At 62.9% G+C, this 113,307-nt stretch carries 105 protein-coding genes and 1 tRNA gene (2 of these 106 running past the window's edge); 48 read left to right on the forward strand and 58 right to left on the reverse strand.

What is annotated here, in order from left to right; genetic code table 11:
• A protein-coding gene (locus EEB11_RS10360) for a PP2C family protein-serine/threonine phosphatase (protein WP_135431042.1) crosses the window boundary here: on the reverse strand, window positions 1–161 show its 5' end (the start). It extends 1,111 nt beyond the left edge of the window; the window shows 161 of its 1,272 coding nt (coding positions 1–161); the start codon lies at window positions 159–161; its stop codon lies off the left edge, out of view.
• A 121-nt stretch (window positions 162–282) separates the two neighbouring features.
• Here EEB11_RS10360 and EEB11_RS10365 point away from each other — a divergent pair, with 121 nt between their 5' ends.
• Entirely contained in the window at window positions 283–663 is a 381-nt protein-coding gene (locus EEB11_RS10365) for an Hpt domain-containing protein (protein WP_245298859.1), read from the forward strand.
• 9 nt (window positions 664–672) lie between these two features.
• Here EEB11_RS10365 and ilvA read toward each other — a convergent pair whose 3' ends face one another.
• Window positions 673–1,920, reverse strand: coding sequence for a threonine ammonia-lyase IlvA (gene ilvA, locus EEB11_RS10370; protein WP_135431044.1), 1,248 nt, complete (start codon window positions 1,918–1,920; stop codon window positions 673–675).
• A gap of 126 nt (window positions 1,921–2,046) precedes the next feature.
• Here ilvA and EEB11_RS10375 point away from each other — a divergent pair, with 126 nt between their 5' ends.
• Window positions 2,047–3,270 (forward strand): argininosuccinate synthase, encoded by a 1,224-nt coding sequence (locus EEB11_RS10375; RefSeq protein WP_135431046.1) that lies wholly within the window; start codon window positions 2,047–2,049, stop codon window positions 3,268–3,270.
• A 22-nt stretch (window positions 3,271–3,292) separates the two neighbouring features.
• Here EEB11_RS10375 and EEB11_RS10380 read toward each other — a convergent pair whose 3' ends face one another.
• Both EEB11_RS10380 and EEB11_RS10385 read right to left on the reverse strand, forming a co-directional pair.
• Window positions 3,293–4,009 carry a sulfotransferase-like domain-containing protein gene (locus EEB11_RS10380; RefSeq protein ID WP_135431048.1) on the reverse strand — a complete coding sequence of 239 codons (717 nt, stop codon included), beginning with the start codon at window positions 4,007–4,009 and terminating at the stop codon, window positions 3,293–3,295.
• A gap of 54 nt (window positions 4,010–4,063) precedes the next feature.
• A complete protein-coding gene (locus tag EEB11_RS10385; protein WP_135431050.1) occupies window positions 4,064–4,963 on the reverse strand; it encodes a D-amino acid aminotransferase in 900 nt (299 codons plus the stop codon).
• Window positions 4,964–5,107: 144 nt separating this feature from the next.
• On the opposite strand from EEB11_RS10385, the gene msrA reads away from it, so the two are divergent.
• Window positions 5,108–5,737, forward strand: a complete 630-nt coding sequence (gene msrA, locus EEB11_RS10390) for a peptide-methionine (S)-S-oxide reductase MsrA (RefSeq protein WP_135431052.1) — start codon at window positions 5,108–5,110, stop codon at window positions 5,735–5,737.
• A gap of 34 nt (window positions 5,738–5,771) precedes the next feature.
• On the opposite strand, the gene EEB11_RS10395 is transcribed toward msrA, so the two are convergent.
• Window positions 5,772–8,033 carry an NADP-dependent malic enzyme gene (locus tag EEB11_RS10395; protein WP_135431054.1) on the reverse strand — a complete coding sequence of 754 codons (2,262 nt, stop codon included), beginning with the start codon at window positions 8,031–8,033 and terminating at the stop codon, window positions 5,772–5,774.
• Between the two features lie 71 nt (window positions 8,034–8,104).
• Entirely contained in the window at window positions 8,105–9,823 is a 1,719-nt protein-coding gene (locus tag EEB11_RS10400) for a glycosyltransferase family 61 protein (RefSeq protein ID WP_135431056.1), read from the reverse strand.
• A 153-nt stretch (window positions 9,824–9,976) separates the two neighbouring features.
• Here EEB11_RS10400 and mutS point away from each other — a divergent pair, with 153 nt between their 5' ends.
• The 6 genes from mutS (at window position 9,977) to EEB11_RS10430 (ending at window position 17,394) form a co-directional block, all read left to right on the forward strand.
• Complete coding sequence (gene mutS, locus EEB11_RS10405) at window positions 9,977–12,580, forward strand: DNA mismatch repair protein MutS (RefSeq protein ID WP_135431337.1); 2,604 nt, start codon at window positions 9,977–9,979, stop codon at window positions 12,578–12,580.
• A gap of 88 nt (window positions 12,581–12,668) precedes the next feature.
• Window positions 12,669–13,487: a phosphonate ABC transporter ATP-binding protein gene (phnC, locus tag EEB11_RS10410; protein ID WP_135431058.1), complete on the forward strand. Its 819-nt coding sequence runs from the start codon at window positions 12,669–12,671 to the stop codon at window positions 13,485–13,487.
• A gap of 50 nt (window positions 13,488–13,537) precedes the next feature.
• Entirely contained in the window at window positions 13,538–14,443 is a 906-nt protein-coding gene (gene phnD / locus EEB11_RS10415) for a phosphonate ABC transporter substrate-binding protein (protein ID WP_135431060.1), read from the forward strand.
• 60 nt (window positions 14,444–14,503) lie between these two features.
• A complete protein-coding gene (gene phnE, locus EEB11_RS10420) occupies window positions 14,504–15,382 on the forward strand; it encodes a phosphonate ABC transporter, permease protein PhnE (protein WP_135431062.1) in 879 nt (292 codons plus the stop codon).
• A gap of 53 nt (window positions 15,383–15,435) precedes the next feature.
• Window positions 15,436–16,776: a phosphonate ABC transporter, permease protein PhnE gene (gene phnE, locus EEB11_RS10425; protein ID WP_135431064.1), complete on the forward strand. Its 1,341-nt coding sequence runs from the start codon at window positions 15,436–15,438 to the stop codon at window positions 16,774–16,776.
• Window positions 16,777–17,394 (forward strand): LbetaH domain-containing protein, encoded by a 618-nt coding sequence (locus EEB11_RS10430; RefSeq protein ID WP_135431066.1) that lies wholly within the window; start codon window positions 16,777–16,779, stop codon window positions 17,392–17,394.
• Here the strand turns inward: EEB11_RS10430 and phnF are convergent.
• Window positions 17,391–18,122 (reverse strand): phosphonate metabolism transcriptional regulator PhnF, encoded by a 732-nt coding sequence (phnF, locus tag EEB11_RS10435; protein WP_135431068.1) that lies wholly within the window; start codon window positions 18,120–18,122, stop codon window positions 17,391–17,393. The genes EEB11_RS10430 and phnF overlap by 4 nt on opposite strands.
• A 102-nt stretch (window positions 18,123–18,224) precedes the next feature.
• On the opposite strand from phnF, the gene phnG reads away from it, so the two are divergent.
• The 7 genes from phnG to EEB11_RS10470 are packed head-to-tail and all read left to right on the forward strand — an operon-like array spanning window position 18,225 to window position 23,211.
• The gene (gene phnG / locus EEB11_RS10440) at window positions 18,225–18,677 is read left to right on the forward strand and encodes a phosphonate C-P lyase system protein PhnG (RefSeq protein ID WP_135431070.1); all 453 of its coding nucleotides are present in this window, start codon (window positions 18,225–18,227) and stop codon (window positions 18,675–18,677) included.
• Window positions 18,674–19,252, forward strand: coding sequence for a phosphonate C-P lyase system protein PhnH (gene phnH, locus EEB11_RS10445; protein ID WP_135431071.1), 579 nt, complete (start codon window positions 18,674–18,676; stop codon window positions 19,250–19,252). The genes phnG and phnH overlap by 4 nt, the downstream gene beginning before the upstream one ends.
• Window positions 19,243–20,325: a carbon-phosphorus lyase complex subunit gene (locus tag EEB11_RS10450; protein WP_135431072.1), complete on the forward strand. Its 1,083-nt coding sequence runs from the start codon at window positions 19,243–19,245 to the stop codon at window positions 20,323–20,325. The genes phnH and EEB11_RS10450 overlap by 10 nt, the downstream gene beginning before the upstream one ends.
• Entirely contained in the window at window positions 20,322–21,191 is an 870-nt protein-coding gene (locus EEB11_RS10455; protein WP_135431073.1) for an alpha-D-ribose 1-methylphosphonate 5-phosphate C-P-lyase PhnJ, read from the forward strand. The genes EEB11_RS10450 and EEB11_RS10455 overlap by 4 nt, the downstream gene beginning before the upstream one ends.
• Window positions 21,191–21,982 carry a phosphonate C-P lyase system protein PhnK gene (gene phnK / locus EEB11_RS10460; protein WP_135431075.1) on the forward strand — a complete coding sequence of 264 codons (792 nt, stop codon included), beginning with the start codon at window positions 21,191–21,193 and terminating at the stop codon, window positions 21,980–21,982. The genes EEB11_RS10455 and phnK overlap by 1 nt, the downstream gene beginning before the upstream one ends.
• A 9-nt stretch (window positions 21,983–21,991) precedes the next feature.
• The gene (phnL, locus tag EEB11_RS10465) at window positions 21,992–22,675 is read left to right on the forward strand and encodes a phosphonate C-P lyase system protein PhnL (protein ID WP_135431076.1); all 684 of its coding nucleotides are present in this window, start codon (window positions 21,992–21,994) and stop codon (window positions 22,673–22,675) included.
• Window positions 22,672–23,211, forward strand: a complete 540-nt coding sequence (locus EEB11_RS10470) for a ribose 1,5-bisphosphate phosphokinase PhnN (RefSeq protein WP_135431077.1) — start codon at window positions 22,672–22,674, stop codon at window positions 23,209–23,211. The genes phnL and EEB11_RS10470 overlap by 4 nt, the downstream gene beginning before the upstream one ends.
• Here EEB11_RS10470 and EEB11_RS10475 read toward each other — a convergent pair.
• A complete protein-coding gene (locus EEB11_RS10475) occupies window positions 23,178–23,918 on the reverse strand; it encodes a DUF1045 domain-containing protein (RefSeq protein WP_245298860.1) in 741 nt (246 codons plus the stop codon). The two genes, EEB11_RS10470 and EEB11_RS10475, sit on opposite strands and share 34 nt — an antisense overlap.
• A gap of 41 nt (window positions 23,919–23,959) precedes the next feature.
• Here EEB11_RS10475 and EEB11_RS10480 point away from each other — a divergent pair, with 41 nt between their 5' ends.
• Complete coding sequence (locus EEB11_RS10480) at window positions 23,960–25,102, forward strand: alpha-D-ribose 1-methylphosphonate 5-triphosphate diphosphatase (RefSeq protein ID WP_135431079.1); 1,143 nt, start codon at window positions 23,960–23,962, stop codon at window positions 25,100–25,102.
• A gap of 19 nt (window positions 25,103–25,121) precedes the next feature.
• On the opposite strand, the gene EEB11_RS10485 is transcribed toward EEB11_RS10480, so the two are convergent.
• Window positions 25,122–25,655, reverse strand: coding sequence for a nucleotide exchange factor GrpE (locus EEB11_RS10485; RefSeq protein ID WP_135431080.1), 534 nt, complete (start codon window positions 25,653–25,655; stop codon window positions 25,122–25,124).
• A gap of 43 nt (window positions 25,656–25,698) precedes the next feature.
• Window positions 25,699–26,769: a heat-inducible transcriptional repressor HrcA gene (hrcA, locus tag EEB11_RS10490; protein ID WP_135431082.1), complete on the reverse strand. Its 1,071-nt coding sequence runs from the start codon at window positions 26,767–26,769 to the stop codon at window positions 25,699–25,701.
• Between the two features lie 111 nt (window positions 26,770–26,880).
• Here hrcA and rph point away from each other — a divergent pair, with 111 nt between their 5' ends.
• Genes rph through hemW form a run of 3 tightly spaced genes read left to right on the forward strand, consistent with a single transcriptional unit; the run spans window position 26,881 to window position 29,410 of the window.
• On the forward strand, window positions 26,881–27,597 hold the full coding sequence (gene rph / locus EEB11_RS10495; protein WP_135431084.1) for a ribonuclease PH: 717 nt from the start codon (window positions 26,881–26,883) through the stop codon (window positions 27,595–27,597).
• Window positions 27,598–27,599: 2 nt separating this feature from the next.
• A complete protein-coding gene (gene rdgB / locus EEB11_RS10500; RefSeq protein WP_135431086.1) occupies window positions 27,600–28,208 on the forward strand; it encodes an RdgB/HAM1 family non-canonical purine NTP pyrophosphatase in 609 nt (202 codons plus the stop codon).
• A gap of 47 nt (window positions 28,209–28,255) precedes the next feature.
• Complete coding sequence (hemW, locus tag EEB11_RS10505; RefSeq protein ID WP_135431088.1) at window positions 28,256–29,410, forward strand: radical SAM family heme chaperone HemW; 1,155 nt, start codon at window positions 28,256–28,258, stop codon at window positions 29,408–29,410.
• A 9-nt stretch (window positions 29,411–29,419) separates the two neighbouring features.
• Here the strand turns inward: hemW and EEB11_RS10510 are convergent, their stop codons facing one another.
• From EEB11_RS10510 to hemJ, 7 genes are all read right to left on the reverse strand, one after another.
• Window positions 29,420–30,334, reverse strand: coding sequence for a ParB/RepB/Spo0J family partition protein (locus EEB11_RS10510; protein WP_135431090.1), 915 nt, complete (start codon window positions 30,332–30,334; stop codon window positions 29,420–29,422).
• 15 nt (window positions 30,335–30,349) lie between these two features.
• Entirely contained in the window at window positions 30,350–31,162 is an 813-nt protein-coding gene (locus tag EEB11_RS10515; protein ID WP_135431092.1) for a ParA family protein, read from the reverse strand.
• Window positions 31,155–31,781 carry a 16S rRNA (guanine(527)-N(7))-methyltransferase RsmG gene (gene rsmG, locus EEB11_RS10520; RefSeq protein ID WP_245298861.1) on the reverse strand — a complete coding sequence of 209 codons (627 nt, stop codon included), beginning with the start codon at window positions 31,779–31,781 and terminating at the stop codon, window positions 31,155–31,157. The genes EEB11_RS10515 and rsmG overlap by 8 nt, the downstream gene beginning before the upstream one ends.
• Window positions 31,778–33,643: a tRNA uridine-5-carboxymethylaminomethyl(34) synthesis enzyme MnmG gene (gene mnmG / locus EEB11_RS10525; RefSeq protein ID WP_167852717.1), complete on the reverse strand. Its 1,866-nt coding sequence runs from the start codon at window positions 33,641–33,643 to the stop codon at window positions 31,778–31,780. The genes rsmG and mnmG overlap by 4 nt, the downstream gene beginning before the upstream one ends.
• Before the next feature lie 11 nt (window positions 33,644–33,654).
• A complete protein-coding gene (gene mnmE / locus EEB11_RS10530; RefSeq protein WP_135431096.1) occupies window positions 33,655–34,932 on the reverse strand; it encodes a tRNA uridine-5-carboxymethylaminomethyl(34) synthesis GTPase MnmE in 1,278 nt (425 codons plus the stop codon).
• A 23-nt stretch (window positions 34,933–34,955) separates the two neighbouring features.
• On the reverse strand, window positions 34,956–36,227 hold the full coding sequence (gene rho / locus EEB11_RS10535; protein ID WP_103335031.1) for a transcription termination factor Rho: 1,272 nt from the start codon (window positions 36,225–36,227) through the stop codon (window positions 34,956–34,958).
• Between the two features lie 120 nt (window positions 36,228–36,347).
• Window positions 36,348–36,797: a protoporphyrinogen oxidase HemJ gene (hemJ, locus tag EEB11_RS10540; protein ID WP_135431107.1), complete on the reverse strand. Its 450-nt coding sequence runs from the start codon at window positions 36,795–36,797 to the stop codon at window positions 36,348–36,350.
• 416 nt (window positions 36,798–37,213) lie between these two features.
• Between hemJ and EEB11_RS10545 the strand changes: the two genes are divergently transcribed.
• Genes EEB11_RS10545 through dnaQ form a run of 4 tightly spaced genes read left to right on the forward strand, consistent with a single transcriptional unit; the run spans window position 37,214 to window position 39,924 of the window.
• Window positions 37,214–37,807 carry a Maf family protein gene (locus tag EEB11_RS10545; protein ID WP_135431109.1) on the forward strand — a complete coding sequence of 198 codons (594 nt, stop codon included), beginning with the start codon at window positions 37,214–37,216 and terminating at the stop codon, window positions 37,805–37,807.
• Entirely contained in the window at window positions 37,804–38,643 is an 840-nt protein-coding gene (locus EEB11_RS10550; protein WP_135431111.1) for a shikimate dehydrogenase, read from the forward strand. The genes EEB11_RS10545 and EEB11_RS10550 overlap by 4 nt, the downstream gene beginning before the upstream one ends.
• On the forward strand, window positions 38,640–39,230 hold the full coding sequence (coaE, locus tag EEB11_RS10555; protein ID WP_135431113.1) for a dephospho-CoA kinase: 591 nt from the start codon (window positions 38,640–38,642) through the stop codon (window positions 39,228–39,230). Before EEB11_RS10550 ends, coaE begins: the two co-directional genes overlap by 4 nt.
• On the forward strand, window positions 39,223–39,924 hold the full coding sequence (dnaQ, locus tag EEB11_RS10560) for a DNA polymerase III subunit epsilon (RefSeq protein ID WP_135431115.1): 702 nt from the start codon (window positions 39,223–39,225) through the stop codon (window positions 39,922–39,924). Before coaE ends, dnaQ begins: the two co-directional genes overlap by 8 nt.
• 52 nt (window positions 39,925–39,976) lie before the next feature.
• On the opposite strand, the gene secB is transcribed toward dnaQ, so the two are convergent.
• The gene (secB, locus tag EEB11_RS10565; RefSeq protein WP_135431117.1) at window positions 39,977–40,492 is read right to left on the reverse strand and encodes a protein-export chaperone SecB; all 516 of its coding nucleotides are present in this window, start codon (window positions 40,490–40,492) and stop codon (window positions 39,977–39,979) included.
• A 60-nt stretch (window positions 40,493–40,552) separates the two neighbouring features.
• Window positions 40,553–41,023, reverse strand: coding sequence for an FxsA family protein (locus EEB11_RS10570; protein ID WP_135431119.1), 471 nt, complete (start codon window positions 41,021–41,023; stop codon window positions 40,553–40,555).
• Window positions 41,024–41,158: 135 nt separating this feature from the next.
• On the opposite strand from EEB11_RS10570, the gene EEB11_RS10575 reads away from it, so the two are divergent.
• Genes EEB11_RS10575 through EEB11_RS10585 form a run of 3 tightly spaced genes read left to right on the forward strand, consistent with a single transcriptional unit; the run spans window position 41,159 to window position 43,459 of the window.
• Window positions 41,159–41,818, forward strand: coding sequence for a Tim44/TimA family putative adaptor protein (locus EEB11_RS10575; RefSeq protein ID WP_135431121.1), 660 nt, complete (start codon window positions 41,159–41,161; stop codon window positions 41,816–41,818).
• Window positions 41,819–41,836: 18 nt separating this feature from the next.
• Window positions 41,837–42,859 (forward strand): murein transglycosylase A, encoded by a 1,023-nt coding sequence (gene mltA / locus EEB11_RS10580; protein ID WP_494338050.1) that lies wholly within the window; start codon window positions 41,837–41,839, stop codon window positions 42,857–42,859.
• Window positions 42,860–42,862: 3 nt separating this feature from the next.
• Window positions 42,863–43,459: a Smr/MutS family protein gene (locus EEB11_RS10585; protein ID WP_135431125.1), complete on the forward strand. Its 597-nt coding sequence runs from the start codon at window positions 42,863–42,865 to the stop codon at window positions 43,457–43,459.
• 6 nt (window positions 43,460–43,465) lie between these two features.
• Here the strand turns inward: EEB11_RS10585 and hslU are convergent, their stop codons facing one another.
• The 11 genes from hslU to regB all read right to left on the reverse strand — a co-directional run bounded on the left by hslU (window position 43,466) and on the right by regB (window position 58,415).
• Window positions 43,466–44,761: an ATP-dependent protease ATPase subunit HslU gene (gene hslU / locus EEB11_RS10590; protein WP_135431127.1), complete on the reverse strand. Its 1,296-nt coding sequence runs from the start codon at window positions 44,759–44,761 to the stop codon at window positions 43,466–43,468.
• A complete protein-coding gene (locus tag EEB11_RS10595) occupies window positions 44,758–45,813 on the reverse strand; it encodes a hypothetical protein (RefSeq protein WP_135431129.1) in 1,056 nt (351 codons plus the stop codon). Before EEB11_RS10595 ends, hslU begins: the two co-directional genes overlap by 4 nt.
• Window positions 45,810–46,370, reverse strand: a complete 561-nt coding sequence (hslV, locus tag EEB11_RS10600; protein ID WP_135431131.1) for an ATP-dependent protease subunit HslV — start codon at window positions 46,368–46,370, stop codon at window positions 45,810–45,812. The genes EEB11_RS10595 and hslV overlap by 4 nt, the downstream gene beginning before the upstream one ends.
• Window positions 46,371–46,468: 98 nt before the next feature.
• The gene (gene trxA, locus EEB11_RS10605; RefSeq protein WP_103334991.1) at window positions 46,469–46,795 is read right to left on the reverse strand and encodes a thioredoxin; all 327 of its coding nucleotides are present in this window, start codon (window positions 46,793–46,795) and stop codon (window positions 46,469–46,471) included.
• Between the two features lie 37 nt (window positions 46,796–46,832).
• Window positions 46,833–50,195: a double-strand break repair helicase AddA gene (gene addA, locus EEB11_RS10610; RefSeq protein ID WP_135431133.1), complete on the reverse strand. Its 3,363-nt coding sequence runs from the start codon at window positions 50,193–50,195 to the stop codon at window positions 46,833–46,835.
• The gene (locus EEB11_RS10615) at window positions 50,185–53,148 is read right to left on the reverse strand and encodes a PD-(D/E)XK nuclease family protein (protein WP_135431135.1); all 2,964 of its coding nucleotides are present in this window, start codon (window positions 53,146–53,148) and stop codon (window positions 50,185–50,187) included. The genes addA and EEB11_RS10615 overlap by 11 nt, the downstream gene beginning before the upstream one ends.
• Complete coding sequence (locus EEB11_RS10620) at window positions 53,141–53,848, reverse strand: nucleotidyltransferase family protein (RefSeq protein WP_135431137.1); 708 nt, start codon at window positions 53,846–53,848, stop codon at window positions 53,141–53,143. The genes EEB11_RS10615 and EEB11_RS10620 overlap by 8 nt, the downstream gene beginning before the upstream one ends.
• Window positions 53,827–54,840 (reverse strand): aminoglycoside phosphotransferase family protein, encoded by a 1,014-nt coding sequence (locus EEB11_RS10625; RefSeq protein WP_135431139.1) that lies wholly within the window; start codon window positions 54,838–54,840, stop codon window positions 53,827–53,829. Before EEB11_RS10625 ends, EEB11_RS10620 begins: the two co-directional genes overlap by 22 nt.
• On the reverse strand, window positions 54,824–55,297 hold the full coding sequence (gene tsaE / locus EEB11_RS10630; protein ID WP_135431141.1) for a tRNA (adenosine(37)-N6)-threonylcarbamoyltransferase complex ATPase subunit type 1 TsaE: 474 nt from the start codon (window positions 55,295–55,297) through the stop codon (window positions 54,824–54,826). Before tsaE ends, EEB11_RS10625 begins: the two co-directional genes overlap by 17 nt.
• A 45-nt stretch (window positions 55,298–55,342) precedes the next feature.
• Window positions 55,343–56,656, reverse strand: a complete 1,314-nt coding sequence (locus tag EEB11_RS10635) for a PAS-domain containing protein (protein WP_245298862.1) — start codon at window positions 56,654–56,656, stop codon at window positions 55,343–55,345.
• Window positions 56,657–57,026: 370 nt separating this feature from the next.
• Window positions 57,027–58,415 (reverse strand): sensor histidine kinase RegB, encoded by a 1,389-nt coding sequence (gene regB / locus EEB11_RS10640; RefSeq protein WP_135431145.1) that lies wholly within the window; start codon window positions 58,413–58,415, stop codon window positions 57,027–57,029.
• Window positions 58,416–58,507: 92 nt separating this feature from the next.
• Here regB and EEB11_RS10645 point away from each other — a divergent pair, with 92 nt between their 5' ends.
• The 3 genes from EEB11_RS10645 to EEB11_RS10655 all read left to right on the forward strand — a co-directional run bounded on the left by EEB11_RS10645 (window position 58,508) and on the right by EEB11_RS10655 (window position 60,158).
• Window positions 58,508–59,146 carry an SCO family protein gene (locus EEB11_RS10645; RefSeq protein WP_135431147.1) on the forward strand — a complete coding sequence of 213 codons (639 nt, stop codon included), beginning with the start codon at window positions 58,508–58,510 and terminating at the stop codon, window positions 59,144–59,146.
• Window positions 59,147–59,209: 63 nt separating this feature from the next.
• Window positions 59,210–59,764 carry an ActR/PrrA/RegA family redox response regulator transcription factor gene (locus EEB11_RS10650; protein WP_135431149.1) on the forward strand — a complete coding sequence of 185 codons (555 nt, stop codon included), beginning with the start codon at window positions 59,210–59,212 and terminating at the stop codon, window positions 59,762–59,764.
• 79 nt (window positions 59,765–59,843) lie between these two features.
• The gene (locus tag EEB11_RS10655; RefSeq protein WP_135431151.1) at window positions 59,844–60,158 is read left to right on the forward strand and encodes an H-NS histone family protein; all 315 of its coding nucleotides are present in this window, start codon (window positions 59,844–59,846) and stop codon (window positions 60,156–60,158) included.
• Between the two features lie 43 nt (window positions 60,159–60,201).
• Here EEB11_RS10655 and EEB11_RS10660 read toward each other — a convergent pair whose 3' ends face one another.
• On the reverse strand, window positions 60,202–60,768 hold the full coding sequence (locus tag EEB11_RS10660; protein WP_135431343.1) for an HD domain-containing protein: 567 nt from the start codon (window positions 60,766–60,768) through the stop codon (window positions 60,202–60,204).
• A gap of 175 nt (window positions 60,769–60,943) precedes the next feature.
• Between EEB11_RS10660 and EEB11_RS10665 the strand changes: the two genes are divergently transcribed.
• The 3 genes from EEB11_RS10665 to EEB11_RS10675 all read left to right on the forward strand — a co-directional run bounded on the left by EEB11_RS10665 (window position 60,944) and on the right by EEB11_RS10675 (window position 63,385).
• A complete protein-coding gene (locus tag EEB11_RS10665) occupies window positions 60,944–61,366 on the forward strand; it encodes a hypothetical protein (RefSeq protein WP_135431153.1) in 423 nt (140 codons plus the stop codon).
• Window positions 61,367–61,471: 105 nt separating this feature from the next.
• Window positions 61,472–62,857 (forward strand): adenosylhomocysteinase, encoded by a 1,386-nt coding sequence (gene ahcY, locus EEB11_RS10670; RefSeq protein WP_135431155.1) that lies wholly within the window; start codon window positions 61,472–61,474, stop codon window positions 62,855–62,857.
• A gap of 186 nt (window positions 62,858–63,043) precedes the next feature.
• Complete coding sequence (locus tag EEB11_RS10675; protein ID WP_135431157.1) at window positions 63,044–63,385, forward strand: DUF2853 family protein; 342 nt, start codon at window positions 63,044–63,046, stop codon at window positions 63,383–63,385.
• A gap of 255 nt (window positions 63,386–63,640) precedes the next feature.
• Here EEB11_RS10675 and EEB11_RS10680 read toward each other — a convergent pair whose 3' ends face one another.
• The 4 genes from EEB11_RS10680 to tsaD are packed head-to-tail and all read right to left on the reverse strand — an operon-like array spanning window position 63,641 to window position 66,398.
• Window positions 63,641–64,063: an EVE domain-containing protein gene (locus EEB11_RS10680; protein ID WP_135431159.1), complete on the reverse strand. Its 423-nt coding sequence runs from the start codon at window positions 64,061–64,063 to the stop codon at window positions 63,641–63,643.
• Window positions 64,060–64,332: a YciI family protein gene (locus EEB11_RS10685; protein ID WP_135431161.1), complete on the reverse strand. Its 273-nt coding sequence runs from the start codon at window positions 64,330–64,332 to the stop codon at window positions 64,060–64,062. Before EEB11_RS10685 ends, EEB11_RS10680 begins: the two co-directional genes overlap by 4 nt.
• Before the next feature lie 3 nt (window positions 64,333–64,335).
• Entirely contained in the window at window positions 64,336–65,310 is a 975-nt protein-coding gene (locus EEB11_RS10690) for an NAD(P)H-dependent glycerol-3-phosphate dehydrogenase (protein WP_135431163.1), read from the reverse strand.
• Complete coding sequence (gene tsaD, locus EEB11_RS10695) at window positions 65,307–66,398, reverse strand: tRNA (adenosine(37)-N6)-threonylcarbamoyltransferase complex transferase subunit TsaD (protein ID WP_135431165.1); 1,092 nt, start codon at window positions 66,396–66,398, stop codon at window positions 65,307–65,309. The genes EEB11_RS10690 and tsaD overlap by 4 nt, the downstream gene beginning before the upstream one ends.
• A gap of 45 nt (window positions 66,399–66,443) precedes the next feature.
• Here tsaD and EEB11_RS10700 point away from each other — a divergent pair, with 45 nt between their 5' ends.
• The 3 genes from EEB11_RS10700 to EEB11_RS10710 all read left to right on the forward strand — a co-directional run bounded on the left by EEB11_RS10700 (window position 66,444) and on the right by EEB11_RS10710 (window position 70,001).
• The gene (locus tag EEB11_RS10700) at window positions 66,444–67,178 is read left to right on the forward strand and encodes a uroporphyrinogen-III synthase (RefSeq protein WP_135431167.1); all 735 of its coding nucleotides are present in this window, start codon (window positions 66,444–66,446) and stop codon (window positions 67,176–67,178) included.
• 81 nt (window positions 67,179–67,259) lie between these two features.
• A complete protein-coding gene (locus EEB11_RS10705) occupies window positions 67,260–68,522 on the forward strand; it encodes a COG4223 family protein (RefSeq protein WP_135431169.1) in 1,263 nt (420 codons plus the stop codon).
• A 9-nt stretch (window positions 68,523–68,531) separates the two neighbouring features.
• A complete protein-coding gene (locus EEB11_RS10710) occupies window positions 68,532–70,001 on the forward strand; it encodes a heme biosynthesis protein HemY (protein ID WP_135431171.1) in 1,470 nt (489 codons plus the stop codon).
• A 91-nt stretch (window positions 70,002–70,092) separates the two neighbouring features.
• Here the strand turns inward: EEB11_RS10710 and EEB11_RS10715 are convergent.
• Window positions 70,093–70,168, reverse strand: a tRNA-Thr gene (locus EEB11_RS10715).
• Window positions 70,169–70,297: 129 nt separating this feature from the next.
• On the opposite strand from EEB11_RS10715, the gene EEB11_RS10720 reads away from it, so the two are divergent.
• Complete coding sequence (locus tag EEB11_RS10720; protein ID WP_135431173.1) at window positions 70,298–71,323, forward strand: SIS domain-containing protein; 1,026 nt, start codon at window positions 70,298–70,300, stop codon at window positions 71,321–71,323.
• Entirely contained in the window at window positions 71,323–72,447 is a 1,125-nt protein-coding gene (nagA, locus tag EEB11_RS10725; protein WP_135431175.1) for an N-acetylglucosamine-6-phosphate deacetylase, read from the forward strand. The genes EEB11_RS10720 and nagA overlap by 1 nt, the downstream gene beginning before the upstream one ends.
• On the opposite strand, the gene EEB11_RS10730 is transcribed toward nagA, so the two are convergent.
• The 13 genes from EEB11_RS10730 to EEB11_RS10790 all read right to left on the reverse strand — a co-directional run bounded on the left by EEB11_RS10730 (window position 72,444) and on the right by EEB11_RS10790 (window position 88,560).
• The gene (locus EEB11_RS10730; protein ID WP_135431177.1) at window positions 72,444–74,126 is read right to left on the reverse strand and encodes a hydantoinase B/oxoprolinase family protein; all 1,683 of its coding nucleotides are present in this window, start codon (window positions 74,124–74,126) and stop codon (window positions 72,444–72,446) included. The two genes, nagA and EEB11_RS10730, sit on opposite strands and share 4 nt — an antisense overlap.
• A complete protein-coding gene (locus tag EEB11_RS10735) occupies window positions 74,119–76,143 on the reverse strand; it encodes a hydantoinase/oxoprolinase family protein (protein ID WP_135431179.1) in 2,025 nt (674 codons plus the stop codon). The genes EEB11_RS10730 and EEB11_RS10735 overlap by 8 nt, the downstream gene beginning before the upstream one ends.
• Window positions 76,140–76,835, reverse strand: a complete 696-nt coding sequence (locus EEB11_RS10740) for an ABC transporter ATP-binding protein (protein WP_135431181.1) — start codon at window positions 76,833–76,835, stop codon at window positions 76,140–76,142. Before EEB11_RS10740 ends, EEB11_RS10735 begins: the two co-directional genes overlap by 4 nt.
• Window positions 76,822–77,547, reverse strand: coding sequence for an ABC transporter ATP-binding protein (locus EEB11_RS10745; protein WP_210134410.1), 726 nt, complete (start codon window positions 77,545–77,547; stop codon window positions 76,822–76,824). The genes EEB11_RS10740 and EEB11_RS10745 overlap by 14 nt, the downstream gene beginning before the upstream one ends.
• Window positions 77,529–78,473, reverse strand: a complete 945-nt coding sequence (locus EEB11_RS10750; protein WP_135431185.1) for a branched-chain amino acid ABC transporter permease — start codon at window positions 78,471–78,473, stop codon at window positions 77,529–77,531. Before EEB11_RS10750 ends, EEB11_RS10745 begins: the two co-directional genes overlap by 19 nt.
• Window positions 78,470–79,348, reverse strand: coding sequence for a branched-chain amino acid ABC transporter permease (locus EEB11_RS10755; RefSeq protein ID WP_135431187.1), 879 nt, complete (start codon window positions 79,346–79,348; stop codon window positions 78,470–78,472). The genes EEB11_RS10750 and EEB11_RS10755 overlap by 4 nt, the downstream gene beginning before the upstream one ends.
• A gap of 68 nt (window positions 79,349–79,416) precedes the next feature.
• On the reverse strand, window positions 79,417–80,697 hold the full coding sequence (locus EEB11_RS10760) for an ABC transporter substrate-binding protein (protein WP_135431189.1): 1,281 nt from the start codon (window positions 80,695–80,697) through the stop codon (window positions 79,417–79,419).
• Between the two features lie 88 nt (window positions 80,698–80,785).
• The gene (locus EEB11_RS10765; protein ID WP_135431191.1) at window positions 80,786–82,132 is read right to left on the reverse strand and encodes a hypothetical protein; all 1,347 of its coding nucleotides are present in this window, start codon (window positions 82,130–82,132) and stop codon (window positions 80,786–80,788) included.
• Complete coding sequence (locus tag EEB11_RS10770) at window positions 82,129–82,725, reverse strand: amino acid synthesis family protein (protein ID WP_135431193.1); 597 nt, start codon at window positions 82,723–82,725, stop codon at window positions 82,129–82,131. Before EEB11_RS10770 ends, EEB11_RS10765 begins: the two co-directional genes overlap by 4 nt.
• Window positions 82,718–83,554 carry a UPF0280 family protein gene (locus tag EEB11_RS10775; protein ID WP_135431195.1) on the reverse strand — a complete coding sequence of 279 codons (837 nt, stop codon included), beginning with the start codon at window positions 83,552–83,554 and terminating at the stop codon, window positions 82,718–82,720. The genes EEB11_RS10770 and EEB11_RS10775 overlap by 8 nt, the downstream gene beginning before the upstream one ends.
• Window positions 83,551–84,993 (reverse strand): 6-hydroxynicotinate reductase, encoded by a 1,443-nt coding sequence (locus tag EEB11_RS10780; protein WP_135431197.1) that lies wholly within the window; start codon window positions 84,991–84,993, stop codon window positions 83,551–83,553. Before EEB11_RS10780 ends, EEB11_RS10775 begins: the two co-directional genes overlap by 4 nt.
• A gap of 88 nt (window positions 84,994–85,081) precedes the next feature.
• The gene (locus EEB11_RS10785; protein ID WP_135431199.1) at window positions 85,082–87,736 is read right to left on the reverse strand and encodes a molybdopterin-dependent oxidoreductase; all 2,655 of its coding nucleotides are present in this window, start codon (window positions 87,734–87,736) and stop codon (window positions 85,082–85,084) included.
• Complete coding sequence (locus EEB11_RS10790; protein WP_135431201.1) at window positions 87,733–88,560, reverse strand: FAD binding domain-containing protein; 828 nt, start codon at window positions 88,558–88,560, stop codon at window positions 87,733–87,735. Before EEB11_RS10790 ends, EEB11_RS10785 begins: the two co-directional genes overlap by 4 nt.
• A 154-nt stretch (window positions 88,561–88,714) precedes the next feature.
• On the opposite strand from EEB11_RS10790, the gene EEB11_RS10795 reads away from it, so the two are divergent.
• The 5 genes from EEB11_RS10795 to purU all read left to right on the forward strand — a co-directional run bounded on the left by EEB11_RS10795 (window position 88,715) and on the right by purU (window position 96,966).
• Complete coding sequence (locus EEB11_RS10795) at window positions 88,715–90,748, forward strand: NADH:flavin oxidoreductase (protein ID WP_135431203.1); 2,034 nt, start codon at window positions 88,715–88,717, stop codon at window positions 90,746–90,748.
• A gap of 126 nt (window positions 90,749–90,874) precedes the next feature.
• The gene (locus EEB11_RS10800; RefSeq protein WP_135431205.1) at window positions 90,875–91,492 is read left to right on the forward strand and encodes a TetR/AcrR family transcriptional regulator; all 618 of its coding nucleotides are present in this window, start codon (window positions 90,875–90,877) and stop codon (window positions 91,490–91,492) included.
• 4 nt (window positions 91,493–91,496) lie between these two features.
• Window positions 91,497–92,672, forward strand: coding sequence for an efflux RND transporter periplasmic adaptor subunit (locus EEB11_RS10805; protein ID WP_135431207.1), 1,176 nt, complete (start codon window positions 91,497–91,499; stop codon window positions 92,670–92,672).
• Between the two features lie 12 nt (window positions 92,673–92,684).
• Window positions 92,685–95,957, forward strand: a complete 3,273-nt coding sequence (locus EEB11_RS10810; RefSeq protein ID WP_135431209.1) for an efflux RND transporter permease subunit — start codon at window positions 92,685–92,687, stop codon at window positions 95,955–95,957.
• Between the two features lie 124 nt (window positions 95,958–96,081).
• Complete coding sequence (purU, locus tag EEB11_RS10815; RefSeq protein WP_135431211.1) at window positions 96,082–96,966, forward strand: formyltetrahydrofolate deformylase; 885 nt, start codon at window positions 96,082–96,084, stop codon at window positions 96,964–96,966.
• 3 nt (window positions 96,967–96,969) lie between these two features.
• On the opposite strand, the gene EEB11_RS10820 is transcribed toward purU, so the two are convergent.
• The 3 genes from EEB11_RS10820 to ubiG all read right to left on the reverse strand — a co-directional run bounded on the left by EEB11_RS10820 (window position 96,970) and on the right by ubiG (window position 100,886).
• Window positions 96,970–98,277, reverse strand: coding sequence for an HlyD family type I secretion periplasmic adaptor subunit (locus EEB11_RS10820; RefSeq protein WP_245298863.1), 1,308 nt, complete (start codon window positions 98,275–98,277; stop codon window positions 96,970–96,972).
• Window positions 98,274–100,037: a type I secretion system permease/ATPase gene (locus EEB11_RS10825; protein WP_135431213.1), complete on the reverse strand. Its 1,764-nt coding sequence runs from the start codon at window positions 100,035–100,037 to the stop codon at window positions 98,274–98,276. Before EEB11_RS10825 ends, EEB11_RS10820 begins: the two co-directional genes overlap by 4 nt.
• A 108-nt stretch (window positions 100,038–100,145) precedes the next feature.
• Window positions 100,146–100,886, reverse strand: coding sequence for a bifunctional 2-polyprenyl-6-hydroxyphenol methylase/3-demethylubiquinol 3-O-methyltransferase UbiG (gene ubiG / locus EEB11_RS10830; RefSeq protein WP_135431215.1), 741 nt, complete (start codon window positions 100,884–100,886; stop codon window positions 100,146–100,148).
• A gap of 60 nt (window positions 100,887–100,946) precedes the next feature.
• Between ubiG and pip the strand changes: the two genes are divergently transcribed.
• Window positions 100,947–101,915, forward strand: coding sequence for a prolyl aminopeptidase (pip, locus tag EEB11_RS10835; RefSeq protein ID WP_135431347.1), 969 nt, complete (start codon window positions 100,947–100,949; stop codon window positions 101,913–101,915).
• Window positions 101,915–102,892: a LysR family transcriptional regulator gene (locus EEB11_RS10840; protein ID WP_135431217.1), complete on the forward strand. Its 978-nt coding sequence runs from the start codon at window positions 101,915–101,917 to the stop codon at window positions 102,890–102,892. The genes pip and EEB11_RS10840 overlap by 1 nt, the downstream gene beginning before the upstream one ends.
• A gap of 4 nt (window positions 102,893–102,896) precedes the next feature.
• Here EEB11_RS10840 and cuyB read toward each other — a convergent pair whose 3' ends face one another.
• From cuyB to hisD, 3 genes are read right to left on the reverse strand one after another with little or no spacing between them, the layout of a single operon-like run.
• Window positions 102,897–103,559: a cysteate racemase gene (gene cuyB, locus EEB11_RS10845; RefSeq protein WP_135431219.1), complete on the reverse strand. Its 663-nt coding sequence runs from the start codon at window positions 103,557–103,559 to the stop codon at window positions 102,897–102,899.
• Window positions 103,556–104,557: a D-cysteate sulfo-lyase gene (gene cuyA / locus EEB11_RS10850; protein WP_135431221.1), complete on the reverse strand. Its 1,002-nt coding sequence runs from the start codon at window positions 104,555–104,557 to the stop codon at window positions 103,556–103,558. Before cuyA ends, cuyB begins: the two co-directional genes overlap by 4 nt.
• 55 nt (window positions 104,558–104,612) lie before the next feature.
• Window positions 104,613–105,899 (reverse strand): histidinol dehydrogenase, encoded by a 1,287-nt coding sequence (gene hisD, locus EEB11_RS10855; RefSeq protein ID WP_135431223.1) that lies wholly within the window; start codon window positions 105,897–105,899, stop codon window positions 104,613–104,615.
• A 280-nt stretch (window positions 105,900–106,179) separates the two neighbouring features.
• Between hisD and EEB11_RS10860 the strand changes: the two genes are divergently transcribed.
• The gene (locus EEB11_RS10860; protein ID WP_135431225.1) at window positions 106,180–108,468 is read left to right on the forward strand and encodes a DEAD/DEAH box helicase; all 2,289 of its coding nucleotides are present in this window, start codon (window positions 106,180–106,182) and stop codon (window positions 108,466–108,468) included.
• 55 nt (window positions 108,469–108,523) lie between these two features.
• On the opposite strand, the gene EEB11_RS10865 is transcribed toward EEB11_RS10860, so the two are convergent.
• From EEB11_RS10865 to EEB11_RS10875, 3 genes are all read right to left on the reverse strand, one after another.
• Window positions 108,524–109,294 carry a 3'(2'),5'-bisphosphate nucleotidase CysQ gene (locus EEB11_RS10865; RefSeq protein ID WP_135431227.1) on the reverse strand — a complete coding sequence of 257 codons (771 nt, stop codon included), beginning with the start codon at window positions 109,292–109,294 and terminating at the stop codon, window positions 108,524–108,526.
• Complete coding sequence (locus EEB11_RS10870; protein ID WP_135431230.1) at window positions 109,281–110,621, reverse strand: TldD/PmbA family protein; 1,341 nt, start codon at window positions 110,619–110,621, stop codon at window positions 109,281–109,283. Before EEB11_RS10870 ends, EEB11_RS10865 begins: the two co-directional genes overlap by 14 nt.
• Window positions 110,622–110,727: 106 nt before the next feature.
• Window positions 110,728–112,224, reverse strand: a complete 1,497-nt coding sequence (locus EEB11_RS10875; protein WP_135431232.1) for a DUF2125 domain-containing protein — start codon at window positions 112,222–112,224, stop codon at window positions 110,728–110,730.
• Window positions 112,225–112,351: 127 nt separating this feature from the next.
• Between EEB11_RS10875 and EEB11_RS10880 the strand changes: the two genes are divergently transcribed.
• Together EEB11_RS10880 and EEB11_RS10885 are read left to right on the forward strand one after the other, a co-directional pair.
• The gene (locus tag EEB11_RS10880; RefSeq protein WP_135431234.1) at window positions 112,352–113,098 is read left to right on the forward strand and encodes an SDR family oxidoreductase; all 747 of its coding nucleotides are present in this window, start codon (window positions 112,352–112,354) and stop codon (window positions 113,096–113,098) included.
• A protein-coding gene (locus EEB11_RS10885) for an enoyl-CoA hydratase/isomerase family protein (RefSeq protein WP_135431236.1) crosses the window boundary here: on the forward strand, window positions 113,095–113,307 show its 5' end (the start). The gene runs 408 nt beyond the window's last position; the window shows 213 of its 621 coding nt (coding positions 1–213); its start codon is at window positions 113,095–113,097; the stop codon falls past the right edge of the window. The genes EEB11_RS10880 and EEB11_RS10885 overlap by 4 nt, the downstream gene beginning before the upstream one ends.

Here is a 113,307-nt window from a genome sequence, read left to right on the forward strand (position 1 = left end):
CCCGATTCCGCCTCTTGCACGGCATAGCCCCAGCGCGAAAGGGCTGCGATCAGCAGCATACGCTGCGCTTTGCTGTCATCCACGACAAGCACCTGCAAGGGGCGGACCGCCACGGCGGCCTCCTCCGGTAGGTCAGGGCTGTTCAAAGTCGTCAAGCTCATCAGATCACAGTCCATACAACGCAAGACACTGTCGCTGCGCAGAGCTTAAGCACCGATGAAAGCTAAAACTTTCCCTGTTAGCGTCGGGGACTTGATAACGAAGCCTTAAGATGCTGGGGTCATGATGGGGACAAGAACCATTCTGGGGGTCGCACAAACAGGATCGGGTGACATGATGATCGACTGGGCACGCGTGAACGATTTGCGGGCAGAGGTGGGGCACGACTCGTTTGACGAAATTGTTGCCCTCTTCCTGCAAGAGACGGATCAGGTGGTCACCCGCCTGCCTTCCCTCACCGACGCACAGTCGATGGAAGACGACCTGCATTTCCTCAAGGGCAGCGCGCTCAACCTTGGTTTTGCCCGTCTGGCTCAGGTTTGCCAGACCGGCGAACGCCGCGCCGCGACCGGCTCGGCCGATGTGGCGCTGGACAGCGTGATCAGCACCTATCACCAGTCGCGCGATGCCTTTGTGACCCGGCTGAAAGATCGCGCTGCCTGAGCGGGCCGCCTAGATCAGAAACTCTGACAAAATCCCGTCATTGGTGATGTCCCGATAGGGAAAGGCCGCCAGATCCAGCCGCGCAAACAGCTGGGTAAAATTCTCCGGCGCTTTTGTCTCAATTCCAATCAGAACCGACCCGAAGTTGCGCGCCGATTTTTTCAGATACTCAAACCGCGCGATATCATCTTCGGGCCCCAGCATCTCCAGAAACTCACGCAGGGCACCGGGACGCTGCGGCATCCGCAGGATGAAATACTTCTTAAGCCCGGCAAAGCGCTGCGCCCGTTCTTTCACTTCCGGCAGGCGTTCGAAGTCGAAGTTCCCGCCCGATGTCACACAAACCACGGTCTTGCCCCGGATCACCCCGGCCAGCTCTGGCAGCACATCCACCGACAGCGCCCCCGCAGGTTCCAGCACGATGCCTTCGACATTCAGCATCTCCAGCATGGTGATGCAGATCCGGTCTTCGGGGGCCAGAAGCACCTGCGCCGGATCAACCCAATCCAGCAGAGCAAAGGTCTTGTCCCCCAACCGCGCCACGGCCGCGCCATCCACAAAGCTGTTCACCGTTGCCAGCGTGTCGGGTCGCCGCGCAGCCAAAGCCGCCAGCAGGGACGCGCCACCCAAAGGTTCCACAAAGCGATAGGCCACATCCGGCGCCACAACCCGCAGATACCGTGTCACGCCCGATGACAACCCGCCCCCGCCCACCGGAAGAATCACCAGATCGGGATCGCGGCCCAGCTGATCCAGCATTTCCACCGCAACAGAAGACTGGCCCAGAATCACATCATCATCATCAAAGGGTGACAGGAAGTACGCACCCTGTTCGGTACAGAACGCCTTCGCCGCCGTCAGCGTCTGGTCGAAATAGTCGCCCGTCAGCACAATTTGCACCTGACCCGTGCCAAACACCCGCGTCTTGTCGATCTTTTGCTGCGGCGTCGTCACCGGCATGAAGATCGTGCCGCGCACCCCGAAATGCCGACAGGCAAAGGCCACGCCTTGCGCATGATTGCCCGCACTGGCGCAAACAAAGTGCTGCCGGCCCGGCTCCGCCTCGCGCACCTTGCGCATCGCGGTAAAGGCTCCGCGCAGCTTGTAGGACCGCACCGGCGACAAATCTTCGCGCTTCAGCCAGATGTCGGCATCAAAGCGCTGCGACAGGTAATCATTGCGCTGCAACGGCGTCGGATCAAACAGATCGCGCAGCGCGTCGGTGGCAAGGCGGGCATCTTTGACAAAATCGGTCATAGCCTTGGCATGCCGCAGCGCCACCGCTTTGGCAAGCGCGGCGATTTTGTATCCGATACGCCCGTGTTTCTTGCCCTTTGCCGCAAATCGCCTTAGACCCGCGCAAATCCCAAAGGGAGCGTGCGCATGTCAAACCCGAAAAAAGTCGTCCTTGCCTATTCCGGGGGTCTGGACACCTCGATCATCCTCAAATGGCTGCAAACCGAATACGGTTGCGAGGTGATCACCTTCACCGCCGATCTGGGTCAGGGCGAAGAGCTGGAACCCGCCCGCGCCAAGGCCGAATTGCTGGGCATCAAGCCGGAAAACATCCATATCGTCGACGTGCGCGAAGAATTCGTGCGCGACTATGTGTTCCCGATGTTCCGCGCCAATGCGCTGTATGAAGGGCTGTATCTGCTGGGTACCTCGATTGCGCGGCCGCTGATCTCCAAGCATCTGGTTGATCTGGCGCATAAACATGGCGCTGATGCGGTGGCGCATGGCGCGACCGGCAAGGGCAATGATCAGGTGCGGTTCGAGCTGTCGGCCTATGCGCTTGACCCATCGATCCGGGTGATCGCGCCGTGGCGCGAGTGGGATCTGACCAGCCGCACCAAGCTGATCGAATTTGCCGAAACCAACCAGATCCCAATCGCCAAGGACAAGCGCGGCGAGGCGCCGTTCTCGGTGGACGCAAACCTGCTGCACACCTCGTCCGAGGGCAAGGCGCTGGAAAACCCCGCCGAACAGGCCCCGGAATATGTCTATCAGCGCACCGTTTCGCCCGAAGACGCGCCGAACACACCTGAATACATTGAAGTTTCTTTTGAGCGCGGTGATGCGGTTGCGATCAATGGTGAAGCGATGTCACCCGCCACCATCCTGACCCGGCTCAACGAGTTGGGCGGCGCGCATGGCATTGGCCGGCTCGATTTCGTGGAAAACCGCTTTGTCGGGATGAAGTCGCGCGGCATCTATGAAACCCCCGGCGGCACCCTTCTGCTGGAAGCACATCGCGGGATCGAACAGATCACGCTGGATGCAGGCGCGGGCCACCTGAAAGACAGCATCATGCCGCGTTATGCGGAACTGATCTACAACGGCTTCTGGTTCAGCCCGGAACGCGAGATGTTGCAGGCGCTGATCGACAAGTCACAAGAACATGTGACCGGCACCGTGCGGCTGAAGCTCTACAAGGGCCTGGCCACCTGCGTTGGCCGCTGGTCCGACCATTCGCTGTATTCCGAGGCGCATGTGACGTTCGAGGACGACGCGGGTGCTTATGACCAGAAAGACGCCGCAGGCTTCATCCGCCTGAACGCCCTGCGCCTGAAACTGATCGCCAACCGCAATGCGCGGGTAAAATAGCCTTTGCCCTCAGGGGCTTGGCTTACATCCGAAGCTGTGCCAGCCGATCGTAATGTGGCAAAGCCTGCGCCACCAGATCGGCGTAGGCGCCGCCAAGCGCGGGAAGCGGGCCTTCGGCGCCTTCGAACCCGGTGGAGCGATGGACCGCGGCATACCAATGCGGGGCCCATGTGCCATCATGTTCGTTGCCGCCCGCGGGCCAGTGCAACATGCTGCGCGTGAAGGACAGCCCGAGCGCGCTGCACAGCTTGCGCAGCATCGCTTCGGGGTCGGCGCGAATATCGTCACTGTCGATCACAAGGGGGGCCGTCCCGCTCCACCCGGCAACCTCTTGATAAAGTTCAACTTGCTGGACAAAGCCGATGTCGTGCAACGTTGCGCCCTGACGCTTTTTGGCATAGCTTGCGACCACGCGGGCCGGGTGCCGGATCAGGAACACATTTTGGCAGGACCGCATCCAGCGCCGGTCAAACCCATCAACCATATGCAACGTCATGTGCTTTTGATAAAACACCGCCTTGCCCTGCGGGATCGGTCCCTTGCAGATCGAGGCGATCCGGTCCGGGTCGGTTTCGTTTTCCTCGATGATCTGCGCGCGCATCGGGTGGTCGATGCCGGTCGCTTCAAGATAGGCGGCGTAAAAGGGTTCATCCCAGACCAGGGTGTCATCCCGCGCGGCGAAAGCGTACATCAGGGCGGTCGACAGGTTGCGTGGCCCGGACCACATGGCGATTTTCATGGCTGATTTCCGTATGGTTCGTGTATGGCGCGCGTATGGCTTACGGACGTACGTTCATGCGCCGACAAGGGTCTTGTAAAGCCCGCGAATCCGCTCTGTCATCGGGCCCATTTCGCCGGTGCCGATCTGGCGGCCGTCGATCATGCTGACAGGCGTTTGCGCGCCGAAGGTGCCGGTGAGGAAGGCCTCGTCCGCGCCATAGGTGTCGACGAGGCTGAAGTTCCGCTCATACACCGGGATGCCATTTTCGCGGCACAGGTCGATCACTTTCTGACGCGTGATGCCGTTCATGCAATAGTCGCCGGTGCTGGTCCAGACCGCACCCTTGCGGACGATGAAGAAGTTGCAGGCGTTGGTGGTGTTCACAAAGCCATGCACGTCCAGCATCAGCGCCTCATCGGCACCGGCCTTTTCGGCGGCGATGCAGGCCAGAATGCAGTTCAGCTTGGAATGGCTGTTCAGCTTGGGGTCTTGCGTCATCGGCAGGCCGCGCAGGTGGGGCACGGTGGCAAGGCGGATCGGGCGGGGCAGCTTTTGGCGCGAGTGTTCCATGATGATCACCACCGTTGGCCCGCGCTGCGACAGTTTGGGGTGCTGGAAGGGCCGGGTCTTGACGCCGCGCGTGACCATCAGGCGGGCATGGGCGTCGGTGGTCATGCTGTTGGCGGCTTGGGTTTCCATGATGGCCGCAATCACCTGATCACGGGTCATTCCGATGTCGATGTCGATCGCCTTTGCGGCCTCGAACAGCCGGTCCATGTGTTCGTCCAGGAAGGTCCAGCGCCCGTTGTAAAGCCGCACGCCTTCCCACACCCCATCGCCCAGCATGAACCCGGAATCGTAGACCGAGACCAGCGCCTGATCCCTTGGCTTCAGCGCACCGTTGACCCAGATCAGGATGTGCTCATTGCGGGCGTCATCTTCGGCCTGATGGGTAGAAACGTGGTCGGTCATGCGGTCCTCCGGGTTTGGTGTAACGCTATGCGGGGCGGGCACGAAGGGAAAGGGGCAGCTTCACCTGTGCGTGACATCACACATGGGTGAGTGGACGGACGGCCCGCGCGGGGCAATCTGTGGCCAGTATTTCAGGAGCACGAGATGAAACGAATGATGTCTGTTGTGGCCGGTCTGGCCCTGTTGGTGCTGACCGCCACCGGGGGGGCGCAGGCTGCCACCGAGAAGGCCATTGTCGCCGGGGGGTGCTTCTGGTGCGTCGAATCCGATTTTGAAAAGGTGCCGGGCGTGCGGTCGGTGGTGTCGGGCTATACCGGTGGGACGATGCAGAACCCGACCTATCCGAACCATGAGGGGCATCATGAGGCGGTGGAGATCACCTTTGACAACAGCCGCATCACCTATGCCCAGCTGATCGCGATGTTCCTGCGGTCGGTCGATGTGACCGATGCCGGGGGCCAGTTCTGCGACCGTGGCCCGGCGTACCGCACCGCGATTTTCCCCCGGAACGCCGCGCAACAGGCGGCAGCGCAGGCGGCGGTGGCCGAGGCGCAGCAGGCGCTTGGGCAAAAGATCGTGACGCCGGTGCTGCCCGCCAGCACCTTCTGGGTGGCCGAGGCCTATCATCAGGATTACTACAAAAGCTCTGAAATCATCCTGACCCGCGCCGGGCCGAAGCAGAAGAAGAACGCCTATACCTTCTACCGTCAGGCCTGCGGGCGCGATGCGCGGGTAAAGCAGCTTTGGGGCAATCAGGCGGCATTCGCCAAGTGACCGAAGGCCCGCCCGTTGAGGCGGGCCTTTTGCTTTATTGGCCGATCTTGCAGGCGGCCATGACGGCCATGTTCAGAATGTCGTTCACCGTGGAATTGGTGGAACAGATCTGAATCGGCTTTTTCACGCCGGTCAGGATCGGGCCGATCACCGTGGCCCCGGCCATTTCCTGCATCAGCTTGACCGAGATGCTGGCCGAATGGCGGGCGGGGACCACAAGAATGTTGGCGGGCCCGGTCAGGCGGCAGAACGGGTAGTGCTTCATCTGGTCCATGTTGAGCGCCACATCGACGGTCATTTCGCCCTCGTATTCGAAATCGACGCCCATGCGGTCGAGCACGCGCGGCGCTTCGTGCATCTTGGTCGCGCGTTCCGACACCGGATAGCCGAAGGTGGAGAAGGACACGAAGGCCACGCGCGGCTCCAGCCCCAGGGACCGCGCCACGCCCGCCGAGCGGATGGCGATGGTCGCCAGATCCTCGGGTTCCGGCCATTCCTGCACCAGCGTATCGGCGATCAGGATGATGCGGCCCTTGTGCAAAAGGGCCGTGACCCCGACGGCACCAGCGGCGGCGGTGGCGTCGAAGACGTGGTTGATCAGTGACAGGATATGCGCCGATTTGCGGGTAACACCTGTCACCAGCCCGTCACCATGGCCGTGTTGCAGCATCAGCGCGGAAAATACATGCCGGTCGCGCGTCGCAAGGCGGTGGATATCTTCGGAGTCGTGCCCACTGCGCTGCAACCGGTTGTAGAGGAAGCCCTTGTAAGCCTCCAGATGCCGGGTGTTGGCGGCGTTCACCACCTCCAGCTCGCGCACGGCGTCGGCCAGACCGACGGCTTCGAGCTTTTCGCGTACATCCGGCTCGCGGCCGACAACGATGGCCTTGCCCAGACCGGCGCGCTGATAGGCGACGGCGGCGCGCAGCACGCGCGGGTCATCGCCTTCGGCAAAGATCATCCGAGCCTGCGCCTGTTTCGCGCGGGCATGGATGCCTTGCAGGATGCTGGCGGTCGGGTCCATCCGGCTTTTCAGCGTCTGCTCATAAGCCTTCATGTCGATGATGGGGCGCCGCGCCACCCCGGTATCCATTCCGGCGCGGGCCACGGCGGGCGGGATCACGTAGATCAGCCGTGGGTCAAACGGGGTGGGGATGATGTAATCGCGGCCGAACGACAGTTTGCGCCCGTAAGCCATCGCCACTTCGTCCGGCACATCCTCGCGTGCGAGGGCGGCCAATGCGCGGGCGCAGGCGATCTTCATCTCGTCATTGATGGCACGGGCGTGAATGTCCAAGGCACCCCGGAACAGGTAGGGAAAGCCCAGCACGTTGTTGACCTGATTGGGATAGTCGCTGCGCCCGGTGGCCACGATGGCATCGGGGCGGACGGCGTGGGCATCTTCGGGCGTGATTTCGGGGTCGGGGTTGGCCATGGCGAAGATGACCGGGTTTTCGGCCATGCTCGACACCATTTCGGGCGTTACCGCGCCCTTGGCCGACACACCGAGGAACACATCGGCCCCCACCATCGCCTCTTCCAGCGTGCGCAGGTCGGTGCGGGCGGCATGGGCCGATTTCCACTGGTTCATGCCCTCGGTGCGGCCCTGATAAATCACGCCCTTGGTGTCGCACATGATGCAGTTGTCATGTTTTGCGCCCATGGATTTCAGCAGTTCCAGACAGGCGATTCCGGCCGCCCCCGCGCCGTTCAGCACGATGCGGCAATCTTCGATCTTCTTGCCCGACAGTTCCAGCGCGTTGATCAGCCCTGCGGCACAGATCACCGCCGTGCCGTGCTGGTCGTCATGGAACACCGGAATGTCCATGATTTCCTTCAGGCGCTGTTCGATGATGAAGCATTCGGGGGCCTTGATATCTTCAAGGTTGATGCCGCCGAAGGTGGGGCCCATCAGGCTGATGGCCTTGATGATTTCCTCGGCGTCTTCTGTATCCAGCTCGATATCAATCGCGTTCACATCGGCGAAGCGCTTGAACAGCACCGCCTTGCCTTCCATCACCGGCTTGGAGGCCAGCGCGCCAAGGTTGCCCATCCCCAGAATGGCGGTGCCGTTGGAGATGACGGCCACCATATTGCCCTTGACCGTATAGTCATAGGCCAGTGCCGGATTGTCGGCGATGGCCTGCACCGGCACGGCAACGCCTGGGCTATACGCCAGCGACAGATCGCGCTGCGTGGCCATCGGGGTTGAGGCGATGATCTCGTATTTGCCGGGGCGGGGTTCGAGGTGATAGGCGAGTGCTTCTTCGGGGGTCACACGGTTTTTCGAGGACATGGGCCATATGTTCCTTGATGGGTCTGATCCGTCATAGCGGGGCAAAGGGCACCGCACAATCGGCGAGGCAGTCAAAGCAACTGCTGCACCCAGTCGCGGTCCTTTGCCAGTTCGGCGATGCGGTCGGGAAATTCGCTTTGCAGCAGGCGGATCGCCCAGACCTGCACCTGCGTCTTGCCCAGACGGCGCGCGCACCACAGGATCTGTGCCAGAACCTGCCAGCGGGTCGGATCTGCCTGCCGGGCTGCATAAAGCGCAATCAGCTCTGCCCGCCATTCCTGCCGCGCCTTGTGCAGCTCGGCCTGCGCCAGACACAGATCAGCGCTGCCCGGTTGCAGATCGGCGTGCCGGTCCAGGACCGCCTCTGCGGGCAAGATGTGGCCGGAGCGCAACAGTTGCCCCGCCAGAAGGGCCACATCCTGTGCCCGGGCAAGCCGTGGCACATGCCCGCACAGCGCGGCGACATAGGCCATGACGCGGCCCAGCCCCCGGTCTGACAGCTGCGGCGCAAGAATCCCGGCGGCGATGAAATCCGGCACCTCAAGCGGGGTGTCACTGTGGTGATCGGCGATGAAAGACACATAGCGACAGCGCGAGGCATGGGCGACCGGCCAGAAATCGGCCCAGCGGATTTGCGCGGTCTGCAGGGTGCCGATCTCTATCACAGTGGTCTGATCGCCTGCGAACAGCATGTTGGCAAAGCCCGCGCCATGTGCCGATATCATCACCTCGGCCTGCGCCATCAGGGCGATCTGCTCCAGCGGGGTCAGATCCTCGAAAGCCAGCGACCTGAACCCGAATGCCTCGAGCAGCTCCACCAGCGCGGGTTCGCCCTGCATCTGCCGGTCACGCGCCTGCCCCGGTTTTCGCGTGATATAGAACCGTTTTGGCAGATGGCTGAAATCGCGCCCTGCAATCGCCCGCAACCCTCGCGCCCGCAGCGCCAGAAGCGTGGTTTCCACCGTGTTCATCGCCAGCACCGCCCGCGTGCTGCGGGTGGCGCGGTGGCCGTGCCAGGACAGATCAGACAGCGCCAGCCCATCCAGTGACCCGACAACCTGTGGCGGCATCTGGAAATAGGTCCATTGAAAGCTGAAGGCCGACAGCACGCGCGGGTAATCTTTTGGCGCGCGTTCCAGCACCACACGATCGGCCAGTTCGGGGAACAGCGCGTCGATGAAGCCGCGCACAAAGGTGCGGGTCTTTTCGGGATGGTTGGGAAAGTGCAGATACACCCGGCCCGTGAAGGCGAGCCCGTCCAGCACACAAAGCTGGCTGAGCGTTTCGGTAAGAAAGTGGAAGTAGTTGAAAGTGTTGCGGCATTCGATGGCGAAATCCACGCCTTTTGGTACCACCCCCTGCGGCAGCACCGCGCCTGCATTCGCGGCCTGACAGGCGGCGAAATACCGGCCCAGCGCCGCTTCGGCATCTTGGCCGGGCCGGTCCCAGCCAAAGCGGTTCAAAAGCCGTGCGCCCGACGCGCCGTTCAGCAGGGCCTTGCCGCCCGCCGTGGCATGGGATTTGCGGAATGCCGCCGCCTCCAGCAGCACGGGCACCACATTCACTTCGGCCACCCGTGTGAAGGCCCGGTGCCGTTTGACCTGCCTCAGATGCGCGTCGATCCGAGCGTTCATGGTGTCATCATCCGATGCGGCGAACCCTTCGATCACGCCCGGATCGCGCAGCCGCCACCAATAGGCCGGGGGCACGACGAACCCGATGCCGGGGTCGCGCGCGGGGTTGAGGAACAGCGCCTGTGGCTCTGCCTCATCATCAACCTGATTGCGCACCCTGTCCCCCGACCCGCCTGCACTTGCTGTACCCTATCACGCTGCCCCCACAGGTCCAGAGCGATAGGCCTTCCCCCCACCGCGCCGGTTTTGTAGGGTCGGCCCGCAGCAGGGGGGCCATGTGTGCCGCAGGACGACGCCAATGTGACGCCGATGATGGCGCAATACCTTGAGATCCGGCAGGCCAACCCGGGGGCCTTGCTGTTTTATCGCATGGGCGATTTCTACGAGATGTTTTTTGACGATGCGCTGGCGGCGGCGCAGGCGTTGGATATAGCACTCACCAAGCGGGGCTTCCATCAGGGTGAGCCGATCCCGATGTGCGGGGTGCCGGTGCATGCGGCCGAAGGGTATCTGCTGACGCTGATCCGCAAGGGGTTTCGCGTGGCCATCGCCGAACAACTGGAAGACCCGGCAGAGGCGAAGAAGCGCGGGTCCAAGTCGGTGGTGAAGCGTGATGTGGTGCGGCTGGTGACGCCGGGCACATTGACCGAAGATGCGCTGCTGGATGCGCGGCGGCACAATTATCTGTGCGCCTGGTCCGAGGTGCGGGATCAGGCGGCGCTGGCCTGGGCGGATATCTCCACTGGCGAATTGCGGGTGATCCCCTGCCCGATGGCGCGGCTATCGCCGGAACTGGCGCGGCTTGCCCCGCGTGAGGTGCTGGTGAGCGAGGCGCACGACCGCGACCTTGCGGGGATTGCGGCCGACATGGGGGCGGCGCTGACGCCGCTGTCGCGTGGCAGTTTCGACTCTGTGTCGGCGGAAAAGCGGCTGTGTGCGCTGTTCGCCGTGGCGTCGCTGGATGCCTTTGGTGCCTTTGACCGGGCCGAGGTATCGGCCATGGGCGCGCTGGTCGATTACCTTGACCTGACCCAGCGCGGCAAGCTGCCGCTGCTGCGCCCGCCGGTGCGGGAAAGCGCGGGGGGTGCTGTGCAGATTGATTTTGCCACGCGGCGCAATCTGGAACTGACGCAGGCGCTGTCGGGTGGACGGGAAGGCTCGCTTTTGCTGGCGGTGGACCGGACGGTGACCCCGGCGGGCGCGCGGCTGCTGGAACGGCGGCTGTCGGCGCCGTCCTGCGACTTGGCCATCATCCGCGCCCGGCATGAATCGGTGCGGTTTTTGCTGGAACAGGGTCGGTTGCGCGAAGATCTGCGCGGCCATCTGCGCCGCGTGCCGGATATTGACCGCGCGCTGTCGCGGCTGGCGCTGGACCGGGGCGGGCCGCGTGATCTTGCCGCCATCCGCGCCGGGCTGGCGCAGGCCGGGGCGATGCAGCCGTTGCTACAGGGTGCGCCTGAGGTGCTGGCCGGGGCGGCAACGGCGTTGCTGGGGCATGACGAACTTGTTGGGCTGCTGGATGCGGCGCTGGTGGCGGAGCCGCCTTTGCTGGCACGGGACGGGGGCTTTGTTGCCACAGGATATGATGCGGAACTGGACGAGATCCGCACACTGCGCGATCAGGGCCGCTCTGTCATTGGCAAGATGCAGGCCGAGTATGCGGCGGCGTCGGGCGTGCCGGGGCTGAAGATCAAGCATAACAATGTGCTGGGCTACTTCATCGAGGTGACGACCACCCATGAAGACGCGATGCGCGCCAAGCCCGAGTTGTTCATTCATCGCCAGACCACGGCGGGGCAAGTGCGCTTCACGACTGTTGATCTTAACGCGATCGAGACGCGGATTCTGAATGCGGGCAACCACGCGCTGGAGATTGAAAAGCGGCACTATGATGCCCTGAAAGCGGCCATCATGGCGCAGTCGGGCCCCATCGGGGCCACGGCGCGGGCGTTGGCAGAGATTGATCTGGCGGCCGGGTTTGCCGATCTGGCGGTGGCGGAGGATTGGGCCGAACCCGTGGTCGATGACAGCCACGCCTTTACCATTACCGGCGGGCGGCATCCGGTGGTGGAACGTGCGCTGAAACGGCAGGGCGCGGGGCCATTTGTGGCCAACGATTGCGCGCTGACCGAGGCGAGCACGCCCGCGATCTGGCTGCTGACCGGGCCGAACATGGCGGGGAAGTCCACCTTTCTGCGGCAGAACGCGCTGATTGCGTTGCTGGCGCAGGCGGGCAGTTTTGTGCCTGCGACCAGCGCCCATATCGGGATGGTCAGCCAATTGTTCAGCCGGGTGGGGGCTGCCGATGATCTGGCACGCGGGCGGTCGACCTTCATGGTGGAGATGGTGGAAACCGCCGCCATCCTCAATCAGGCGGATGACCGGGCGCTGGTGATTTTGGACGAAATCGGGCGCGGCACGGCGACTTATGACGGGTTGTCGATTGCCTGGGCCACGTTGGAACACCTGCACGAGACCAACCGCTGCCGCGCGCTGTTCGCCACGCATTACCATGAGTTGACGGCGCTGGCGGGCAAGCTGGCAGGCGTGGAGAACGCCACCGTTGCAGTCAAGGAGTGGGAAGGCGATGTGATTTTCCTGCACGAGGTGCGCAAGGGGGCCGCTGACCGCAGCTACGGCGTGCAGGTGGCGCGGCTGGCCGGGCTGCCGCAATCGGTGGTGGATAGGGCGAAAACCGTGCTGGAGGCGCTGGAGAAGGGCGACAGGGATGGCGGCAAGCAGATGGCGCTGATCGACGATCTGCCGCTGTTTCGCGCGGCTCCCGCGCAGGCCACGCCCAAACCCGCCGCCAAAACCTCGGCCGTGGAAGCGCGGCTGCAAGGCATCAGCCCCGACGAGCTGACCCCGATTGACGCGCTGCGTCTGGTCTATGATCTGAAGCAGCTGCTTTAGCCGCCTCGTTACCAGAAATTCACACATCCGCAGGGGAACCGTCACACTCTGCGCCTATGCAGCGCCCAAGTGAATTGGGGGCTGCCATATGCTGGACGTGAAAGACGTAACCCGAATGTTCGGGACCAAGGCCGCTGTGGACCGGGTCAGCTTTACTGTCACCGGCCCGGCCTTTGTCGGCATCATCGGGCGGTCGGGTGCCGGCAAATCCACCTTCCTGCGCATGATGAACCGGCTGACCGATGCGACATTCGGGCAGATCATGGTGGATGGCACCGATATTCTGGCGCTGCGTGGCGCGCAGGCGCGCGCCTGGCAAAGCCAGTGCGCGATGATCTTTCAGCAGTTCAATCTGGTGCCGCGCATGGATGTGGCGTCGAACGTGCTGCACGGCATCCTGAACCGCCGGTCGACGATGCAGACCATGTTCAACCTGTGGCCCCGCGCCGACATCATCCGCGCGCTGGAGATCCTTGACCGTCTTGGCATCGCCGAACAGGCCCCGAAACGGACCGAGGCGTTGTCGGGCGGCCAGCAGCAGCGCGTGGCGATTGCACGGGCGCTGATGCAGGACCCCAAGATCATTCTGGCGGATGAGCCCATCGCCAGCCTTGACCCGATGAATGCGCAGATCGTGATGGACGCGCTGAAAAAGATCAATGTCGAGGATGGCCGCATGGTCATCGCCAACCTGCACACGCTGGACACCGCGCGGCGCTATTGCGACCGGGTGATCGGCATGCGCGATGGGCGCATCGTGTTTGACGGCACACCGGACCAGCTGTCGACCGGGGTGGCCCGCGACATTTACGGCGCCGATGCGTCATTCAACGAATCCGCGACCTCTACCGCGATTCCCACGGATGCCACAGCCGACCGCGTCTATGCCGACGCGATGCTGTCCTGATTTTCCCGACTTCCAACGGCCGCTTCGGCCATCAACCACAGGAAACCCTGATGAAACCGCTGCTCCTTTCCCTCATCGCCTCTACCGCCCTTGCCGGCACCGCCATGGCACAGGACGCCATCACCGGCTTCAACATCGGTATCCTTGGCGGCGAAAACGCCCAGGACCGCATGACGAGCAACGAATGCTTCCGCAAATACGTTGAAGAAGCCATCGGTGTGCCGGTCAAACTGTTTGCCCCCGCCGACTATGACGGCGTGATCCAGGGCCTGCTGGGCGGCACCATCGATATGGCGTGGCTTGGGCCATCAGCCTATGCCAAGGTTTACCTGACCAACCCCGAAGCGGTTGACGTGGCCATGGTGAAAACCAACCTCGACAAGACCTATACCTACTATTCCATCGGCTTCGCCCGCGCCGACAGCGGCATCACGTCGATGGATGACATGAAGGGCAAGGTCATGTCCTTCAACGACCCGAACTCGGCTTCGGGCTATCTGATCCCGCGCGTGGAACTGCCGCAATCGGGCTATTCGATCGAGCCGGGTGAATTCTATGGCGACGTGAAGTTCACCGGCGGTCACGAACAGACCATCGTTGCGGTAAAGAACGGGGATGTCGATGCCGGCGTGACCTGGGCCGACGGTCAGGGCGACTGGGAAGACGGCTATAACTCCGGCGCGCTGCGCAAGGCCTCGGATGCCGGTCTGGTCGACATGAACGATCTGGTCGAAATCTGGCGCTCCAAGCCGATCCCGGAAGGTCCGATCGTTCTGCGCCGCGCCCTGCCGCAGGATGTCAAGCAAAGCATCATCGACCTGACCATGGGTTTGATCGACAAGGACAAGGACTGCACCTACAACATCGCCGCAGGTGAAACCGCCGGCTTCACCGAAGTCGGCCATGATGTCTATGAAACCATGATCGAAGTCCGTCGCCAGCAAGACGGCATGTAATTTCAGAACCAATCTGCCGGGCCGCCCCATGGGTGGCCCGGCAATTTTTTGGGGGCCACCATGGTTGATATCGCCTTCGGGCCAGAGCGGGGAAAGCGCCCCGACACCGCCAGCATTCAGGACAGCTATCTGGACATGGTCCGCCGCAAGCGGATGTATGGCGGCATTCTGCTGGCGCTGTTCATTGCCACGCTCGCCTCGGGCTGGATGCTGGCCGACAGCCGCAACGCGGGTGGGTTCTGGAACGGCATCCTCAATGTTTTTGACTTTCCGTCCGAGGTCGTGGCTGAGGCATGGGTAAAGCGCGCCCTGATCCCCGCCTTGTTCATCGATCATATTCCCGCCCTGATCGAGACGCTCAATATCGCCGCCGTCGCCACCCTTCTGGGCGGTGTCGCCGCGATGAGCCTGTCGCTGCTGGCCACGCGCGGCCTTGCCCGCTGGCCCCGGATGATCCCGGTGTTCCGCCGCAGCATGGATGCGCTGCGCGCAATCCCGGAAATCGTGATTGCTCTGGTGCTGATCTATATTCTGGGCGGTGGCCCAGTGCCCGCCGTCATTGCCATCGCCCTGCATACCGGCGGGGCTTTGGGCAAACTCTTCTCTGAAGTGGCGGAAAACGCCGACCTGAAGCCGGTTGAAGGGCTGCAATCGGTGGGGGCCAGCTGGACCCAGCAGATGTGGCTGGGGGTGATCCCGCAAGTGGCGCCAAATTGGCTGTCCTATGCATTGCTGCGGTTCGAGATCAACGTGCGTGCCTCGGCCATCCTCGGCTTTGTCGGCGAAGGCGGCATCGGCCATGACCTGAAGCTTGCGATGCAATGGGGTCAGGGCCGGTATGACGAGGTGGTGGCGATCTTCCTCCTCTTGTTCTTTGCCATCGTGGTCATCGACCGCACCTCGGACCACTTCCGCAACCGTCTGGTCAAGGGGCGTTGATCCATGCGCGCCGTCCCGAATCCCACTTATGACCCAGAGACAAAGGCCGCCCAATGACCGCCAGTGCCCTGACCGCCAGCCCGATTCCGCCGTCTCTGGCCGAGACTGTTACCAAAAGCTTTGCGCGCAAGCGCCTGATGGCTTTTGCCGTGCCCGCCCTGATCCTGCTCTATCTGGCCTATACCGCCGTCGCCTTCGATCTGGCCGGGCTGGCGCAGCGTGCCAAGCTAGACAATGCCGCGATCCTGTTGTCGGACTTCGTCACGCACAAAACCCATGTCACCCGCGACAATCGCGACGGCAAGCTGACCGTCTCGGTCGAGGGTGAAGGCAAGGGCACCTATCCGCCCGACCGGTTGCCCGAATGGGTGATCACCACGGGCGAGGTCACAACAATCGACCTCGGCAAAGGCAGTGTTGTCACCTATGACAGCGATGGCGCGCGCTTCGTCGTGCCCGATTACGGCACCATCGACATCCGCCCCGATGGCGACCGCCTGATACTGAACGCGCCGCAGCCCCTGCCGTCATGGATCAACGTCAGCGACACCCGCGTTTCGGTGACCACGCCTGCTGGGCGTTTCAGCTACACGAGGTCAAAGGTTGAAACCTTCCGCTATCAGTTCGGCTGGGAGCTGTTCTTTTTCACGCTTGACAGTCCGTTTTCGGGTAAGGGTCCGCTGGAACTGGTGGGTCTCGCCCTGTCCGGTGACCGCATCGATCCCGCCCGCAGCAACGTTTCCTACATGGTAAACGAAGTCTGGACGAACAAGATGTGGCGGCATGGCGACGTCGTCTGGGCCTTGTTCGAGACGATTTTAATGGCCTTTCTTGGCACCATGGGCGCGGCGATCATCGCGCTGCCTCTTGGGTTTGTAGCGGCCAGCAACTTCAACCCGCTGGCGCCAGTGCGCTTTGGCCTGCGCCGGGTGTTCGATTTCATCCGCGGGGTGGACGGGCTGATCTGGACCATCATCCTGAGCCGCGCCTTTGGCCCCGGCCCGATGACCGGCGCGCTGGCGATCCTGATTACCGACACCGGATCGTTCGGCAAGATGTTTTCCGAAGCGCTGGAGAATATCGACGACAAGCAGGTCGAAGGCGTGCGGTCCACCGGGGCCAACAGCCTGCTGCGCGCCCGCTTTGGCGTTATTCCGCAGGTGACGCCGGTGCTTTTGTCGCAGGTGCTGTATTATCTGGAATCCAACACCCGCAGCGCCACCGTGATCGGCGCGATTGTGGGCGGCGGAATCGGGCTTTTGCTGACCCAAGCGATCCAGACCCAGAAGGATTGGGAAGAGGTAGCCTATTACATGACGCTGATCGTGCTGATGGTGATGGCGATGGACAGCCTGTCGGGCTGGCTGCGCCGCAAGCTGATCAAGGGGGAATAGATGCCCAAGCTCTCTGCCACTGACCCGCTGATCCATCCGGGCTGCCAGATTGTGAACAGCCGGTTGGGGGCGTGGGTCGAGGTGGGGGCGGACAGTCGCGTGCTAAACTCCGACTTCGAGGATTATGCCTATTGCGACCGGTTGGCCGACATTGCCAATACCACAGTGGGCAAGTTCGCCAACATCGCCGCCATGGTCCGCATCGGCCCGACGGATCACCCGATGGACCATGCCAGCCTGCACCATTTTGTCTACCGGTCCAGCTATTACTGGGACGACGCCGCGGATGACGCGGGGTTCTTCGAACGCCGCCAAAGCCGCCGTACGGTGGTTGGCCCGGATACCTGGATCGGCCATGGCGCGATCATCAAGCCTGATGTGACCATCGGCGCAGGGGCCGTCATTGCCTCGGGCGCGGTCGTCACCCGTGACGTGCCGCCCTATACCATCGTGGCGGGCGTCCCGGCGAGCCCGCTGCGCCCCCGCTTTCCGGATGAGATCGCGGCGCGGTTGCTGGCGCTGGCGTGGTGGGATTGGGACCATGACCGTCTGCGCGCCGCGCTGCCGGATTTCCGGGTGCTCAAGGCCGAAGCGTTTCTCGACAAGTACAACGGTTAAGGGGGGCTGTCCGGCGTATGGGTCAGTGTCACCCGGTCACCGGCAAACCATGTCAGCCCGTATTCCACCGGCTGGCCAGACAGATCCGTATTCACCGCCTCTGACCGCAGAATTGCCGCGCCTTCGGCCAGCCGCAGCGCAACAGCCTGCACCGCCGTTGCCAACCGCGCGGTGATTTTTGTGGCCCGCCGGGTGTAATCGGACAGCCCGCAGGCCGACAAAGCCGCCGTGATCGACGGGTTTTCCGCCGCATGGGTCAGCAGGTCGGGAAACCGCTCCGCCGGGAAGACCGAGCGGAACGTGGCAACCGGCTGCCCGTCCGCCATCGACACCCCCTCCACCACATGGACCGGCGCGCCTGGCGCAAGGCCCAAAGCCTCGGCCTCCACGGCGTCGCAGGCCCGGGTTTCCAGCCGGTTGATCTGGCGCGAGGCTGTGCGCCCCGAGGCTGTGATGTTCTGATGAAACCGCACCCGCAGGCCCAAGGGATACTCTGTCGGCTGCACCATCACATAGACCCCCGACCCGCGCCGCGAATGCAGCGTGCCGGCCTGCACCAAAGACTGGACCGCATGCCGCACGGTGTGCCGGTTCACCCCGAAGCGCGCGGAAAGCTGCGATTCGGTCGGCAGCTTGTCACCGGGGCGGTAGTGGCCACGGGCAATTTCGACCGACAGGGTTTCGGCGATGGAGGTCCACAGCGCGGTGCGGGTGGTGGGGTCTGTCATGAAAAATTCACGCCTTTGGTGGTTGCGGGATGGGCGGTTGAGGCGTAACATTTGTCTAGTTGTATAGTATGCTAGACAACTTGGCAAGATGTCGGGGGCAGAATGAACGCAGACTCACCCACAGATCAAACCGCGCGGCGCGACTGGATGTCGGCGCTGGCCAAGGCCGATCCGGCGCGGTTGGCCGCGTTGATGCCGGAGTTGCCAGCGTTGGAGCCGCTGCGCCCACCAGAGATTGGCGCCGTGATGGTGCGGGGCCGGGTCGGTGCCACGGGTGCGCCGTTCAATCTGGGCGAGATGACGGTGACGCGCTGCTCGGTCCGGCTGGCGGATGGCACGGTGGGGCATGGCTATGTGCAGGGGCGCGACCAGGCGCATGCGATGCGCGCCGCCGCACTGGACGCGCTGATGCAGACGGATCAGGCAGAGCGGTTGCAGACCACGGTGCTGGATGTGTTGGTGGCAGAGGCCGATGTGGCACGGGTGCAGCGCGCCGAAAAGGCGGCTGCGACGAAGGTTGATTTCTTTACCATGGTGCGGGGAGAAGACGCATGACAGGCATAGCCCTTGGCGGCGGGTTTTCCCATCCGCCGGAACAGGCTGCACGGGCGTTTCGGGCGGTGTTAGAAGCTGTTTCGCGCCCCGGTACGATCTGGACGGTTGAAGGGGCGGTACCACCGGCCCCCCTGACGGTTGCGGCGGGCACCGTTCTTCTGACGCTGGCGGATGGCACCGCGCCGGTGCATCTGGCAGGGGATGCCGATTGCCAGCCGGTGCGCGATTGGATCACCTTTCACATCGGCGCGCCTTTGGTTGGGGCTGAGGGGGCGATGTTTGCGGTGGGGCGATGGCAGGATCTGCTGCCGCTTGGGCGGTTTCACCCCGGTGATCCGGATTACCCGGACCGGGCGGCGACGCTGATCGTGCTGATGAACGACCTGACAAATGCAGGCGCTAGGCTGACCGGGCCCGGGATCAAGGATGCGGCGCGCCTGTCGCTGCCCGAGATTGCCGCGTTTCAGCGCAATGCGGTGCAGTTTCCGCTGGGTCTGGACTTCATTTTTACCGCAGGCGACCGCGTGGCCGCCCTGCCCCGATCAACGAAAGTGGAGGGCGCGGCATGTATGTAGCGGTCAAGGGCGGCGAGCGGGCCATCGACAATGCCCATGCCTGGCTGGCCGAAGAGCGCCGGGGTGATCCGGGCGTGGCGGAACTGGGCGTGGCGCAGATCCGTGAGCAGCTGGCGCTGGCGGTGAACCGGGTGATGGCGGAGGGGTCGCTTTTCGACCCTGATCTGGCGGCTTTGGCGATCAAGCAGGCGCGCGGTGATCTGATTGAAGCGGTGTTCCTGATCCGAGCCTATCGCACCACCCTGCCCCGGCTGGGCGCGTCGAACCCGGTGGATACCGGGGCAATGGCGGTGGATCGGCGGGTGAGTGCCACGTTCAAGGATCTGCCCGGCGGGCAGATATTGGGGCCGACGTTTGACTATACGCACCGTCTGCTGGATTTCAAACTGGCGGCAGAGGCCGCGGTGCCGGAAGCGGCGACCGCCCCGGCGCTGGCGGGGCCGGTGCCGCATGTAACGGGGTTTCTGAACCGCGATGGGTTGATCGAGGGGGCGGAACGGTCTGACGCCACGCCGCCCGATCTGACCCGCGAGCCGATGGAACTGCCCGCCGACCGCGCCTTGCGGTTGCAGGCGATCACGCGGGGGGATGAGGGGTTTGTGCTGTCGATGGCCTATTCCACGCAGCGCGGCTATGGGCGCACGCATGCCTTTGTGGGGGAGTTGCGCATTGGCAGGGTGGCGGTGGAGATGGACATTCCTGAACTGGGGTTCGCAATCGAGATTGGCGAGGTGGAGCTGACCGAATGTGAAACGGTCAACCAGTTCAAAGGGTCAAAGACCGAGCCGCCGCAGTTCACGCGAGGGTATGGGTTGGTGTTTGGCCAAAGCGAACGGAAGGCGATTGCGATGTCTCTGGTGGACCGCGCCCTGCGCTGGAAAGAGTTGGGCGAGGATGACACCGGCGCACCGGCACAGGATGAGGAATTCGTGTTGATGCATTGCGACAACATTCAGGCGACCGGGTTTCTGGAGCATATCAAGCTGCCGCATTACGTGGATTTTCAATCCGAGCTGGAACTGGTGCGGCGGTTGCGGGCCGAGGCGATGGCTGTGCAGGAGGCGGCGGAATGACCGATCAGGCCTATAACTTCGCCTATCTGGACGAACAGACCAAGCGGATGATCCGCCGCGCGATCCTGAAGGGGCTGGCGGTGCCGGGCTATCAGGTGCCGTTTGCCAGCCGCGAGATGCCGATGCCTTATGGTTGGGGCACAGGTGGGGTGCAGGTGACCGCTGCCTGCCTGACGCCGGAAGATGTGCTGAAGGTGATCGATCAGGGTGCGGATGACACCACCAACGCGGTGAGCATCCGCAAATTCTTTCAGCGCACGGCGGGGGTGCGGGTGACCGAGTCGACGGGTGAGGCCAGCGTGATCCAGACCCGGCACCGGATTCCCGAAGCGCCACTGCGCGAGGGGCAGATCTTGGTCTATCAGGTGCCGATCCCGGAGCCGCTGCGGTTTTTGGAACCGCGCGAAGCGGAGACGCGGAAGATGCATGAGCTGGAAGAATACGGGCTGATGCATGTGAAACTGTATGAGGACATCGCGCGGCATGGCGAGATTGCCACCAGCTATGCCTATCCGGTGAAGGTGGAGGGGCGCTATGTGATGGACCCATCGCCCATTCCGAAGTTCGACAACCCGAAACTGGGGGATTGCCCGGCGATTCAGCTGTTTGGCGCGGGGCGCGAGCAGCGGATCTATGCGGTGCCGCCCTATACACAGGTGGTGAGCCTCGATTTCGACGACCATCCGTTTGTGGCATCCAAGGCGCCGCATGATTGCGATCTGTGCGGGGCGGATGAAAGCTATCTGGATGAGGTGATCATCGACGATGCGGGCGGGCGGATGTTTGTGTGTTCCGACACCGATTTCTGTGCCGGGCGGCAGGCGGCGGGGCATCGCGGGCGATTGTCACCGGCGGAGGTGGTGTGATGGGCGTGGTGGAAGCGGATATGCGGGCGGCGCTGGATCAGCCGTTGCTGAGCGTGACCGGGCTGACCAAGCGCTATGGCGCGCGGATCGGCTGCAGCGATGTGTCGTTTGATCTGTTCCCCGGCGAGGTGATGGGGATTGTGGGGGAAAGCGGGTCGGGGAAATCGACGCTGCTGTCTTGCCTTGCCGGGCATCTGGTGCCCGATGAGGGGCAGGTGACTTATTCGGGCCGCGATGTGCTGGCGATGGCGGAGACGGAACGGCGGCGGCTTTCGCGCACCGAATGGGCCTATGTGCACCAGAACCCGCGCGACGGGTTGCGGATGGGGGTGAGCGCGGGCGGAAATGTGGGCGAGCGGTTGATGGCGGTGGGGGCGCGCCATTATGGCGAGATCCGGGGCGCGGCGGCGGACTGGCTGGGCCGGGTGGAGATTGCAGCCGACCGGATCGACGACCGGCCGAGCGCCTTTTCCGGCGGGATGCAGCAACGGTTGCAGATCGCGCGCAATCTGGTGACCGGGCCGCGGCTGGTGTTCATGGACGAGCCGACGGGCGGTCTTGATGTCAGCGTGCAGGCGCGGCTTTTGGACCTGTTGCGCGGGCTAGTGCGGGATATGGGGCTGTCGGTCATCATCGTGACGCATGATCTGGCGGTGGTGCGGTTGCTGGCCGACCGGCTGATGGTGATGAAGGGGGGCCGTGTGGTGGAACAGGGTCTGACCGATCAGGTGCTGGACGATCCGCAGGATGCCTATACGCAGCTGCTGGTCTCTTCTGTTTTGCAGGTCTGAGAGATGCCGATGATCGAGATTACCAATCTGTCGAAAACATTCACCCTGCACAATCAGGGGGGCGTGGTCATTCCGGTGATGGCGGGAGCGAGCCTGCGGATTGCGGCGGGAGAGTGTGTGGGGCTGACCGGGCAATCGGGGTCGGGCAAGTCGACGCTGATGCGGATGGTGTACGGCAATTACCTGACCGCCGGGGGCAGCCTTGTGGTGGCAGGCGTTGATGTGGCGCGGGCCAGCCCTCGTGAGATCATCGCCTTGCGGCGCAGCACGTTGGGCTATGTCAGCCAGTTCCTGCGGGTGGTGCCACGGGTGGCGACGGTGGATGTGGTGGCCGAACCGCTGTTGCAGCTGGGGCGCCCGGTGGGGCAGGCGCGGGCGCGGGCAGAGGAGCTGTTGTCGCGGCTGAACATTCCGCAGCGGTTGTGGTCACTGTCGCCCACCACGTTTTCGGGCGGCGAGCAGCAGCGGGTGAACATCGCGCGCGGCTTTGCCCATGCCTTTCCGGTGCTGTTGCTGGACGAGCCGACCGCCAGTCTTGATGCGGTGAACCGCGAGGTTGTGCTGACGCTGATCGAGGAGGCAAAGGCGCGGGGGGCGGCGATTTTGGGAATCTTCCATGATGAGGGCGCGCGGGCGCGGGTCTGTGACCGGCTGGTGGATGTGACCGGATTTACCCCCGGGCTGGCGGCATGATCTTTGCGGTGGTCGGGCCATCGGGTGCGGGGAAAGACACGCTGATTGCCGGGGCTTGCGCGCGGGACCCCGGTTTGCGGCTGGTGCGGCGGGTGATTACCCGGCCCGGTAATGCGGGGGGCGAGGATTTCGAGGGTGTGACGGAGGATGCGTTTCTGGCGCGGCGCGCGGCGGGGGAATTTGCGCTGGACTGGCAGGCGCATGGGTTGTGGTATGGCATTCCGGCGGCGCAGCTGGAGGGGCCGGGGCCGGTGCTGTTCAACGGGTCGCGGGCGGCGCTGCCTGCGGCACTGGATCTGATCCCGGATTTGGTGGTCATTGTGGTGACCGCCCCGGTGGAGGTGCTGGCGGCGCGGCTGGCGGCGCGGGGGCGTGAGACGGTGGAGGATGTTCGCGCGCGGCTTGATCGGGCGGGGTTTGAGCTGCCGGACGGCGTGGTGCCGCGTGTAGTGGTGAATGATGGCAGCGCCGAGGACGGCATCGCGCGGTTTCTGGCGGCGGTCTACCCGGAGAGCGGGAAGCGGTGCAGCAGATGAAAGCGGCCATCCGCATCTTCGCAGAACAGGCAGAGGTCTTCGATGGCGAAGGGCTTTGGCAGGACTGGGGCGAGATGGGCGGACAGGACCGGGGCGGTCTGCGCGGCGTGATCCGCGGGCAGCATGTTGGTCAGCGTGAGGTGAAAGTGGAAGTCCTCCATCACATGCGGATAGCCCCATGTGTCGAGCAGCGCCAACTGGCGGGGGCTGAGGCTTTCAGGGCGACGGCGGGCGCGTTCAGCCCCGGTCATCGGGGCGCGCAGGGGGTTGGTGGCGCGCACCACCTGTGCCGCGAGGGTGTTGAGGGCAGAGGTATCGCCCATGGGCGTCAGGGCGACGAAGCCGTGCAGGTTTTGCACGCTCAGGCCGTCGCAGGTGGCGGGGGACAGCTGGCGCGACAAGGTGCGGACGGCATCTGCCACGTCATCCGCGCCAAGCCCATCCGCCGGACGGAACGGCGCGCGGAGGGTGCCGTGAAAGCCGTATTTGCGCGGATCGGTGGTCAGACCGGCCAAGGGCATCGGCAATCCGGGCAGGTCGGGTTGCGGTGCCGGACGGGCACTGGCACTGTCCCAGCCCAAAAGGGCGGCGGTTGCCTCGGCGAAGGGGCCGGGGCGCGGGGCATAGAAGATAGCGAAGCGTTTCATCTGATCCATGGTGGCGGGATAGGGTGGCTTTGTCACACGGGTGTGACGGGTTAATGTCATTGGACCCCCTGCCCCACGGATCGCAAGACAGGACTTGAGACATGAGTGAAGTTATTCTGCAAAACGCCGTTCTGGTGCTGCCAGGCGAGGTGATCCGGGGCAGCCTGCAGATGAAGGATGGCCGGATCGCGGATATCAGCGAGGGAGCATCCCATGTGGCGGGCGCGGTGGAGTGCGACGGCGATCTGGTGATGCCGGGGCTGATCGAGCTGCACACCGACAATCTGGAGCGGCATATCGAGCCACGGCCGCGCGTGAACTGGCCGCATCAGGCGGCGATCATCGCGCATGATGCGGAACTGGCCAGCGTGGGGATTACCACGGTGTTTGATGCCCTGCGGGTGGGATCGGTGACCTCGAACGCCAAGGCGAATTACGGGGAGTATGCCCGTGCGCTGGCGGATGAGATTCTGGACCTGCGGGCGCGTGGCGCCCTGCGGATCAGCCATTTTCTGCACCTGCGGGCGGAAGTGTGTTCAGAGACGCTGGTGGACGAGATGGCGAAGTTCGGGCCAGATGACCGGATCGGCATTGTCAGCCTGATGGACCATACGCCGGGTGAGCGGCAGTTCCGGGATGTCTCGAAATTGAAGGATTATGTCTGCGGCAAGCATGGCATGAGCGATGATGAGTTCGACGCCCATGTGAGCGGCCAGCGCGCGCTGCGCGACCGGCTTGGGGCGCTGCATGAGGCGACGGCGGTGGCGGAGAGCCGGCGCTACGGGGCCACATTGGCCAGCCATGACGACACGACTGCGCCGCAGGTGGCGGTGTCATCGGGGCATGGGGTGACCTTTGCCGAGTTTCCGACCACGGTTGAGGCGGCGATTGCCTGCCGTCAGCACGGCATCAAGGTGATGATGGGGGCGCCGAACCTGATCCGGGGCGGGTCGCATTCGGGGAATGTGGCGGCAAGCGAATTGGCCGAGGCGGATTTGCTGGACATCGTGTCGTCAGACTATGTGCCGTCATCGCTGTTGTCGGCGGCCTTGTTGCTGGGCGATCTGTGGGGGGATGTGGCGCGCGGGGTGGCCTGTGTGACGCAGGCCCCGGCCCTTGCGACTGGGCTGAGGGATCGTGGCCAGTTGGTGCCGGGCGCGCGGGCGGATGTTTTGCGTGTGGCGCGCATGGGGGCGGCGGCGGCGGTGCGTGGCACCTGGGTGCAGGGCAAGCGGGTGGCCTGAGCGGCCACCCCGGGAATGATCAGTTTGCGGGCGTGGACGAGACGCCGACCTGCGCCGGGCGCAAAAGTCGGTCATGCAGCATGAAGCCTTCGGTCATCACCTGAATGATGTTGCCTGCCTTGGTGCCCGGAACCGGAGCTTCGAACATGGCCTGATGCAGTTGGGGATCAAACGCATCACCCGGCAAGGGGGAGATCGGGATCATGCCATGTTTGGTCATGACCTGGGTCAGCTCGCGCAGGGTTAGCTCCACCCCTTCGATCAGGGCGGCGGCGTGGCTGCGGGTTTCGTCGGTTGTCGCGTCGAGTGCGCGTTTGAGGTTGTCAAACACCGGGAGAAGATCGCGGGCGAGCCGGGTGCTGCCGTATTGTTCAGCCTCGCGCCGGTCACGATCGGCGCGCTTACGGGAATTTTCGGCATCCGCAAGGGCGCGCATGAAGCGGTCGCGCATGTCATCGCGTTCGGCGCGCAGGGCGTCGAGTTCATCGGCTTGGACGAAATCTTCCACGCTTTCGAATTCTGTCGTGTCGGGGCTGGGGTTTTCCTGAGCCATCTGCTGTCTTCCTTACACAAACCTTTTGCCGATCATCGGCTGATTAGCCCTTGCCGCGTTCGGATACCATCCGCCCGACAAGCTGGGCCGTGTAATCGACAATCGGAACGATACGGCCGTAGTTCAGCCGCGTCGGACCAATGACGCCAACGGCACCGATGATCTTGCGATCAGCGTTCATATAGGGAGAGACCACCAGAGAGGAACCCGAAAGTGAGAAAAGCTTGTTCTCGGAGCCAATAAAAATGCGCACACCGTCGCCGGACTCGGTCAGTTCAAGGAAATCGGCGATGTCTCGCTTGCGCTCCAGATCGTCGAACAGGATGCGGATGCGGTCGATCTCCAGCCCTTCGGTGGCACCTTCGAGCAGGTTGGCGCGGCCACGCACGATCAGCCGCTCCCCTTGCTCGCCGCCGTTTTCCCAGATCGCGATACCGCTTTCGACCAGATCGCGAGCCAGAACGTCGATCTCCTGACGATGCAGGGCGATATCCTGCGTCATGGTGCGGCGCAGATCAGACAGGGTGCGGCCTTCGGCGAGCGCGTTGAGGAAATTCGCGGCCTCGCGCATGGAGGATGGGGTTTGCCCGGCAGGCGGCGTGAACAAGCGGTTTTCGACATGACCATCGGCAAAGACCAGCACCACCAGCGCCCGGTCCGCTGCCAGGCTGACGAATTCGATATGCTTGATCGGCGCCTCACGTTTTGGCGACAGCACCAGACTTGCGCCGCGCGTGATGCCAGAGAGGGCGGACCCGACCTGATCGAGCAGCGAGGCCACATCGCGGTCGGAGTCGGTGAAGGTTGCGTCGATCTTGTCGCGGTCTTCCTGCGCGACGGTTCCGACTTCAAGCAGGCCGTCGACGAACATCCGCAGGCCACGCTGCGTGGGGATGCGACCGGCAGAGATATGCGGGCTGTCGAGGAGGCCCAGAAATTCGAGATCCTGCATCACATTGCGAATGGTTGCAGCCGACACCTTCTCGGTCATGCTGCGCGTGAGGCTGCGCGAGCCGACGGGTTCGCCAGAGGTGAGGTAGCCTTCCACCACGCGCCGGAACACCTCACGGGACCGGTCATTCATCTCGGTCAGCAGTTTTGCGCCATCGGTCATCTGCGACTCCTTTTGATTGCAAGAGTATTCCGATCGGCAGGATGGTCAATCGGGGTTGCATCGCCCCCTTTGCCACGCATATCTGGCTAAAATCCATGGAAAGGAACAACGATGCGCCCCTCTGGCCGGAAACTGGACCAAATGCGGTCGATCTCGATTGAAACGAGCGTGATGCGGCACGCGGAAGGCTCTTGCCTGATCAAGATGGGGGATACGCATGTCTTGTGTTCGGCAACCATCGAGGACAAGGCGCCTTCGTTTCTGAAAAACACCGGCCTTGGCTGGGTGACCGCAGAATATGGCATGCTGCCACGTGCCACGAACAGCCGCATGCGCCGGGAAGCTGCCGTGGGCAAGCAGAGCGGAAGAACTCAGGAAATTCAAAGGCTTATCGGTCGATCGCTGCGGGCGGGGGTTGACCGGAGTGCGTTGGGGGAGCGTCAGATTGTGGTGGACTGCGATGTGCTGCAAGCCGATGGTGGGACGCGGTGCGCGGCAATCACCGGCGGATGGGTGGCGTTGCGACTGGCGGTGAACCGGCTTTTGGCGGCGGGAACCATTGTGAGCGATCCGGTCATTGACCATGTGGCGGCGGTCTCTTGCGGGATTTATGCGGGGCAGCCGGTTCTGGATCTGGATTATCCGGAGGACTCGGCCGCCGGGACCGATGGCAATTTCGTGATGACCGGGCGCGGCAGGTTGATCGAAGTGCAGATGTCGGCAGAGGGGGCGTCTTTTTCGCGCGAAGAAATGCTGGAGCTGCTGGATCTGGCCGAGGCGGGCTCGACGCTGTTGGTTGCGGCGCAGGCCGCGGCTTTGAAAGGCTAGCCATGGGACTCTCACTTGGGCCAAGGCTTTTGGTGGCCACTCATAATGCCGGGAAGCTGGAAGAAATCGCCGATCTGCTTGGCCCTCATGGGATTGAGGTGGTGTCAGCTGCCGCGTTCGGACTGCCGGAGCCGGAGGAAACCGAAGACAGCTTTGTCGGCAATGCCCGCCTTAAGGCCCATGCTGCGGCAAAGGCGACGGGATTGCCTGCACTGGCGGATGACTCTGGCATCTGTGTTGATGCGCTGAAGGGTGCCCCTGGCGTGTACACCGCGGATTGGGCAGAGACACCGGCGGGGCGTGATTTTTCGCTGGCAATGACGCGGACATGGGAGGCCTGTGAGGCGATTTCAGCTCCGCATCCCCGTCTGGCACAGTTTCGCTGCACGCTCGTCTTGGCGTGGCCGGATGGACGTGATCTGGTGTTTGAGGGTCAGGTATCCGGGCAATTGGTCTGGCCGATGCGGGGCGCGCAAGGGCATGGCTATGACCCGATGTTTCAACCAGGTGGCTATGCCTTGACCTTTGCTGAAATGGACCGTGCGGTGAAGGGGGAGATCAGCCATCGGGCGGCTGCGTTCCGAAAGCTGGTCGCCCATTGTTTCACGTGAAACACCCTTGCTGTCACTGGCCCGTTTGACTGCCACTGGAGGACCACATGCAAAGATGGCAGGAAGCAGGCTTCGGTCTTTATGTGCATTGGCCCTTTTGTCAGTCGAAGTGCCCATACTGTGATTTCAACAGCCACGTCTCTGACTCGGTGGATCACGATGACTGGGCGGCCGCATATCTAAATGAGTTGCGGAGGTATGCGGAGGAAACGCCCGGTCGCGTGCTGAGCAGTATATTTTTCGGCGGCGGCACCCCGTCGCTGATGAAGCCAGCGACGGTTGCGGCCATTGTGGACGAAGCGGTGAAACTGTGGACGCCCGCAAATGATATCGAGATTACGCTTGAGGCAAACCCGACATCCGTCGAAATCGGACGGTTTGCGGAATTCAAGTCGGCTGGAATAAATCGGGTTTCGGTTGGGGTGCAGGCTTTAAATGACACCGATCTGCGACGACTGGGCCGGATGCATGACGCCCGCGAGGCCCGCAGAGCAATTGATGTTTCGCAGGCTGTCTTTGACCGGACGAGCTTCGACCTTATCTATGCACGGCAAGACCAAACCATCGGTGAGTGGGAGGCTGAGCTGAAAGAGGCACTCGCGCTGGCTGACGGTCACCTTTCCTTGTACCAACTGACCATTGAGCCCGGCACCGTATTCGGTGCCCGGTTTGAGCGTGGCCTGCTAAAAGGTCTTCCCGTGGAAGACGTTGCCGCGGACATGTACGAGTTGACGCAGGATATCTGCACTGCACATGCGCGACCTGCATATGAAATTTCCAATCATGCGCGGCCAGGAGACGAGTCGCGGCACAACATGATCTATTGGCGGTGTGGCGATTTTCTGGGGATTGGTCCGGGCGCACATGGCAGACTGACCGATTCGGACGACCACCGTTACTCTACTATGGCTCTGCAGATGCCTGGGGAATGGCTGGAGGGTGCGCTGGGTCGGAACCCGAAAGACGGCCGCGAGCTTCTGTCACGAGAGGCGCAGGCAACCGAGCTGCTTCTAATGGGGATGCGGGTCAACGCCGGCGTCGACCTGACGGAGTATGAGGGCATTTTGGGCGCTCCGCTGTCTCCTGCAAAACTGGAGCCCCTCAAGACGCAGGGACTTGTCAATATTACCAACGGCCTGCTTCACACCACGCCTTCGGGAAGGCTTCTTTTGAACTGGGTCCTCAAGGAATTACTGATCTGATCCCTGCGCTCACGGCGTGAAGTCACGCGGCAAGACAGAAAGCGCCTGACAGATCATATCCAGTTGATCGAGATTTCTATAGTGCAGGCGCAACACACCGCCCTCCCCCGACGGGTCATGGTCAATGGTAACGCTCATCCCCAGATTGGCGCTCAGATCCAATTCGATCGCACGGGTGTCGGCATCCTTCTCCTCCCGACCAGATCGCTTCGCTTTGCCTGCCCGGTCCATTCCCACACTGCGGACCAGCTTTTCGGTCGCACGAACCGACAAACCAGCACCGACAACCTTAACCGCGAGTGCGAGAGGATCTGGTGTTCCGATCAGCGTACGGGCGTGGCCGGCAGAAAGCTTGCCGGTACGAATCATTGTAAGAACTTCGTCGGGCAAGCTGAGCAGCCGCATGGTATTGGCGACATGTGATCTGCTTTTAGACAGCGCCTCGGCAAGCTTTTCCTGCGTATGGCCAAAGCTGTCCATCAGTTGCCTGAAGCCCAACGCTTCTTCGACCGCGTTCAGATCAGCGCGCTGGATGTTCTCTATGATGGCGATTTCCAGCACTTCATCATCAGAAAACACCCGCACCACGACCGGTACATCGTGCAACTGCGCCATCTGCGCGGCCCGCCACCGGCGTTCACCTGCGACGATCTGATAATCACCGCTTTCAGGAATGGCGCGGACAACGAGCGGCTGAATGATGCCCTTCGCTCGTACGGATGCCGCGAGCTCTTCCAGAAGGGCAGGATCAAAATCGCGGCGCGGCTGATTCGGGTTTGGAAAGACCTTCTCGATAGGAAGGACAGTGATGCCAAGGCCGGTCACCCTGTCGCTGCTGTCCACATCGCCCCTCAAAAGGTTTACGTCTGCCATCAAAGCGGACAAACCCCGCCCCAGACCCTTACGATCCTGTTTCTTTTCCATCGGGTTTCCTTTTGGTCAGGCAGCGCGACCGTTTGATTTTCGCGAAATAACTTCAAGGGACAAGCGGCGATAGGCATCTGCGCCCTTCGACGTTGGATCATATTGAAGAATGGGCAGCGCGTAGGAAGGTGCCTCTGACACCCTTACATTCCTAGGGATCGTCGTCGAGAAAACCATGTCGCCCAAAGTCGCCCTGGCGTCCGCTTCAACCTGCTGCGAGAGGCGGTTTCTGCTGTCCGTCATGGTCACGAGCACACCTTCGATCCGGAGGCGAGGATTGGCAGACTTTCGGATATCCCGAACGGTCAGCATCAATTGCGATAGCCCTTCCAGCGCGAAAAACTCGCTTTGCAACGGGATTAGAACCGATTCAGCGGCCACGAGGGCATTAACCGTCAGTAGGGACAGCGACGGCGGGCAATCTACAAGCACGAAATCATGTCCGATTGCTAGGAACCGGGTTTCCTGTATCGCATCAGACAGTAAAAAAGATCTCTTCTCGCTCGAAACAAGGTCGATGTCTGCAGATGCGAGATCTGCGTTTGCCGGGCAGAGCGAGATTCCCGGCACTGTGGTGTCCTGTATCAGGTCAATCAATAGCGCCTGATCTAACAACAAATCATAGGTGGTTTGCTTCCTCGCCTCTGGCACGACACCCAAACCGGTTGAGGCATTGCCTTGCGGGTCCATGTCAATGACGAGGACCTTATATCCGAATTCTGCAAGGCCTGCGGCAAGATTTATGGTGGTGGTGGTCTTGCCCACCCCGCCCTTCTGGTTTGCGATGGCGATGACCCTTGGGATTCGACGTTGAGCTTCATCAGACATGTTGAATATTCCTGAGCGCCAATATCGCGGCGGCTGGCTCTGTCTTACTGGGATGGACCCGCAAATCAAAGGCCCAATCAGAGCGCGCGGCCGTCACCTCGGCCTGGTAATTGATGCCCTTTGGGAACAGCGCCTGGCCATTTTTGCCCAAATGCCGCATCGCAAAGGCACATAGCTTGGTCAGCGGCCCCAACGCGCGCGCGGAAAGCACATCAGCTGCCAACGGAGGCGTCTCTTCAATTCGGGCGTTGAGCACCGTTACAGTCACGTCGAGTTGGCGAGCAGCCTCACGCAAGAATGTGGCTTTTCGGCTGTCCGCTTCCACCAGCGTAACCGCAATCTTTTTAGCCGAGTCACCTGCCAGTACAGCAATAACTAAGCCTGGGAAGCCGCCGCCGCTCCCCAAATCGGCCCAAACGCCTTCCTCCAGATCCATCAGGGTATAGAGTTGGAGCGAATCCAGGATATGACGCTGGTACAGGTTTGAGATACTGCCCTTTGAAACAAGATTGATTGCCGGGTTCCACTTTCGGACCAATGCTTCCAAGAGATCCAGTCGCTCGAATGTTTCACGTGAAACATCGCCGCCCAAATCAAACCCATGCAACTTCGGCATCATCCCGCCTCCCGCAGAGCCGCTGACCTCCGGACGTTTGCCAGGATGAGCGCGAGAGCCGCGGGAGTCATCCCCTCGATCTGTGCCGCTACGGCCAGTGACGCCGGTCGTTGCCGCTGCAGCTTTGACAACAGCTCGCCAGAGAGCCCGGAGAGGCCCGCATAGGAGAAATCAGCTGGGATCGCGGTAAGCTCTTCACGCTTGAGCTGATCAATCTGGGCCTGCTGCCGATCGAGGTAACGTCCGTACATCGCATCACGCAAAATCTGGGTCCGGATGTCGGGGTCGGCGTTAAGTAATTCGGGCAGCAGACGATCCTGCTGATCCGAAGTCATGGCAAACGCGCCCAGCACGTCGAGCCCGCTCCTGCGCGATCCGTCAGAGCTTACATGAACACCGCCCTCCAAAAGATCACGCGGCGTGAAAGTCCGTTTCTCAAGGCGACCCTTCAAGTCATTCAAATTGTTCAACTTTTTGTAAAAACTAGATTTTCTGGCCTCTGACACAATTCCCAGGGAAATTCCCTGCTCGGTCAAACGCTGATCGGCGTTGTCTGCGCGAAGCGACAACCGGTATTCTGCGCGCGATGTGAACATCCTGTATGGCTCCGTCACACCCCTGGATCTCAAGTCGTCCAACAGCACGCCAATGTAACTGCCAGAGCGATGAAACTGCACCGGCTCTTTGTCCATCGCGAGATGCCCTGCATTCAGCCCAGCAGCAAGCCCCTGTGCAGCTGCCTCTTCATAACCCGTTGTGCCGTTGATCTGACCCGCAAAAAACAGGCCTTCCAGATTCAACACTCCGAGTCCCGCCGACAGCGCGCGAGGGTCAAAGAAATCATACTCAATCGCATAGGCAGGCTGAAGGATCGTTGCGTTTTCGAGGCCCACTATTGAGGAAACATAGGCATTCTGGACCTCGATCGGGAGTGACGAGGAAATGCCGTTCGGATAGACAGTGTGATCTGTCAGGCCCTCTGGTTCCAAGAACACCTGATGGCTGTCCTTATCCGAGAACCTGACCACCTTGTCTTCAATTGACGGGCAATACCTTGGGCCAACTCCGTCAATATGACCACCGTACATCGCCGAACGTGACAAGTTTGCACGGATGATGTCGTGGGTCCTTTCATTGGTACGCGTGACGCCACATGACACCTGCCGTGCAACTGGCTTGCGATTCAGGAAAGAGAACATTGACGGCTCGTCATCGCCCTTTTGTTCGTCCAAAATCGACCAATTGATCGTCCGCCCATCTAGTCTGGGCGGTGTACCCGTTTTCAGGCGCCCGCGTTTCAAGTCAAGATCATTGAGCCTGTCACCAAGACGGGTCGATGGTGCATCGCCCATCCGACCCCCTGCCTGACGCTGATCGCCGATATGAATAAGGCCATTCAGGAAAGTTCCCGCAGTCAAAACCACCGCGCGTGCGCTCACGCTCTGTCCATCGGCCAGAATGACCCCTCCGATACGCGAATCGTCAGCGATCAAGTCTACGACTTCGCCCTCAATAAGGCTCAGGTTCTGTTGAGCTGACAATTCAGCCTGAACAAAAGTGCGATACAATGCCCGATCTGCTTGGGCGCGAGGCCCTTGGACTGCCGGGCCCTTCCGGAGGTTCAGCAGCCTGAACTGGATGCCCGCCGCATCCGCTGCGCGACCCATGATTCCATCCAGCGCATCAATTTCACGTACCAGATGACCCTTCCCAAGCCCGCCGATAGCAGGATTGCAGGACATCATTCCGATTGTAGCAAGCTTCTGTGTCACGAGCGCAACGCTCGCACCAGCGCGTGCGGCTGCCGAAGCTGCCTCTGTCCCCGCGTGGCCGCCACCGATGACAATGACGTCAAAATGTTTCACGTGAAACACTCCTACTTTCCAATACAAAAGCTGCTGAAGATCTCATCAAGTAATGCCTCAACACCGATTTTTCCTACCAGAATATCCAGTGCGTGGCTTGCCGTTCGAAGATCTGCAGCAACAAGTTCAAGGGATGGATTTATATCATACAAAGATCGGCGTGCCGACGCCATGGATTCGCTTGCCATCATCAGGGCAGACCGATGGCGATCGCGGATCAACAAGCCTGATCCAGAAACACGACGTTGAAGCCGTGTACGAATTTCTTCGACAAGCCAGTCAAGGCCCTGCCCACTCAGGCCAGAAACAGTGTTCGGTCCGGGTGCAAGATCCGCCTTTCCCCAGACAATGATGTCAGCTTCGGCGTCAGACTCGACATCCCCCGGCTCAAGCAGAAGAACCGTCAAATCAGCCAGCCGCGCCCGCTCTCGGGCGCGCTCAACACCAATCCGTTCAATCTCATCTGTCGCTTCACGCAGCCCTGCAGTATCAAGCAATGTGACCGGCAAGCCCCCAAGGTCCATCCGAACTTCAATAACATCGCGCGTCGTGCCCGCGACAGCAGAGGTAATTGCCACATCTCGTCCAACCAAGGCATTCAAAAGGCTCGATTTTCCAACGTTAGGGGCCCCGACAATGGCCACTTCAAAACCCGCCCTGACCCGTTCCGAACTGCGGCTTCCCTCAATCTCAGCCGAGAAAGACCGCAAAAGTCGGTCCACAATGTCACAAACTTCCGGAATCACATCAACCGGGATATCTTCATCCGCAAAATCTATCGTTGCTTCAATCAACGCCCCGGCACGGACCAGATCCTTGCGCCACACCGCCGCCCGCTGTCCAAGTCCTCCGGAAAGCACCCGCTGCGCCTGCCGCCGCTGGGCTTCGGTCTCCGCGTCAATCAGATCCGCAAGCGCCTCAACCTGCGTCAGATCCAGCATCCCGTTTTCAAGCGCTCGGCGCGTGAATTCCCCTGGCTCGGCCAGGCGCAGACCTGGCAGTCCCGTCAGAAACTGCAGCAGCGCCGAAACAACAGCTTCGCTACCATGTACCTGAAATTCAACGGCTTTTTCACCGGTAAAGCTGGCACCCGCCTCAAAGAACAACACAAGCGCGGTGTCCAGAAGCTCATCACCGATCATCAGTTTGCGCAGCACACCCCGTCGCGTTGGAAGCTGACAAATGCCCAATGCCGCAGCCGCATCAAGCGCCAATGGCCCCGACACCCTGACGACAGCAATACCCGCCTTGCCGCGGGCCGTGGCCAACGCAAATATCGTGTCCGACATGATCTGCCTCTGTCCTCAGGAACTCAGGTGTTCATCGATTCGAAGAACTCGGCATTTGACTTGGTCTGCTTCAGCTTCGAAATCAGGAACTCCACCGCATCGGTTGTCCCCATCGGGTTCAGGATCCGGCGCAGCACATAGGTCTTCTGCAGATCAATCTTCTCGACCAGCAGATCTTCCTTCCGGGTTCCGGATTTCAGGATGTCGATCGCCGGGAACACCCGTTTGTCAGCAACCTTGCGGTCCAGCACAATCTCGCTGTTCCCGGTGCCCTTGAACTCTTCGAAGATAACCTCATCCATCCGGCTTCCGGTGTCGATCAGCGCGGTCGCAATGATGGTCAGCGAACCACCCTCTTCGATATTGCGCGCAGCCCCAAAAAACCGCTTCGGGCGCTGCAATGCATTCGCATCCACACCGCCGGTCAACACCTTACCGGAAGACGGCACCACCGTGTTGAACGCCCGGCCCAGACGGGTGATCGAATCAAGCAGGATCACCACATCCCTTTTGTGCTCAACCAGTCGCTTCGCCTTCTCGATCACCATCTCGGCCACCGCCACATGCCGGGTCGCCGGCTCGTCAAAGGTAGAGGCCACAACCTCGCCCTTCACAGACCGCTGCATGTCGGTTACTTCCTCGGGCCGCTCGTCGATCAACAGCACGATCAGATAGCATTCCGGATGGTTGGTCGCCACCGAATGCGCGATATTCTGCAAAAGCACTGTTTTACCGGTCCGAGGCGGTGCCACGATCAGCGCCCGTTGCCCCTTGCCGATCGGTGCCACCAGGTCAATGATCCGGGCCGAACGATCCTTGATCGTCGGATCTTCGACCTCCATCTTGAAGCGCTCATCCGGGTACAGCGGCGTCAGATTGTCAAAATGAACCTTGTGCTTTGCCCGCTCCGGATCATCAAAATTGATCTTGGTCGCCTTGATCAGGCTGAAATACTTCTCGTTCTCACGCGGCGCCTGAATGACCCCCTCAATCGAATCCCCGGTCCGCAGACTGAACTGGCGGATCATCTCGGGGCTGACGTAAATGTCATCCGGGCCTGAAAGGTAGTTCGCCGACGGGCTGCGTAGAAATCCGAACCCGTCCTGCAACACCTCCAGAACGCCGTCGCCGCCGATCTCGAAGCCTTCCTCAGCATGTTCCTTCAGGATCTGGAACATCATCTCGCCCTTGCGCATGCTGGGCGCGTTCTCGATCTCCCATTCTTCAGCCATGGCCAGCAGGTCAGCCGGCGTCTTGGCTTTCAGATCGGCAAGATTCAAACGTTCTACAGTCATGGAATGGTCCTCTCGCAACCTGTTGGAAACAGGCAGCGCCATAGCATCAAGGGGGAAAAACAACGACCGGACGGCCATATCGTCTTCCCGATAAGACCAGATTTGCGAAAAGTCAATAAATCAGAACTTCACGATCACCGAAAACACGATCAGCACCAGCAAAACTGTCGGCACCTCGTTCATCATCCGATAGTGCCGCCCGCTCAAGGTGTTGGTCCCGGCGGCAAATGCCTTGCGACGGGCGGCAAGCCACATGTGAAACCACGTCATGCCTAGCACCGATGCCGCCTTCACCCAAGGCCACAGCATCGACCAGTCGACAACGCCCGGCGTCATGACCAGACCCAGACCAAAGATCCAGGTCGCAATCATCGCAGGGTTCATGATCGCGCGCAGCAGTCGGCGTTCCATGGTCTGAAACAGATCATCCGTGTCGGTGCCGGTCTTAACCGTTTCTTCATGATAGACAAACAGTCTGGGCAGATAGAACAGCCCAGCCATCCAGGCGATCACGGATATGACATGCAGGGCTTTCGTCCAAAGATACCAGTCGGCCAAAATATCTGTCATGTCATCCTCACCTGTTCTCTTCTTCTTTATTAAAAGAAATATAAGAAAGGAATGTTGTTGTAGGGCCTGTGGACAACAGAATTCCGGCTCTTGTCCCCAGTTCTGTGCACGTGTCTTGCCTTTTGGATAACTCCGTGGAAAACAAGCGTTTGCTGTGGATATCTATAGAAAAATGACGTTTTATCAGCCCTTTGGAAATAGGTAGGCTTCTGCCTGATCTGCCCCGCATGTGTCGCGGAGTCATCACCGGGTCCGATATCCGCGCCTTCGGATCTGCTCTGTCCACAGCGGGATATCTCTCGCGTGCTGCTTGACAAACCGGGGTCGCTTGCCACCCTTCGCCCAATATCCTCTCCTGCGCACAAAACGCGCTGCGTGAACAAAGTAAGCATATCCACAGGGATGGCCTGACTGAAATGACCCTTATTCTGGCATCCGGCTCCGAGATCCGGCAACAGCTGCTGACGGCGGCAGGCGTCCTCTTTACGGTTCAGTCAGCGCAGGTCGACGAAGAGACAATCCGCCGCGCCCTGCAGGCAGAACAGGCCCGTCCAAGGGACATGGCCGATGCCCTTGCCGAGATGAAAGCCCGCAAGATCGCCGAAAAGCGGCCCGACTGCATGGTGCTTGGCTGTGACCAGATTCTGGAGTTTCAGGGCGACGTGCTGGCCAAGGCTGAAACCCCGGCTGAAGCGCGCGACCAGTTGCGCAGGCTGCGCGGCGGATGGCACAAGCTGTGGTCTGCCGCGGTGATCTATCACGATGCCCGGCCGGTGTGGCGGTTCACGGGCGAGGCGCGGCTTTTGATGCGCCCGCTGTCCGACGCCTATCTGGAAGATTATGTCGACCGGAACTGGCACAGCATCCGTCACAGCGTGGGCGGTTACAAGCTGGAGGAAGAAGGCTGCCGCCTGTTTTCCGCCGTCGAAGGCTGCTCGTTCACCGTGATGGGCCTTCCCCTTTTGGCCATTCTGGGCTACCTCGGTGACAGAGGTCTTATTCCGACATGACAGATCATCCCCGCATTCCTCTGGCCGGCGTTATCGGACATCCTATCGCGCACAGCCGGTCCCCTGCGTTGCACGGGTATTGGTTGAAACGCTACGGCATTCGCGGCCATTACATCCCGCTTGATGTCGCACCGTCCGATCTGGCGCATATGCTGCAGGCTTTGCCGAAGATGGGGTTTGTCGGGGTCAACATCACCATTCCGCACAAGGAAGCGATCCTGCAGATTGCCGATGTGATCACGGATCGCGCCGCCCTGATTGGTGCCGCCAACACGTTGATTTTTCGCAAAGACGGCCGGATTCAGGCCGATAACACCGATGGGTCGGGCTTTATCGCCAATCTGCGGCAGAACGCCCCGCAGTGGCGGCCAACGGACGGGCCTGCCGTGGTTTTCGGCGCGGGCGGTGCGGCCCGGGCCGTGGTGGCGGCCCTGATCGAAGTGGGTGTGCCCGAAATCCGCATCACCAACCGGACCCGCGTGCGGGCAGAGGCGCTGCGGTCAGATTTCGGCGCGAAACTTGTGGTCAGCGAATGGACTCAGGCCCCCAACATGCTGGATGGCGCAACCACCGTGATCAACACCACTTCGCTTGGCATGACCGGAAAAGCTGACTTCCGGGTTCCGCTGGACGGTCTGCGCCAGGATGCCGTGGTGACAGATCTGGTCTACACCCCACTGATGACGCAATTCCTGATGGATGCGCAGGCCAGAGGTTGCACCGTGGTGGACGGGTTGGGCATGTTGCTGCACCAGGCCGCACCGGGGTTTGAGCGTTGGTTCGGGCACCGCCCCGAGGTGGATGACGCCACCCGCCAGGCTGTCTTGTCGGCATGAGCGTGTTCCGCCTTGGGCTGACCGGCTCCATCGGCATGGGCAAATCCACAACAGCTGCGCTTTTCGCCGCCGAAGGCATTCCGGTCTGGGACGCTGACGCCGCCGTACACCGGCTCTACAGCGTGGGTGGGGCGGCGGTCCGCTCGGTTGGGGGTCTGTGCCCCGCAGCGCTACACGACAGCCATATCAACCGTGCCGCCCTGCGCGACTGGATCGCGACCGATCCATCCGCATTGGCCCGGTTGGAAGCGGTGGTGCATCCGCTTGTAGCCGCGGATTGTGAGGCGTTTGTGGCGCAATGCACCGGCGGGATCGCGGTCTTCGATATTCCCCTGTTGTTTGAGAAGGGCACCGAGGCGCAGATGGATGCGACGCTGCTGGTCACAGCACCGAAGGTGCTGCAGCGCCAGCGCGTTCTGGCGCGCCCAGGCATGACCGAACACCAGTTCGCTTTGCTTTTGTCCCGACAGATGCCGGATGCAGAAAAGCGGGCCCGCGCCACGCATATTGTTGAAACCCTGTCCATCCACCAGACCCGCGCCTATGTGCAAGCGTTGATCGGCCATTTGCGAGACAGCCATGCGTGAAATCGTCCTCGATACCGAAACCACCGGATTTGAGCCTTCAGAAGGCCACCGCATCGTTGAAATCGGCGCGGTTGAGCTGTTCAACCACCTGCCGACGGGCAAGACCTACCATCAGTACATCAACCCCGAACGACCCATGCCGAAAGAGGCGTTCGAGGTTCACGGGCTTGGCGATGACTTCCTGAAAGACAAACCGCTGTTCAGATCCATCGGGCAGGCTTTTTTGGACTTCGTGGGTGAGGCGCAACTGGTGATCCACAATGCGGCCTTCGACATGAAGTTCCTGAATTTCGAGCTGCAACGCGCCCAGTTGCCGACCCTTCCCAACGGCCGCGCCACCGATACCCTGTTGATTGCGCGGCGCAAGTTTCCCGGCTCGCCTGCGTCGCTTGATGCGCTGTGCCGCCGTTTCGGCGTCGACAATTCCGCGCGGGAAAAGCACGGCGCCTTGCTTGATTCCGAAATTCTGGCAGAGGTCTATCTGGAACTTGTCGGCGGGCGGCAACCGGACTTTGGCCTTGCGACAGGATCAGACAAAAACAAGCAGACGGATGTTGCGGACCCACAGGCCACCTGGCGGCCCCGTCCGCGCCCCGTGCCCCTTCCCCCTCGCATCAGCGAGACCGAGGCGGCGGCTCATGCTGCCTTTGTGGCCAAGATGGGCGAGGGCGCGATCTGGCTCAGGCGCGGCTGACACACAAAGGCCGGCCCCGAAAGGCCGGCCCTGGCACAGTGCGGATTGTGACTCAGTTCGGCTGACCCTGCGGTGCCGCCGCCGTAGCTTGCGACCGGCGCGCCAGTTCCTGCCGGTACAGCGACAGATAATCAACGGTGTCGATGTTCAGCGGTGGGAAGCCGCCATCACGGGTCACATCGCTGACGATGCGGCGGATGAACGGGAACAGCAGGCGCGGGCATTCGATCATCAGAAACGGGTGGATCTGGTCATCCGGCACGCCTTCGATATGGAACACGCCGCCGTAATCCAGCTCGAGCAGGAACAGCGTTTCGCCATTGGCTTTGTTCTTCGAGGTCACGCGGAATTTCTGGATCACCTCGAACTGGTGGTCCTGTGTGCGCTTGCGTGCATCGAGGCTGACGGCAACCTGAATGTCAGGCTGCACTTCGCCGCCGTTCAGGCCCTTCTGTGCGACCGCATTTTCAAATGACATGTCACGGATGAATTGCGCCAGCACCTGCATCTTGATCTGCGGCTGCGGCTGCGCCTGTGGTTGCGCTGCTGCGCCATTTTCCTCGGCCATCGTGTGTTTTCTCCCTGAGAAACGGTTCGGATACGCTCCTATCAGGTCATTCACCCGTTCTCAATGCCGGGTCCAGCCAGAGGGAGGCCTTGAAGACGGGTTTTCATCCACCTCAAAGAACTCGCCGTCGATGACAACCGGGCCATCGGGGCGGGATGCAGAGGCGGTCGCGCCAAAGGTCTGGATTTTTACCCGCGCGCCGACGAAAGCGATCACGAATTCCCGGACGCGTGGGGCCATCAACAAAAACCCGATGGCATCGGTGAAAAACCCCGGGGTCAGCAGCAAGAGCCCCGCCAGAACGATCAATGCCCCATGTGCCAACGGGGACAGCGGATTTTTCAGCTGGCCCATGTCGCCCCGCAGCTCTGCCAGAACCTTCAGCCCCTGCCACCGCATCAAAACTGTGCCGATCACCCCGGTCAGAAGCACAAGGCCAAGCGTCGGCCACAGGGTCAGCCAGCCGCCAATGGTGATGAAAAGCGCGATTTCGATCATCGGTACCAGCAGGAACAGGGCGAAAAGCCACATCTTGGCCTCCTTCATCGGCATTTGCGGGCCGGGTGGCGTAGACACCGCCCGTTACCAGCCCTACATAAGGCTCGACTGTATAACTTACCAACCCCAATGCTGCCGGTCTTTCACGGCGCCTGATCGAGGTTTTGAATGAACTCTTCCCTGATTCAGCTTCTCGTGCTTGCCGGGATTGCAATTTTCCTCATCCTGAAGCTACGTGCCGTTCTGGGAACCCGCGATGGCTTTGAAAAGCCGCCGGTTCCGCTGGAAGATGTGCGCCCGCGCGTCAAGCGTGACTTTGAGGTGATCGAGGGCGGGCCGGACCGCGATATCAGCGATCATGTCGCAGATGGCTCGGATGCCGCCAAGGCACTGGCCGCGATGAAACTGGCCGAGCCGGAGTTTTCGGTGAATACCTTCCTGCAGGGTGCCCGTGGCGCCTATGAGATGATCTTGATGTCGTTCGAGCGTGGCGAGCTGGACCCGATCCGCCCGTTCCTCGGCGATGAGATCGAGGCGGCTTTCGCCCAGGCGATCAACGCGCGTGAGGCCGAGGGTCTGACGGTCGACGCCACTTTCATCGGCCTGCGCGAACTGGCGCTGCACAACGCCACCTTTGACCGCACCACCAAGCGGGCGGAAATCTCGGTGCGCTATGTCGGCGAGCTGACGTCTGTCGTCCGCAACAAGGCGGGTGAGGTCGTCGAGGGCAACACCAAGGAAATCAAGCGTCAGCGGGATGTCTGGACCTATGGCCGAACCATGGGCGCGTCTGATCCGAACTGGCAACTTGTCGCCACTGGCGACTAAGGGCTGGGCGTGGGGCGGATCCTGAATGCAGCGCGCGCCGTCTGTCTTGGTGCCGCAGTGATGGCAGCAAACGCCGCCCCCGCGCAGGTGCTTGAGTTTGACGCGCTTGACGGTTGGGCGGCGGATGATCATCGCGCGGCCCTTGCGGTGTTTCGCAACACCTGCAGCTTGCTGCGTGACCCGGTGTGGGTGCCGGTCTGCAAGCTGGCCGCCGATGCCGCAGATACTTCCACCGCCGCCCGTCAGTTCTTTGAGCTTTTGTTCCGCCCGGTTGTTGTGGGTACCCCGCCTGCGCTGTTTACCGGCTATTATGAACCGGAGCTGAAAGGGTCGCTGACCCGCACGCCGCGCTTTGGCTATCCGCTGTACCGCAAGCCGCCAGAGCTGACCGAAGGCCAGATATTCCAGTCGCGTGAAGCGATCGAATCCGGTGCCCTGCGGGGGCGTGGGCTGGAGCTGGTCTGGCTTGATGATCCGGTAGAGGTGTATTTTCTGCAAGTTCAGGGCTCGGGTCGCATCGTCTTGCCGGATGGGCGGGTGTTGCGGCTGGGCTACGCGGCCAAGAACGGGCATCCCTACCGGTCCATCGGGCAGGAACTGATCCGGCGTGGCGCGTCGCTGGCAGATGTGTCGGCGCAGGATATCAAGGCCTGGGTCAGGGCCAATCCGGGCCCGGGCCGCGCGCTGCTCAATTCCAACCCGTCCTATGTGTTCTTTCGCAAGCTGGAGGATCTGCCAGCGACAAGCGGCCCGATCGGGTCTATGGGGCGGCCGATTACCGGCCTTCGGTCGGTGGCGATTGATCCGGCTTTTGTCACGTTGGGCGCGCCGGTCTGGGTTGAGAAAGAGGGGCGCGAACCGCTGCGCCGCCTGATGATCGCGCAGGACACCGGCGGGGCGATCAAAGGGGCGCAACGAGCCGACATCTTTTTCGGTACCGGCTTTTCAGCCGGGGAAGAGGCGGGAAAGATCAAGGACGGCGGCCGCCTGATTCAGCTTTTGCCGATTGACCGCGCCTATGCGCTTTTGCCTGACAGATGATCCATGGCACGGCGTCGCACCCTTCGACCAGATGAAGCAGAGCTTTGGCAGGCGGTGACCCGCACCGCCCGGGCCATGCATTCCAATGGGGCCGAAATTTTGCATCCGGCGGAAAAGATTGAAGCTCCAAAAGCCTTTACCGTCGAGGAAACGACGCGCCCGCCCTTTGCGCCCTTCCGCATGGGCGAAAAGGCAGCACCATTGGCACCCCGTAAGCCGGGCGTGCCCGCGCCCAAACCGTCAGAGTCTGCGCTGCAGATGGATGCCAAAGCCTACGGCCGCATGACGCGCGGCAAGCTGGTGCCAGAGGCCCGCATCGACCTGCATGGTCTTACGCTTGCGCAGGCGCACCCCGAATTGAACCGGTTTATTCTGAACGCCCATGCGCAGGGCCTGCGGCTGGTGCTGGTGATCACCGGCAAGGGCAAGGCAAAGCCGGATCACGGCCCGATTCCGACACGGATCGGCGCTCTGCGGCATCAGGTTCCGCAATGGCTGCGCCAGTCGCCCCTCGGGGCAATGGTGCTTCAGGTGGCGGAATCGCATGCCAAGCATGGCGGATCGGGGGCCTTTTACGTCTATCTGCGGCGCGCCAGATAGCGCGCCTTACAACACGTAGCGCGACAGATCGGCAGACCGTGCCAGCGCGCCCACGTTGGCCTCGACAAAATCTGCGTCGATGCTGACCGCCTCACCCGACCGGTCAGGGGCAGAAAAGCTCAGCTCTTCAAATACCCGTTCCAGAATGGTGTACAGCCGCCGCGCGCCGATGTTTTCAACCGATTGGTTCACATCTGCGGCGATGCGGGCCAAGGCGGCAATCCCGTCGGTGGTGAAGGTCACGGTCACCTGTTCGGTGGCCATCAACGCCGAGTATTGCAGCGTCAGCGCGTTTTCGGTCTCGGTCAGGATGCGCACGAAATCCGCCTCGGTCAGCGGCCGCAATTCGACGCGGATCGGCAGGCGGCCCTGCAGTTCCGGCAGCAGGTCCGATGGTTTGGCAATATGAAAGGCACCGCTGGCGATGAACAGGATGTGGTCGGTTTTGACCGGCCCATATTTGGTTGAAACCGTCGTACCCTCGATCAGTGGCAGCAAGTCGCGTTGCACCCCTTCGCGCGACACATCGCCGCCACGCGCATCGCTGCGGGCACAGATTTTGTCGATCTCGTCCAGAAACACGATGCCGTTTTCCTGCACCGCTGTCAGCGCTGCGGCCTTCACCGCCTCGTCATCCAAGAGCTTGTCGGCCTCTTGCCCGATCAACAGATCATAGCTGTCGGCCACCGTCACCTTCTTGCGCACGGTACGGGCACCGAAGGCCTTGAACAGATCCTGCAAGCCCTGCATCTGCATTTCCATCCCTGGCCCGCCCATCATGGGCATCGGGCTGGAGGTGTCGGCCAGGTCCAGCTCGATCACCGTGGCGTCCAGTTCGCCCCGGCGAAGTTTGCCGCGAAACATCTCGCGCGTTTGGTCGCGGGCGTCTTTTCCGGCCAAAGCCTCGATCACGCGCTCCTCAGCTGCCGCCTGTGCGCGGGCCTTCACGTCTTCACGCATCCGTTCACGCGTGTCGATCATCGCGGCATCGACCAGATCGCGGATGATGCTGTCGACATCGCGGCCCACATAGCCCACTTCGGTGAACTTGGTCGCCTCGACCTTCAGGAACGGAGCGCGCGCCAGCTTGGCCAGCCTGCGCGAAATCTCGGTCTTGCCCACACCGGTTGGGCCGATCATCAGAATGTTTTTCGGATACACCTCGTCGCGCAGGTCATCGGCCAGCAGTTTGCGCCGCCAGCGGTTGCGCAGGGCGACGGCCACGGCGCGCTTGGCGTCGTTCTGGCCGATGATGAAGCGATCAAGTTCCGACACGATTTCGCGCGGGGTCAGGTCAGTCATGTTGTGCTCCCATAGGGGGGAAGGTTGGGTTTGCCGGGAAACGCCGGCAGGGCGCGCATCAGGGCCGACCGCAGACGGTCCCATTGCGCGCCAAGGAAGACAAGGGCGAAACCAAGGAACAGGATCACCATGGCGGACCCGTCGAACAGTTCGAAGATCAGCCAGACGGCATAGCCTGCACCAGATACGAGGAAGGATCGCCGGTCGATGGCAAGCGCGACCAAAGCGATGGCAAGCAGGAACGCCAGCAACAGCAATTTGCCACCCTGCCCGCCCGATAGCAGGAACACGGCAACGGTGTTCACAATGGCCGGGGCGGCCACGACATGCAGCCAGAACCCGGTGGTGCTGCGGGTCGACACACGAAGCGGGTCAGACATATCGAACCGCATCGCCAGCGCAAAGGTCAGCAGCCCGAAGATTAGCGACAGAATGGACAGGGGCCCGGTGCCGGACAGGTGCAGCAGGCCCATGCCGTCCGTCGGCAGGACCCCTCTGCTGGCCAGTAGCGACCAGATGGTGGAAAAGACCGCCGTGGCAATGATTGCCGCATCAAACGGCACCCGAAAGCGCTGATAATGCAGCAGCATCAACCCGGCCACCACGGCAGAACTTGCCGCCGATGCCGTCAACCCGCGCAGGCCGACCACATCCGCCGCCGCCGCGCCCAGAACCCAGGCCGTCAGCGCCGACATCACCGCCAGCGCGATGGACGGCGCGATCATCCGACGCGTGAGGGTGAAATACCGTTGCACCACCGACAATCCGGCCAGCGAAACCAGCGCCACCAAAATCGTGTCAAACCCGCCGGGGCTGAACACCTCGGCCCCCAGCGCGGCAGAGATGCCGACCCAGCCGGTAAACAGGATGGTCAGGCCGATGACGATGAAGATTTCGTTGAAGCCCTTGAACAGCACGAAGGGTTCTTCCCCCGGCGCGACCCCCGCAACCGCCTGCCGGCGCGCTTCGGCGAGTCCCGTCAGCCCCGCCGCCTGCGCCTCGGTGATCAGCCCGCGTTGAACGGCGGTGCGAAGGTCTTGCGGGTCGATCATGCCGCAGCAATCCGTTCCACGGTCAGATTTCCGTTGGTGTAGACGCAGATGCTTGCCGCAATCGCCATGGCCTTGCGGGCCACATCCTCGGCAGTCTGATCTGTTTCCATCAGCCCGCGCGCGGCCGCCAGGGCAAAGTTGCCGCCCGAGCCGATGGCGGCGACATCGTGTTCGGGTTCCAGCACATCGCCCGCACCGGTGATCACATACAGCTCGCGCCCGTCGGTCACGATCAGCATGGCCTCAAGGTTGCGCAGGTATTTGTCCATGCGCCAGTCTTTCGCCAGATCGACACAGGCGCGGGCCAGTTGACCGGGGGCAGCTTCCAGCTTTTTCTCCAGCCGTTCCAGCAGGGTAAAGGCGTCGGCGGTCGATCCGGCAAAGCCGCAGACCACGTCATGCCCGCCGGGTGACAGGCGGCGCACCTTGCGTGCCGTACCTTTGATCACGGTCTGGCCAAGGCTGACCTGTCCGTCGCCGGCCACCACAACCTCACCCCCCCGGCGCACTGCAAGAATGGTTGTCCCGTGCCAGCCGGGGAATTTATCGTCTGCCATCTCAAAGCCTCCGTCACTTGCCCCCCTTATATGGCGACGGGGGCGCAAAACAAAAGGGCGGCCCCGCAGGACCGCCCCTTGGTATCTGTAAGTTGCAATCAGATCGCCGACTGAATCCAGGTGGCCAACGCCGCCTTCGGCGCAGCCCCCACCTTGTTCGACACAACCTGCCCGTCCTTGAACAGGAACAGGGCCGGAATTCCGCGCACGCCCAGCTGGGCCGGGCTTTCGGGGTTCTCATCCACGTTGATCTTCACGATCTTGACCTTGCCGGCATATTCGGTCGCCAGCTCTTCAAGGGCCGGGCCGATCTGGCGGCAGGGGCCGCACCATTCGGCCCAGAAATCCACCACGACCGGCAGGGCCGACTGGCGGACCTCGGCATCAAAGGTGGCGTCGGTGACGGCAACGGTCGCAGCGCCCATGTCGTATCTCCTGAATGGAATATGTTCACCGTTTAAGCTAGGCATTGCCAGTCGAAAGGTCAAGCAAAGGGGCCCGGCCAAGCGCTGCAGTTACGGCTTCGGCATCAAGATGCATGAGTTTTGGGGCAGCCGTCCACAAGATCGCCGTTTCGATGCGCCTGTCCGGGTAGATCTGCGCGAGGGCATGGGCATAGGCCCCCATTTGCCGCAGGATGCCATCCGGCACCTGCGCGGGGGAATCCGGCACCACCCGGTTGGTCTTGAAATCGACCACAAGCACGCTGCCCGGTGTGATCACCATCCGGTCAATCGTCCCTGCCAGCTGCCGTTCGTGCAGGGTGGCGGTGACCGAGACCTCGGCCGATGTTTCGCGCGCGAACAGGGCGGTGGCCTCTGGCATCGACAGCACCGCCGTTGCCTCGGCCAGGAATGCGTCCGGATCAAACCCTTCTGGCGTCAGCGCGCGCGCCGTGGCGGGCCAGAGGGCGCGATCAAGGGCGGGCAGGGTTTCCAGCAGGCGGTGCAGGGCGGTGCCGCGTGACTTTGCCACCTCGACCGGGTCGCCCTCACCCGGCAGGGCCTTTGCGCCACCAAGATCAGAGGGCGACAGGGGCGCAAGATCGCGCGGCGCGTCGGGCGCTGGGGTGGCGACCCAGTCCGGCAATACGACAGCTGGCCTTTGTGGCACCGCAACCGGCGCGTTTGCCGGCCACAGTCCGGACTGGTGGCGCAGGCGTCCCGCCCCATCGGGCAGCGCGCCCAGCGCCTGCAGCCCGACCTCGACCTGCCGGTGCCAGGCCCATTTCTCGCGTGGTTTGGCCTCTTTGCCGCTGGTGATCTTGGCCTCTCCGGCCCCGGCCACGATCAGCCAGGACCGCGCGCGGGTCAGCGCCACATACAGCAGGCGCAGGTTTTCTTCGGCGATCCTTGCCTTGCGCAGCTCCAGCGCGGCTGCACTGTCCGGCGGGCTTTCTTTTTCGGGTGTTTTCCAGACCGGCAGGCCATCTGCCAGCCGGATCACCTCGGCATGGTCGCGCGGACTGCGGTCGGCGGTGTCGGGCAGAATGACGATGGGCGCCTCCAGCCCCTTGGAGCCGTGCACGGTCATCACCCGGATGTTCGACCCTTCGCTGTCCAACTGGCGTTTGACCTCGACCACGTCACTTTCCAGCCAGGTCAGGAAGCCGGTCAGGCTGGGCACATCATTGCTCTCATAGGCCAGCGCCTGATTGAGCAGCTCATCTATGCCATCCTCGGCCTCTGGCCCCAGCCGGGTCAGCAGGCGCTGGCGACCGTTGTGGCGCGTGAGGATGCGTTCCAGCATTTCATAGGGCCGCAAAAAATCGGCCTGACTGCGCAGATCGTTCAGAATATGCAGGGTGTCCGGCGCGTCCGCGTTGCGCAAGCTGGCCCAAAGGTGCCGCTCCTCCCGGCCATGCGCCAGCCGGAACAGCCGGTCTTCTGACCAGCCAAACAGCGGTGAGCGCAGGGTCGCCGCAAGGGAAAGGCTGTCTTCCGGCGTGGCCACAAAAGACAAGAGCGCCACCAGATCCTTGACCGCCAGCTCTTCGCCCAGCTTCAGCCGGTCGGCCCCAGCAATCGGCAATCCGGCCTGTTTGCAGGCGCGGATGATTTGCGAAAACAAGGTGCCGCGTGTCTGGACCAAGACCAGCACATCGCCCGCCTGCACCGGGCGGCTTTCGCCCTTCGCCGTGGGAATGTGTACGCCCGCATCAATCATCGCGCGGATTTCAGCCGCGATCATCCGGGCGAGCTCCACCGTGTGATGGCTGTCGGAAATCAGGTCAACCGGGTTCCAGCCATCCTCGTCCGCCGTGGTGTCGGCCTTGGGGATCAGCGGCCATAGATCGACCCGGCCCGGAAGCGTGTCGAAGAAGGCCAGATGCCGCGGCGGGTCCCCCAGCGCTGCCGGAAAGGCATCGCCAAAGGTGGCGTCCACCACATCCAGAATGGCCCGCGATGACCGGAAGGAATAGTCCAGCGTGCGGTCCTGCATCGGCTGTGTGATGGCGGCAAACTTTGCCGCGAAATCCTGACGCCGCGCCTCGAACGCGGTCAGATCCGCGCCTTGAAACGAATAGATCGACTGCTTCTTGTCGCCCACCACAAACAGCGTGCGGGTCTTGTCGCTGACCCCGCGTCCGGCGGTGAACTCGGCCGTCAGCTTTTCGATCACCTGCCATTGCGCGGGAGAGGTATCCTGCGCCTCGTCCACCAGAATATGGTCGATGCCGCCATCCAGCCGGAACAGCACCCATGCCGCAAGGCCGGGGTCGTTCAGCAAGCGGCCTGCCTTGCGGATCAGGTCGTCAAAGTCGAGGAATCCCCGGTCGGCCTTGCGGGTGGTGTAAAGCCGCAGGAAGACGCGCGCAAAATCATGCAGCGCCAGTGTCTTTTCTGCCGCCTCCAGCGCCACGCGCGACGCCCGTGCGCCCTCGACCCGGCCCATCAGATTGCGCAACCGTTCCCCCAGCGGGCCAAGGGCATTGCGCAGGTCTTTGGCCGGAAAATCGTTCACCTTTGCCTGATTGGCCCGCGCGCCTGATCCGAACAGGAAGACGCTTTCCAGCATCTGCAGGCTGCGCAGATCAGGCACAAACGGGTCCATCGTGGCCAGTTTGTTCCCGGCCTTCTGGTCATTCACGCCGCTCCCAGCCAGCCGCGCGGTCAGTTCAGCCAGAATATCGCCCTCATCGCCCAGAAACACCGATGCCAACAGCCGGTCGAGAGTGAGGCTTTCCGGCTGGCCAAACCTCGCAAGCGCTGCGGTTCGCGACAGCGGACGTTCAAAGTCATCGGCGCGGGTGCAGATCTCGTTCATCAGGGTGCCGAAATCTTCGGCCGTATAATGCCGCGCCAGAGTGGCCGCCTGTTCCGGGGCAAGCCGGTCTGCCATGTCCTGCACGATATCATCGCGCAGAGTTCTGGCGGTCCGGTCGTCCATTTCCTTGAAGCCGGGGGTGACGCCCGCCTCCAGCGGATAGCGGCGCAGCAGCGTGGCGCAAAAGCTGTGGATGGTCTGGATGCGCAAGCCGCCCGGCGTTTCAATCGCGCGGGCGAACAGCTGCCGCGCCAAGGCAAGCTGGTTCGCATCCAGCGTCTGCCCTTCGCCCAGATCGGTCAGATCGGCGCGCAGGGCATCATCCGGTTTCATCGCCCATTCGCCCAGACGGCGGAACAGGCGGTTCTGCATCTCGGTCGCGGCGGCTTTGGTATAGGTCAGGCACAGAATGTGCTGTGGCTGCACCTTGTTGAGCAGCAATCGCGCCACGCGGTCGGTCAGCACCCGGGTCTTGCCCGACCCAGCATTTGCCGACAACCATGTCGACAGCGCCGGTTGTGCGGCGGCCCGTTGGGCAAGGCTTGCGTCATGCGTCATGTGATGCCCCTCTGCCCACGGGTTGCGGGTCTGGCGTGTCGGTCATTTCCCATTCGCCAAACCGCGCCAGGTGGTCGTAATCGCCGGGGAAGCGTTCGGTGAACACGGCGCGGCGTGAGGTGTAGCCTTGTCCCAACCGTGTGTAGGACCCGATCAGATGGTACAATCCGTCGCGGACCGCGGCCAGCTTGTCCTCGGTGATCTCATCTTCCGTCACCTTGCCGGATGACCCAAGGCCGACATAGGTGATCTTGGCCACCTGTTGCGGTCCCAGCCCCTTGAACCCGCCGTCTTCTGCGATCAAAGCCGCCAGATGCAGTTGCTTGGCAAATGATTTCTGAGCCTGCTCCGTTGGTGGGCTGCCGGTCTTGTAGTCGATCAGATGCAGCTTGCCGCCAGGCAGCAGGTCGATGCGGTCGGGCGTGCCGAACAGGGTGAAGCTCAGGTCTTGCAACACCAGCTCGCCCCGGCCTTCGACCAGTATCGTCTCGCCCCCTTCGGCGGCATCGACGGTCAGGAAGTGGCTGGCCAACCGCTGCATCCGCGCGGCCCACAGGGCGCGGGCGGCGGGCCAGGGCACTGATGCGTCCAGCACCCGGGCGGTGATCTGCATCAGCCGCGCGTGGGCGGCGTCGCGGTCTTCCTGTGGCGGTCTTTCGCGCGCGAAACATTCCAGAATTTCATGCACCACTGTCCCACGGTCGCGGGCGTCGGGGGCCTGACGGATCGGGTCGAGCGGGCGCAGGTTCAGCACCTTGTCGGCATAGATGGCATAGGGATCGCGGATCAGCACCTCGATCCGGGTCAGTGACAGCGCGTCTGGTCGCGCCGTCAGTGGCGGGCAGGGCGAGGGGCGCCGGGCAGGGCGCAACCCGGCATCCGGGTCCGGCAAGGCCCGGTCCATCGCGGCGGCGCGGTCCAGCCAGAGCTGGCCACGCGCGCGCATCTGGCGCAGGGCTTCGGGGCCGTTGGTGTCGGGCAAGCCCGCCATCAGGTTGGTCAACCGGTTGATCCATCGCGATGGCACAGTTTCAGCCTCGGCATTGCGCAGCGCGCGCGACAGAACCACCGTTGTCGCGGCAATGGCCTGCTGAAAATCATGCGCCGACAGGCCGATGCGCCGTTCGGGCAGCAAAAGCCCCGCGTCCATCCGCATCTTGCGGTTCAGCCAGGAATCGGGCGGGGGCAGGGCGGGCCATGTCCCGTCATTCAGGCCCGCAAGAATGACCAGTTCTGCCCCCTGAACCCGCGCCTCCAGCGTGCCCCAGATCATGATGCCCGGATGGGCGATCATCGGCGCGCGCACCTCTTCGCCCGAGATCAGACCCTCGAACAGATCGCGGAATTCGCCGGGGGTCAGGGTGCCGCCATGGGCAGCCTCTGCCTCCAGCTGCGTCAGGAACGCCAGCGCCGCTTCGCCCGCCGCCTCTTCCCACAGCCGCCCGGTGCCCTCTGGGGCCGGACCGCGTGACAAGCGTTCGGCAAGGGTGCGGGTGCGGGCAAGATGGTCGGCCAGATGCACGGGGCCTGCCTCTGCCAGCCCGTCCAGCGCGCCGGCCAGAGCCGTGGCCCAGCCAAGCGCGTGCGCGTTACGCTGCACCATGGCCCAGGCGATCAGATCGGGTCCGGTCGGAAAGGCCGGACCTTCGCGCCGCAGTTTCAGCTCCAGATCGCGCGACAACAGCAGATGCTGGCCCCGGTCCATCGACGACGCCGTCAGCGGGTGTTTCAGCATCGTCAGCAGCGCGTCAGAGGTCAGCTTTTGCCCGAACAACCGCACGACATGGCGCAGGAACCGCCCGGGGGCCGATTGGTTCAGCGGCACACCGGCGCTGTCATCCGGGCGGATGCCCCAGCGGTCCAGCGCCGCCGCGACCTGCCGGGTCAGCACCCTGTCGGGTGAGATCAGCGCGGCCGGAACCTGCCGCTCCGCCGCATCACGCAGGATCAGCGCGATCGACAAAGCCTCTTGCCGCGGGGAGGCGGCCTCCATCAGCGTCGTCCCCTCCATCGCCACGGTCAGGTCAAGCAGATCCGGCCCCTCAATCAGCCATTGATCTGTAACCGGGGCAGGGCGCAGGGCCAGCGACACCACCTTGTTGCGTGCCGCACTTGGCGGCGCGGTGTCGTGCCAAGGTCGAATGTCTGCAGGCGCGGTGCCCGTCAGCGCCATCAGTTTGCGGAAACGGTATTGCGGATGATCCTCACTGGTCAGTGCGTCATCCAGACCCTGCCAGACCTGTTCCGGCATATCGAAATCATAGCCCGGCAGGATGATCGCGCCATGGGGCAGCCGGGCCACCGCCTGCATCAAAAGCGCCGTCGTGCCGCGCGACCCGGTGGAACCGGCAATGATCACCGGATCGGCGGGCGGCGTTCTGGACCAGAGATCGGCCAGCATCAGCACAAGGCGGCGCTGACGGCCCTCGGTGTCCATCTGATGATCATCGGCAAAGAACGGCGCGATGATGGTCAGGAATTCGCGGGTGCGCGCCCAGTGTTCGGAATGGTCCGACACATCCAGCGCGGCAACCCGGTCGGGAGTGACCCCTTCGCCCTGCATTTCCGACATCAGCGCAGACAGGCTTTCGGCCAGATCGGCCAGCGCAGAACGGGGCGCAAGATCGGGCAGGTTGTCCAGCAGCCGCCCGATCAGAACGGTCAGTTGCAGTTTGCTGCGCAAGGCGGGGATGGCGGGGGGCAGGGCAGGCGATGCGATGTCCGGCTCCAGATCCGTGACCAGCCGGATGCGCGGCAGGAACCCCGCCCCCTGCTGGCCGAACAGCTGAACCACGCGGCGTCGCATGCGTGTGGTGTTCAGGTAAAGCGTCACGCGGGCCATCGCCTCGGGCGGCTGGCCCTGCAACCTTGCGCGCAGACCCGCCACGACTGCAGCCGGGAAATCCACGCCGGGCGGAACAGCGAACAGGCGGGGCTCTTCGGGGCTAAACATCGGGCCAGTCCTTTGCGGCGCGCACCATGGCCTCGGCCTCGGCAATCCCGTCCGGGTGGCCGACATCGCACCAGTCGCCGCGGTGCAGGACGCCATAAGCGCGGCCTGCCGCCATGGCGCGTGTCCACGGGGCGTGCAGGGAAAACGACGCCTCGGTTTCGGTCAGAAGCCGGGGATGGATGATCTGTGCGCCCAGATACAGGAACCCGTCCCGGCCCCTGGCCCAATCCACCTTGCCGGTGTCGTCCATGATGAAATCTGACCGGCCCGTTGCACTGCGCGCCTGCGCTGCGGGCAACAGCAGGAACAACTGGTCCATTCTGTCACCGTCCCACGCCTGCATCAGGGTGGTCAGGGGGTTGGGGCCGGTCCAGACCGCATCGGTGTTCAGGGTCAGTACCGGACCTGAAGCCATCAGCGGCAGCGCGGCCTTAAGCCCGCCGCCGGTGTCAAGAATTGCGTCGTGTTCCCATGACAAACCGATGCCGCTGCCCGAAAGATGCGCTGCCAGCTGATCGCCCCGGTAATGCAGGTTTGCCACCAGATGCGTCACTCCGGCCTGCGCAGCAACCCGCCGTGCGTGGTCAATCAGCGGCAGGCCGGCAACCTTGATCAGCGGTTTGGGCTGATGCGCGGTGAGCGCGCCCATGCGGGTGCCAAAGCCGGCGGCGAACAACATCAGGGGGAAGGGCTGGCGCATTGGTCCCCGATCTTTTGCAAAACGGTATCGGTTGGGGCGGGCAGAAGGCCATCGCACACCGCCCGAAGGTCAGACAGCGCCGGATGGGACAGGTTGCCCTGCAGCTGCCGCCAGACCCGTGGGATCAGCTTCAGATAACCGGGTTTGCCGCCCACAAGGCACAGGCGCGCGAATATGCCCAGAATGCGCAAGGACCGCTGCGCGCCCAGCGCCGCGCAGGAGGCTTCAAACGCCGGGACATCCCGCCCGGTTTCCTTGGCGAAATACAATGTCATGTCGGACGCTACATCGGGCGAGACATCGCGACGGGCATCCTGCAGCAAGGACACCAGATCATACCCCGGCTGGCCCATCTGGGCGAGTTGGAAGTCGAGCAGGCCCACCGCCGCCACACCTTGCCGTTGGGGCAGATGCAGCAGGTTTTCCGCATGATAATCCCGCAAGATCAAGACCCTTGACCCATCCGCATGGGCTTGCAGGGCGTCGGTCAGGGTCTGGACAAATTCCACCGAAGATGGACGCTGACCGGTCGCCGCAAAGGCGTACCAGTCCAGTGCAAATGTGGCTGCCTGCGCCCAGTCGGCCGCCGACAGGTCCGGCAGGCCTGCAGGGGCGGATTGTGCCTGAAGCCGGACCAGAACATCCGTTGCTGCGCGATACAGGACCGGTTCCTGCGTAGTTGAGGTTTCCAGTACGCGCGCGAACAGGGCATCGCCAAGATCTTCGATCAGCAGGAAGCCCTGCGTCAGATCTTGCGCCAGAATGTCGGGGGCTGACAGGCCGATCCGGCGCAAATGCGCCGCGATAGAGACGAAAGCCGCCGTATCATCCGCCGTTCCGGGCGGCGCATCCATCAGGACGGCAGTCTGCGCCCCGCGCGTCAGCCGGTCATAACTGCGGTCAGAGGCGTCGCCCGCCAGAAACCGCCGCACAGCCTGCCCCCAGCCGTTTGCCGCCAGAAAGGCGGTGGAGGCCTCAGAGCGCCGGGTCATGCAGCGCCTTTTCCAGTGCGGGGCGGCCGTCAAAGGCAAACGCGGCGCGCCGGCCCTCTGCCTCCGGGGTCAGGGTCAGATGGATCGCGTTCTGCGGGAGGTAACGCCCAAGCCGGTCGGGCCATTCGATCAGACAGATCGCGGTGGACATCGCCTCTTCCAGCCCAAGTTCCATCACCTCATCCGGATGGGAAAGCCGGTACAGATCAGCGTGCCAGACATCGCCCGCAGCGTCTTCATACGTCTGCACCAGCGTGAAGGTCGGGGAAGGGACATCTTCCATCCGGTGCAGCCGCGCCCTGATAATGGCGCGCGACAGATGCGATTTTCCGGCCCCGATCGGCCCGGTCAGCAACAGCGTGTCGCCCGGCACCAGATGCCCGGCCAAAAGCCCGCCAAGGCTGTCGGTTGCGTCTTCGGAGGGCAGGAATAGCTGGAGGCGCGTTGCATGGCACATGCACCCTGTTTTACGTCTCCGCCGCGCCGCCGCAAGTCTCTGTCTTCAGGCGGTACGTCTTTCGGCACTTTCGGACACCAGATCGGCAGCACCACGCCCGACCCTGAAGCCGACAAGGGTCGCCCCGCCGGCCAGTGGCAACAGACGGCAGGTGACCAGACGCCCGTCGAGCATGCGCACATCTGCGGACCAGGGCTGACGGTCGCCGACGGTGCAGACAAACTCTTCGGCCTCGGCCCACAGCGCGCTGGGCGCGGACTTGCTGCACCAGTGGCGTGCCAATGATGTGATCCCGACACTGGCCAGACTGTCTGACGGATCGTGTTCCCACAGCTTTGTATAATTCGCATTTGTCATCACCAACATCCCGGTTTCGGAAAACACGGCCATCGCTTCGTCCATTGAATCGATGACAGACTGACCCAGTTCCATATCTGCGCGATAGCGGCGGGTGCGGGTGATTTCGGTTGAAATGTCTTCGATCATCAGCGCAAGCGCCCCGTTCGGATGGGGCCGTCCCACAACCTTGTAGGTCTGACCGCCCGGCAAGTTCCACGTCTCTTCATAAACACCTGATGCCGCCGCCCGTTCGATATCTGTGATCTGATTGCGCCAGTCGTGATAATCCTTGGGTTCGGGAACCATGCTGCGGTCGCGCAGGGCGTCAAGGACCGACAGAAGCGACGGGCGCAGAGACAGGAAATCCGGCTGCAACCCGGTCAGGTCCAGAAGCGCCGGATTGAAAAGCTGCAACTGCCGCCTGTTGTCAAAAATCGCCAAGCCGATCGGAAGATGTGCAAAGGTTTTGGTCAGAGTCTGCATGAAATCGCGCAAGGTGGTTTCTGCGTGGACGGCAGAATCCGCCGGCAGGGCATAGATCCTGCGGCCATCGTCATCAGGCATGCTCACAAGTTCGAACCACTGCTCCCGCCCATCAGGAAACCGCAGGATCTGCCGCTGGCCACTGACGCCTTGCAGGATGGCGGTCCGGTCAAACAGCTTTGGCAAGGGCCAGGTCAACTCTTGCCCCTGCGCCAGAAGATCACCTGCACGCAGCAGATAGGCGGTATTGGCCCAGACGACGTCTCCATTGTCCTTTTCGCGCCACGCCAGAAACGGTGCGTGTGACACGATTGACCGCAAGAAGGCCAGATCGTCGCTCATCGATCTTTGGGCCAGCAGGTCATAGCCAAAAGATGCGCCGCGCGATTCCGGGTCGATCAGGGTGATATGTGTCAGCCCGCCACGGTATTCCGCCAGCAACAATATGGTCTGACCTGACTCGTCCTCGGCGGCAAGGGTGACGGCCCCTTGTTCCGGCAGTTTGGTAAGGTGCTGGTCAACCTGTGGAAATGACATGGACAGATGGACAAGCAGTTTTGCCCAATCTGACCCTGGCACTGCCGAGGCAGCGATAACAGCGCGACCGCCCGGCGTACAATCTATCATAACCTCGCCATCGAACAGGAACAGGGTGCCTTTCTGACGTTCGTCGAAAATACTGCTGCGAACGGGAATCTTGCTCCCATGGAAAGCGGCCGCCAGCAGAATGCTACCCAGAGCTGACAGAACCGCAGCAAGACCCATTCCGAGCCCCAAGACGAAATGCGAATCCATAAAGCTTCCAATTCCAGCAGTTCCCTACAACTTAAGCGTTAGTCCGTTAACGAAAAGTTAACCAATATCTTACAGCCAAGGCTATCTTAAGCTGCGCTTTCAAATGAATATTTTACGACTGTATCGGCTCATTCGGGCCAAGCCCTTGGTGGTCGGTCTGAACAAGTTTCTCTAGCGGCCATTTGACCTCGACAATGGCTCCACTGCGTATGGGTCGATCTTCGGGGCCCAGAAACGGATCTGATCCGTTAGCGAACGTGAGTTCTGCCCCCGTCCGCTCCAGAAGTGTTTTTGCAATGAACAATCCAAGCCCCATTCCTTCATATTCAGGTCGCACCACAAGATCCTGTGAAGACCTTCGGCTGCGCACGAAAGGGTCACCGATCCGACCGATAACGTGCGACGGAAAACCGTCTCCGTCATCGACAATGCGGATGGTCAGGGTTGTGAGGCTCCATTCGCCCTGAATCCAGACGGTGGTCTGCGCGAAATCTACCGCATTCTGTATAAGATTGCGCAGACCATGAATCACCTCGGGACGGCGCCTGACATTCGGCTGCCGTTCGCCCGCCCCATGACGGGGCAGGAATGTCAGGTCCAGACGCTTGCCGCGGCCTTGATGCGGCTCTGCGGCCTCGGTCACCAGCATCGACAGGGGCACGGTGCGCATGTGCAGGTCATCCTTTCCTGCGCGCCCCATCGAATGCAGGATGTCACGGCAACGGTTGGCCTGATCGCGGATCAGCCGGGCATCCTCCTGCAGCTCCGGCTGATCCTCCAGCGCGTCGATCATCTCGGCGGAGACCAGCTTTATGGTGGCAAGGGGTGTCCCCAGCTCATGTGCCGCCGCGGCCACCACGCCGCCAAGGTCGGTCAGCTTCTGTTCCCGCGCCAAGGCCATCTGGGTTGCAAGCAGGGCATCGGACATTGACCTGATCTCTGTCGCCACCCGTCGCGAATACAGGCCCAGAAACAGAATGCCGATCACGATGGACAGCCAGAATCCGAAGCCGAACAGCACCGGAACCGATAGCGCCGATCCGTCGGCATAAAGCAGCGGCACATGGACAAAGGCGATCAGGGTGATGAAGATGATCGACAGGCTTCCCAGCAACAGCGTTGTCCGCAGCTCCAGCGCCGACGCAGAGATGGTGACCGGTGCAAGGATCAGCAGTGCGAACGGGTTCGCCAGGCCCCCGGTCAGATACAACAGGAAGGAAAGCTGAGACAAATCGAACAGCAGGGTCAGCATCGCCTCGGTCTCTGACAGGCGTTTGCTTTCGGGGAAAACGAACACCGACACCAGGTTGGCTGTGATCGAGGCACCGACCGCAAGATAGCAAAGCCCGAGCGGCAGCTGCATGTCATAATAGCGGTCAGCGACAGTGATTGCGGCAAGTTGTCCGACGATGGCCATCCATCGCAGCAAAATAAGGGTCCGCAGCCGGACCCAGTCGCTGCGCGTATCACGGGAAAGCAGACCGGAATCGGGGGAAAGCATGGCATCCCTTGTTCAAAGATACTAGGAACGCCAGTGTTAGGCCTGCCACGGGCAGGGATCAATGCGGCGATTGCGCAGACAGGATGCTTGAAATGACCAAAACGTATGCTGCGGTCGCTGCCGCCGCCGTTGTGGGGCTGCTGGGTGGAACCGCCCTGTATATCTTTCTTCAGACCGATGGCGATGCCTTTGCGCAATGCCGGGGCGGTCAGATCGGCGGTGGCGATATTGGTGGCCCCTTCACGCTTGTCGATGATACGGGCGCTACGGTTACGGATGCAGATGTTCTGGCCAAACCGGCGCTGATCTATTTTGGTTACACGTTTTGCCCCGATGTTTGCCCGATTGACGTCGCCCGCAATGCCGAAGCCGTGGATATTCTGGAAGAACAGGGCTTTGACGTGACGCCGGTTTTCATTTCGGTCGATCCCGAGCGTGACACGCCCGAGGTTCTGGCGGAATTCACCGATTACCTTCACCCGAATATGGTTGGCCTGACCGGTTCGGCCGATCAGGTCAGAGTGGCGTCACAGGCCTACAAAACTTTCTACCGCAAGCAAGATGGCGGCGACCCGGAGTTTTATCTGGTTGATCACTCCACCTTCACATATCTTACGCTGCCAGGCGTCGGCTTTGTCGATTTCTTCCGCCGCGAAGATACGGCAGTTCAGATGGCAGAGCGGGTGGCATGTTTTGTTTCAAATGCGCCAACGTCGCAGGCAAGCCGATAAATTGACGCCGGGGGCAGGCAAGCTACCTACCCAAGCACAAAGACAGAGCAGACGGAGAAAAAAATGGCTGAAGACGTCACGGCAGATCTGGGCCCGGATCGCACTCTGCTTTTGGTCGATGACGATGAGCCATTTGTCAAACGCCTTGCCCGCGCGATGGAGCGCCGGGGGTTCATTCCCGAAACCGCCGAAAGTGTTGCGGCGGGAAAGGCCATCGCGCAGTCGCGACCACCGGCCTATGCCGTGGTGGACCTGCGGCTTGAAGACGGGAATGGGCTGGATGTTGTCGAGGCGTTGCGCGAGCGGCGCCCTGATTGCCGTATCGTCGTGCTGACAGGATATGGTGCCATTGCGACGGCGGTTGCGGCCGTAAAAATCGGCGCCACAGATTATCTGTCAAAGCCTGCCGACGCAAATGATGTCACCAATGCCCTGCTGGCAAAAGGCGCGTCGATGCCCGGACCGCCCGAAAACCCGATGTCGGCAGACCGGGTGCGGTGGGAACACATTCAGCGCGTCTATGAAATGTGTGATCGCAACGTGTCCGAAACCGCACGCCGGCTGTCGATGCATCGGCGGACGCTGCAGCGGATCCTTGCCAAACGCGGACCGAAATAAATCTGTCAAAGAGCTTGCTTGAATTAAGACTGATTTGGGATTAATCAGGCTTAGAAGACTGCATGCAAGGATATAAGACATGGACATCAATCTGAATGAAATGTCGCTTAAAGAGCTGAAGGATCTTCAGTCTCAGGTTGCAAAAACGATTAACGGTTTCGAAGATCGCAAGAAGAAAGAAGCTTTGGCAGAGCTGGAAGACAAGGCCCGGGCCATGGGGTTTTCCCTCGCAGAGCTGACTGGCCTTGCACAACCGCGCAAGCGGACGCCCGCCGTCGCAAAATACGCGAATCCGGCCGATGCATCTGATACGTGGTCGGGCCGCGGGCGAAAGCCACGCTGGTTTGAAGCGGCCCTGAAGGCCGGAAAAAAGCCGGAAGATATGTCAATCTGATGTGCAAATGCCATCCCTCGGGGTGGCATTTTCATCTGATCCGTCAACCAAGTTCGGCCATCAAAGCGGAATGGCGTTCGATGAAATTGGCACGCACCTCTGCCGGGGCGCGGGGCTGAACATCAAGCCCATCGATAAGTGCGGCATCTGGCCTTCCGAAAAGCTTGTTGGCTTCGGCTTCCGAAAAGCCTGCAATCCGCACAGCCTCCATCCAGGCCGAGATCCGGTCTGCCGATTTGATCTGCGCCTTGATGGCAGCGGGCAATAGCGCCGGCAGGCCGAACCGCAGATGGATGGCGGCGGTCAGTCGTTCATCCAGCGCGCCATATTCCGGCCCGACTGCGGATTTGACCGGCGATATCATATCCCCGATGACATATTCCGGCGCATCATGCAGCAGGGCGGCAAGCTTCCATTTCGGCAAACTGTCTGGATGTTGCCGGCAGAGGATTGTTTCAACCAGCAGGGAATGCTCTGCCACCGAATAGGGCCAGTCGCCGTGGGTCTGGCCATTCCAGCGGGCCACAAAAGCCAAGCCGTGGGCAATATCCTCGATCTCGATATCGACGGGGGTCGGGTCCAGCAAATCAAGCCGCCGGCCAGACAGCATCCTTTGCCACGCGCGCTTTGGTTTCGCCACAGTCAGCCTCCGTGCATCATTCCAATGGGGTGGTAGCGCAGTCGCTTTGCAGGATCAAATTCAATCAAAATGGACCAATGGAACTTTTCCGGGATCAGGGCGTTGCCATTGCGACTGTCTGATTGAAAGAACACGGAACAGAAAAATGTTCAATCCGCTCCCCATGCTCGCTCTTTCGGCCGTTGCACTCGGCTATTCCGGTGCGATTAATCGCGCTGAAAGCTCGCTTCAGGTTTCTCCTGTCGCATCGGTAACCGGCTTCGCGGCCACGCCAGATCTGTCGGTTCAGGATTTTGTCGCCTCCCTCCCCGAAACCATGCAGGATCCGCTTTGCGCTGCGCGTGACGTGATCACTGCCGATCTTTCACAGGATTTTGCGGAATCTCTGGAGGCATCGCTGGTTCAGGATCGGGGTGTCAGCCTTGAGGTCTGGGCGTCTGATATCATGGGCACGTGGACGGTTCTTCATGTCGAGCATGAGGGGCTCGCTTGCATCGTATCGTCTGGTTTCGGTTGGACCGAAAGCACCACGGCAGCAGACGTTTTGCAAGACCGGCCGCTTAGTTAAGGCATCCCCGTCGGACATACCATCCGCTGCATTGTCTGGTTTGCCGCGTTGTTTAAGATAGGTTTCGATGATAAGGCCACGTTCAAATGACAGGAGTTTTTGAACATGGCTGACTATATCGTAAAAGACATCTCGCTTGCCGAATTCGGGCGCAAAGAGCTGACCATCGCGGAAACCGAAATGCCCGGCCTGATGGCTTGCCGCGAAGAGTTCGGGGCCAGCCAGCCGCTGAAAGGCGCGCGCATTGTCGGCTCGCTGCACATGACCATCCAGACAGCCGTTCTGATCGAAACCTTGACGGCCCTTGGTGCCGATGTGCGCTGGGCGTCGTGCAACATTTTCTCAACCCAGGATCACGCCGCCGCCGCGATTGCCGCAGGCGGCACGCCGGTGTTTGCGGTCAAAGGTCAGACCCTGACCGAGCATTGGGATTATCTGGACCGCTCGTTCATGTTCCCCGATGGCGCGAACATGATCCTTGATGACGGCGGCGATGCCACCCTCTACGTCCTGCTTGGCGCCCGTGCCGAAGCAGGGGAAGAGATCCTTGGCGTGCCCACTTCGGAAGAGGAAGAGGTGATCAAGGCGCAGATTCACAAGCGCATGAAGGAAAGCCCAGGCTGGTTCACCAAGACCAAAGCTGCGATCAAGGGCGTGTCGGAAGAAACCACCACGGGCGTTCACCGCCTGTATGATCTGCACAAGAAGGGCGATTTGCCCTTCCCGGCAATCAACGTCAATGACTCCGTCACCAAGTCGAAGTTCGACAACAAATACGGCTGCAAGGAATCGCTGGTTGACGGCATCCGTCGCGCGACCGACACGATGATGGCCGGCAAGGTGGCCGTTGTCTGCGGCTACGGTGATGTGGGCAAGGGCTCGGCCGCGTCGTTGCAGGGGGCAGGTGCCCGCGTCAAGGTTACCGAAGTAGACCCGATCTGCGCGCTTCAGGCCGCGATGGACGGGTTTGAAGTGGTGCTCCTGGAAGACGTGGTCGCCTCGGCCGATATCTTCATCACCACCACCGGCAACCGCGACGTGATCCGCATCGAACATATCCGCGAAATGAAGGATATGGCGATCGTCGGCAACATCGGCCATTTCGACAATGAAATTCAGGTCGCGGCGCTTAAAAACCACAAGTGGACCAATATCAAGGAACAGGTCGACATGATCGAGATGCCGAACGGCAATCGCATCATCCTGCTGTCCGAAGGCCGCCTGCTGAACCTGGGCAATGCCACGGGCCACCCGTCTTTCGTGATGTCGGCCTCGTTCACCAATCAGGTACTGGCCCAGATCGAACTCTGGACCAAGGGAACAGAGTACAAGCCCGGGGTTTATATCCTGCCCAAGGCGCTGGATGAAAAAGTGGCGCGTCTGCATCTGAAAAAGATCGGCGTGAAACTGACAGAGCTGCGCCGCGAGCAGGCCGATTACATCGGCGTCTCGGTTGAAGGGCCGTTCAAGTCTGATCACTACCGCTACTGAGATAAACCTAAAGTGCATGCCGCTCCCCACAGGTGGGGGGCGGCAAAGGCAATCTTGCGCCCGGTACTGCCGTGCAAGTGCCATGACTTTTCTCTTGGTACACGAACCCTTTTCTGCCTAGAGTTTTAAGGGCCAAGGCCAAATTTGCCTTGGCGGGGTGGAACCAGGACTGACAGGGACAAAAGCATGAGCAAGCGCGACGAATTGATTGCCAAATACGCCGAAGACCTTTCCTCGAAATGCAGCATGACAGCCGACATGCCGTTGCTGACCAAGGTGACAATCGGCTGCGGCCCGGCCATTTACAGCGATGACGCTTCAACGGTGGCGGGCAGCGACCCGGCAGAGCTTGAGACGATCAGGAAAAACTTCCTGATCAAGAAGCTTGGGCTTGAGGATGGCCCCAAGCTGATGGAAGCGATCAACGCCGTGATTGATACCTATGGCCGATCGAACCGCAGCAAATATCGTGCGGTTGTCTATTACATGCTGGTCAAGCACTTCGGCAAAGAGGCCGTTTACAAATAACCACGGCAAGCGCAGGCCCGGACAGTTTTAACTGTGTCGCGCTTGCGTGCTGCGGTGAAAGCGGCCTAATGTGATCTGGACAGGCAGGATGCCTCGGACACTTTTCCAGAATACGTGTGGTGCTAGGGGACACGTGGGGTGGATGGAGGGTCCTTTCTGGGCATTGGGCCCTCCATTTCCAATTTTTGTGCGGGTCGGACAGGACGTCAATGTTCCGCATCTGTGTGCGTCCGGGCCGATCGTGTCGGTCTGCACTTAGTCAGGGGCCGTTTGCGCCATGGCGCAGACGGTTGCCCATTCCTGTTCGGTTACAGGCTGAACCGAAAGGCGGGTGTTCTTGACCAGCGCCATGCTTTCCAGCCCCGGGGTGATCTTGCAATCGTCCAGTGTAACAGGCTGTTTCACAGGCCTGACCGCCTTGATGACCACACAATCCCAGCGGGGATCATCGCTCGTGCTGTCTGGCGCGCTTGTCCGGATAACCTCGACAATGCCGACAATCTCTTTGCCCACATTGGAGTGATAGAAAAAGCCGCGGTCGCCGACCTTCATCGCCCGCATGTTGTTGCGGGCCTGATAGTTTCTGACGCCGGTCCATTCTTCGCCTTCATTGCCACGGGCAACCTGCTGGCCCCAGCTCCAGGCATCAGGCTCTGACTTGAACAGCCAGAACGTCATCCCACCACCTTTTTCCATTCGCGGATCGTCACGCTTTGGAACAATCCGGCTTTGGCATATGGGTCGGCCTCGGCCCAGCTGTGGGCCTGATCCATGGTGTCGACCGTCAGAATCACCAGACTACCGGTCATGCCACCGTCTGCGTCCAGAAACGGGCCTGCCATTTCCACAATCCCGCTGGACGCGATGTGGTCCAGATGGGCCGCCCGATTGTCGAGACGGGTTTGAAGATGATCGGGCTTGTCGATGCAGATCAGGGCAGCGCGCATGTCTTATTCCTCTTTCAACGGGCGGGACATCAGGGCCTGAATGGCCATGGGGACGGTGATACTTCCGGCTGTCACCTGTGCCACCATGCTGGTAACGGGCAGGTCTTCCAACAGGCCAAGCGCCATTGTCCGGCGCAAAACAGCTTGCGAGGTTGCGACCCCTTCAACCGTGATCGACGGATCGGTGCGGTCCCCACGACCCAGCGCCAGTCCGTGGGCATAGTTGCGCGACTGGCTGGATGTGCAGGTCAGCACCAGATCGCCCAGACCAGACAGGCCCATAAGGGTTTCCGGCCTTGCGCCCAGGCTGACCGAAAAGCGCACCATTTCTGCGAACCCACGCGTCATCAGCGCGGCCCGCGCGCTTTCACCCAACCCGGCGCCCATCACAATGCCAGCGGCGATTGCGATGACATTTTTCAGCGCTCCACCCAGTTCGGCACCGATCACATCGGAATTGCGATAGATCCGCAGGATGGGGCCAGACAGAACGGCTTGCATCTGCTGACTGGCCACTTCCTTTGTGCTGGCAAGGGTCAACGCGGTGGCAAGGCCCTTTGCAATATCCGTCGCAAAACTCGGGCCGGTCAGGATCATCGCCGTGGCGCTCGGGCAGACATCCGCGATCAGCGCAGTCGGACCCTTTTGCGTGGTCAGATCCATGCCCTTGCAGCAGGCGACCAAAGACCGGCCATCGAGCATCTTGCCATGTGTTGCCAAAAATCGGGAAAGCTCTTGCATCGGCACGGCCAGAAGAACAGCCGGGCAGACCGACAAATGCGCCAGTTCCGCTGTAACAGACACGGTATCGGGCAGTGTTGCACCGGGCAGTCTTTGCACGTGCCGGGTCTTTGCCATCATGTCGGCTGCCGCCCTGTCGCGCGCCCAAAGCCGTACCGTCTGCCCCTGCTTTGCCAGAGCAATGGCCAAAGCCGCGCCAAAGGCACCGGCTCCGGCGATGCCTATGGGCGCGGTCATGCCTTGGCGCCCTTCTTGCCCGACCCGATCATCGCCGGTGCCGTCTGGTCCAGCGGCCAGCGCGGGCGAGCAGACAGGGTGAAGTCATCATGGTGGCCAAGCCGGAACCGTTCGATCCCGGCAAAGGCGATCATGGCCGCATTATCGGTACAAAGCCGCAGCGGCGGAGCCAGAAAGCGCACGGCCCTTGCGTGGCAAAGCGTCTCTAACGCTGCGCGAATGGGCTGGTTCGCAGCCACGCCACCCGCAATCGCAAAGGCCGGAACCGGCGGGTCAGACTCCAGATAGACATCCAGCGCGCGGCGGGTTTTTTCCTGTAGGACCGCCGCCATTGCGGTCTGGAACCCGGCGCAAAGATCCTGCCGGTCTGCAACCGTCAGCCCGCCCCTTTGCGCGATCACCCCATCGCGTGCCCGCAGCACCGCCGTTTTCAGGCCCGAAAAGGACATGTCGCAGCCGGGCCTGTCCAACAACGGGCGCGGCATCACAAAGCGCGCCGTATTGCCCCTTGCCGCCTCTGCCTCTACCGCCGGTCCACCGGGCTGGGGCAGGCCCAGCAGTTTGGCAATCTTGTCAAACGCCTCTCCCGGCGCGTCGTCAATGGTGCCGCCGATGCGGCGAAACTCTTCTGGCCCATCGACGATCAGAAACTGGCAATGCCCGCCCGAGACCAGAAGCATCAGATAGGGAAAACCCAGCCCGTCGGTCAGGCGTGGCGTCAGCGCATGCCCCGCCAGATGGTTGACCCCGACCAGCGGCAACCCGGTCCCGGCAGACAACCCCTTGGCCAGCATCACGCCGGACAAGACCCCGCCGATCAGCCCCGGGCCTGCGGTGACCGCGATGCCGTCAAGGTCGGCAAAGGTTACCCCCGCCTCTGCCATCGCGCGTTCGACGCAGAAATCGAGCCGTTCCACATGGGCACGTGCGGCAATTTCGGGCACGACCCCGCCGAAGGCCGCATGAAGATTGACCTGCCCTTCCACCACCGAAGACAGAATCTCGGCACCCGTCCCAGACCGCACAACTGCGGCAGCAGTGTCATCGCAGCTTGATTCGATTCCAAGGAAGGTCAGGCTTTTGTGCATGGTCCGCCGTTGCGCCAGAGGATATCAGCAGGTAACACCCTAAGCATGCTCTCGCAATCCCGCGCCCTGCCAGTGTTGATCACCCGGCCCGAGCCGCAGGCGAGCCGTTTCGCCGCCGCGCTGCGCCATCGCTACGCGGACCGGGTTGTTCCTGTGATGACTCCGCTGCTGGCGCCAAAATTCCTTCACCCTGATCTGCGGGCGATGTCTTTCCGGTCGTTGGTCCTGACATCGGAAACCGGCGCGCGCGCGGCGGCCCGGCTTGATGGCCTGCCACGCCATGCGTTTTGTGTGGGGGACAGGACCGCCGATGTTGCCACAGACCTCGGGTTTCGGGCACATTCCGCAGCAGGGGATGCCAACGATCTGTTTCAACTGTTGCTGACCCAGCCTGATCATGCGCCCTTTCTGCACTTGCGGGGACAAGACACGCGGGGCGATCTGGTGGCGCGGCTGAATGCCGCTGGGCTTACGGCGCATGAGGCGGTTGTCTACGCTCAGGAACCTGTCGCAATGGCGCAAGATGCGATTACCGCCCTGTCTTCCGGCGATACGGTCCTTGTGCCGCTGTTTTCACCCCGAAGTGCCACGCTGTTCCGCGCCGCAGTGCTGCGTGACATACCGGATGACTCCGTGCTGCTTCGGCTGCGCATCATTGCATTCAGCGCCGCCGTGGCCGAACCTTTCACCGACTGCCCGCCAGACCACATTTCAATCGCCGCTGCGCCCCGATTGGCGGAACTGTTCTTTGCACTGGATCGTTTTATCTTCACGGCTTGATGCGCCAAGAGTTGCAGGATTAGGATTGCACATGACGCACACAGGCTCCGCTCTCTCAAAGTAATGTCAGGAATGCCCACAATGGCCAAACGCCCTCCTTCAAACCCATCGGAAGAAGCGGATCTTGTGAAGCCGGCTGACGACCTCGCACCTGCGGATTCGACAGGTGAGGCCGTACCCGAAGCCGTGACTGTAGAGCCCGTGGCGCTGGACGAGCCGCCGCGCACCGAGGCGGCAGCGCACGACGAAATCCCTTTGGCAACAGACACCGAAGACTCTGTCGTGCCAGAGGCAGACAGGCCAGCCCCGCAGACAACGGCCCCGCCCCCGGAAAAATCGGGTGGCGGCGGGTTTCTGGGCACCGCTTTGGGGGGGGTGGTGGCCGCCGCCGCCGGGTATGCTCTGGCGATCTTTGTGCCGCTTCCCGGAATGGGCATCTCAGACGCGCCACCGGTGGCAACGCAGGCTGACCTGCAGGCACTTGCGGGCCGGATCGAGGCGCTTGAATCCGCCCCGGCCCCGGACTCACGACTTGAAGACCGGTTGGCAGCGCTGGAAGCCCGGTCAGAGCCGGAAGCTGCGCCGCAGCCCGATTTGTCGCCCCTGACGGACAGCCTGACCGGCCTCGAAAGCCGGATTGCCGCGATCGAATCGCGCCCTGCCGCCCTGTCCGGCGAAGGGGTTCCGGCGGATCTGGTCGCGCTGGTTGAACAGCTTCGGGCAGAGATTGCCGAAATTCAGTCTTCCGGTGCGTCATCATCGGCGGACATCGAAGCGCTGGCCGCCCAGACCGAGGAACGTCTGGCGCAGGCCGAGGCGCAGGCAGCCAGCTTGCGCGCAGAGGCAGAGGCCACAGCGCAACGAGCCGTGACCGCAGCGGCGCTGAGCCGCTTGCAGGCCGCATTGGAAAGCGGCGCTCCATTTTCCGGGGCCTTGGCAGACCTTTCCGGCACCGAAGTGCCGCCATCTCTTTCCGCCCTTGCAGAAACCGGCGTGCCATCACGCAAGCTGCTGGAAGATGGCTTCCCCGCCGCAGCCCGCGCGGCATTGGACGCCTCGCGCCGGGCAGACATGGGCGACGGGTGGACCGAACGGCTTGGCAGCCTGTTTCAGGCCACGACCGGCGTAAGGTCGCTGACCCCGCGTGAAGGCACCGACCCGGATGCCGTGCTGTCCCGGGCAGAGGCGGCGGTTGCCACCGGCGATCTGGCACAGGCGCTTGCAGAGCTGCAGGGCCTGCCTCCGGAAGGGCTTGCCGAAATGGCGGAGTGGTCTGCACTGGCCCAGCAGCGTCTGACTGCGCTGGAGGCTGTCGCCTCTCTGTCCGCTGCCGTGAAAGAGTAGGATAAGCAGATGCTTTGGACCTTGCTGAAAGTCGTTCTGTTTCTTTCCTTCATCGCGGCGCTGACCTTTGGCGCAGGTGTTCTTCTGGAAACCGGCGGCGGCATCCGGATCGCCGTGGCGGGCTGGGAGCTGACCCTTGGTCCGCTGCAATCAGTCATCATCGCTCTGGCGCTGATTGTTTTCCTTTGGGTGGTGTTCAAGATTGTCAGCCTTCTGGTGGCGATCCTGCGCTTCCTGACCGGGGATGAAACCGCGATTTCGCGTTATTTTGACCGCAACCGCGAGCGTAAGGGTTATCAGGCCCTGACAGACGGGTTTCTGGCCCTTGCCTCGGGCGAAGGGCGGGTCGCCATGGCGCGGGCGCAGCGGGCGGAACGCTATTTGGCCAAGCCAGAACTGACCAATCTGTTGATGGCGCAATCGGCCGAAGCGTCGGGTGACACCAAGCGCGCGTCAGACGCCTACAAACGCCTGCTTGCCGATGACAAGACCCGCTTTGTCGGGGTGCGCGGGCTGATGAAGCAGAAACTGGCCGAAGGCGATACGGATACTGCGCTGAAGCTGGCAGAAAAGGCGTTTGCGATGAAGCCGCGCCATGCCGAAACGCAGGATATCCTGCTCAGATTGCAGGCCGAACATGCCGACTGGAAGGGGGCCCGCCAGACTCTGGGCGCAAAGCTGAAAGCGGGCGAATTGCCGCGCGATGTCTATCGCCGCCGCGATGCGGTGCTTGCCTTGCAAGAGGCCAAAACCGTCATCGACGACACCGCCAGCATCGAGGCGCGCGAAGCCGCGATTGAGGCCAATCGTTTGTCCCCTGACCTTATCCCGGCAGCCGCGATGGCCGCACGCGGACTGGTGGCGAAGGGCGACCGCAAAGGTGCCACCCGTGTGCTCAAAAAGGCCTGGGCCGTCCATCCGCACCCCGATCTGGCCGCCGCCTTCGCCGAGATAGAGCCGACAGAGACACCGGTTGAGAGGATCAAACGGTTCAGGGCGCTGACAGACGTGCAGCGTGACCATGAGCAGACCCGGCTTCTGCTGGCCGAGCTTCACGTATCGGCCGAAGACTTCCCCGCCGCCCGCCGCGATCTGGGCGACATCGTCACCACGCACCCGACTCAACGGTCGCTCGCCATCATGGCAGCCATCGCCAGAGGTGAGGGGGAAGACGATTCGGTCGTGCGGGGCTGGCTGACTCGCGCCTTGACCGCGCCGCGTGGCCCGCAATGGTGCTGTGACAAATGTCAGGCCATCCACGCAAGCTGGCACCCGATCTGTGACAATTGCGGCGGATTTGATACGTTGAGCTGGCGCGAGCCGCCTGAGACGACCGGCCCGAGTGCCACAGGAACCGAGTTGCTGCCATTGATCGTCGGCCAACCGGCCCCGGCTCCCGCTGAACCCGCGACCCAAGTGCCTGAGGCACCTGCGGCAGAAGACGCTGAAGTCATCGCAACCCAACCCCGGCCGGATTGATCGGTGGGGGCAAAGTGACCAAGATGTGCCGGGTTGTCTGGCGCAGCAAAGCAAGGCCGGCGCAGTCTCAAATAAAAGCGGAAGATGCGCGTGGTGCCCCAAGACGGACTCGAACCGCCGACCTCTTCATTACGAATGAAATGCTCTACCAGCTGAGCTATTGGGGCTACGCGACGTGTCGTTTAAACGGTCGCTGTCCCTCCTGCAAGGTCTAAACGCGCCCTGCCTGTCAGGCTTGCTGCGCGCTGTGGCATGACGCATTGTGCGGGTATGGCAGCCCCGGAAAGGAGCCACACATGACCCAGACCAGAATGGCACGCGAAGTGGCTGAAATTCCTGCGGCTGCTGCGAGGGTTCTTGATCAGACCGGGCCTGCGGTCCGGCAGGCTGCCGCGGCGATGCGACGCCTGGACCCGGGCCTGTTGATCACGGTCGCGCGGGGGTCATCCGACCATGCCGCCACCTATCTGAAATACGCGGTCGAGCTGTTGGCGGGCGTTCCGGTTGCATCGGTCAGGCCATCGGTCGCATCGGTCTATGGTCGCCCCCTGCGGCTGAAGGGCGCGGTCTGCATCGGCATTTCGCAATCGGGACAAAGCCCTGATATTGTCGAAATGATGCAAGCGGCCCGGACCGGCGGGGCCTTGTCAGTTGCGATCACCAATCATGCGAACAGCCCGATGGGGGCTGCGGCCAGCCATTGTCTTGACCTGCAAGCCGGAGTCGAACAGAGCGTCGCCGCCACCAAGACCTTTGTGACATCGGTTGTGGCGGGCCTGTCGCTTCTGGCCGAATGGCAGCAGGATGCCGCTTTGCTTCACGCACTGGACAAGCTTCCCGGCTCTTTGGAAAAGGCGTTGCAGCTTGACTGGTCTCCCTTGGCCGCGCGCCTGTCACGGGCGCATTCGGTGTATGTGCTGGGGCGCGGCCCTGCCTTTGCCATTGCGAATGAATGTGCCCTCAAGCTGAAGGAAACCTGCGGTCTGCACGCCGAATCCTATTCCACGGCCGAGGTGCTGCATGGCCCCGCCGCCCTTGTTCAGGCCCAGTTTCCAGTTCTTGCCCTTGGTGTCGGGGATGCGGCTTTGCCCCATGTGGTGACCACTGCCGAACGTCTGGCCAGTCAGGGGGCCGATGTGTTTCTGACCGGGCGCGCGTCGCAGGGTGCAACGCTGTTGCCATCGGTTCCGGATCTGCATCCGCTGGTCGCGCCGTTGGCGCTGGGAACCGCGTTCTACAGCTTTGTCGAGGGTCTGGCGCGGCGGCGCGGCTTTGACCCCGACACCCCACCGCATCTGCGCAAGGTGACGGAAACCGTCTGATGCCGACCGCATTCATCGGGGCCACGGTGTTCGATGGCAGGGTGCTGCACCGCGATGCTGTGCTGCTGACCGACGGGCCATGGGTGACCGGATTGGCCTCAACCGTGCCTGAGGGTGCCACGGTGATCAGGCTGCAGGGCGGGATCTTGGCACCCGGTCTGATTGACCTGCAGGTGAACGGTGGCGGCGGGCGGATGGTGGATGACCAGACCGATGCCGATACGCTGCGGGTCATCTGCGAAACCCATGCAAGGCTGGGGTCTACCGGCCTGTTGCCAACCCTGATCACGGCCACACCGCAGACCACGGCACGGGTGATTGCGGCCGGAATTGCCAGCATTGGAACGCCCGGCTTCCTCGGGCTGCATCTGGAGGGGCCGCATCTGGATGCACGGCGCAAGGGGGCACATGATCCGGCGCTGATCCGGTCTATGATGGACGACGATCTTGCGGTGCTGACAGCCGCCGCCGGGCGGTTGCCCGCGCTGATGGTCACGCTGGCTCCATCCGCCGTGCGCCCTGAACAGATCGCGGCACTGGCCGCTGCCGGGGTGATCGTCAGCCTGGGCCATGCGGACTGCACATTGGCAGAGGCGGAGGCCGCCATCGGCGCAGGCGCGCGTTGCGCCACGCATCTGTTCAATGCGATGAGCGGGCTTGGCCACCGCGAACCGGGGCTGGTCGGCGCTGCGCTGACCCATGATATCGCGGCGGGTATGATTGCCGATGCAATCCACGTGGCCCCGGCGGCCCTGCGCGTCGCTGTGGCGGCCCGGCAAACCGGGCTTTTTCTGGTGTCAGACTGCATGGCCGTTGCGGGCACTGACCTTTCGCAGTTCACCTTGGGCGGCCGCACCATCCTGCGCCAAGATGGGCGGCTGACCTTGGAGGATGGCACTTTGGCCGGGGCAGATCTGACCTTGCCACAGGCCATCGCGACCATGGTCAACACGATTGGGGTGCCGCCCGCGCGGGCGCTTGCGATGGCCACACGCATTCCTGCGCAGCTGATCGGACGCGATGATCTGGGTCACCTGACAGCAGGCGCACGGGCGGACATTGTGCATCTGACAGACGCCTTTCAGCTAAGCGCTGTCTGGCAGGGCGGGCAAAAGCGGCTCTAACCCGGCCAATTCCACAGGGCACGCGCCTGCGCCGCCGTGTAGCGCCCCAGCCTGACGTCCTCGGCCACCAAAGCCGGATCGCGCAGCAAAGGGTCGCCAAAGCCGCCGCCACCGGGGGTGCGCACGCGGACCCTGTCGCCCGGGGCCAGCACAATATCTTGCGCCTTCGACAGATGCGGCGGCACAAACGTCTCTCCGCCGCGGATCACCTCCACCCGGTTCACGCCGCCATCCTGCCCGCCCTGTCCGCCCAAAGGTCCGGTCCGGCCGTGATCCATCACAAAGCTCGCCCGTGCCTGACCGCGCAACAGCTCGATCTCGTAATCGAGGCCGAACCCGCCGCGATGGGTGCCCGCGCCACCGCTGCCTTCATGCAGGGCGTAGTGGCGGTACAGCACCGGGAACTTCTGTTCCATGATTTCAACCGGCGGGGCCTTCGAGATGCCGATGGTCGAACAGCCGTTCGACAACCCGTCATGATCCGCGTTGCCACCATAGCCGCCGCCAGAAATCTGATACATCACATAATCCTGCCCGCTGTCAGGGTCATGGCCGCCCAGCCCGAAATTGCCGCTGGTGCCAGCAGGGGCCGCCGTGACCCGATCGGGAATGGCCTGCACCAATGCGGCAAACACCGCCTCGGCAATGCGCTGGCTGACTTCCGCGGCGCAACCAGAGACCGGGCGGGGATACCGGGCATCCAGAAACGTGCCCTCAATCCCGATGACCGCAAGTGGTTCAAACGCGCCCGCACTGATCGGCACATCGGGAAAGATATGCCGCATCGCCAGATAGACCGAAGACAGCGTGGTCGCGCGAACCGAATTCATCGGCCCCATGCAGGGAGGGGAGCTTTTCGAGAAATCGAAGGTCAGCCCACCTGCCGTTTTCGACACTGTGACGGCGATTTTCAGCGGCTCGTTGACCACACCATCGGAATCGACGATTGCCGTCGCGCTATAGCTGCCATCTGCAATCAGCCCGATCATCGCCCGCATCTGCTGTGCGGCGCGCACCCGCATTTCTGCTATCGCCTCGGTCACAGTCGCATCACCATAGCGGTCCAGCATCACCGCCAGCCGTTCCGCCCCGATCAGCAGGGCGCTGGCCTGCGCTTGCACATCACCGATCCGCTGATCGGAAACCCGGATGTTGGAACAGATGATCTGCCAAATTTCCGTGTCCAGCACGCCCTTTTTGAACAGTTTCACCGGGGGAATCCGCAGCCCCTCTTGCTCGGCGCTGATTGCGCTGGCGCTGAAGCCACCCGGCACCATGCCGCCGGTATCGGGCCAGTGCCCGGTGTTGGACAGCCAGCAATAGATAGCCCCGTCGCGCCAGACCGGCATGGCAAAGCGCACGTCCATCAGATGCGTACCGCCAAGATAGGGGTCGTTCACGATGTAAATGTCGCCCGGCTCCGGCGCGGCGGTCAGCCCGTTGCGGATACGCTCCACGATTGTCCGGGTCGAAAACTGCATCACCCCGACAAACACCGGCAGGCCCTTGGACCCCTGGGCAATCAGGCTGCCATCTTCCGCGCTGTAAATCCCGTCAGACCTGTCGTCGGCTTCTGCGATGACCGGCGAAAACGCGGCGCGGCTGAAGGTCAGGTCCATCTCGTCGCAGACCTGCTGCAGACCGGCCTGGATGACAGCGAGGGTAACGGGGTCAAGCATGGGGCACCTGCACGATCAGATTGCCATCAGGGTCCGAGCTGACGCGGCACCCCGGATCAATCACGATGGTCGTGTCCATCTGTTCGATAATCGCAGGGCCCGAAAGGTCCAGATTCAGTGGCAGGTGGTCGCGCCAATACACCGGCGTGTCCACCCAACCGTCAAACCAGACTGGTCTGGACGTGCCAGCCACCGCAGTTGCCTTGCGGCCAGACCGGTCAATCAGGGCCGACAGGTCCATTTCCGGCCGCTCACCGATGACCGAGACATTGAGGTTGACCAGATTGGCCTTGATTGTCGGCAAAGTGACGCGAAAACGGTCATGATAGGTGGCCTCGAACAGCCGCTGCAGATCGTCGCGCGACGGGGTGCCGTCCGGCAAGGCCACCCGCAGCAGGTGGGTCTGTCCGACAAACTGCATATCAACCGAAAACTCGGTGCGAACCGCTGCCAGCCGGATCTTTTCTGCCCCGATCAGCCGTCGACCTTCGGCGTCTTGTTCGGCAAAAATAGCTTGCACAGTGTCGATATCGACCGTGTCAAGCGGGCGGTTCACCGTGCGGACGAAATCCTGCCGCAGGTCGGCAACAACGCAGCCCAGCGCATTGGTGATGCCGGGCCGCGCCGGGATCAGCACCGTTGGCACCGCCAGCTCGCGCGCAAGTGCCACCGCATGCAACGGCCCGGCACCGCCAAAAGCGAACAGCGCGAAATCGCGCGGATCGGCGCCCATCGAGATGGACACCATCCGGATCGCCCCCGCCATATGGATATTGGCAATACGCACCACGGCCTCTGCCGCCTGTTCCACCGACAGGCCCAATGGTGTGGCAATCTGCTCGGCCATGGCAGCCCTTGCCGCCTCTGCCGCCTGACCGAACCGCGCGGCGGGCAGGCGGCCCAGCAGCAGGTTGGCGTCAGAAATCGTCACCCGCGTGCCGCCCCGGCCATAACACACCGGGCCGGGGCTGGACCCGGCACTTTCCGGCCCCACCCGCAGCATGCCCGCTGCATCCAGCCGCGCGATCGACCCGCCACCAGCCCCCACGGTACGCACATCGACCATCGGCACATGGATCGGCATGGCATATTCCACCTCGATCTCGTTCGAGACCGGCGCCTGCCCGCCCTTTATCATCGCCACATCGGTGCTGGTGCCGCCCATGTCATAGGTCAAAAGGTTGGTCATCCCGGCGCGTCGCCCGGTGGCCACCGCCGCCATCACGCCCGACGCAGGCCCGGACATGACGGTTTTCACCGCCTCTTTCGACACAGACCGCGCCGATACCATGCCGCCATTGCCGTTCATCACCAGCAGATCATGCGCGTAGCCGCGCGCCGCAAGCTGATCGGCCAGACGGCTGACATAGCGTTCCAGCAGCGGCTGCACGCTGGCATTGACCGCCGCCGTCACCCCGCGTTCGTACTCGCGGCTTTCTGACAGCAGGGCATGGCCCATGGTGATGTGCTGGTTGGGCCAGACCTCTGCCACGATGTCAGCCGCGCGGCGTTCGTGCGCCGGGTTGGCATAGGCGTGCAAAAAGTGGATCACCACGCTTTCGCAGCCCACATCCCGCAGGCGCAGGGCGGCTTTTCTGACCGCCGCTTCATCCAGCGGCATCAGCACGCTGCCGCGCGCATCCATCCTCTCGGGCACTTCCAGGCGCAGATCACGCGGGATGATCGGCACGAAGACGCCGTGCATGCCGTAAGCGTGGGGCCGGGTGCGGCGGCCCAGTTCCAGCACGTCGCGAAAGCCAAGCGTTGTGATCAGCCCGGTCTTGGCCAAGGTGCGTTCCAGCACCGCATTGGTTGTGGTTGTGGTGCCATGCACGATCAGGTCGATGTCGGCCAGATCGGCCCCCGCCTCCTCCAGCGCACTCAGCACGCCGGGGGCTTGATTGGGCAGGGTGGTGGGCACTTTGGCCAGCCTGACCGCCCCGGTTGCGGGATCAACGATCACCAGATCGGTAAAGGTGCCGCCCACATCAATGCCCGCGACCAGACCCGCCATCATACCCCCACAAATTTCTGGAACAGGGTCGATTCCGGCGTCAAACCCTCGCGCGGGACATCGACCTCGACTCGGCCATGCGCCATGAAGGCCACTCGGTCCGCCATGCGCAGCACGGTATCCACCCGCTGTTCGACCAGCACGGTTGCCAGCCCGGTATCGCGCAACCGCAACACCGTGTCACGGATCAGCGCGATCATTGACGGCTGTAGCCCTTCGCTGGGTTCATCCAGCAACAGCACCGAAGGCTCCAGACACAGCGCCCGCGCAATGGCCAGCATCTGCTGTTCGCCGCCCGAAAGGGTGCTGGCGACCTGATCCAGCCGTTCGCGCAGGCGCGGAAACAGGTCGAGCACGAAGTCCCGCGTGCGCGGCCCCTTGTTGCGGGTCAGCAAACCCACCTCGATGTTCTCGGCCACGGTCAGCGGCCCGAACAACCGGCGACCCTGTGGCACATAGGCGATGCCCTGACCGGGCACCTTATGCGCGGGCAGGAGATGCACCGGGACGCCGTTCAGAGTGATCTGGCCCGATTGCACCGGCACCTGACCCATGATCGCCTTCAACAGGGTCGATTTTCCCGCACCGTTGCGCCCCATGATGCAGGTCACTTGCCCGGCCTGCGCGTGAAAAGACAACTCGCGCAGAATGGTGACCGGGCCATAGCCTGCGGTGATGCCCTCAACCCGCAGCATGATCGCCCCCCAGATAGGCATCCTGCACGGCTTTGTTCGCGCGGATCTGATCCGGCGCACCCACGGCCAGCACCTGACCGAAATTCAGCACCGTGATCCGGTCGGCAAGGTCCATCACCACATCCATATTGTGCTCGATCAGCAGAATGGTGGTCTGCGGCACCAGCGACCGGATCAGGGCCTTGAAGCCGTCAATCTCACCCGAGGCAAGGCCCTGCGTCGGTTCATCCAGGATCAGGATCACCGGGCGCAGCGCCAGCCCCATCGCCACCTCCAGCAAGCGCTGATGGCCATAAGACAGCGTGCCCGCTTGCGCCCCATCCAACCCGGTCATCCCGACCCGACCCAAGGCCTGCGCCACCTCGGCCGGCACATCTCCCGCGCCCCGGCTTTGCGCGGCCAAGGCCACATTGTCGAACACCGACAGGCGTGGATAGACCGAGGTGATCTGGAACGTATAGGCCACCCCCTTGCGCACCCGCAGATGCGCAGGCAGGTGGGTGATGTCTTCACCGTTCAGGGAAATGGTGCCGGATTGCACCGGAATCCGGCCCGACAGCAGGCTGACAAACGTGGTCTTGCCCGCCCCATTCGGCCCGATCAGCCCATGAATCTCGCCATGTTCGAGACTGAAATCCACCCCATCAACCGCGCGCAGGCCGCCAAAATGCCGGGTCAGGCCGCGTGCCTCAATTACGGCAGCCATCGCCATGCCCTTTCGCGCAAAGTGCCCAAAATACCCTTGGGCGCGAACAGCACCAGTCCCACCAAGGCCGCCCCGACGACGAACAGGTAGGCGTCGGTGTAGTTGCTGGTGATGTCGATCAGGTAGAACATCAGCAGCGCGCCCAGAAACGGTCCCAGCACCGTGCCAGCGCCGCCCAGAAGCACATAAAGCATCGGCAAAATCGAATACTGAATGGTGGCAAAGGACGCGCCCACATAGCCAAACAGCATCCCGTAAGCCGCCCCTGCCAGCCCGGCGTAAAGCCCTGACAGGATCAGCGCCACCAGCTTCACCCGGAACGGGTCATAGCCCAGCATCCGGCTGCGTTCCTCGTTCTCGCGCATCGCCACCATCACCCGGCCAAAGGGCGACCGCACCAGCCAAAGGCAGGCGAGCAGGCCCGCAGCAAACAGCACAAAGGCCGCAGTAAAACGAGGTGTGTCTGTGGCCAGACTGAACCCGAACGCCTGTCGCGCAGCAGACGCCACGACAAAGCCTTCGTCCCCGCCGGTCCACGAGTTCAGATACAGCAGCGTCAGATAGCCGGCTTGGGCAAACATCAGCGTCACGATCATGAAACTGACCCCCGCCGTGCGCAGCGCCAGCACCCCGACCGCACCTGCCATCACCCCGCCGGCCAGCAGCCCCGCGATCAGGGCAGGTACCGACACCCACTCCAGATGCCAGACCGGCAGGCCCATGCCATACATCCCGGCGGCAAAGAACAGCGCGTGGCCCAGCGACAGCAGGCCCGTGTAGCCAAAGGCAATGTTGTAACCCATGGCGAACACCGCCAGCACCATGATCCGCGCCAGATTGGTTGCGTGATAGGGGGGCAGCAGGAACTGCGCCGCAAACACCGCCGCCAGCACCAGCAGATGAAGCCCCCAGACCTTCGCCCCATCCGTCATGCTTTGGCACCGAACAGGCCCTGCGGGCGGAACACCAGCACCAGTGCCACCAGCAGGGTGGCGATGATCTTGGCCAGCGTGGGCGAAAAGAACATGCTGATGATCCCATCTGACAGGCCGATCACCAGTGCCGCCACCAGCGTGCCCCGGATGGACCCAAGCCCGCCGATGATCACCACGATGAATGACAGCAAGAGCGGATCATGCCCCATCAGGTAATGCGCCTGCTGGATCGGCACGATCAGCACCGCCGCCGCCGCCGCCAGCGCCCCGCCAAGCGCAAATGTGCCGGCATAGACCCTGTCGACGTTGATTCCGAACGCCTGCGCCGTGTCGCGGTCCACCTGAGTGGCGCGCATCACCAGCCCGGCCTTGCTGCGGGTCATGAACAGCCAGACCGCCGCCAGAATGACTACCGCCGCCACCACCACGAACAGCTTGTAGCCGGAATAACCGAACCATGGCAGCTGAATGCGCCATTCGAAGGGGGCCACCACCGGGCGCGCATCGGGGCCGTAAAACGTCAGCGCCGCCTGTTGCAGCATGTACAGCAGCCCGATTGTGGCAACGATGGTGGCCTCCGGGTCATAGTTCAGCCGTTTCAGCACCAGTGTATCGGTCAGCGCGGCGATCAGTGCCACGATCAGCGGGGCGATGATCAATGCCGCCAGCCAGACAAGCGCAGGCGGAAACGGCAGGTAATAGGTCACAAACCACGCAATCACGGCGCCCAGCATGTAAAACTCGCCATGCGCCACGTTGACCACGCGCATCACGCCGAACACCAGCGACAGGCCCACCGCCGTCAGCGCCAGCACGGCCGCCATCACGGTGCCCTCCAGCACGGCCAGAAGCAGGAACGGCCCAAAGCTCACTGCGGCACGCCCCCTTTGGAGGGGACGGCCTGCGTGTTCAGTTCCGGCATGTCAGGCAATGGCCGCACTCAGAAGCTCTGCGTCGTGTAGTCAACAGCGTCGGCGTACATGCTGTCTTCGATGCTGGTGGTGTGCACCTTTACCAGCTTGCCACCTTCGACCTTGCTGATGAACTGATGGCCAAACACCTGATGGGTCTTGCCGTTGAACACCTTGTCGCCCTGCACATGCGCAAGGCTTTCCGGCATATCGGTCATCGCCTCGACCGCCTCGACGAACTTCTGCCGGTCAGCGGTGCCCTGATACCGCGACGCCTCCATCCCGGCCTTGATGATGTGCAGCGTTTCCCAGACAGAAAACATATGCGCATAGGTAGACACATCCTTGGCATCCGACACCGACGCGCCGTTGGCATCAACGCCCACGGCGGCGCGATAGGCGATTTCATGCTCCGACGCATCGGCCTGTTGCGCCCGGCAATGGCCTTCCCAGAAATGCGTGCCCTCCAGAAACTCCAGACCCGGCGAGGCGATATCGACCGCCTCCAGCGAGTCGATGAAGCCAAAGATCTGTGGCTTGGCCCCGGTGCCATAGAACTCGCCCAGTTCCTTCACAAAGGTCAGAACCGCCGGGCCGACCATGACGTGATACAAAACCTCGGTCTCGCGCGGGATCTGCGGCAGATAGCGGGTAAAACTGGTCTCGGTCGGCGGGACGGCGATCTGGGCAATCACCTCACCGCCGCCTGCCTCCACCGCTGCGGTAAAGAAATCGCGGTGATCGTGGCCAAAGGCATAGTCGGGGAACACCATGGTGACCTTTTTGCCAAGGTTGGCCAGAACCCAAGGGGCCATCGAGCTGACCTGTGCCCGCACGTCCGTGATGCCGGGTTGCATGGTCCAGCGGTTCAGCATGCCGCCCGCTACGTGGAAGCCTTCGGAACAGACAAGGTACGGCACCTTTAGCTCGCCGGCGCGGGGGGCCGATCCGATGACCACATGCGAAAACAGCGGCCCAAAGATCAGGTCGCAATTGTGCTGGCTGGTCAGCTTTTCCACCACCTCGGCCCCGCGCTTGGGGTCGGTGCCATCATCTTCAAACACGATCTCGACCGGGCGGCCATTGATGCCGCCTGCGTCGTTCACCACCTTCAGCGCGGCCTGCGCCGTGCGTTCGTACCAGCGGCCATAGGCAGCGCCGATGCCGGTGCGGTGCAGCTGAAACCCCAGCTTGACGGGTGCGGCCTGCGCCCAGACCGGGGCGGCAAAGCCAGCCGCCAGCAGCCCGGCACCCGCGCCCTTCAGCACAGCGCGCCGCGATGGTGCCACCCCGATGAGTTTTTGTGTCATGTCAAACATCTCCACTGTTGCGGGGCACCTCTGCGGGCACCTCTGGGTTCAACCTTTTGCCGGGACGCCGCATTTGTCCACGATTTTTTCAGCCCGTCCGTGCGGTGGACAAAAGCCACAGGCCCAACACGGTGTATCCAACCATCAGCGCGGTCATTGGCAGATGTGCCAGTGCCCGCATATTCCCCACCAGACGAAGCGACAGAAGTACCGCCAGCAGATGCGCACCCAGAATGGCGGCAAACTGCGCGGCATAAATCATCGGCATGATGGTCTGATCGGTCAGAAAGCCGAATGACACATAAAACGGCGGCAGGCCCAGATAAGCATCACCGCGAAACCACGGATCGTTCAGCGCGGCCAGCGTATACTGGCCTGCGGTCAGCAGGGTCACCAGATAATGCGCGGCGTGATAGCCCGCCGCGATGGCGAGGAAGGACAGCATCACCGGCCCGGTCGCAAAGCGCGCGCCTCCAATCATCTGACCCAGCCGGATCACCGCCCAGAGCGCCGCAATGGTGATCATCCAGACCCCCAGCAGCCCCAGCGTGTTGACCCCCATCACCGACGACCGCCCCGTCGGCTCCAACGGGTTTTCCCCGATCACGGCATGCCACCAGAAGGTTTCCATCAGCCCGTCAAACGTCAGCGCCGACAGGGCCAGCGTAATAAAGGCCATTGCAGAAATAGAAAGCGGGGCCATCCGCAGCACCTGCGCCCCCGGCCAGCCGCGCATCAGCCGGGCGCGAGTTCCGTCAAGCTCCAGCCAGAAGGGTGCCACCTTGGCCAGATACCCCATCAGCACGGTCAGAAACTCGCCCTGTTGCAACCAGTCTTCGCCTTCGGCCACCGCCAGAACAAAGATCACCAGCCAGTAGGTCAATGCCACGCAGGCCAGCACATAGGGATCGTCCGGGGCCATGGACACCAGCTGGAACCATGCAAAGCCGCCGTAGCCCGCGACGGCGGGCCAATGCCCCAGCCGTGACAGCCCGACCGATCCGGTCCGGCCCAGCAGCGTGCGCGCAACGCGCACCGGCGCGGTCCAGGGGTTGAGGGGGCGCCACAGATTGCCCAGCAGCATCGACCCCAGCGGCACCGCGATCCAGACCCCGGTCCAGAACACCAGCGTCATCAGGTTATGCATCGGGTCGCGCGCGCCGAACAGGCCGACCAGAACCAGCCCCAGAAAGCACAGGAACGACAGGTAGGACGATACCGACACCGGCACCCAGATCCGTCGGTCCAGCACCGGCACGGCCTGCAACCGGGGCAGGTGCCCGGCCATAGCGCCCATCAGCGCTGTCACGGCCACGGTCACTGCTGCCCCGGCAATATAGTGCCCGGTCGGCAGGGTCAGGATCACCGAAGGCGGCAGGGCGCAGGCAAATGCCGCGCCGGGCAGGAGCATCAGGGCCCCCGCAATCGCCCTCATCTGAGCCCGTCCTCGCCCTTGACCTGATCCATTTCCAGCCCGCCCATCCGGGAATGAATGCGCCCGCCCCGCGCCATGGCAAGGGCAAACAGCACCTCACCGGCGCGCGGTCCATCCTCGCAGGTCACCGTGATCACATCAAAACGCGACCGCACATAGGCGGCGTTCAGATGGCCCAGCGGGATATCCAGCGTGCTGCCCATGCCGCCCACCTTCATGGCCGAGGGCACAATCGCCCGGCATTCCCCCAGCCGTTCCCGCATGCCGTAGCCCCCTGCCACATGCCAGATCGCGCCATGCTCGCTCTCCCCCGCTTCGCCCACGATGGCCCCTTTGCCATAGGCGTCGATCCGGTCACGCCCGCCCATTGCGGCGACCAGCCGGTCGGTGAGCAGCAGCGCAAGCGGCTTCAATGCATCCATCGCCGGAAGCAGATCTTCCTGATAGCGCCCGGCAAAAGGGTTGGCGCAGATGGCATAGACCGCGCCGCGCAAGGGGGGTGTTTCGGCAAGGGGGCCGCCTTCGTGAAGGATTTCTTCGATCTGAATGGTGATCTTGCGGATGGCAAAGTCAGACGGGAGTGAGTCAGACAAGGGCAGGCTCCTTCAGGGCAATCGGGCCAAGTGTGCGCATTTCAGCGTGCAGGAAAAGGGCGGCGGCTTCAATACGCCCGTGGGTGCGGAGCGTCTGTGCCATAGCCTCACCTGCGGCCAGGGCGCGGGTGATGTCATCGCCGGTCAGTCCGGTCACCCCCACCGTCACCTGCCGCGTGCCAAGATCACTGTCGGCCTGCATGTCCACTGCCGGGCGGCGGCTGATGCCCGGGTGGCCGGGCAAGTCCAGCGCATTGGCGATCATGGTGGCCGCCGCATCGGCCATGGCCGCTGTCCGTCCTAGCACAGTGACGGAATCGGCAATCCCCAAAGACCAGCTGCGCCCGCGCCAACCCGAGGTGGCGATGCCGCGCACCGCATCTTCCGCGCGCACGGTGATGCGGTCAGGAAAACCGGGCTGTGCGGCAATTGCACAGGTCAGGCTCTCCCCCGGCATCAGATGCAGCGCAATGTCACCGCCGTTGTTCACATAGGCGCGCGTCACGCCCGGCACCGACAGCGCGGCCAGAACCGCATCGGCTACCGCCCCCGCCACCGCCGCCATCGGCGTGATGAAGCGGGGCGCAAACGCGGCAGTGGCCTGTGCCATCACCCGCCCGATGGCACCAGTCGGCTGCCCGCCTTCGCTGCGCAAGACAGGCAGCTCCGCCGCGAGTTCTGCCAGAACAGAGCCGAATCTTTCGGCTGCACGCCTTTCCCCTGCGGCCACAGCACTTGCATCACCCCAAGCCTGCGCAATGATGTCGATTGGCCCATGGTGCAGATGCATGCGCCCGTCAGGCAGGCGCGCAATCATCGCTCCGGTCATGACAGCGCCTTTGGCGGCGGCATCAGATGGGCGCGCGTCTGATACTCGCCCCCCTCCGCCCGGGCCGCCTCCAGATCACGGATGGCAGGTTCATGACCCCCCATCGCCAGATACTCCGCCCGCGGCAGGGTGAATTCCAGCGGGGCCACCAGCGCCGGGGTGGGCACATAGCCAAAGGCCCCGGCGGGCAGGCATGTCACGTCCACCATGAAGGTGATGCCGCCGCCCGGCCAGACATAACAGTCGGCCCCGCCACTGGTCAGCCGGGTTTGCCCGGCCTGCACCGACCGGGTCAGCCGCACCGGGTTTTGCGTGACCCCAGCACGGAGCGAACCGCCCGCGCCGCCCATGAACAACACGGTACACAGCGAAGGCTCGCAATTTTCATCAATCAACCCGACTGTCGCCCGCAGGGCGTCAGGCAGGGGCTGTTTTTGCGGTGTCAGAGCCTCATCCAGCACATAATAGGCAAACTCCTCGCCGGTGGTGGACACCATCAGAAGCGTCAGCCCCGGCCTTGCACCTTTCCGCGCCTCCCATGGCCCGAGAATCTCCAGCGGATCGGACAGTTGGGTGCCGCCCCAGCCCAGCCCCGGTTCCGACACCCGGAAATAGCGGCCCGGTGTCGAGCGATGGCCCTTGATCCGGATGCCGGTGGGCTGCCAGCCCAGAACCTTGCCCGCCTGATGTTCGCTGACCACGCCGGTGATGTGGTCGTCGACCACCACCACCTCATCCACCAGCCCGACCCATTGGCTGGCAAACATGCCGATGGTCGCCGACCCGCACCCCACCCGCATCCGTCGTTCCGGCGTGCCATCGACGATGGGTGGCTTGCCCGCCTGTACCGTCACGGCAGAGCCGCCGTCGATGGTCAGATCCACCGCGGCCCCGTTGCACAGCGCCAGAAGGGCAGCGCAGGTGACACGGCCTTCGGACTTGCTGCCGCCGGTCAGGTGGTGCACACCGCCAAGGCTGAGCATCTGGCTGCCGTATTCGGTGGTGGTGACATGCCCCACCGGCTCGCCCTGCGCGCGGACGATGGCCCCTTCGGCGCCCAGATGCCGGTCGGTGTCGATCTTCACCTTGACCCCACAATAGGAAAAGATCGCCTCGGTCACGACAGTCACCATATCGGCCCCGGCGATGGTGGAGGAGACGATAAACGGTGCAGGTTTGTAATCGGGATAGGTGGTGCCCGAACCGATGCCGGTGACAAAAGTATCATCCGGAAACGGATTGCCATCCCAGTCCCGCGAGGCGAAGGGCACGACGCGGCCCCCTTCAGCAACGGTGCGTGACAAAAGGACCACCGGATCGGTGCGCAGGATGCGGCCATCGACATTGGCATAGCGGTCACAGGCCCCGGTCTGGCCCGGAGCGATGTAGCACATCACCGGGCAGGCATCGCATCGGATCTTTTCAGCTTGCGCAGTCATGCGGTGACCCTTTGGGCTGGGTGGGGACCGGGGGCCAGCCCCCGGACTCCCGGGATATTCTCGGACTGAGAATGGGCAGAAAGCTGTGTCATGTCAGGGCTGCCAGCAGGCGGTGGGGCAGGACCGGCACCTGCGTCAGGCTGGCCCCGGTGGCGTGGCGGATGGCGTTCAGGATGGCGGGGGCGGTGGGGATCAGCACATGTTCGCCAAGCCCTTTAGCCCCGTAGGGGCCTTCGGGATCGGGCACCTCGATCAACAGGCTTTCAATGGGGGGCACGTCGCCGATAGTGGGGATCAGGTAGTCGTGCAGGTTTTCGGTGCGGCCGGGCAGGTATTCCTCCATCAGGGCGAGGCCGATGCCTTGCGCTATGCCGCCTTCGATCTGGCCGGTGGCAAGCTGTGGGTTGATGGCGCGGCCCACATCATGCGCGGCGGTGATCTTCAGCAGGCGCAGGGTGCCGAGGGCGGGGTCCACCTCCAGTTCCACCATCTGCGCGCCGTAGCCATAGAGCGCGTAGGGCGTGCCCTGACCGCGTTCATCCAAAGCGGAGGTTGGCGGATCATAGGTTTCCTCTGCCGTCAGGGTATAGCCGTGGGTGTCGCGGGGCAGGGTGGCAAGGTCGATCCGGCGCCTGGTGGCCCCTTCGGTGATGGTCAGCCCGGCACCCTCCAGCGCCAGTTGCGCGCCATCCCCCGCGTTGGCCAGGCGCAGGATCTGCGACCGCAGCGCCTCTGCCGCGGCCTTGGCGGCGCGTCCAGAGACAAAAGTCTGCCGGCTGGCCGAGGTTTTGCCGGCATCGGGGGTCAGTGCGGTATCGGGGCCGATCAGGGTGAAATGGTCCAGGGGCAGGCCAAGCGCCTGCGCGGCGATCTGTGCGATCACGGTGTTCGACCCCTGGCCGATATCGGTCGCCCCCTGATGTAGCATCACGCGGCCCCCTGGTGACAGCCCGATGCGGATGGTGGACGGGTTGGGCAGCGAGGTGTTGCCGCAGCCGTACCAGCACGCGGCCACCCCGACGCCTCGGCCAGGATTGGTCTCTGACATGGCTCTTTTCCAATGCGGGCGCAGGGCGGTCAGGCAGGCTTCGATCCCCGCGGCCTGCACCACTTGCCCGGTTGCGGTGGCGTCTCCATCGCGCAGCGCGTTCAGAATGCGGAACTCAAGCCGGTCCAGCCCGGCCTTGTCGGCCAGCTGGTCAAACAGCGTTTCCTGCCACAGGGCAGCCTGCGGCACGCCAAAGCCGCGAAAGGCGCCTGACACCGGGCCATGAGTGTGGATGGCGCGGGCCTTTGCCTGCACATGCGGGGTCAGGTACGGCCCGGTGACATGCACCGGCACCCGGTTGGCGACGGTCGGCCCCCAGCTGGCGTAGGCCCCGGTGTTGAACCGTCCCTCGAATTGCATCCCGGTCAGCCGCCCGGCTGCATCGCATCCGATGCTGCCATCCATCTCTGCCGGGTGGCGTTTGGTGGTCGAGGCCATGCTGTCACGCCGGGAATAGACCATCCGGCAGGGCCGCCCGGTTTTCAGGGTGACCAGACCGATCAGCGGTTGCAGGCTGATGTCCAGTTTTGAGCCGAAGCCACCGCCCACTGCCGACGGGATGATGCGTACCCGTTCGCAAGGCAGGCCCAGCACCAAGGCTGTGTCGTCGCGGTCCATCACCGGGGCCTGCGTGCAGGCGCGGATCACCAGCGTGTCGCCGTCCATCCAGGCCGCACCCGCCTCGGGTTCGATATAGGCGTGTTCGATATAGCCGGTCTGCATGGTGCCGGTGACGACATGGGCCGATTGTGCGAGGGCAGCTTTCGCATCGCCCCGGATCACACGGCCCTCGATCAGCTGATTGTCGGCGCGGTCTGCATGAACCAGCGCCGCGCCCCGCGCTTCGGCCTCTGCCGGGGAGTTCAGGGCCTGCAACGGTTCCCATTTAATTGGAAAACCTGTCAGATCAGGCTCTGTTCCGGCTTCAAAGGCCACCAGTGCCACGCATTCGCCCCGAAACCGGGCCGGGCTTTGTGCAATTGCGGGCTGGTCGGCGAAGGCGGGGATGACGCCAAAGGCGTTGCGGCCCGGGATATCGGCGGCGGTGAAGATGCCGGCCACGCCGGGGCGGCGGGCAAAGCCCGCGAGGTCACCGAAGCGAAACCCGGCATGCGGGTGAGGAGATCGCAACGCGACCACGGTCAGGGCGCCTTCGGGCCAATGATCCGCGCCGAAACTGTCGCCGCGCACCTTGGCCTGACCGTCCAGCCGGGTGACAGATGCGCCGACGCCAGCCGCCAGTTCAGGCTCGACCGTGCCCGTATCGCACACAGCCGCGATGATCTTGCGATAGCCGGTGCAGCGGCACAGCACGCCGCCCAACGCATCCTGCACCTGTGCTTCGGTCGGCGCGGGCACGCGGCGGCGCAGGTCGACCGCCGCCATCAGCATTCCCGGTGTGCAGATGCCGCACTGCGCCGCACCATGGCGCAGAAAGGCGTCGCGCAACTGTTCCAGATCGTCCGCATCCGACTCGACGGTTTCGACCCGCGCGCCCGAGGCCCGCGCCGCTGGCACCATGCAGGCACAGACCTGTGCGCCGTTCAGCAAAACTGTGCAGGCCCCGCAGTCCCCGGCATCACAGCCAACCTTGGTGCCCATTGCGCCCAGATGTTCGCGCAGCACCTCGGTCAGGCGCGCGGTCGGTGCGGCCTCGGTCGTGACCGGTTTGCCGTTCAGGATGAAGCCGATCATGCCGAGGCCTCTGCTACGGCGCGGCGCACCAGTTCGGCCGCGGCAGCCATGCGATACCCGGCAGTGGCGCGCACGTCATCTATCGGCGACAAGGCGGCGGCAACATCTGCCGCGCGCACTCCGGCAGCGGCCCCGGCCACGGGCACGCCGATGAGCGCCGCTTCTACCGCCGGCAATCGTTGCGCCACGCCAGAGCAGGCCCCCACCGCAATCGCTGCCCCGGTGATTTGGCCTTCTGCCACCTGAACCCGCGCTGCCACCATGGCAATCGAGATCACCAGATAGGCCCGCGCGCCCAGCTTTACAAAGCTGGACCGCCCCTGCAGTGCCGCTTCCGGCACGATCACGGCAGTCAGCACCTCATCGCCTGCGCGCAGGGTCTGGCGTGGTCCGGTCAGGAACTGTGCCAGCGGCATTTGCCGCAGGCCGGAAGGCCCCGCGAGCTCCACCACCGCATCAAGTGCCAACAGCGGCGGCACCCCGTCTGCGGCGGGAGAGGCGTTGCACAGGTTGCCACCGATGGTGCCCGCGTTCTGCACCTGCCGCCCGCCCACCTGCCGCGCCGCCTGTTTCAGGCAGCGCAGGGCTGGGGGCAGGTCTGCTTCAGCAATCGCGGTCCATGTGGTGCACGAACCAATACGCAACCCAGTGCCACCGGTGATGCCAGAAAGCGCGGGAATGGCGGTCAGGTCCAGCACGTTGCCGTCAATCTGCACCCCGGCTGCCGGGTAAAGATCGGTGCCGCCTGCCAAAATCCGGCGCTGGCCTTGCGCCAGCAGGCCAATCGCCTCGTTCAGTGTCTGTGGCCGCGCATAGCCGCGCATGTTTCCCCCCGTGTCGGTTAGGGGCAGAGTGCGATTGCCCGGCCTGCGCTGTCAACGCCGGTTGGGCGGCAGGAACAGACATTCAGCGGTCGCTTTCCTGCCAGCACGCTTTGCGCTGCAAACCTAGGCTGTCCGAAAACAACGAAGGTGCCAGATGTCGAATGATCCGCTGCTGCAACCTTACCGGCTGAAGCATCTGACGCTGCGCAACCGGATCATGACCACCAGCCATGAACCGGCCTATCCCGAAGATGGCATGCCGAAAGACCGCTACCGGCTGTATCATCTGGAGCGGGCAAAGGCCGGTGTGGCGCTGACCATGACCGCCGGATCGGCGGCAGTTTCCAAGGACAGCCCGCCGGTGTTCAACAACATCCTGGCCTACAAGGATGAGGTGGTGCCTTGGCTTAAGCGGCTGACCGATGATTGCCACGAGGCCGGGGCGGCGGTGATGATCCAGCTGACCCACCTTGGCCGCCGCACGCGCTGGGACAAGGGCGATTGGCTGCCGGTGGTGGGGGCGGGGCCGTCACGCGAACCGGCGCACCGGGCCTTTCCCAAGGTGGTCGAAGACTGGGACATCGACCGTATCGTCACCGATTACGCCGATGCGGCAGAGCGGATGCAGGCGGCCGGTCTCGATGGGGTAGAGTTTGAATGCTACGGCCATCTGATGGACCAGTTCATGTCGCCCTTCACCAATGCACTGACCGCACCCTATGGCGGCAGTCTGGAAAACCGGGCGCGGTTCGCGATGGAGGTGCTGGCCGCCTGTCGCAAGCGGGTGGGGGAGCACTTCCTGCTGGGCGTGCGCTACACGGCGGATGAGGCGGAGCCGGGCGGGATTGATGCCGATGACGGCATTGCCATCGGCAAGATGTTCCGCGATTCCGGGTTGGTCGACTTCCTCAATATCATCAAGGGGCGCATTCATACCGACCCGGCGATGACCGATGTGATCCCGATTCAAGGCATGAAATCGGCTCCGCATCTGGATTTTGCCGGTCGTGTGCGGGCCGAGGTTGGCTTGCCCACCTTTCACGCTGCGCGCATCCCAGATGTGGCAACGGCACGCTATGCCGTGCAGTCGGGGCAGCTGGACATGGTCGGCATGACCCGGGCGCATATGGCCGACCCGCATATTGTGCGCAAGATCGTAGAGGGGCGTGAAGAGGATATCCGCCCCTGTGTCGGGGCAACATATTGCCTTGACCGGATCTATCAGGGCGGCATGGCGCTGTGCATTCACAACCCCGCCACCGGGCGGGAAGAGACCATGCCGCATGAGGTGTCGCCCGCGCCAGTGGCAAAACATGTGGTCGTTGTTGGCGCAGGCCCTGCGGGGCTGGAGGCGGCACGGGTGGCGGCGGAGCGTGGTCACCGGGTGACGGTGCTGGAGGCGGCGGATCAGCCCGGCGGTCAGGTCCGGCTGACGGCACAGACCAAACGCCGGGCCGAGATGATCGGGATCATCGACTGGCGCATGGCGCAATGCGCGGCGCGTGGGGTGGCGTTCCATTTCAACACCTATGCCGAGGCAGCGGATGTAATGGCGCTGGTGCCCGATGTGGTGATCATCGCCACGGGTGGCATGCCCGAGGCGGGGGTGCTTGGCTTTGGCAACGAGCTGACGGTTTCTGCCTGGGATATCCTTTCGGGTGACGTGAAACCCGGCACCAATGTGCTGCTTTATGACGATGCGGGCGACCATACCGCCCTGCAGGCCGCGCAGCGTCTGGCCGAGTCCGGTGCCACGGTCGAGGTGATGACCCCCGACCGCAGCTTTGCGCCCGAGGTGATGGGCATGAACCTTGTGCCCTATATGCGGGCGCTGCAGGACAAGCCGGTGACCTTTACCGTCACCTACCGCCTGCGCGGGGTGCAGCGCGATGGCAACCAGCTGCGCGCGGTGATCGGGTCGGATTACATGGATGTGACCAAAGAGCGGAGCTTTGATCAGATCGTGGTCAACCACGGCACCCAGCCGCTGGCCGATCTGTATTTTGATCTGAAGCCGCGGTCACAAAACCTTGGTGCAGTGGATCATGAGGCGATGATTGCAGGCCACCCCCAGCCCATTGGTGATGGCCCTGCAGGCTTTGTCCTGTACCGAATCGGGGACGCCGTAGCGTCGCGCAACACCCATGCCGCGATCTATGATGCACTGCGACTGACCAAGGATCTTTGACCGGTCGCTTCATTTACCATCAATATGCGGCTTGCAGGGGGGCATTTTCGTCAACTGCGCTCTGCCCACTTGACCTTTGCGGGAACTTGCCTCACCTATGAATGAACGTTCATTCTCTGGCATTTCATGACGATTGCATCCGACACGCCGCTCGCCGACCAACGCTCGGCAGAGATATTGGAAAGTGCCCGCCGCGCCTTTGCGGAAAAGGGCTTTGACGGCGCATCCATGCAGGATATCGCCCGCAAGTCGGGGATGAGTGTCGGAAACTTCTACCGGTATTTCCCTTCCAAGGCTGCAATTGTCGAAGCGCTGATCGCCTTTGACATGGCCGAGATGGAGCAGGATTTTGCCGCGATCCTGATCAACCCCGACCCGTTGCAGGCCCTGCGCGAAACCATCGAACGCAAGATTACCGAAGCGGAATGTCACGGTGATGGCCAGATCTGGGCCGAAATCACCGCGGCAGCCCTGCGCAAACCCGAAATCGGCGAGATCGCCTATCGGATGGAACTTGGGATCGTCGCGCATCTGATCACGATTTTTTCCCATGCAGCCGGGGTGAACGTTGCCGAAGCGCAGGCCCGCTGGACCGCCCATGCCCATTTGCTGGTGATGATGGTCAAGGCTTGCGCGATGCAACGCCCCGAAAATCCCACGACGGCTGATCTGACGCGGCTGGTGCTGCGTAACATCAACCGCACGCTTGATGACATTGCCACATCTGCTGCCTTGAAAGGCTGACCCGATGCGCCCGCTTCTTTATGTGCTTCCCGTTTTCATGCTCCTTACACCCGCTGCCCCGGCGCTGGCCCAGACTGCCGCCGCTGCGTCTGACATTGCTACAGCACAGGTTGCGCCCGCCATCACTGTGTCGCCCGTCGCCAAACGGGTTTTGCGCGACCGCGTGATCGCATCCGGTCTGGTTTCGGCGATCGAGAATGTGCAGGTCGCCCCGCTGATCGAAGGTCAGCCGATCGAGGCGCTGCTGGTCGATGTCGGCGATGTGGTTGAGGCGGGGCAGGTTCTGGCCGTGCTGTCGAAAACCACGCTGGAGCTGCAGAAAAGCCAGTTCAATGCCTCGCTCGCCTCGGCCCGTGCCACCGTGGCGCAGGCCGAAGCCCAGATGCTGGAGGCGCGCAGCACGGCGGATGAGGCGCAGCGGGTGACTGAACGCACCGCCGCCTTGCGCCAGCAGGGCACTGCGTCGCAGGCCGCAGCGGATACCGCCCAGTCCAACGCCATCTCGGCCACGGCGCGGGTTACGGTCGCCGTTCAGTCGCTGGAGGCCGCCCGGGCCCAGATTGCGCTGGTCGAAGCGCAGATGGCCAATATCGACCTGCAACTTGGCCGGACAGAGGTAAAGGCCCCTGTCGCCGGGGAAATCACCGCCCGCAACGCCCGTGTCGGGTCCATTGCGTCGGCGGCGGGCAAGCCGATGTTCACCATCATCCGTGACAATGCGCTGGAAGTGATCGCTGATGTGGCCGAAGCCGATGTGATGCGGCTTGCGCCCGGTCAGACCGCAAACCTGCTGCTGGTCGGGGCCAGCACCCCGCTGAAAGGTACTCTGCGGCTGGTGGAACCGACCATCGGCGTGCAATCCCGGCTTGGGCGCGCAAGAATTGCGGTGGAAGACGAAAGCGGCGTGCGGGCCGGAATGTATGCCGAGGCGGAAATTCTGGTGGCCGAGCATGACGTGATCGCGGTTCCCGTCACAGCAGTCGGGTCGGGCCCCGATGGTGCGACTGTGATGAAGGTCACCGGTGAAACGGTGCAGCAGGTGGCGGTGCAGACCGGTATCCGCGAGGGCGGCTGGGTCGAAATCCTGTCCGGTTTGGCGGACGGGGATGTGGTGGTGACCAAGGCCGGTGCCTTTGTCCGCGATGGCGACCGGATCAATCCGGTTCCGGCAACGAACTGACGGGGGCACGCCATGAACTTTTCTTCCTGGTCCATCAAGAACCCCATCGCGCCGATCCTTGCGTTTTTCATGCTGATGGTGCTGGGCTGGAACAGCTTTAATACCCTGCCGATCACCCGCTTTCCCAATATCGATGTGCCGTTGGTCGGCATCACCGTGGTGCAGCCCGGCGCCGCCCCGGCCGAGATGGAAAGTCAGGTCACCAAGGAAATCGAAGATGCCGTTGCAGGCATCAATGGGGTGAAGAACGTCACCTCTACCGTGAATGACGGCGTCTCGACCACCGTGGTCGAATACCGGATGGAGGTGCCGACCGAAAAGGCGGTGCAGGACACCAAGGACGCCATCGACCAGATCCGCGGCGACCTACCCGCCACGATCGAGGCCCCGATTGTGAGCCGGATCGACGTGGAAGGTCAGGCGATCATGACCTTTGCCGTCACGGCACCCGACATGACGCTGGAAGAGGTGTCGTGGTTCGTGGACGACACCGTGACGCGCGGCCTTCAGGGCCGCCCCGGCATTGGCCGCGTCTCGCGCTTTGGCGGGGCCGACCGTGAAATCCGGGTGGAGCTTGATCCGGTGCGGCTGGACAGCTTTGGCATCAGTGCGGCGGCGGTGAACCAGCAGGTACGGGCCACCAATGCCAACCTTGGCTCTGGCAGGTCCGAACTCGGCGCGGGCGAGCAGGCGATCCGCACGCTGGGCGATGCCGGAACTGTGGAGCGTCTGGCCGAAACCACCATCGCCTTGCCGTCGGGCCGCAAGGTGAGGCTGAGCGATCTGGGTGAGGTGATCGACAGCTACGAAGAGCTGCGCAGCTTCTCCAGCCTGAACGGCGAGCGCGTGGTCAGTTTTGCGGTCTACCGCGCCAGCGGCGCGTCTGAGGTATCGGTGGCCGAAACCGTGAATGCGCAGTTGGACGTGATCCGCGCGGCGAACCCGGAAGTGGGGATCGAACTGGTCGATGAAACTGTGTTTTACACCTACGGCAACTATGAAGCCGCGCTGCACACCTTGATCGAGGGGGCGATCCTGGCGGTTCTGGTGGTGCTGGCCTTCCTGAAAAACTGGCGCGCCACGCTGATTGCCGCCGTGGCTCTGCCGCTTTCCGCCGTGCCGACTTTTTTCATCATGGACCTTTTGGGCTTTTCGCTCAATCTGGTGTCCTTTTTGGCGCTGACACTGGCCACAGGCATCCTTGTTGATGATGCGATCGTCGAGATTGAAAACATCGCGCGCCACATACGCATGGGCAAAACCCCGTTCCGCGCCGCGATAGAAGCTGCGGATGAAATCGGTCTGGCCGTGATCGCCACCACCTTCACCATCGTCGCCGTGTTTGTGCCGGTGTCGTTCATGCCCGGCATTCCCGGCCAGTATTTCCGGCAATTCGGGATGACGGTGGCCATCGCCGTGCTGTTCTCGCTGATCGTTGCCCGCCTGATCACCCCGATGATGGCCGCCTACCTGATGCGCGACAAGGACGGCCATGAGGACAGCCACAATGATGGTTGGGTCATGACCGGCTATCTGCGGCTGATCCGCACATCGTTGCGGTTTCGCTATGTCACCTTGCTGTCAGCCATCGGGGTGCTGGCGGTATCGATTTATTACATGGTTCAGATCCCCGGCTCTTTCCTTCCGCCGGAAGACGTAAGCCGCATTGCCGTTTCTGTCGAACTGCCCCCCGGCACCACGCTGGCAGAGACCGAGGTCACGACCAAGGCAATCTATACCGCCATCGAGGATGTGGGTTGGATCGACAATGTCTTCATCCTTGGCGGATCGTCACCCACTGGCGATCTGGATGTCCGGCGGGCCTCTGTCACCATTCTGCTGACACGACTGGATCACTCCCTGCTGCTGAAACTGTCGCAGATCGGGCGGTCTATCCCGGTGATCGGCGGTCTTGTGCCCGAGGTGGAGAACACCGGCCGCACTGTCCCGCAGAATGTGATCGAGGAAGAAGTGTTCCGGCGCCTGGCATCAGTGCCCGACATGCGTGCCTTCAAGCTGAACGACCGTGGCCAGCGCGACATATCCTTTTCGATCCTGTCGTCGAACGAGGCGGACCTGACCCTTGCCGTCAGCCGTCTGGAAGCCGCGCTGTCCGGCGACCCGCTGCTGGCCAACGTCGCGACCGAAGGCGCGCTGCCCCGGCCTGAAATCCAGATCACCCCGCGCATGGATGAGGCTGCACGTCTGGGCATCACAACGGCGCAGATTGCCGAAGTGGTGCGGGTGGCGACCATCGGTGACGTTGATGCAGCCCTTGCCAAGCTGTCGATCGACAACCGGCTGGTGCCGGTCCGGGTGCGTCTGAACAACGCCGCGCGCGAAGATCTGGCCCGCATTTCGGCGCTGAAACTGACCACATCCACAGGTGGCACCGTGCCGCTTGCCGCCGTGGCCGATGTGGCGATTGCCGAAGGCCCATCGACGGTGAACCGCTTCAACCGGGAACGTCGCGCCACCATCGGCGCAAACCTTCCGGTCGGCGTGGCGCTGGGCTCCGCAACCGCGCGATTCAACGAACTGGTCGCAACCGTCGATCTGCCCCCCGGCGTCCGGGTGCAAGAGGCGGGCGATGCCGAGGTGCAGAATGAAATGGTGGCCAGCTTTGGCAATGCCATGCTGCTGGGCCTGATGCTGGTACTGACCGTGCTGATCTTGCTGTTCAAATCGGTGATCCAGCCCTTTACCATCTTGTTTTCGCTGCCCTTGGCCATCGGGGGTGTTGCGGGCGCGCTGATCCTGACCAGCTCTGCCGTGTCGATGCCGGTGCTGATCGGCATTCTGATGCTGATGGGGATCGTGACCAAAAACGCCATCCTGCTGATCGACTTCGCCATCGAGATGCGCGCGCAGGGGATGGAGCGGTTCGCCGCGGTGATGGAGGCGGGGCACAAACGGGCGCGTCCCATCGTCATGACCTCGATCGCCATGTCGGCGGGCATGCTGCCGTCGGCGCTGGGCGTGGGCGAGGGCGGATCGTTCCGCGCGCCGATGGCAACGGCGGTGATCGGCGGCATCATCGTCTCGACAGTGCTGTCGCTGGTTGTGGTTCCGGCATTTTACCTGATCATGGATGACCTGAGCCGTCTGCTGGCCCGGTTTTTCAGCCGCTTTGTCGGGCCCAAGGAAGCCGACCCCGAGGCCCCGCCGGCCGAGGTTCTGGCCGAACGCATCGCGCTGCTGAATGCCGAACAGCGCGTGTTGCGTGACCGGCTGGATGCGCTTGCCGCGCCACGCCCGGCCCCACCCCTCGCGGCGGCGGAGTGATCTGCGCCGAACGGCGACGACGCGAATGGATCATGCTTGTTCGCAGCCGGTCATTCGGGTGTAAGCGCGGCTGACTATCATCTGCCGCATATCCTGCGCCTCACCCCTTGTGAAAGACCGCCCCATGACCAGCTTTGCGCTTCGCGTCCAATGCCCCTCGACCCGTGGGATCGTCGCGGCCATTTCGACCTTTCTGGCCGATCAGTCCTGCAACATCACCGACAGCGCGCAATTTGACGACACCGGCACCGGCAATTTCTTCATGCGGATCAGCTTCCGTTCGGAAGGCGGCAAAGCGCTGGAGGGCCTGCGCAGCGGTTTTGAGCCGATTGCCAAAGAGTTCGGAATGCAGGCTGAATTCTTTGATGAGAAGGTCAAGCGCCGGGTGATCATCATGGTCAGCCGCTTTGGCCATTGCTTGAATGATCTGCTGTACCGGTCACGCATTGGCGCGCTGCCGGTGGAAATTGCCGCCGTGATCTCGAACCACATGGATTACCAGAAGGTCGTGGTCAATCAGGACATTCCTTACTACTGCATCAAGGTCACTCCGAAAAACAAGGCGCAGGCCGAGGCCGAGCAGATGCGCATTGTCGAAGACACCGGGGCCGAGCTGATTGTGCTGGCGCGCTATATGCAGGTGTTGTCGGATGAGATGTGCCGCAAGATGTCGGGCCGGATCATCAACATCCACCATTCCTTCTTGCCCAGTTTCAAAGGGGCCAACCCTTATAAACAGGCGTTCGAAAAAGGTGTGAAGCTGATCGGGGCCACCTCGCATTACGTGACCGGCGATCTGGACGAAGGCCCGATCATCGAACAGGACATCATCCGCGTGACCCATGCGCAGTCGAACGAGGATTACGTGTCTTTGGGCCGCGACGTGGAAAGCCAGGTGCTGTCGCGCGCGATCCATGCCCATGTGCATGGCCGGGTGTTCATCAATGGCAGCAAGACTGTGGTTTTCCCCGCCTCGCCCGGATCGTATGCGTCGGAACGGATGGGCTGATCGTCAGCTTTCGCGAAACGCATGGGCGAAATAGTCGGAAAAGGGTTTGAGCAGATAGGCAAAGGGCGTCCGCGCCCCGGTTTGCAGAAAGGCCTCCACCGGCATGCCCGGCAACAGGGTTTGACCCAGCCGCGCCGCCTCATCCGGTGGGATCAAGATTTCGGCGCGGTAATGCGGCAGGTTGGTTGTCGGGTCGGTCAGGACATCGGCTGAAACGATGGTCACAACGCCGGTCAGTTCTGGCGTGGTGCGGGCTGAAAATGCCGGAAACATCAGTTTGACCGGCTGACCGGTGTACACCTCATCAATATGGATCGGTGCGATCCGGGCGGCGATCAGCAGCGCGCCGTCCTGCGGGATGATATGGGCCACCGGGTCTGCCGGGCGCAGCACGGCGCGCGGGGTTGTGATCTGCAGGCCCAGCACAGTGCCCGACACCGGCGCTCGGATGTCCAGCTGCGCCACCTGTTCCGACAGGGCGCGCTGCCTCTGGATCAGCTCCAGCTCGGTCGTACCGATGTCGCGCAGCTGCATGTTCGCGTCTTCGCGCCGCTGCGACGACAGGCCCAGGATTTCCAGTTCGATCTCTGTGATCCGTCCCTCAGCCTGTGTGCGTGTTGCGGCCAGCTCTCCGGCCTGACCAGCCAGCCGCGCCGCCTCGCGCTGCAGCGCAAGCACGCGCGGGGCCTGCGCCAGCCCCTTGGCCAGTAGCGCTTGCTGATCGACAAGTTCCTGTCCGATCAGGTCAAGCTGATCGGACAGCGCCCGCGCCTGAGCTGCGAGTCCTGCAATCTGAGACACTGTTTGTGCCTTGCGCTTGTTCAGCCGGTTGATGGTGCCGACCAGCGTTTCCTGCCGGGCGGCAAACAACCGCCTTTGGCCTTCGATCTGGTCTGCTGCATCCGGGCTGTCAGCGGCGCGTTGCAGCAAGGCCTTTGGGATGACCAGCTGGGCAGCATCATCCCGCTCTGCCTCCAGCCTTGCGCGCCGGGCCTGCACCTCTGACAATTGCCCTTCAGTGATTGCCAGTTCCGATCGGACCAGCCTCCCGTCCAGCCGCAGCAGAATATCGCCTGCCACCACATTCGCACCCTCGCTGACCAGAATTTCCGCGACAACGCCGCCGTCAGGGTGCTGAACAACCTGCCGGTTCAGTTCCACCTCCACCCGGCCGGGGGCGACGATGGCACCGGCAATAGATGCTGTCACCGACCACAGGCCGACGCCGCCGATCAAGACCAGCAGGGTCAAGGTGCCAAGCCACAGGGGGCCCTTTGCCCCAAGGCCATGGGGCATATCAGGCGCGGTCATGACATACCCGCCTGCCCAACCCCGCGCAGCAGGTCTGTGTGGTTCCTTACCATTCCGCGCAGCACATCCTCGCGGCGGCCAAAGGCCCTGCGCTGGCCGTCTTCCAGCATCAGCAAGAGGTCACATTCCTGAATGGCGGCGGGGCGATGGGCGATGACAATCACGCCGCCCCCCGACGCCTTCATCTGGCGGATCGCCGCGTTCAGCGCCACCGACCCATCATTGTCGAGGTTGGAGTTGGGTTCATCCAGAACCAGCAGCACCGGGTCGCCATACAGCGCCCGCGCCAGCCCGATCCGCTGAATCTGCCCGCCCGACATCGGCCCGCCGAGGGAGGAAAGCGGCGTGTCATAGCCCTTGGGAAGCTGCAGAATCATGTCATGCGCCGCCGCCGCCTTGGCGGCCGCCACCACCTTTGCGGCATCAGGCTGCGGGTCCAGCCGTGCGATGTTTTCGGCTACGGTGGCATCGAACAGCGATACCGCCTGGGGCAGATAGCCGAAGACACGGCCCAGAATATCCGGATCATACTGGGTGAGGTCTGCCCCATCCAGCCTGATCTGGCCCGCCAGTGGCTGCACCGCGCCGACGATGGCCCGCCCCAGCGTGGATTTGCCCGCCCCCGAAGGACCGATAATGCCCAGCGCCTGCCCCGGTTCCAGCCGGAAGCTGATGTCGCGCAGAACCGGTGCCGGGGTGCCGGGCAGGATCAAGGACAGTCCCTTCACCTCCAGCAAGGCGCGGGGTCGGGGCAGGGCGGTGCGGTCTGCTTCGGGCGGCTGCGCGGACAGCAGGCGCAGCAGCCGCGCCCGCCCGTCCCGCGCGCGGGTCAAAACCGCCCAATGCCCAACCGCCTGCTCGATCGGGGCCAGTGCGCGGCCCATGATGATCGACGCCGCGATCATCGCCCCCGCGCTCAGCTGATCTTGCAGCACCAGCCATGCCCCAAGGCCAAGGATTGCCGACTGCAGCATCATGCGCAGCGTGCGGGTCGCGCTGCTGAACCTGCCGGCCAGATCGGCACTTTGCATGACGCTGGTCAGCGCCGTGCCGCGCGCCGCAGCCCAGCGTTGAAAGGCTGGCTGCACCATGCCCAAGGCGCGCAGCACTTCGGCATCCGCCTTCAGCCGGTCCGCAACCTGCTCTGCCACGGTCGTGGATGCCGTCGCGCGCAGCACCGGACCCTTGCCCGAGATCTGATTCCACACCGCCAACAGCACAAGAATCGCCCCACCGCCCAGCGCAAGCCAGCCCAGCAGGGGGTGAAATATAAAGATTGCTGCCAGGAACAGCGGCGTCCAGGGCAGATCCATCACCGCCGAGGAAAGCGGCGAGGTCCAGAACCGCTGCATCGCCTCCAGATCGCGCTGGGCAGACACGGCCAGCGGGTCCTCAGCTGCCGCACCGGCCCGTGCCAGCGCTGCGGTGAACACCCTGCGGTCCAGCCGGGCTTGCAGCCGCATGCCGACCCGCGCCAACAAGCGCGCGCGCGCATGGTCCAGCAGCCCCATCGCCAGAAACAGGAACAGCGCCAGAAGGGAAAGCGCCACCAGCGTCGCCTCTGACCGACTGCCCAGTACGCGGTCATAGACCTGCAGCATATACAGAGGCCCGGTCAGCATCAGCAGGTTGACGAACACGCTGAACACCACTGCCGCGATCAGCAGCCCCCGCGTCTCTCTCGCCGCCCGGGCGAATTCTGATCGGGCAGCGTCAAGCTGACCGGCGAACGGCTCGGCGCTGACGGGCGCAAATTTCATGTCGTGCACGTCCTGTGTGAACTGGTCGAGGCTTTCGCCGCTGCCGTGATGCTGTCACGGCAGCTATGAAGATCAGCCTAACGCCAGCGGCCCCCAGAACCGCCCGAATTACCGTTTCACGCTGGAGGTCACGTAGTTCACGCTCAGATCACGTGATGACAGGCTCCACGACCATGACACCGGATTGAATACCATCCCCTTGCGATCCACCGGGTCCAGCCCCGCCTTGCGGATCAGATCACACAATTCATCCGGCGTGATGAACTTGTTCCAGTCATGCGTGCCCTTGGGCAGCCAGCGCATCACATGCTCGGCCCCGATGATGGCCATCAGGAAGGATTTCGCGTTGCGGTTCAGGGTGGAACAAACCATCAGCCCGCCGGGCACCAGCAATTGCTGACAGGCGGTCAGATAGGCCAACGGGTCCGATACATGTTCGACCACTTCCATGTTCAGCACCACGTCAAACTGCTCGCCCGATGCCGCCATCGCCTCGGCCGTGGTGTGACGATAGTCGATGGTCAGCCCCGATTGCGCGGCGTGCAGCTGCGCCACCGGAATGTTGCGGGGTGCGGCATCGGCCCCCACCACTTCGGCCCCCAGCCGGGCCATCGGTTCGGCAAGCAACCCGCCACCGCAGCCGATATCCAGCAGGCGCAAGCCCTTGAACGGCAAAGGCTTTGTCAGATCACGGTCAAACTCCGCAGCGATCTGACTGGTGATGTAATCCAGTCGGCACGGGTTGAGCATGTGCAACGGCTTGAACTTTCCATTCGGGTCCCACCATTCGGCGGCCATCGCCTCGAACTTCGCCACCTCTGCCGGATCGACGGTTGTTTGACTTTCCATCACATTTCCCTTCCGAATGCCCTTTGGACGCAGGACGCTTACGCGGTATATAGAGCGATGATGGATCAGAGATCAGGCCAAAAGCGCGCAGTCGAATATCTTTACCCGCCGGTTGACCCGTTCGACCAGCGGATGATCGACATGGGCGATGGCCACAAGATCTATGTCGAACAATGCGGGCGTGCGGATGGCATCCCGGTTCTGGTGCTGCATGGCGGGCCGGGGGGCGGGTGTTCGCCTGCGATGCGGCGCTATTTCGACCCTGATGTTTACCGGGTTGTGCTGTTTGATCAGCGCGGCTGCGGCCGGTCGCGCCCGCATGCCAGCGTGTCTGACAACACCACCTGGCATCTGGTGCGCGATATCGAGACGATCCGCAAGGCACTGGGCATCAACGCCTTCATCCTGTTCGGGGGCAGCTGGGGCGCGACGCTGGCGCTGATCTATGCCATCAGCCACCCGGACCGCGCCCTGCATTTGGTGCTGCGTGGCGTGTTCCTGATGACGCGATCAGAACTCGACTGGTTCTATGGCGGCGGCGCAGGCGCGTTTTTCCCGGAACTCTGGGCGCGATTCGTCGCGCCAATTCCCCCGGATGAACGCGGCAACCTGATCGCCGCCTATCATCGCCGCCTGTTTTCGGGCAATCTGATGGAAGAAACCCGCTTTGGCCGCGTCTGGGCCAATTGGGAAAACGCGCTTGCCTCGGTGCACCATGACGGGCCGGTCGGCGAAAGCCCCGGCGAATATGCGCGGGCCTTTTCGCGGCTGGAAAACCACTATTTCCACGCCCGGGGGTTTCTGGAGGAAGACGGCTGGATCCTGCGCGAAAAGCACCGGATCAGGCATCTGCCCGCCCATATCATTCAAGGCCGCTATGACATGATCTGCCCGCCCACGTCCGCCTGGAAACTGGCTGAAGGCTGGGATTCCTGCCATCTGAACATGATCCCGCTTGCCGGTCACGCGCTGTCTGAACCCGGCATTTCTGCCGGGCTGGTCCGCGTGATGGACAGCCTGCGCCCCTGATGCGCGATGAGGGCAAGACAGCGACGGAACTGACCCTTCGCGGCTTGCGGGTCTTTGTCGCGCTGGAAGAGGCGGGGTCGGTCATTGGGGCCGCCACCCGCATCGGCGGCTCGCCTTCCGGGGTCAGCCAGCACATTACCGCGCTGGAGGCGGCGGTCGGTGCCCGGCTGTTCGACCGCAAGGCCAAGCCGGTCACGCTCACCCCGGCGGGGCAGGTACTGCGCCGCCACGCCCACAAGCTGCTGGCGGCCTTGTCCGAGGCGCAGGCCGATCTGGCCGAGATCAGCCTGGCCAGCCTGCCACAGCTGAACCTGGCGATCATCGACGATCTGGATGCCTCGCTGACGCCGGTGCTGGTGTCTGCCCTGCAATCGCGGCTGTCTCGCTGTTTTGTGCACGCCTTTTCGGGCCGGTCCGACCATGTGATCGACCGGCTGATGGCGCGTGAGGCGGATATTGGCGTGTCCGCCATGGTGCCGCCTGACACATCGGCCTTTCGCGTGCTGCCGATTCTGCGCGAACCGTTTGTGCTGGTGGCCAGCAAAGGGTCGGTGCGCGGCGATGTGCGCGCCGCGCTGGACCGTCTGCCCTTCGTGCAATATTCCGAAAGCCTGCCGCTCGGCCAGCGCATCGCCCGCCATCTGGCCCGGGTGAGGATAAACCCCGAACGCCGTTTCGCGCTGGAGGCGACCCGCTCGGTTCTGGCGATGGTGGCGCAGACCGGCGGCTGGACCATCACCACGCCGCTGAACCTGATGGATGCCGAACGCTTCCTGCCGGACCTAGAGGTGATGCCGCTGCCCTTTGCCGGGGATGTGCGCCGGGTGCATCTGATTGCGCGGGTCGATGAACTGGGTCATCTGCCGGACGAGCTGGCCCGCGACTGCCGTGCGCTGATCCGCAGTCGCCTGGTGCCGCGTTTTGACGCGATTGCGCCTTCCTTGGCTGGGGCGATTGAGGTGGCAGAAGAAGACTAAGGCTCTAACCTTGCGAAAACCCCACAATTTTCGCTACCAAACAGTCAAGACTGTCGGTGAATGGTGCGGCAATGGAGCGGGTCAGCAGCGACAGTTCGGTGCAGGCGACCAACAGGTGATCACTTTGGTCGGCCATCTGCTCCGCCAACCTTGCCATCTCGGCCATCGCCCCCGGCCCGGTGTCGCCCGCCTTGACCTGCCGGATCAAGGCCAGAACCGGGGCATCATCCTGTGGCCAGACAGGGTCTATGCCAGCAGATTTGAATACTTCCTGGAATGCGCCCGTCATCCGCACGGCCGGTGAGGCCAGCATTCCGACCCGTCCGGGCGGCAGCACGGCCACGGTCGCGGTGCGCATGTCCAGAAACTGCAGGGGCGTCGCGGCCATGATCTGCGGCGCATAGGCATGGGCGGTGTTGCAGGGCATGGCCAGTCCTTGCGCGCCCGCCGCCTGCAAGTCGCGCGCCATGGCCGCCAGCACCGGGCCGGGGTCTTCGCCCACCCCGTCGATCAGCCGCGCGATGCGGCTGGGCACGGCGGGGTTCTGGTGCACGATCAGCGGAATGTGGCCGGCATCATCGCGCGCAGGCACGGCCCGCAGCAGTCTCTGCATCAGCAGAATCGTCGCCTCTGGCCCCATGCCACCAAGGATGCCGACGGTTTTCATGCGTGGGGCAGCACATGGGTATAGCCGGTCAACCCGATGGCCCCGCCGGTGTGCAGAAACACCACCCGCTCGCCCTTTTTGAAATGTCCCCGACGGATCAGATCAATTAGCCCCGCCGCCCCTTTGCCGGAATAGACCGGGTCCAGCAGGATCGCTTCCTGCCGGGCAAAGAGGTCGATGGCTTCCAGCGTGCTGTCGGCAGGGATGCCATAGCCTTGGCCGATGTAATCGCAATTGGCCACCACATCTTTGCGGCTGACCACGCCTTGGGTGCCCAGCTTTTCCTCGACCGCCTGCGCCAGGCGGAAGACATTCGCCTCCTGCACTTCCTGTGGCGCGCGCACCCCGATGCCCAGCAGCGGCAGCTGCGCGTTCAGCGCTTTCAGCCCCACAATCAACCCCGCGTGGGTGCCCGCCGATCCGGTGGCGGTGACCATGTGGTCAAAGCTGATGCCACGGTCCACCATCTGCGCCAGCAGTTCCAGCGCGCAATTGACATAGCCCAAGGCACCCGTCGCATTCGACCCGCCACCCGGAATGGCATAGGGCCTGCGCCCCTTGGCCCGAAACGTTTCTGTCACGGCCAAAAGCTCGGCATTCATGTCCAGCCCCGGCCCGCGATGTTCGATGGTGGCACCATGCAGCACATCGAGAAGCACGTTGCCGTTCAGCCGGTAGTTCGGCTCGTTATAACCGGTGCGGTCTTCCAGAATGATATGGCAATCCAGCCCCAGTTTTGCCGCTGCCGCCGCCGTCTGGCGCGCGTGGTTCGATTGCGTGGCCCCTTGGGTCAGCACCATATCGGCCCCCTGATCCATCGCCTCGGCCATCAGGTATTCCAGCTTGCGGGTCTTGTTGCCGCCGGTGGACAGGCCGGTGCAGTCGTCGCGTTTGATCCACAACTCCGGCCCGCCCAGCAGAGCAGTCAGGCGTGGCATGGGTTCCAGCGGGGTCGGCAGATGGGCAAGGCGGATGCGGGGAAAGCGGGAGAGGTGCATGATGAGTCTCTTTCTGATGGATGACCGGCGCTCTACCCGCCAAAATGAAAGCGATCTAAAGCTGCGCTGCAAGCTTTTGCAGCCGCAGGTCGGCGGTGCGGGCGTGGCCCTCCATCCCCTCAAAGCGGCTGATGTTGGCGGTGACCGTGGCAAGGCGCGGCAACGCCTCGGCGGTCACGCGCTGCCAGGTGACGGTTTTCAGGAACTTGTGGACCGACAAGCCGCCAGTGTAGCGCGCCGCGCCCGAGGTGGGCAGCACATGGTTGGTGCCCGCCGCCTTGTCGCCAAAGGCCACGGTCGACTCTTCACCCAGAAACAGCGAGCCATAGGCAGTCAGCCGCGCCTTCCACCAATCGAGATCGGCGGCCTGCACGTGCAGGTGTTCGGGCGCGATGCGGTCGGCATGCTGCGCCATGGCCTCGCGGTTGTCGCACAGGATGATCTCTCCCAGACTGTGCCACGCCGCCTCGGCCGCCGCGCGGTTGGGCTGCGGCAGTTCGGCCGCGCAGAGCGGGGCAAGCCGGGCCACCTCGCGCGCCAGCGGCTCAGAATCGGTCACCAGCCAGACCGGCGAGTTTGCGCCATGCTCTGCCTGCCCGATCAGATCCCAGGCCACCGTCAGCGGATCGGCGGTGGCATCGGCAACGACCAGCGAGTCGGTGGGCCCCGCCACCATGTCGATGCCGACGCGGCCGTAAAGCAGGCGCTTGGCCTCGGCCACATACTGGTTGCCGGGGCCGACGAGAATGTCGGCGCGGGGCAGGCCGAACAGGCCAAAGGCCATGGCGGCAATGCCTTGGATACCCCCCAGCGCCAGAATCCGGTCGGCCCCGCAGTGGTGCAGCGTGTAAAGAATGGCATCGGGAATGCCCGCAACGGCCCCGGCGCGCGGCGGCGAGACGGCGGCAATATGCGGCACGCCCGCGACCCGCGCCGTGGTCACTGTCATCATCGCGCTGGCGATATGGCTGTAGCGCCCCCCCGGCACATAGCAGCCCGCCGCCTGCACCGGAATCAGCCGCTGCCCGGCCGTCAGGCCGGGGCGCAGTTCGACTTCGGTTTCGGTAATGCTGTCGCGCTGGGCCTGCGCGAAGCGGGCAATGTTTTCATGTGCATAGGCGATATCGTCCTTCAGCGCTTGCGGCACGCGGGCGCAGGCATCGCTGATGGCCTGTTCGGACATTGCGATATCGCCGTCATAGCCGTCGAGATCCCGCGCCATCCGCCGCGCCGCGGCCTCGCCCCCAACCTCCAGATCGGCCAGCATGGCACTGACAGTGGCGGACAGAGCAGCCACCTGCGCCCCCTCTGCTGTGCCGGTCTTGAAATACGTTCCCGTCATGCCAACCCCTGATCTTTGACGTGACTGTCAGGCCCTCTGCCCCTTGATGACAACGCCCAATTCCCGGCTTCAAGGAAATGGAGCGTGGCGTTCCACTGCGTGAAACCCGCCCATTTGTCAGTTTCGCTATACATCGGGGGGATTTTGCGCTATTGGCCACGGTGTCGGCCCGAGGATTCCGGGGGCGCGTCGGGCGAGGAGGCCCGCGGCCAAAAGGGAAAGAAGGCGCCGCACAGGGCTTCACGGATGCAATGGCATCCTCCTTTTTGGAATAAACTGAATGATCGATATGAACTTGGCCGCACCCTTGGTGCAGGCTTTGGAAGCCAAGGGCTATGAAGCCCTTACGGCAGTGCAGATGGCTGTTCTGGCCGATGGTGTCGAAGGCCGTGACCTGCTGGTTTCGGCACAGACCGGGTCGGGCAAGACTGTGGCCTTTGGTCTGGCGATCGCGCCGGAAATTCTCGCAGGGTCTGACCGTCTGCTCTATGCCGACAAGCCGATCGCGCTGGTCGTGGCACCGACGCGCGAATTGGCCCTGCAGGTCAAGCGCGAGCTGGACTGGCTGTATGGCGTGGCAGGCGCACAGATTGCGTCCTGCGTCGGTGGGATGGATTACCGCACCGAAAAGCGTGTGCTGGATCGTGGCGTGCATATCGTTGTCGGCACGCCGGGCCGTCTGCGCGACCATATCGAGCGTGGGTCGCTGGATCTGTCGTTCTGCCGCGCCACCGTGCTGGATGAAGCCGACGAAATGCTGGATCTGGGCTTTGCCGAGGATCTGGAATTCATTCTGGGTGCCGCGCCGCAAGATCGCCGCACGCTGATGTTTTCGGCCACCGTGCCGAAAGAGATTGAAACGCTGGCCCGCACGTTCCAGCGCGATGCCATGCGGATCATCGCCAAGGGCGAAACCAAGCAGCACGCCGATATCGAATATCGCGCGATGTCGGTCGCCTCGCGTGACCGTGAGCATGCGATTTTCAACACGCTGCGCTATTACGATGCGCCGACTGCCATCGTGTTCTGCAAGACGCGGATGAACGTGACCCACCTGATGTCTCGCATGACAAATCGTGGATTTCAGGCTGTGGCCCTGTCGGGGGAGTTGAGCCAGCAGGAACGTACCCATGCGCTGCAATCGTTGCGCGATGGCCGGGCCCGGGTCTGTATTGCCACCGATGTGGCCGCGCGGGGCATCGACCTTCCGGGTCTGGAACTGGTGATCCATGCGGATCTGCCGTCGAATTCCGATACCTTGCTGCACCGCTCTGGCCGGACCGGTCGTGCGGGAAGCAAAGGCGTTTCGGCGCTGATCGTGCCGCCGGCCGAGGCAAAAAAGGCCCAGCGCTTGCTGGCCGGTGCCAAGGTCGTGGCGCAATGGGTCAAGGCCCCCAGCGCCGAAGAAGTACAGGCCCGCGATGACCAGCGCATTCTGGAACATCCCGCGCTGACCGAGGCCGTGGGCGACGAAGCGGCCATGGTTTCGACCCTGATCGAGCGTTTTGGTGCCGAACAGACCGCCGCTGCCTTTATCCGCCTGTGGCGCGAAGGCCGGTCTGCCCCGGAAGTGCTGTCCGACAGCCTGCCGCCGCCGCCAGCCTCCGCCCCTCGGGAACGCAGCGAGTTTGGCCCTTCGGTCTGGTTCACCCTGACCGTCGGCCATTCCGGCCGGGCCGAGGCGCGCTGGATTCTGCCAAAGATCTGTGACGGCGCAGGCATCTCCAAGGACGGGATCGGCGCGATCCGGGTCAAGGAAGACGTGACCTACGTGCAGATCGCCGAGCCACTGGCAGGCCGCTTTGGCCCATTGCTGGAGCTGGAGCCTGGCCTGACCATGTCGCGGATGGAAGGCGAGCCGAGCCTTGACCGGCCCGAACGCGCCCCGCGTGAAGATCGCCCGGCCTACAAGCCAAAAGCACCACGTGTGGTCGAGGATGACGCCATCATCGCCGCCCCCGCACCGGCGCGCAAACCCTACGCCAAGCGCGACGATGCCGAGCGCAAGCCTTATGCGCCGCGTGAGGACAAACCCTATGCGCCGCGCGCAGCCGCAGAGCGCACCCCCTATGCCAAGCGAGATGACGCTGAGCGCAAGCCCTATGCCCCGCGTGATGGCGCAGAGCGCAAGCCTTACGCCAAACGCGAGGACAGCGACCGCAAACCCTATGCCCCGCGCGACGGTGCCGAGCGCAAGCCCTATGCAAAGCGTGAAGATGGCCCCGCCGGTGGCGCAAAGTTCAAATCGGCAGGCTTCAAGTCCTTTGGCGGCAGTGAGGGCAAACCGGCCCGTGCTGCAGGGTTCAAAAGCCATGCGGCGGAAGGCACCGGCTATAAGCCAAAGGCCGAAGGCGACCGGGCTGAAAAGCGCACCTATGCGCCCAAAGGCGATGACGCACGGCCCTATGCCAAGCGCGACGGCAAACCGGCTGGCAAACCTGCCGGGTTCAAAGCGGGCGGCGATGCCAAAAAGCCCTTTGCCCGCAAGTCCGACGCGCCGGCCCGTCCGCGCGCCGATGCCAAGGACACGTCCAAGCGTTTTGTCCCGCCGAAAGGTGCCAAGCGCTGATCTTGTAAGCCAATGAGACGACAAAAGGGGAAAGCTGCGGCTTTCCCCTTTTTCGTTACAGCCGCGCCATTATCGCGCTGTGCAGCGTCGGGTTGGTGGCGATCACCCCCGCCGTCATCGCGCCCGGCGCGTTGAACCGCAATGCCGCCCCGGTCCGGTCCGTCACCCGCGCCCCCGCGCAGTCGCAGATCAGGCTGCCCGCCGCGATGTCCCATTCCCAGGTGTCGCGGAAGGTGATCATCCCGTCATAGCGCCCCTCGGCAGCCAGACACAGCCGGTAGGCAAGCGAGGTGCGGAAGCTGCGTTTCAGATCCGGCACGCCACCCGGCCAATGCGACGGCTCCATGTTGGCCTTGGTCGCCAGCAGGTTTGACCCCACCAGATCTGCCCGCACGCCCGCCCTGATCTCAACACCATTGCACCGCGCCGGACCGCCGATTTCGCCCGTATAGAGCCTGTTTTTCGCAGGCATCATCACCGCCCCGGCCACCACCCGCCCGGCTTCGGCCACAGCCAGCGACACGGCAAAGTTATCCTCCCCCGCCACAAAGGCGCGCGTGCCGTCAATCGGGTCCAGAATGAACACGCGCTCGGCCGACAGACGATCCGCCGAGTCCGGCGTTTCCTCGGACAGCCAGCCATAATCGGGGCGCGCCACCAGAAGCGTTGATTTCAGCATGTCATTGACGGCCAGATCCGCTTCGGTCACCGGGCCATGATCGCCGCCCTTGTCCCAGACCAGCGGGTTCTGCCGCCAGAACCGCATGGCAATGTCACCCGCCGCGCGGGCAGCATCAGCCAGCAGCGCAAGATCACGCCCCGGCAAGGGTCATCCCGTCGATCAACAGCGATGGCACCCGGGTCGACAGATGGGCGCGGGCGTCATTGGCCGGAATGATCCGCATCAGCATGTCGCGCAGATTGCCGGCAATGGTGCATTCGTTCACCGGATATTGGATCACCCCGTTTTCCACCCAGAAGCCTGCCGCCCCGCGGGAATAATCGCCTGTGGTCGGGCTTATGGTAGACCCGATCATCGAGGTGACCAGCAATCCGGTGCCCATCTGCGCGATCAGATCATCGCGGCTGACATTCCCCGGCGTCAGATCGATATTGCTGGTTGCAGGTGAGGGCGGCGAAGAAGCGCCGCGCGCCGCATTGGCGGTCGATGGCATGCCCAGCTTGCGCCCGGTCGCCAGATCCAGCGTCCAGCCCATCAGCTCGCCGTTTTCCACAATCACCCGCCGCTGTGTCGGCAGACCTTCGCCGTCAAACGGGCGGCTGGCACCGATCCGCACCCGGTGCGGATCTTCAACCACCGACAGATGTGCTGGCAGCACCTGCTGGCCCAAGGCATCGCGCAACCACGACGCCCCGCGCGCAATCGCAGCACCGTTGGTGGCCGACAGCAGATGCCCGATAAGGCTCGATGCCACCCGTTCATCAAACAGCACCGGCCAGGTGCCGGTCTTTGGCCGTATTGCGCCAGCGCGCTGCAAGGCGCGTTCGCTGGCCAGGTGGCCGATACCTTCCGCGCCCGGCATATCGCTTGCGTAAATGCGCCCCTCGGCGGCCCAGTCCCGCTCCATCGCGGTGCCTTCCCCGGTGAAAGCGACAGCCGACAAAGAATGAGACGTGCGGCCATAGCCGCCCGAAAACCCGTTCGACGTCGCCAGATGCATGGCCCGGCGGCCATAGCTGGCAGACGCCTCTACCTGCGTGATCCCGGCCCGGTCCATTGCCGCAGCTTCAACCGCCCGCGCCGCCGCTTCCAGCTCGGTTGCGCCCGGTTCCGGTGCCGGATCGGCCAGTTCCAATGCAGCAAGATCCCAGCCTTGCGCGATCTGGTCTGTGTCTGCAAGGCCGACATACGGGTCGACCGGGGCTTCGCGCGCCATCGCCACGGCGCGTTCTGCCAGTGCCGCAATCGTCGCGTCTGAGATGTCCGATGCGGACACACAGGCCTGCCGCCCGCCGATAATAACCCGCAGCCCGATTTCCACCCCTTCGGACCGTTCCGCCTGTTCCAGCTTTCCCGCGCGGATGTCGATCGACAGCGAGGTGCCATCCATGGCAAGCGCATCGGCCTGATCCGCACCGGCGCGCCGGGCGGCAGACAAAAGGGCATCGGTCAGGCGCGAAAGATCGGTCATGGCGGTTTCCTTGGACTGTGCTCTGGCCGAGGTAGTCCGTCAGGGCCAGTCCTGCAAGTCATGACAAACCCCGCGTCCCAAACGGGGGCTGTTGTCAGGGCATCCTTTATTTCAGACGCTGCCCGTTGGCATAGAACCCCTTGTCCCGGAACTCCAGCGTAGAGGTCAGCACATCCGGCCCGTCGCCCGGTTTCGCCAGCATTGCAATCATCATGCGCGCGCCCATGGCCTGACCCTGCGGCACCACGCCCATGGTCACCAGCCTGTCCAGCAGCCCGTTGCCGCCCCGGATCAACAGGTCAAACGTGCCGGTCGGCGCGGGGACCCCGTCAAAGCTGGTCAGATCGCTGTTGTCAAAGGTCAGCCCGCCGGTTCCGGTCAGTTCTGCCCCGGCGAATTTTACGGTCAGGTCGGTCACATCCAGCGCGTGAAGCTCTCCCGGCGCACGGTCGCCCAAAGCCGCCATCGCCGTTTCGTCCATCAGGTCCGAAGTCAGGCGGACCTTGCCCTTGGTGTCAAGAATCACGGTCGCAGGATCGCGCGGCAGCGCCACCGTCGGGTCGACCATCGCCCAGATCTCGTCCGATACGGTCAGATCAACAATCCGGGTCAGAAAGGTGAAATCGGTCGGCATTTCTGATGCCAGCAGGGGCATGAGAAAATCAAAGGAAGCTTCGGCGAAAGTCAGCTTCAGTTCGGGGAACGGGATATCGGCCCCCGACACCACCATAGAAACGCCGGTGCCGCCTGCACCATAGCGCAGGGCCTCTTGCCCCATCAGGGCGCGGAAGTGCCCGGTTTCATTGCTGGCACCAACTTTGGTGGCCCGGCCCTTATCAAAGGCAGCAAGGGTGAAGTCACCCCGCCCATAGCTGAAATCGATATCCGCGCTGAACCCGTCGCGCAGAGCCTGCGCCATGTTTTCCACGGCATCTATGCCAAGGAAACTGCCCGCCGACCCCAGCTTCAAAGCCGCCAGTGACCCGACTGCTGTCGCGCCATTGGTTGCGTCACCGGCCGCAATCGTGAAGGTCATGCTGTCAATCGCAAGCGCACTGTCCAGCGCGCTCAGCTCTGCCCCGGCGTCCATGGCATAGCTGCCGCTCAGGCCGGTCAGGGTCGCGTCGACATCTGCCAAAGGCACGGCATCCTCGCGGATCTGCATGTCTACGGTGACCGAGGGCGCGGTATAGGCATAGTCTGTCCGCGCAGCATTGCCGCCTGCTGTCAGGGTCAGCCCCGGCTGGGCAATAGTGATGGCAATGTCATGGGTGTTGCCCTCTTCGCCTGGCATGCTCATGTCAATGCTGTAGGTATCGGTCATGGTCACTTCGACCGTGCCGTCACCCAGATCGCGGAACCGCACTTCTTCAATCCGGCCGTCGATCGTGGCCCCATCCTGCGCCATGCTGGTCTTCATCCCGCTGACCACCAGCGTATCGCCCGCGCGCCCCACCTGTTCGGCGCTGACCGTCTGGCCGTAGGACTTGCCCAGACTCTGCCAGCTTTGCCAGACCTCTTCCGGAGTCACCTGCGCGGTAAGCGGTGAGGCCATAAAAACCCCCAGAATGGCAAAGGACGCTGCCCCTGTCGCGTGTCGCATGATGCACCTCGTGAGAATTTCTTTTGTATTAACCGTTATCCTCCCCCCGCTATACAGGCGGGTCAAGGCTTTCCGAAGGCGGCCCTCTGCTGCTAACTGCCCTTGTCAGACCAAAACGGAGCGGACCATGACCGACAAGACCGTCATCATCACCGGGGCCAGTCGCGGAATCGGCGCCGCTGCTGCCCGCACATTTGCAGCCGCCGGGTGGCGCGTGGCGCTGCTGGCCCGCTCCGGCAGCGAGATATCAGCGCTGGCCGACCAGATCGGTGCCGCCGCCATGGCGCTGCCTTGCGATGTGGCCGACCCGGTTGCCATGCAGACCGCCGTGCAGACCGTGCAGATCCGCTGGGGTCAACTGGACGCGCTGATCAACAATGCGGGCATGATCGACCCTATTTCGCGGCTGGAAGACGCGGATGCAGGCAGTTGGGGCAGGTCCATCGACATCAACCTCAAGGGTGTTTTCAACGGCATGCGCGCGGCAATACCGGTGATGAAAGCCGCAGGCGGCGGCACGATCATTACCGTCAGTTCGGGGGCTGCCAGTAACCCTTATGAAGGGTGGAGCGCCTATTGTGCCGCCAAGGCCGGGGCCGCCATGCTGACCCGCGCCGCCCATCTGGAAGAAGGCAGCAACGGATTGCGCATCATGGGTCTGTCACCGGGAACGGTCGCCACCGACATGCAGATCAAAATAAAAGCCAGTGGAATCAATCCTGTATCCGCACTTGACCCGGCGGTGCATGTGCCGCCGGAGTGGCCTGCAAAATGCCTGCTGTGGATGTGCGGCTCGGGCGGTGACGCCTGGCTTGGCGAAGAAGTGAAACTGCGCGACGATTCAATTCGCCGCGCTATCGGAGTGTTAGAATGATCAATGTCGAACTTGATGGCCGGCTGCTGACCCTGACGCTGAACCGTCCGGACAAGGCCAATTCCCTGACCCGCCTTATGCTGGAGGAACTGGATGCCGCCCTTGCGCATGCCGAATTGAAGGGCGTGCGCGCGGTCATCCTGACCGGGGCGGGCAATGTGTTTTCGGCTGGGGCCGATCTTGACGATGCCCGCGCCGGGCTGGCCGTC

Origin of the sequence: Pseudotabrizicola sediminis (assembly GCF_004745575.1) — a bacterium.
In the GTDB taxonomy this organism is placed as follows: domain Bacteria; phylum Pseudomonadota; class Alphaproteobacteria; order Rhodobacterales; family Rhodobacteraceae; genus Pseudotabrizicola; species Pseudotabrizicola sediminis.

Coding starts and splice junctions, on each gene's coding strand:
- EEB11_RS10870 (WP_135431230.1), bottom strand. CDS start 110,621: ATGACCGATCTTTCGCGCCTGACCGATGCCCTTTTGTCTGCCGCCCGG.
- pip (WP_135431347.1), top strand. CDS start 100,947: ATGGATCAGAGATCAGGCCAAAAGCGCGCAGTCGAATATCTTTACCCG.
- EEB11_RS10820 (WP_245298863.1), bottom strand. CDS start 98,277: ATGACCGCGCCTGATATGCCCCATGGCCTTGGGGCAAAGGGCCCCCTG.
- cuyA (WP_135431221.1), bottom strand. CDS start 104,557: ATGCACCTCTCCCGCTTTCCCCGCATCCGCCTTGCCCATCTGCCGACC.
- EEB11_RS10395 (WP_135431054.1), bottom strand. CDS start 8,033: ATGTCCTCGAAAAACCGTGTGACCCCCGAAGAAGCACTCGCCTATCAC.
- EEB11_RS10475 (WP_245298860.1), bottom strand. CDS start 23,918: ATGACATTAACCCGTCACACCCGTGTGACAAAGCCACCCTATCCCGCC.
- EEB11_RS10675 (WP_135431157.1), top strand. CDS start 63,044: ATGAGCAAGCGCGACGAATTGATTGCCAAATACGCCGAAGACCTTTCC.
- mutS (WP_135431337.1), top strand. CDS start 9,977: ATGATGGCGCAATACCTTGAGATCCGGCAGGCCAACCCGGGGGCCTTG.
- hslU (WP_135431127.1), bottom strand. CDS start 44,761: ATGACTGACCTGACCCCGCGCGAAATCGTGTCGGAACTTGATCGCTTC.
- EEB11_RS10655 (WP_135431151.1), top strand. CDS start 59,844: ATGGACATCAATCTGAATGAAATGTCGCTTAAAGAGCTGAAGGATCTT.
- phnC (WP_135431058.1), top strand. CDS start 12,669: ATGCTGGACGTGAAAGACGTAACCCGAATGTTCGGGACCAAGGCCGCT.
- EEB11_RS10620 (WP_135431137.1), bottom strand. CDS start 53,848: ATGCGCCAGCCCTTCCCCCTGATGTTGTTCGCCGCCGGCTTTGGCACC.
- EEB11_RS10765 (WP_135431191.1), bottom strand. CDS start 82,132: ATGAGGGCGATTGCGGGGGCCCTGATGCTCCTGCCCGGCGCGGCATTT.
- EEB11_RS10570 (WP_135431119.1), bottom strand. CDS start 41,023: ATGTGGCTTTTCGCCCTGTTCCTGCTGGTACCGATGATCGAAATCGCG.
- hrcA (WP_135431082.1), bottom strand. CDS start 26,769: ATGACCGATGGCGCAAAACTGCTGACCGAGATGAATGACCGGTCCCGT.
- phnD (WP_135431060.1), top strand. CDS start 13,538: ATGAAACCGCTGCTCCTTTCCCTCATCGCCTCTACCGCCCTTGCCGGC.
- mnmE (WP_135431096.1), bottom strand. CDS start 34,932: ATGTCGGACACGATATTTGCGTTGGCCACGGCCCGCGGCAAGGCGGGT.
- EEB11_RS10785 (WP_135431199.1), bottom strand. CDS start 87,736: ATGATCGGCTTCATCCTGAACGGCAAACCGGTCACGACCGAGGCCGCA.
- hslV (WP_135431131.1), bottom strand. CDS start 46,370: ATGGCAGACGATAAATTCCCCGGCTGGCACGGGACAACCATTCTTGCA.
- EEB11_RS10380 (WP_135431048.1), bottom strand. CDS start 4,009: ATGAAAATCGCCATGTGGTCCGGGCCACGCAACCTGTCGACCGCCCTG.
- EEB11_RS10860 (WP_135431225.1), top strand. CDS start 106,180: ATGATCGATATGAACTTGGCCGCACCCTTGGTGCAGGCTTTGGAAGCC.
- ilvA (WP_135431044.1), bottom strand. CDS start 1,920: ATGACCGATTTTGTCAAAGATGCCCGCCTTGCCACCGACGCGCTGCGC.
- phnL (WP_135431076.1), top strand. CDS start 21,992: ATGATCGAGATTACCAATCTGTCGAAAACATTCACCCTGCACAATCAG.
- EEB11_RS10740 (WP_135431181.1), bottom strand. CDS start 76,835: ATGCTGCGGGTTGAGGGCATCACCGCAGGCTATGGCCCGGTCACCATT.
- EEB11_RS10650 (WP_135431149.1), top strand. CDS start 59,210: ATGGCTGAAGACGTCACGGCAGATCTGGGCCCGGATCGCACTCTGCTT.
- phnK (WP_135431075.1), top strand. CDS start 21,191: ATGGGCGTGGTGGAAGCGGATATGCGGGCGGCGCTGGATCAGCCGTTG.
- rsmG (WP_245298861.1), bottom strand. CDS start 31,781: ATGATGCCGAAGTTGCATGGGTTTGATTTGGGCGGCGATGTTTCACGT.
- rph (WP_135431084.1), top strand. CDS start 26,881: ATGCGCCCCTCTGGCCGGAAACTGGACCAAATGCGGTCGATCTCGATT.
- EEB11_RS10795 (WP_135431203.1), top strand. CDS start 88,715: ATGTCGAATGATCCGCTGCTGCAACCTTACCGGCTGAAGCATCTGACG.
- regB (WP_135431145.1), bottom strand. CDS start 58,415: ATGCTTTCCCCCGATTCCGGTCTGCTTTCCCGTGATACGCGCAGCGAC.
- cuyB (WP_135431219.1), bottom strand. CDS start 103,559: ATGAAAACCGTCGGCATCCTTGGTGGCATGGGGCCAGAGGCGACGATT.
- EEB11_RS10880 (WP_135431234.1), top strand. CDS start 112,352: ATGACCGACAAGACCGTCATCATCACCGGGGCCAGTCGCGGAATCGGC.
- EEB11_RS10760 (WP_135431189.1), bottom strand. CDS start 80,697: ATGACACAAAAACTCATCGGGGTGGCACCATCGCGGCGCGCTGTGCTG.
- EEB11_RS10375 (WP_135431046.1), top strand. CDS start 2,047: ATGTCAAACCCGAAAAAAGTCGTCCTTGCCTATTCCGGGGGTCTGGAC.
- EEB11_RS10685 (WP_135431161.1), bottom strand. CDS start 64,332: ATGCGCGCTGCCCTGATCTGCATCGACAAGCCCGATCATCTTCAAACC.
- EEB11_RS10840 (WP_135431217.1), top strand. CDS start 101,915: ATGCGCGATGAGGGCAAGACAGCGACGGAACTGACCCTTCGCGGCTTG.
- phnE (WP_135431062.1), top strand. CDS start 14,504: ATGGTTGATATCGCCTTCGGGCCAGAGCGGGGAAAGCGCCCCGACACC.
- coaE (WP_135431113.1), top strand. CDS start 38,640: ATGAGCGTGTTCCGCCTTGGGCTGACCGGCTCCATCGGCATGGGCAAA.
- EEB11_RS10750 (WP_135431185.1), bottom strand. CDS start 78,473: ATGACGGATGGGGCGAAGGTCTGGGGGCTTCATCTGCTGGTGCTGGCG.
- EEB11_RS10515 (WP_135431092.1), bottom strand. CDS start 31,162: ATGTCTGATGAAGCTCAACGTCGAATCCCAAGGGTCATCGCCATCGCA.
- tsaE (WP_135431141.1), bottom strand. CDS start 55,297: ATGTGCCATGCAACGCGCCTCCAGCTATTCCTGCCCTCCGAAGACGCA.
- hemW (WP_135431088.1), top strand. CDS start 28,256: ATGCAAAGATGGCAGGAAGCAGGCTTCGGTCTTTATGTGCATTGGCCC.
- EEB11_RS10615 (WP_135431135.1), bottom strand. CDS start 53,148: ATGTTTAGCCCCGAAGAGCCCCGCCTGTTCGCTGTTCCGCCCGGCGTG.
- EEB11_RS10585 (WP_135431125.1), top strand. CDS start 42,863: ATGGCACGGCGTCGCACCCTTCGACCAGATGAAGCAGAGCTTTGGCAG.
- EEB11_RS10790 (WP_135431201.1), bottom strand. CDS start 88,560: ATGCGCGGCTATGCGCGGCCACAGACACTGAACGAGGCGATTGGCCTG.
- EEB11_RS10780 (WP_135431197.1), bottom strand. CDS start 84,993: ATGACTGCGCAAGCTGAAAAGATCCGATGCGATGCCTGCCCGGTGATG.
- EEB11_RS10665 (WP_135431153.1), top strand. CDS start 60,944: ATGTTCAATCCGCTCCCCATGCTCGCTCTTTCGGCCGTTGCACTCGGC.
- purU (WP_135431211.1), top strand. CDS start 96,082: ATGACCAGCTTTGCGCTTCGCGTCCAATGCCCCTCGACCCGTGGGATC.
- msrA (WP_135431052.1), top strand. CDS start 5,108: ATGAAACGAATGATGTCTGTTGTGGCCGGTCTGGCCCTGTTGGTGCTG.
- addA (WP_135431133.1), bottom strand. CDS start 50,195: ATGACGCATGACGCAAGCCTTGCCCAACGGGCCGCCGCACAACCGGCG.
- phnF (WP_135431068.1), bottom strand. CDS start 18,122: ATGACAGACCCCACCACCCGCACCGCGCTGTGGACCTCCATCGCCGAA.
- phnH (WP_135431071.1), top strand. CDS start 18,674: ATGACAGGCATAGCCCTTGGCGGCGGGTTTTCCCATCCGCCGGAACAG.
- EEB11_RS10705 (WP_135431169.1), top strand. CDS start 67,260: ATGGCCAAACGCCCTCCTTCAAACCCATCGGAAGAAGCGGATCTTGTG.
- EEB11_RS10545 (WP_135431109.1), top strand. CDS start 37,214: ATGACCCTTATTCTGGCATCCGGCTCCGAGATCCGGCAACAGCTGCTG.
- EEB11_RS10745 (WP_210134410.1), bottom strand. CDS start 77,547: ATGGCGATGGCTGCCGTAATTGAGGCACGCGGCCTGACCCGGCATTTT.
- EEB11_RS10825 (WP_135431213.1), bottom strand. CDS start 100,037: ATGAAATTTGCGCCCGTCAGCGCCGAGCCGTTCGCCGGTCAGCTTGAC.
- phnG (WP_135431070.1), top strand. CDS start 18,225: ATGAACGCAGACTCACCCACAGATCAAACCGCGCGGCGCGACTGGATG.
- EEB11_RS10385 (WP_135431050.1), bottom strand. CDS start 4,963: ATGACCGACCACGTTTCTACCCATCAGGCCGAAGATGACGCCCGCAAT.
- ubiG (WP_135431215.1), bottom strand. CDS start 100,886: ATGGAAAGTCAAACAACCGTCGATCCGGCAGAGGTGGCGAAGTTCGAG.
- EEB11_RS10720 (WP_135431173.1), top strand. CDS start 70,298: ATGACCCAGACCAGAATGGCACGCGAAGTGGCTGAAATTCCTGCGGCT.
- EEB11_RS10660 (WP_135431343.1), bottom strand. CDS start 60,768: ATGCTGTCTGGCCGGCGGCTTGATTTGCTGGACCCGACCCCCGTCGAT.
- phnE (WP_135431064.1), top strand. CDS start 15,436: ATGACCGCCAGTGCCCTGACCGCCAGCCCGATTCCGCCGTCTCTGGCC.
- EEB11_RS10735 (WP_135431179.1), bottom strand. CDS start 76,143: ATGATGGCGGGTCTGGTCGCGGGCATTGATGTGGGCGGCACCTTTACC.
- EEB11_RS10805 (WP_135431207.1), top strand. CDS start 91,497: ATGCGCCCGCTTCTTTATGTGCTTCCCGTTTTCATGCTCCTTACACCC.
- nagA (WP_135431175.1), top strand. CDS start 71,323: ATGCCGACCGCATTCATCGGGGCCACGGTGTTCGATGGCAGGGTGCTG.
- EEB11_RS10710 (WP_135431171.1), top strand. CDS start 68,532: ATGCTTTGGACCTTGCTGAAAGTCGTTCTGTTTCTTTCCTTCATCGCG.
- EEB11_RS10480 (WP_135431079.1), top strand. CDS start 23,960: ATGAGTGAAGTTATTCTGCAAAACGCCGTTCTGGTGCTGCCAGGCGAG.
- EEB11_RS10595 (WP_135431129.1), bottom strand. CDS start 45,813: ATGATCGACCCGCAAGACCTTCGCACCGCCGTTCAACGCGGGCTGATC.
- EEB11_RS10550 (WP_135431111.1), top strand. CDS start 37,804: ATGACAGATCATCCCCGCATTCCTCTGGCCGGCGTTATCGGACATCCT.
- EEB11_RS10455 (WP_135431073.1), top strand. CDS start 20,322: ATGACCGATCAGGCCTATAACTTCGCCTATCTGGACGAACAGACCAAG.
- EEB11_RS10430 (WP_135431066.1), top strand. CDS start 16,777: ATGCCCAAGCTCTCTGCCACTGACCCGCTGATCCATCCGGGCTGCCAG.
- hisD (WP_135431223.1), bottom strand. CDS start 105,899: ATGACGGGAACGTATTTCAAGACCGGCACAGCAGAGGGGGCGCAGGTG.
- EEB11_RS10635 (WP_245298862.1), bottom strand. CDS start 56,656: ATGTCATTTCCACAGGTTGACCAGCACCTTACCAAACTGCCGGAACAA.
- EEB11_RS10625 (WP_135431139.1), bottom strand. CDS start 54,840: ATGACCCGGCGCTCTGAGGCCTCCACCGCCTTTCTGGCGGCAAACGGC.
- EEB11_RS10450 (WP_135431072.1), top strand. CDS start 19,243: ATGTATGTAGCGGTCAAGGGCGGCGAGCGGGCCATCGACAATGCCCAT.
- EEB11_RS10485 (WP_135431080.1), bottom strand. CDS start 25,655: ATGGCTCAGGAAAACCCCAGCCCCGACACGACAGAATTCGAAAGCGTG.
- EEB11_RS10575 (WP_135431121.1), top strand. CDS start 41,159: ATGAACTCTTCCCTGATTCAGCTTCTCGTGCTTGCCGGGATTGCAATT.
- EEB11_RS10800 (WP_135431205.1), top strand. CDS start 90,875: ATGACGATTGCATCCGACACGCCGCTCGCCGACCAACGCTCGGCAGAG.
- EEB11_RS10365 (WP_245298859.1), top strand. CDS start 283: ATGATGGGGACAAGAACCATTCTGGGGGTCGCACAAACAGGATCGGGT.
- secB (WP_135431117.1), bottom strand. CDS start 40,492: ATGGCCGAGGAAAATGGCGCAGCAGCGCAACCACAGGCGCAGCCGCAG.
- EEB11_RS10875 (WP_135431232.1), bottom strand. CDS start 112,224: ATGCGACACGCGACAGGGGCAGCGTCCTTTGCCATTCTGGGGGTTTTT.
- EEB11_RS10645 (WP_135431147.1), top strand. CDS start 58,508: ATGACCAAAACGTATGCTGCGGTCGCTGCCGCCGCCGTTGTGGGGCTG.
- tsaD (WP_135431165.1), bottom strand. CDS start 66,398: ATGCACAAAAGCCTGACCTTCCTTGGAATCGAATCAAGCTGCGATGAC.
- EEB11_RS10700 (WP_135431167.1), top strand. CDS start 66,444: ATGCTCTCGCAATCCCGCGCCCTGCCAGTGTTGATCACCCGGCCCGAG.
- EEB11_RS10690 (WP_135431163.1), bottom strand. CDS start 65,310: ATGACCGCGCCCATAGGCATCGCCGGAGCCGGTGCCTTTGGCGCGGCT.
- hemJ (WP_135431107.1), bottom strand. CDS start 36,797: ATGACAGATATTTTGGCCGACTGGTATCTTTGGACGAAAGCCCTGCAT.
- EEB11_RS10810 (WP_135431209.1), top strand. CDS start 92,685: ATGAACTTTTCTTCCTGGTCCATCAAGAACCCCATCGCGCCGATCCTT.
- EEB11_RS10775 (WP_135431195.1), bottom strand. CDS start 83,554: ATGACCGGAGCGATGATTGCGCGCCTGCCTGACGGGCGCATGCATCTG.
- EEB11_RS10510 (WP_135431090.1), bottom strand. CDS start 30,334: ATGGAAAAGAAACAGGATCGTAAGGGTCTGGGGCGGGGTTTGTCCGCT.
- EEB11_RS10730 (WP_135431177.1), bottom strand. CDS start 74,126: ATGCTTGACCCCGTTACCCTCGCTGTCATCCAGGCCGGTCTGCAGCAG.
- ahcY (WP_135431155.1), top strand. CDS start 61,472: ATGGCTGACTATATCGTAAAAGACATCTCGCTTGCCGAATTCGGGCGC.
- EEB11_RS10680 (WP_135431159.1), bottom strand. CDS start 64,063: ATGACGTTCTGGCTGTTCAAGTCAGAGCCTGATGCCTGGAGCTGGGGC.
- rdgB (WP_135431086.1), top strand. CDS start 27,600: ATGGGACTCTCACTTGGGCCAAGGCTTTTGGTGGCCACTCATAATGCC.
- trxA (WP_103334991.1), bottom strand. CDS start 46,795: ATGGGCGCTGCGACCGTTGCCGTCACCGACGCCACCTTTGATGCCGAG.
- rho (WP_103335031.1), bottom strand. CDS start 36,227: ATGACTGTAGAACGTTTGAATCTTGCCGATCTGAAAGCCAAGACGCCG.
- EEB11_RS10470 (WP_135431077.1), top strand. CDS start 22,672: ATGATCTTTGCGGTGGTCGGGCCATCGGGTGCGGGGAAAGACACGCTG.
- dnaQ (WP_135431115.1), top strand. CDS start 39,223: ATGCGTGAAATCGTCCTCGATACCGAAACCACCGGATTTGAGCCTTCA.